Below are 82,747 nucleotides of genomic sequence, written 5' to 3'. Positions count from 1 at the left end.
GGATATAGGCGCCGACACGCGGGTGAACATCGACGGCGGCGATGGTCACGCCGCGCAGTCGGTTTTTGTGGTGGCCGCAAGCGATTTCAGCCATGTGGGCGTCGGTGCGGGCGGTGCCATCGGCGGGGCGGGGGGGGGGGGGGGCGGGGGGGGGGGGGGGGCGCCCCCCCCCCCCCCCCCCGCCGCACCACCCCCGCCCCCGCCGCCGGTCGAGCATGTCTGGCACATCGCCGAGAACGGACAGACCCACGGCCCCTATTCCAAGGCCGGTCTCGGGCGTATGGTGACAGAGGGCAAGCTCACCCGCGACAGCCATGTCTGGACCGCCGGTCAGGACGGCTGGAAGCGCGCCGAGGATGTGACGGAACTGGCACAGCTTTTCACCGTCCTGCCCCCGCCCCCTCCCCCCGCCGCCTGAGCGATCGTGCAAGACCTCATGAGCCTGACCACGGCCCCCGCCGAGCACCGCTTTCCCTGCGCAAGCTGCGGGGCGGATTACCGTTACGATCCGGGTAGCGGGCGGCTGGTCTGCGATCATTGCGGCGATGTGGCCGAGATCGGCAACGCTGGCCTCTGGCAGGGCGGCATCCGCGAGCTTGATTTTGCCGCCGCGCTGCGCGACCAGCTTCCCGCTCAGGAAATCGAGGAGACGCGGGTGGTGACCTGCACCAACTGCGGCGCGCAGGTCGAGCTTGGGTCCGACATCCATGCCACCGAATGCCCGTTCTGCGCCTCGCCGGTGATGACCGATACCGGGTTGCACCGGCATATCAAGCCGCGCGCGCTGCTGCCCTTTGCCCTTGACGAATTCGCCGCGCGTCGCGCGATGACCGACTGGCTGGGCCGGCTCTGGTTCGCGCCCTCGGGGTTGCAGGACTATGCCCGCAAGGGGCGCAGGATGCAGGGCATCTATGTGCCCTACTGGACGTTTGACGCGCAGACCGACAGCCAGTATCGCGGCGAGCGCGGCACGGTCCATTACCAGACGCAGACGGTGATCCAGAACGGCAAGCGCCGACAGGTGCAGGTGGCCAGGGTGCGCTGGCGCGCCGTCTCGGGGCGCGTGGCGCGGTTCTTCGACGATGTGCTGGTGCTGGCCTCGACCTCCTTGCCCAAACGCTTTACGGATGCGCTGGAGCCGTGGGATCTTTCGGCGCTGGAGCCGTATGCGCCCGAATATCTCGCAGGCTTTCGCGCCGAGGGCTACAATGTCGATCTCGAGACGGGCTTTGCCGAGGCACGCGCCCATATGGACGCGGTGATCGCGCGCGACGTGCGCTTTGACATCGGCGGCGACCGGCAACGCATTCATGCCATTGACACCGCCGTGCGCGCGGTCACATTCAAGCATGTGCTGCTGCCCGTCTGGCTTGCCGCCTACAGATACCGGGGCGAGACCTATCGTTTCGTGGTCAACGCGCGCACGGGCCGCGTGCAGGGCGAGCGTCCCTGGTCGGCGTGGAAGATCGCCTTTGTCGTGTTTATCGGCGCGATCGTGGCGGGGGCCATCGGTTATGTGGTGGCGATGGAGGGAGGCTTCTGATGACAAGCGAAATCGAAGGGTTGGAGCATCTTCTTTCCGCCCGCCATTCCTGCCGCGCCTTTCGCCCCGACCCGGTGCCCCAGGATACCATCGCGCGCATCGTCAGCGCGGCGGGGCGCGCACCCTCGTGGTGCAATGCGCAGCCCTGGAAGGTGGTGGTGACTCAGGGCACCGAGACGGCGCGCTTCCGCGAGGCGCTGCTCTCGGAGGTGGCTCATGGCACGCCCCGCCCCGATCTGCCCTGGCCCGAGGGCTATCCGGGCGCGCATGGCGCGCGGCGGCGTGAATGTGGTCTGCAACTCTACGAGGCAGTGGGCATCGCGCGCGAGGACCGCGCCGCCCGCGCCGAACAAAGCATGGAGAATTACCGCCTGTTCGGCGCGCCGCATGTGGCCCTTGTTCATGCCGAGGCCGCGCTTGGGCCTTACGGCGCGATGGATACGGGCGGCTTTGTCACCGCTTTCATGCTGGCGGCGGCCGCTTTGGGCGTGGGCAGCATCGCGCAAGCCTCGGTGGCGGCCTATGCGCCCATGATCCGGGCGCATTTCGGCCTGCCCGAGCGTCGGCTGATCCTTTGCGCCATCTCCTTTGGCTGGCCCGATCCGGCGCACCCCGTCAACGGCTTCCGCACCACGCGGGCGGCGCTTGCAGAGGTGCTCGACCTGCGCGGCTAGCGGTACACGTTGCGCCGCGCGGGGACACCCGCCCCCGCCGGGCTGGCCGCCGGTCCTACCCGCGCCGGATCTCGACCTTGCGTCCGCCCGCGACCTCGCCCTCGCGCTTGGGGATGGTGACAATCAGCACGCCATCCTTCAGATGCCCCTCGACCTTGTCGCCATCGGCATCGGCGGGCAGGCGGAAGGAGCGGCTGAAACTGCCATACTGGCGCTCGGAAAAGAACCAGGTCTCGCCCTTCTCTTCGCGGCTGGCGGATTTCTCGCCCTTGACCGTCACCACGCCATCATGAACGGACAGCTCAATATCCTTTTCCTCGACGCCTGGCAGCTCGATCGAGATGCGATAGGCGGACTCATTGCAAGAAGCGTCCGAAGCGGGCGCAAGCCAGTCGGCCACGCGCGCACCAAAATTGCGAAACGGTTCGGAAAGCTGCGGCCAGAAGCCCGCGACATGCGATTTTTCAACCATTGCGGCATCCTCCTTTACGTTGCTTGCGCAGTCACTCTATCGTCACCGGACGCGCGTCGCCTTGATGCGCATCAAGGATGGAGGGGACATGCGCGCGCTTTTGCAACGGGTAAGCGAGGCCGAGGTAACGGTTGACGGCGAGAGCATCGGGCGCTGTGGCGCGGGGCTCATGATCCTTGTCTGCGCCATGCAGGGCGATACCGAGGTTGCGGCAGAGCGGCTGGCGGGCAAGGTCGCGAGGCTGCGCATCTTCCGCGACGAGGAAGGACGGATGAACCGCTCGGTTCTCGATATCGGCGGGGGGGCGCTGGTGGTGAGCCAGTTCACGCTGGCCGCCGACACCTCGCGCGGCAATCGACCCGGCTTCTCGACCGCCGCCGCGCCAGAGGAGGGGCGCCGCCTTTACGAGCATTTTGCAGGCGCGCTCGCTGCGCTTGGCGTGCCGGTGGAGACGGGGCAATTTGCGGGCGACATGCGGGTGCGCCTTGTCAATGACGGCCCCGTCACGATCTGGATGGAAAGTTGAAGCCTCAGCCGAGCACGGCGAGCGCCGGGAAGGTCTCGAGCAGCCAGAAGGAGAAGGCCGAGAATCCGCCGGTCAGCATCAGAAGGCCGATGGTCCACAAAAGCAGCCCCATTACCCGCTCGATCCGTTCCATATGCCGCTTCATCCAGCCCATGAGACCGGTCAGACGCGGCAGGAAGGCCGCAACCAGCAGGAAGGGCACGCCGAGGCCAATGGCATAGACCGCCAGGAGCGTCGTGCCGCGCGCGATATTGGCCTCTGTCGCGGCAAGCGACAGGATCGCGCCAAGCTGCGGGCCGATGCAGGGCGTCCAGCCGAAGGCAAAGGCCAGCCCCAGCACATAGGCCCCGAGCGACGAACCGCCCCGATCACCTGCATCAAGCCGCGCCTCACGGTCGAGAAAGCCGATCCGGTAAACCCCGACGAAATGCGCGCCGAACGCCATAACCATGACGCCTGCAATGGTGTTGAACCAGTCCTGGTATTGCAGGAAGGCCCGCCCGAGCGCCGAGGCCGTAAAGCCAAGGAACAGAAACACCGTCGAAAGGCCAAGCACGAAGAAAAGCGCCGGGATGACGGCGCGGGCGCGCGCATGGCTGTTTTCGGACAGCTCATTGAGGCTGATCCCGCTTATATAGGCCAGATAGGGCGGCACGATGGGCAGCACACAGGGGCTGAGGAAGGAAATCACCCCCGCCAGAAGCGCCACGAACATAGCGGGCATAAGCGCCGCGTCGATGATCTCGATTCCGAACATGGGGCACACATAGCCGGTTGCGGGTGCAACGTCACGGGGCACGGTGTCACAACCCTGTGGACAGGCTGTAACAAGGCCGCTATCTCAGGGCGCATGACCCCGAAAGAGACCCTTGACGCGCGCGGGCTGTTGTGTCCGCTCCCTGTTCTGAAGCTGCGCAAGCGGCTGAAATCGCTTGGGTTAGGAGACGAGATCGCGATGCAGGCGGATGATCCGGCAGCGGTGATCGACGTGCCGCATTTCTGCGCCGAGAGCGGGCATGTGCTGGTATCCGCGGCAGAGGCGGACGGGGTCCAGACTTATGTGATCCGCAAAGGCGGCTGATACGAGGCGCCCCGGCCCGAAGGGGCCGGGGCGCTGTCGGATCAGCCTAAAGACCACCACCCGCGACGTTTGGGCTTGGAGTCATCATCTCCGGCCTGTCCTGCGGCGGTGGCAGGTGCGACAGGCACCTCTTCGGCCACCGGCTGCGGGGCGGGCTCTTCGGCCACAGCTTCGGGGGTGGGTTCGCTCAGCGCCACGACGGGCTCTTGCGTCACCGGTGCAGCGACAGGTTCCGGATCTGGCGCGGGTGCGGCCTCGACCGGTTGCGCCTCTTCCGTCTTCTTGCGGCGCGAGACTGTCCGGCGCTTGGGCTTCGTTTCCGTCCCGGCCACGGGATCCGCGTCCGTCACGGGCGTGCCCTCGGGCTGGGGTGCCGCCGCATCTTCGGTCGCCGTCACCGGCTTCTTGCGCGAGCGTGAGCGGGATTTGGGCTTGGCCGGCTCGGGCGCGGCCTGATTCTCTGCTTCCACAACCGCCTCTGCTTTCACAACGGCTGCGTCTGCCTCCACAACGGCTTCGCTCGCAGGCAAAGCCTCTGCCACGGGCGCCTCCTCGACCAGTGCCTCCTCGTCCTGCGCCTCGCCATTCGCGCGCGGCTTGCGCTTGCGGCTGCGCGAGCGGCGGCGCTTCTTCCTGGGCTTGTCCCCGTTTTCGCCGGTCTCGGGCGCGGCCTCTGCCACGTCCTCCTCGTCTTCCTCCTCGATTTCGCTGGCGCTGTCGATCTCGTCCATCAGCGCGACACCGCCCGAAACGAATTGCGTGACCGGTTCAGGCACGACGCGCGTTGCGGTCTTGAACTTTTCGAGCGTGAAATCGGGGCTGACCAGAGCCGGGTCACCCTCGATGCGCACCGACAGGCCATAGCGCATCTCGATCTGGGCGATATGCTCGCGCTTCTGGTTGATCAGGAAATTGGCAATGGAAACGGGCGCGCGCACCAGAACCTCGCGCGAGCGGCGGCGCGTGCCCTCTTCCTCGATCTGGCGCAGGATCGAGAGCGCCATGCTGTCATCGGAGCGGATGAGCCCGGTGCCGTGGCAATGCGGGCAGGGCTGTGTGCTGGCCTCCAGCATCCCCGGACGCAGACGCTGGCGGCTCATTTCCATGAGGCCGAAACCAGAGATGCGGCCCACCTGGATGCGCGCGCGGTCGGTCTTGAGCTTGTCCTTGAGGCGTTTTTCCACCGAGGCGTTGTTGCGCCGTTCGTCCATGTCGATGAAGTCGATCACGATGAGGCCCGCCAGATCGCGCAGGCGCAACTGACGCGCCACCTCTTCGGCGGCCTCAAGGTTGGTCTTGAGCGCGGTCTCCTCGATCGAGCCTTCCTTGGTGGCGCGGCCCGAGTTGACGTCGATGGCCACAAGCGCCTCGGTCACGCCGATCACGATATAGCCGCCCGAGGGCAGTTGCACCGTGGGGTTGAACATGCCGCTGAGATAGCTTTCGACCTGGTGGCGGGCAAAAAGCGGCATCGGGTCCACGTAATGTTTCACGTTCTTTGCGTGGGACGGCATGATCATCTTCATGAAGTCCTTGGCGATGCGATAGCCGCGCTCGCCCTCGACAAGAACCTCGTCGATATCGCGGTTGTAGAGGTCGCGGATCGAACGTTTGATGAGGTCGCCCTCTTCGTAGATCTTGGCCGGTGCGATGGATTTCAGCGTGAGTTCCCGGATCTGTTCCCAGAGCCGCTGGAGATACTCGTAATCGCGCTTGATCTCGGCCTTGGTGCGCTGCGCACCGGCGGTGCGCACGATGAGGCCCGCGCCGCGCGGCACGTCGATCTCGGCGGCGATTTCCTTGAGCTTCTTGCGGTCGGCGGCGTTGGTGATCTTGCGGGAAATGCCACCGCCACGCGCGGTATTGGGCATCAGTACGCAGTAACGGCCCGCAAGCGAGAGATAGGTGGTCAGCGCCGCGCCCTTGTTGCCACGTTCTTCCTTGACGACCTGCACCAGCATGATCTGGCGGACCTTGATGACCTCCTGGATCTTGTAGCGACGCGCGCGGGGCTTGCGGACGGGGCGGATATCGTCGCTGTCGTCCTCATCGGCGACAGATTCGATGCTGTCATCCTGGGCGGCGTGGTCGCGGGTATCCTCGTCGGCGGGGTCGGACTCGGCCGGGGCGTCCTCGTCCGCCTCGGGTGCGGCGGCCTCGGGTGCGGGGGTGTCGTCCACCGGCTCTTCCACCGGGGTCTCGACCACGCGTTCCATCGGCGACGTCGCCTCTGGGATCACATCCGTCGCCGGGTCGCCGGTCTCGCCATTATCGAGGTCGATGGTTTCCATCCCGGAGATTTCCGCGCTGGTCACCGCATCCTGCGTCTTGGTCTTTTCGGCGCTGGAACGCGAGCGCGAGCGCCCGCGCGTGACCGAACGCTTGCCCTTGGGCCGCTCGTCCTCTTCCTCCTGTGCGCGGGCAAGCGCCTCTTCCTCGGCCATCAGCGCCTCGCGGTCGGCCACGGGGATCTGATAGTAATCCGGGTGGATCTCCGAGAAGGCGAGAAAACCGTGGCGATTGCCGCCATATTCCACAAAGGCCGCCTGAAGCGACGGCTCGACGCGGGTAACCTTGGCAAGATAGATGTTGCCGGCTAGCTGGCGCTTGTTCTCCGATTCAAAGTCGAATTCCTCGACCTTGTTTCCATCCACCACCACGACGCGGGTTTCCTCCGCGTGGGTGGCATCAATAAGCATTTTCTTGGGCATGTGTTCCAATTGCACGGCGGCACATCCCTGCGCCCTGGGGGCGCGGAGCGGTGCGGCAAGTGTCTGTCAGGGGCGATGCTTGCGGCGCGCACGCAAGGGGCGCGTTGCGCCCCTGCTGTCACTCTCGATCCTGTCGCGCGCGTCATCGCGGTTCTACTACTCCGACCCCTTGGGGCCAATTCGGCACCCGGCGCGCGCAGTGGCGCGGAAACGGGCAAACGTGCGGTCCCCGTGACGGGGGCCAATCGGTCTGCTCAGTCCTGCGGATTGCCTTTGTCATGCAATCCCGCGGGGGCCTGAAACAGCGAATCTCTCGCGGCGGTTGCACGTTGTCACGCGCATCCCGCCGTTCTGTCACCCTAAAGCCTCGGACAGGCAAAACACAATGGAGAAATTTCGGCAGCCGTCAGCCAAGGTAGTCCGACCGCGTAAGCCCATATTTAGCCATCTTCTCGTTCAGCGTTCGGCGCGGCAGGCACAATTCGTCCATCACCGCTGCGATACTGCCCTTGTGGCGGCGCATGGTATTGTCGATCAGCATCCGCTCGAACGCCTCGACATATTCCTTGAGCGGCTTGCCCTCGGTGGTCATCACTGGCTGCATGTCGGCGTGATCAGACATCAGAAGCGAGGTGAGCGTGCCGGTTTCGCGTCGCGCCTGCAACACCGCGCGTTCGGCAATATTGAAAAGCTGGCGGACATTGCCGGGCCAGGGTGCCTGCAAAAGTTGCGTGGCCTCCTGTGCGCTGACCTGAGGCGCCTCACAGCCGTAATCCTCGGCGAACTGTTCGGTGAAGCGGGTGAAGAGCGTCAGGATATCCTCGCCGCGCGCGCGCAGGGGCGGCACGGTGATGCGCAGGCTGGCAAGGCGATAGAACAGGTCGGGTCGCAGCGCATCCTCGCAGGTATGGCCCTCGTCCTGCATGTTGGAAATGGCGACGATGCGGGTCTCGGGGGGCATTCCCTCCTCATCGACGAAGGTCAGGAGGCGGGCCTGCACGCCCTCGGAAAGCGACTCGATATCCTCAAGCACCAGCGTGCCGCCGCGCGCCTCCTCGACAGCGGGAAGGTGCGGGTCATCGGGCAGGACCGGGCCGAACAGGCGGCGGGTAAGCGCGCTTTCCTCGAGCGCGGCGCAGGAGATGGTGACAAACCGCTTGCCCGCGCGCGCGCCGACCGCGTGCAGCGCGTGCGCCACGAGGGTCTTGCCGGTGCCGGTCTCGCCTTCGATCAGCACATGGCCGTCCGCCTGTCCGAGATCGAGAATATCCTCGCGCAGCCTGTCCATAGCGGCACTTGTGCCAATGAGCTTTTTCATCAACGAGCCGCCATCCGAGAGGTCACGCCGCAGCGCACGCGCGTCAAGCACCATGCGGCGGCGCTGCGTGGCCTTCTTGGCCAGTTGCGTCATGCGGTCGGGGTTGAAGGGTTTCTCCAGGAAATCGAAGGCACCAAGGCGCATCGCCTCGACCGCCATGGGCACATCCCCGTGCCCGGTGATCATGATCACCGGCAGGGTTGAATCGCTGCCCATCAGCTTGCGCAGGAACTGCATCCCGTCCATGCCGGGCATCCGGATGTCGGTCACGACGATACCGGGGTAATCCGGGCCAAGGCGTTTGAGCGCCTCCTCGGCGCTGGCGAAGGTTTCGGTATCGTAGCCCGACAGCGCCAGCCACTGGCTGATCGACTGGCGCATGTCGCGCTCGTCATCGACGATGGCGATTTTCATGGCAGACGGCATGTCATGTCACTCCGCAGCTTTGGTTTCTTCGGGCAATATGGGAAGCTGGACCTCGAATACAGCCCCCCCGCCCTCGGCGTTGCGCGCCGTGAGGCGCCCGCCAAGGTCGTTGACGATCCCCGAGGAAATGGCAAGCCCCAGCCCGACCCCGTCGCCGGGCAGCTTGGTGGTGTAGAACGGCTCGAACAGCTTTTCCAGGTCGGTGATCCCGTGGCCGTTGTCACGCACCGTCAGAAGGGCCGTCTCGCCTGCCGCAAGCAAAAGCTCGATGGCGGCCTCGGGGGTCTGTTCGGTGGCGTCCATCGCGTTGCGCAGAAGGTTGACGATCACCTGTTCGATGCGCAGCCGATCGCCCATCACGATGACCGGTTCCGACGGCAGCGTGCGGGTGATCTGAACCTTTCGGTTGCGCAGTTGCGGCTCCATCAACGCCAGTGCCGACGACAGCGCATCGCCAAGATTTACAGGCGTAAAGCGCTCGCCGGACTGGCGGGCATAGGATTTCAGTTGCCGGGTGATCGCGCCCATCCGCTCGATCAGGTCGTCGATGCGCTGGAACGAGGTCAGCGCCTCGTCGGGGCGGTTGCGGTCGAGCAGCATTCGCGCCCCCGCGAGATAGGTTTTCATCGCCGCGAGCGGCTGGTTGAGCTCGTGGCTGACCGCGGCGGACATCTCTCCCAAAACCGCCAGCTTGGAACTTTGCTGAAGCGTCTGTTCGGCCTGCGCAAGGTTCTCCTGCACGCGCCTGCGCTCGGCGATTTCCCGCTGCAAACGCGCGTTCAATGCGCGAAGCTCCGCCGACTCGCGCTGAAACAGCACCATGCGCGAGGTCGCCCGCCGATTGAGGAAATAGAAGGCCAGCGCCATGAGAATCGCAAAGCCCATGATTTCGAGCGCGATATAGCCGTTCACCTTGTCGCGCACCGCGGCATAGGTGGTGAAACTGGCGATGCGCCAGCCGCGAAACGCCACCCGCCCCTCGACCCGCATCACCGCCTGGCCGCGCAGATAGGCGTCGGCGGGCAGCGCCGTCCAGTCCGACGTGGCGCGGATCGCGCGCTCTATCGCACTGCGGGCAGGCTCCCGGTGCAGCGCCTCGGCCTCGGTCAGCCCACGCCAGCGCGGCTCGGTCGAAAGAATGATCGTGCCCTCGCTGTCGGTGACCATGACGGCGTCGGAAATGCCCGACCAGGCGCGCTCGAACTTGCGCAGATCCACCTCGACCACGATCACGCCCAGCACGCCGGTCGGTGTCTCGATCCGGCGCGAATAGGTGAAGTGATACTGCCCCGCCTCCTGCCGCAACACCTTGAACACAGTATCGCGCGACCGGATCGCATCGACAAAATACGGGGCCTGCCGGTGGTTTTCGCCCAGCCGCGTGCGCTCGGTCACGGCCACGGCACGGCCGTTCTTGTCCAGCAGCGTCAGCGAGGCGGCACCGATCTCCTCGACAAAGGAAATCAGCCGCTGCGTGGACTGGGCGTAATCCTGCGTGTTGAGCGCGGAAATGAGCGCGGGATCGCGCGCCAGAAGCTGCGGCACGATGGCGTTCTGTCGCAGTTCCGACATCAGGTTGCCGCTGTAGAGCACAAGTCGAAGCTCGGCCCGGTTGCGGGTCGTTTCGGTAAAGCGTTCGGTCAGCAGCCGATGCGTCGCCACCACCACGATCACGGCGATGATGAAGAGCGCCGCCAGCACAAGCCGCGCACGCCAAGGGATCGTGCGCAGGCGCGAGGCCGGTTGGGAAAGCGTGGGCAGGCTCATCCCCTCAGTCTAGGCCGCGTGCGGCCCGCCCTCAAGCTCTCAGGCGTGCGCCAGCGCATCCACAAGCCCGGCGAACATGGCCGCCCCGTCGGTGCCGCCGTGTTCGGGCTCGGCCATACGCTCGGGATGGGGCATCATGCCCAGAACGCGGCGGTTTGCCGAAAGCACACCCGCGATGTCACGCGTCGAGCCGTTGGGGTTCTCGACATAGGTGAAGGCCACGCGATCCTCACCCTCGAGCCGGTCAAGCGTCGCGGCATCGGCAAAGTAATTGCCGTCATGATGCGCGATCGGCACGGTAATGGAACTGCCCGGCTTGTAGCCGCGGGTAAAGGCGCTGTCGGTCGTGCTCACGCGCAGATCGACCGGCTTGCACACATATTTCAGCCCTGCATTGCGCAACAGCGCCCCAGGCAGAAGCCCCGTCTCGGTCAGGATCTGGAACCCGTTGCAGACGCCCAGAACATACCCGCCCCGTTCGGCATGGCCCACCACGGCGCGACAGATCGGCGAATTGGCGGCAATGGCACCGCAGCGCAGGTAATCGCCATAGGAGAACCCCCCCGGCACGCCGACAAGATCCGTGCCATCGGGCAGCGCGGTGTCCTTGTGCCAGACCATGCTGACCTGCGCGCCGGCGCGCTCGAACGCCACCTTGAGGTCGCGGTCGCAATTGGAGCCGGGAAAGACGAGAACGGCGACTTTCATGGCAAGATTTCTCCCCTGATGCTGCCCGCGTGCTCTAGCGCGCCGCCGCCCGCTTGTCCATGGCGCGGCACACCCGAGGGCCACTGTGGTCAGGATCCTAGGTTCCGGCCAGCTCCGCCAGCAGCACCTTCTCGAGCTTGTCGCCGGGGTGGTTGGTCAGGTCCTTGCCGATCTCGGCCACGACGCGCTGTGCCACTTCCTTGTGCAGATGTTCGCGCAGCGCCCCGAGGGTGCGGGGCGGGGCCACCAGCACCAGCCTGTCAAACGCTCCGCGATGTGCCAACCGGTAGAGGATATCGGCCATTTCGGCAGCGAATCGTTCTTTTCCAAGCCGGTGCCAGTCGGCCTCTTCCATGCCCGATCGCTGCCCCGGTCCGACATCGGGCATGCGTCCGGGCCGGTCGCTTTGCTGATCGCGGTTTGCGGGGTTGTCCTGCTCCTCGACACGGCGCACCACCAGATTCGGCGCCTGCGCATCGGTGACATTTTCAAGAAACAGTGCCTTGTCCCCATCCGCCACCAGAACCCAGGTGCCATTCGAAAGTTTGCTCATCTGCGCATCTCCCTTCCTGTGCGGTCTTGCCCGCCCGTCACCATCGCGCATGTGCCGCCGCATGCGCGTTGATGCGGATCAAACATGGCAACGAAAACCCCCCGTGCCAAGGGCGCGGGGGGGGGCGAGGCCGTGCAGCTTGTGCCGGAAGGGATTACATCCGGCTGGCGACGTTTTCCCAGTTCACCAGGTTGTCGAGGAAGTTGGTGAGGTAGGCGGGACGCTTGTTGCGGAAGTCGATGTAGTAGGAATGTTCCCACACGTCGCACCCGAGCAAGGCGGTCTGGCCAAAGCAGAGCGGGTTGACGCCGTTCTCGGTCTTGGTGACCTTGAGGCTGCCATCGCTGTCCTTCACCAGCCAGGCCCAGCCAGAGCCGAACTGACCGGCCCCGGCGGCGGCGAAATCGTCCTTGAACTTGTCGAGCGTGCCAAAGCTCTCGGTGATGGCCTTTTCCAGCACGCCCGGCATTGCGGTGCCGCCCGGCGCCATCATTTCCCAGAACTGCGCGTGGTTCCAGTGCTGCGAGGCGTTGTTGAAAATACCCGACTGCGCCACCGCGCCCGCCTGATAGGTGCCGCGCACGATCTCTTCGAGCGGTTTGCCCTCCCATTCGGTCCCGGCAATCAGCTTGTTGCCATTGTCCACATAGGCCTTGTGGTGGATGTCGTGGTGATATTCGAGCGTCTCTTTCGACATGCCATGAGCAGCAAGCGCGTCATGGGCATAAGGAAGGTCGGGAAGTTCAAAGGACATGGGTTCCCCCTGTTCGTCTGCGTTGAAAGCTGTGCTCATACATGGAGCGGGGGGGCGCGGAACGTCAACCCTGCGGGGCAGAGTTTTTCTGTCGGGATTTCGTCAGCCGTAGACGCCCACCTCGCCCCCCGGCAACGCCGCGTCCTTGAGCGCACCGAAGGCATAATCGGCCACGGAGCGGAAGCAGATCAGGTAAAACACGCCGCTATCGTCAAGCCAGAACGCCGCAGGGATCTGCGCCATGCGCGTGCGGCGTACCATGCCGGGGGTGAAGGCCCCCGGCGAGAGGTCCACCGGGCAGAGCTTGGCCAGGGTTTCCCGCGCGCCCGTGCCCGAGATGCGCAGCACCGTGCGCGCATCCGATACGTTGACGGCCAGGAAATGCTGCCCTTCGAGCGCCTTTTCAAGCGCCGCAATCTTCTGCGCCACCTCGTCATAGGCGCACAACAACAAAAGCTCGTCCGGCGACATCCAGAGCACGGCAGTGCCCTGCCCGCTCAGCGCCTGACGCTGCAAGGGGATGCCAAGGCCCACGGCCTTTTTCACCGCCGCTTTCACCTCTTTCGACGCCAGATCGCCGCGCAGCGTGATCATGCCGGAAAGGCCCGCATCTTTAATCGTGGCGAGCCCTTCGAAGTCGGCCCCGTTCAGGGGGGTCACTGCCTCAGACATTCTGCTTCTCCCCGTCCTTGTCGTAGAAGATGGGATCGACGATCCTCGCCTTGAGGATTCCCCCGTCAAGCGTCGGAAACTCCAGCACCTCGCCCATCCGGTCCGGCCCGTGCCGCACCAGCCCCATGGCGATGCCCCGCCCGAGCGTGGGCGAATGGTAGCTCGAGGTCACGCGGCCTTGGGTGTTGCGCTGGCCATTGGCGTTGTGGCCCGGTGCCGTGGCATAGGCCCCATCGGGCAGCACCTCGCCGCCGAGCGTTTCCAGCCCCACCAGCTTCCAGCGGTTCGGATCGGCCATATGCGAGCGTTCTTGCGCGCGCTTGCCGATATAATCCTCTTTCTTCTTCGAGATTGCCCAGTCGAGCCCAAGATCCTGCGGGATCACCGTGCCGTCGGTCTCGTCCCCGATCATGATGAAACCCTTTTCGGCGCGCATCACATGCATCGCTTCGGTGCCATAGGGCATCACGCCGAATTCTTCCCCCGCCGCCATCAGCGCCTCCCAAAGCGCGCGGCCCCGGCTTGCCGGCACGGCCAACTCAAACGACAGCTCGCCGGTGAAGGAGATGCGATAGATCCGCGCCCGCACCCCCGCGACGACCACCTCTGTCCAGCCCATGAAGGGCAGCGCCTCGGCGCTCAGATCGTCATTGCTCAGCTTTTGCAAGAGCGCACGCGCCTTGGGACCGGCCACGGCGACCTGGGCATAGTGCTCGGTGACATTGGCGGTATAAACCTTCCAGTCCCACCATTCGCATTGCAGCCAGTCCTCCATCTGGCCATGGATCGCCTCGGCCCCGCCGGTCGTGGTGTGGCAAAGGAACGTCTCCTCGTCGAGGCGCACCACCACGCCGTCATCCATCAGGAACCCGTTCTCGTTGCACATGAGACCATAGCGGCATTTGCCCGGCTTCAGCGTGCTCATCATGCCCGTGTAGAGCATATCGAGGAAACGGCCCGCGTCGGGGCCCTTGACGATGATCTTGCCAAGGGTGGAGGCGTCGAGCAGGCCGACACTTTCGCGGGTCTGGCGGATCTCGCGGGTCACGGCCTCATGCCGCCCCTCCTCGCCGCGGGGAAAGCAATAGGGGCGACGCCATTGCCCCACAGGTTCGAAATCCGCGCCGTTGGCTTCGTGCCAGCCGTGCATGGGCGTCTTGCGCACTGGCTGAAAGATCGGGCCGCGCGCAGCACCTGCGATGGCCGAGAGGGAAATCGGCGTGTAGGGCGGGCGGAAAGTGGTGGTGCCGGTCTGCGGAATGGGCTGGCCGAGCGCGTCCGAGAGGATCGCCAAGCCGTTTATATTGCTGAGCTTTCCCTGATCGGTGGCCATGCCGAGTGTGGTGTAACGCTTGGCGTGTTCGACGGATTCATAGCCTTCGCGGGCGGCCAACTGAATATCGGAGACCTTCACATCGTTCTGGTAATCGAGCCAGGATTTCATCCGCAGCCCGTAACGCGCGCCCTGCGGCATGAGCCAGACCGGGGCGATCGGCGCCTCATCGTCGCCCGTCCCTTGCGGGGCGGCGCCGCTCGCGGGCGCATGGCCCGTGGCCCTGGCCGCCGCCTGTCCGGCGGCATGGGCATCCGCCAGCACATTCTTGAGGTTCGTCGCGCCATTGGCGCTGCCTGCGGCGATCACGAAGCCCTCGCCGTTTGCGCCACGCGGCGGGTTCGCCGGGTCGGGGCGGAAATGCGCAGCGCCCTCGTCCCAGATCAGCCTGCCGCCGCAATGGGACCACAGATGCACCACCGGCGACCAGCCACCCGACATGGCGACAGCGTCGCAGCTGATCTCTTCCAGCACCGCGCCCTCGCCCGCCTGCGCGCAGATGGCGACACCGCGGACACGCTTACCGCCCTTGACCGATGCGATGCCCTTGCCGGTCTCGACGCGGATGCCCAAGCCGCGCGCCTCATCGGCCAGGGCACCTCCGCCCGACTGGCGGGCGTCAAGAATGGCGGGGATTTCAAGCCCGAATTTCTTGAGCGTGATGGCGGTGCGGTAGGCGTCATCGTTGTTGGTGACAACCACGGTGCGGTCGCCGATGGAGACGCCGTAGTTGACCGCATAGTCGCGGATGGCAGAGGCCAGCATCACGCCGGGGATGTCATTGCCCGCGAAACTCAGCGGGCGTTCGATGGCCCCGGTCGCGGTGACGATCTGACCGGCGCGGATGCGCCAGAGGCGGTGGCGCGGGGCGTCGAAGCCGGGCGCGTGATCGCTCACGCGCTCATAGCCGAGCAGATAGCCGTGATCGTAGACCCCTGCGCCCATGCAACGGTTGCGCAGGGTGACATGGGGCATGTCTTGCAGTTTTGCAAGTGTAGCGCTGATCCAGTCGGCGACGGGCTGACCATCCACGTCGCCCCCATCCACCGGCGCGCGCCCGCCCCAATGGGCGGTCTGTTCCATCAGGAGCACCTTGGCACCCGCCTCTGCCGCCGCCAGCGCCGCCTGCAACCCGGCCACGCCGCCGCCGATCACCGCGACATCGCAGAAAAAATGGAAATGCTCGTATCGGTCCGGGTCGCCGGGGTTGGGCACCTTGCCCAGACCAGCCGACTGGCGGATGAACGGCTCATACACATGCTTCCAGAACGGGCGGGGATGCATGAACATCTTGTAGTAGAAACCCGCGGGCAGGAAGCGCGCGACCCAGCTGTTGAGCGCGCCGATATCGGCCTCGAGGCTCGGCCAGTGGTTCTGGCTGATCGCGTTCAGCCCGTCGAAAATCTCGGTCGTCGTGGCGCGCTGGTTGGGCTCGAAACGCGCGCCCTCGCCCAGACCGACAAGCGCGTTGGGCTCTTCGGCCCCGCTGGCCACGATGCCGCGCGGGCGGTGATACTTGAACGAGCGGCCCACCAGCATCTGGTCATTGGCCAGAAGCGCCGAGGCGAGCGTATCGCCGGGATGGCCGCGCATGCGCTTGCCGTTGAAGGTGAAATCCTGCGTGCGGCTGCGGTCGAGAAGGCGGCCGCCGGTGGCCAGTCTGGTGCTCATGTCTCAGCCCCTCTTGCCCGTGGCGGGCGTCGTCGATTGAGTATTTCTGGAACGGTGAAGGCTCATGCGAAATCGCGCCATGTCCAGCCGGGGCGTTTGGCGGTGATCGCGTCGCGGATATTTTTGGGCGGCTCATGGGTCTGGGCGGGATAGGTGCCGTAAACCTCGAGCGTCACGGTATCGCGGGCCATGATGAACCACTTGCCGCAGCCGTTGTTGTGCCGCCAGCGTTCAAAATGCGCGCCTTTGGGGTTTTCCTTGGCGAACATATAGGTGTGGAAATCATCGTCCGAGGAACCGGGGCCGAAACGCTTGAGATGCGCCTCGCCGCCCTGATGGAATTCGGTCTCTTCGCCTGTGACGCCGCAGCAGGGGCAGGTGAGGATCAGCATGGGTCAAGTCCTCCTTAGTGGGCGACGCCGGCGGCGACGGATTCGTCGATGAACCGGCCCTGATAGAAACGGTCGAGGCCAAATTCGTCGCAGAGCGGCGAGTGGCCCTTGGCCATGAGTTCGGCAAAGCCCCAGCCCGAGCCGGGGATGGCCTTGAACCCGCCCGTGCCCCAGCCGCAGTTGATGAAAATGCCATCGACGGGGGTTTTCGACAGGATCGGCGAGCGGTCGCCGGTGACATCCACGATGCCGCCCCATTGGCGCAGCATCTTGAGGCGGGCGACCATCGGGAAGGTCTCGATCAGGGCGCGCACGGTTTCCTCGATATGGTGGAACGAGCCGCGTTGCGTGTAGTTGTTGTAGCCGTCGGTGCCGCCGCCGATGACCATCTCGCCCTTGTCGGATTGCGACATGTAGCCGTGCACGGTGTTGGCCATGACGACGCAATCCATGCAGGGTTTGATCGGCTCGGACACCAGCGCCTGAAGCGCCACGCTCTCGATCGGCAGGCGGAAACCGGCCATGTCGGCCAGGTGGCCGGAGTGGCCCGCCACAACGATGCCGAGTTTGTCACAGCCGATGTCGCCGCGATTGGTGGTCACACCCGTCACGCGGCCCCCCTCGCGGGAGATGCCCGTGACCTCGCATTTCTGGAGGATGTGCATCCCCATGGCGGAACACGCCCGCGCATAGCCCCAGGCCACCGCATCGTGGCGCGCCGTGCCGCCGCGCGCCTGATAAAGGCCGCCCAGGACGGGATAGCGGGGGCCATCGAGATTGATGATCGGCACGATTTCCTTGACGCGGGCGGGCGAGATGAATTCGGTGGTCACGCCCTGGAGCGCATTCGCCTGCGCCGTGCGCTTGTAGCCGCGCACCTCGTGTTCGGTCTGCGCCAGCATGATGACGCCACGGGGGCTGAACATGATGTTGTAATTGAGGTCCTGGCTGAGCGTCTCATACAGGCTGCGCGATTTCTCATAGATCGCGGCGGAGGGGTCTTGCAGGTAGTTCGAGCGGATGATGGTGGTGTTGCGGCCCGTATTACCGCCCCCCAGCCAGCCCTTTTCCAGCACCGCGACATTGGTGATGCCGAAATTGCGCCCGAGGTAATAGGCGGTGGCGAGGCCATGACCGCCCGCGCCCACGATGATGACGTCGTATTTCTTCTTCGGCTCGGGCGAGGCCCAGGCGCGTTCCCATCCCATGTGGTCGCGCAGGGCCTCTCGGGCGACGGCAAAGACGGAATAGCGTTTCATGCGCAGGTCTTCCTCGTGGATTCGTGGGCCGGTATCGGTCGGGATCGTAATGCGACGGCAGCGCTTTGAACAGGTGACCGAGGGCGGCGCTTCGCCGGCAAATTGCGACATTGCGACATCGCGGCGCGGTGCCACGGTCGCTTGGCCCTTTTTTCCGCCGCCGCGCCCCTTTACATGGGGGGGCGAAAGGATGTGCTCATGACCTTCTGGATCATCGCGGGGGCGCTGGCCCTTGGTACGGGGATGCTGCTGGCGCTGGCGCTGTTGCGCGGGCAAAGCGGGGCCGAGCCGCCGGCCGCCTACGACCTGCGCGTCTATCGCGACCAGTTGGGCGAGATCGACCGCGACGCCAAGCGCGGGGTGATCGCCGCGGAAGAGGCCGAACGGCTGCGCACCGAGGTCTCGCGCCGGATTCTGGCGGCCGATGCGCAGTTGCGCGCGGGCGGCGAGACGGGCGGACAGCCGCGTGCCGCGGGCATCGCCGTGGCGGCGCTGAGTGTTGCCGTGCTCGCCGGGGGCGGCGTCTGGATCTATGGGCAGGTGGGGGCGCCGGGCTATCCCGATCTGCCGCTGGCACAGCGCATCGCCGCCTCCGAGGTCGCACGCGCCGAGCGGCTGCCGCAGGCGGCGGCCGAGGCGCGTTTCACCCCCGAATTCACCCCGCCCGAAGGGGTGGGAGAGGAGCACCTGGCACTGGTCGAGCGGTTGCGCGAGGTGGTGGCGGCGCGGCCCGAGGATGAGCAGGGTCTTCAGTTCCTTGTCCGCAGCGAAGCAGCCCTTGGCAACATGGTCGCCGCGCGCGCGGCGCAGCAACAGCTTGTGGCCCTGCGTGGCGAGAACGCCTCTGCCGCAGACCACGCCACGCTCGCGGAACTGATGATCGAGGCGGCGGGGGGCTATGTGTCACGCGATGCCGAGGCCGCGCTGCGCGCGACGCTCACGCGTGATCCGCGCGCGCCGACCGCACGTTTCTATCTCGGGCTCTACTTCCTTCAGGTGGACCGGCCCGACCGCGCCTTTAGCCTCTGGCGCGACCTGCTCGAGGACAGCACGGCAGACGCGCCCTGGGTGCCGTTGATCCGCGCCGATATCGAAGAGATCGCCATGCGCGCGGGGATGCGCTATGCGCTGCCCGCCTTGTCGGGTCCGGGCGCGGACGATATCGAGGCCGCCGCCGGCATGGATCCCGAAGCGCGGGCAGAGATGATCAGGGGCATGGTGGTGCGCCTCTCCGAGCGGCTGGCAACCGAGGGCGGACCGGCCGAGGACTGGGCGCGGTTGATCAACGCCTACGGCGTCCTGGGCGAGCGCGAAGCGGCACACCGCATCTGGACCGAGGCGCAAGGCGCGTTCGCGCAGGATGACGCGGCTCTCGCAACCCTGCGCGCCGCCGCCCGAAGCGCGGGCGTGGCCGAATGATCCATGACGACATAGCCGCCTTCGCCGCCGCGTTGCCGCACGGGCGCGGCGTGATGGGGCTTGACCTCGGGACCAAGACCATCGGCGTCGCGCTGTCTGATCGCCTTTTGTCCACGGCAAGCGCGGTCGAAACGGTGAAGCGGCAGAAATTCACCCTCGATGCCGCGCGCTTGCTGGAGATCGCCGCCGCGCGCGAGGCGGGCGGCATATTGCTCGGCCTGCCACGCAACATGGATGGCTCCGAGGGGCCGCGCGCGCAATCCACCCGCGCCTTCGCCCGCAATCTGGCCACGCTCACCGATCTTCCCATCGGCTTTTGGGACGAGCGGCTTTCGACCGTGGCCGCCGAACGCGCGCTGCTTGAGGCGGATACGTCACGGAAACGTCGCGCAGAGGTGATCGACGCGGTGGCCGCGGCCTATATCCTGCAAGGGGCGCTCGACCGGATGCGCCATATGAGGGCAGAACATGGCGGATGATGTCTGGCAACGCGACGAGGTCGAAAGCCCCTGCGTGCGTATCTGTGTTGTCCACCCCGAGGCGCGCATCTGCACCGGCTGCCTGCGCTCCATCGACGAGATTTCGCGCTGGTCGAAGATGAACAACGATGAGCGGCGCGCGGTGATGACCGCCCTGCCCGACCGCGCCGACCTCTTGAAAAAGCGCCGGGGCGGGCGCGCGGCGCGTCTCGCGCGGGGCTGACGCTCAGGGCAGATCAAGCCACAGGGCGCTGGCACCGTCGGGAAGTTCGGGCCGGAAATAGGCCACCATGCGCCCCTCGGGCGGGGCCGAGGCCCCGGCTTGCCACGGGGCCACCCCGTGCAAGCTCATGCGGTGGACAAGGTATCCCGCGCCGGGGCGCGCGTGGACGGCCACGCGCAGGCAGGTCTCGAACACCTCGCGTCGGGCGGCGTGATAGGTGTCGGTCAGGTCCACCTCGGCCCAGTCGCGCGGATGGCGCCCCGCCAGCGCCGCCGCAAAGGCGCGGCGCATGACGTGGTGACTGCCTTCCCAGACCACCAGCGGGCTTGCGCCCTCATCCGCCTCGCTGAGCGGCAGACCGAGGAGATAGGCGTGGCGCTCACGCAGCATCCGCCGCCGCCCCGACCCCACCGGCAAAAGCCCGTCCACATGCGCCGCGGCGCGCACGCGCCGGTAGCGGAACGCCGCTGCCCCCTCGCCCGCGCGCGGGCGCGGATAGCCCGGAAAGACCACCGAGACCTGGGCCCGATGCAGCGGCAGGCGCCCCCACAGCCCCTCGGCCACATCTCGCGCGTGGCAGGAAAGCGGCACGCCGCCCACCCCGCCCTCGGGATCGTTGGGCAGGACATCGACGCCCACCACCCATGTCCCCTCGCACTCGCGCGGGGCCTGAGAAATCACCGGCAAGGCCGCCGCCCGCGCCGCGCGCGCCCAGTCCCGCAGTCCCGGTTCGGGCGCGAAAAGCTGCCAACCCCTGGACAGAAGCGCCACTACCATCCAAGCGCCTTGCGCAGCATGTTGAGCACGACAATCGCCACGAAGATCGCGAACACGCGCCTCAGCGGTCCGGGGTTCATGGCATGGGCCAGCCGCACCCCCAGCGGTGCTGTGATCATGGTCATCGCCGACACAGTCGCAAAGGCCACCAGATTGACCGCGCCGATCGTCAGCGGCGGGCGGGTCTCGGGCGCGACCTCGACCATCAGGAAACCCAGCACCGAGGAGACCGCGATAGCCAGGCCAAAGCCCGCCGAAGTCGCCACCGCCCGGTGTATCGAGATGCCGTGCAACGTCATCAGCGCCACCCCGAAACTGCCGCCGCCGATCCCCACCAGCACCGACAGAAAGCCGATGGCCGGTGCCGTCAGCAGCCGCCAGATCCCGCTTGGCATCACGTCGCCCAGCCGCCACTGCGCGCGCCCGAATCCGAAATAGAGCGCGATCACAACGCCCAGCCCTCCGAAAATCGCCTGCAACGTGTCCGAGCGCAGTCCTGCCGCCACACCAACCCCCAAAAGCGCCCCGGCCGCGATCGCCGGTGTCCAGCCGCGCAGGATCGCCCAGTCAACCGCGCCCTTGCGGTGATGGCTCAGCATCGCACGCGCCGAACTCACGATAATCGTGGCCAGAGAGGTGGCAAGACAGATCTGCATGAGCTGCGGCCCGTCATAGCCGAGCGTCCGGAAGGCATAAAAGAACGCCGGCACGAGGATGAGACCGCCGCCGATACCGAGCAACCCGGCAAGAACGCCGGCAAGGGCGCCGATCGCAAGCAGCATCGCCAGCATCTGCGCCAGAAGGGTGATGTCGGGCAGGATCATGGGCAAGGGCGCGGCTCCGTCCGGGATGCCAGAGCCATACACCGCGCACAACACGGGGGAAAGGCGCGGATGGGGCTTGCCCCCGCAGGGCGATCCGCGCACAAGATCGGCCCCGAGAAAGGATGCCCGATGCCCCGCTATGCCCTGAAGGTCGAATATGACGGCACGCCCTTCGCGGGCTGGCAGCGGCAGGCCGAACAGCCCTCGGTGCAGGGCGCGATCGAGGCGGCGCTGGCGCGCCTTGAACCGGGGCCGCACACCATCGCCGCCGCCGGACGCACCGATGCGGGGGTGCATGCGCTTGGGCAGGTGGCGCATTGTGACCTCACCCGCGACTGGGATCCCTTCCGCCTCTCGGAGGCGCTCAATCACCACCTCAAGCCCCTGCCCGTCGCCATCGTCGCCTGCGCCCGCGTCGAGGACGACTGGCACGCGCGATTCTCTGCCACCGGGCGGCGCTATCTGTTCCGTATTCTCAGCCGCCGCGCGCCACCCGCGCTCGGGGCGGGGCGTGTCTGGCATCTGCGCCATGGGCTGGACATCGCGGCCATGCGCGCGGGCGCGGCACATCTTGTCGGGCATCACGATTTCACCACCTTCCGCTCGTCCATCTGTCAGGCGAAAAGCCCGATCAAAACCCTCGACGAGATCACCATCGACATGGTGGACACGCCGACCGGCCCCGAAATTCACCTGCGCTTTGCCGCACGTTCGTTCCTGCACAACCAGGTGCGCAGCCTTGTCGGCACGCTGGAACGCGTCGGCGCGGGCGCGTGGCGCCCGGGAGACCTGCGCCAGGCGCTCGAGGCGCGAGAACGCGCCGCCTGCGGCCCTGTCGCTCCACCCCACGGCCTATACCTGTCGGGTGTGCGCTACCCGGACGATCCGTTCGCCGATTAACCTTTGAAATCGACCCGTCCCCGCGCTAAGAGCCGCTCATGCGGTCCCGTAGCTCAACTGGATAGAGCAGCTGACTTCTAATCAGCAGGTTCGGGGTTCGAGTCCTCGCGGGATCGCCAGCTTGCCGCCTCGGCGCGGATGCAGTCGCTGGTCCGGCATGGCCCACCCCATCGCATTGCCCCCGCATTGCCGGGTTGCGGGTATGGACGGAATTGCCTAGATAGCGCCCAACGCTTGCGCAAGGATAGGCCCTTCCCCATGGAAAACGTCGTTCTGACCATTCACCTGCTTCTGGCGCTCGGCCTTATCGGCGTGGTGCTCATGCAACGCTCCGAGGGGGGCGGGCTTGGCATGGGCGGGGGTGGCGGCGCGATTACCGGACGTGCCGCGGCCACTGCGCTTGGCAAGGTGACCTGGATCCTTGCTGCGGCCTTCATCGTGACCTCTGTCACGCTTACGATCATCGCTGCCCAGAACGCCTCGGGGGTGTCGGTGCTTGACCGGCTGGGCGATACCAGCGTTCCGGCCCCGTCCGCGCCCGTTGCACCGGGCCTGCCGGATGTGGACTCGCTTCTGCCGCCGCCAGCGGGCGACACCGCCCCTATGGCGCCGCGCGCCGACTGAACACAACGATTTGCGGGCACCTTTCTGCCCGCACCACTATCTAGCGCCCGCCTTGCGCGGGCGTGCAGAATCCTTTATGGATCAAATCCCGTGATCGGGTGGCTTTTTCGGGGCCAGCCGGGGCTTTGACCAAGCGACAGAACCACAGCATCACGGGGGGCCAGCCGCATGGCGCGTTACATCTTCATCACCGGCGGCGTTGTGTCCTCGCTCGGCAAGGGGCTTGCGTCTGCCGCTCTGGGCGCATTGCTGCAGGCACGCGGATTTTCGGTGCGTCTGCGCAAGCTTGACCCCTATCTCAACGTCGATCCCGGCACCATGTCGCCCTTCGAGCATGGCGAGGTTTTCGTCACCGATGACGGGGCGGAAACCGATCTCGACCTTGGCCATTACGAACGCTTTACCGGCGTGCCCGCACGGATGACCGATTCCGTCTCGTCTGGGCGGATCTATTCCAATGTGCTGGAAAAGGAGCGGCGCGGCGACTATCTGGGCAAGACCATTCAGGTGATCCCGCATGTCACCAACGAGATCAAGGAGTTCCTCACCATCGGCGAGGATGAGGTCGATTTCATGCTGTGCGAGATCGGCGGCACGGTGGGCGATATCGAGGGGCTGCCCTTCTTCGAGGCGATCCGCCAGTTCAGCCATGACCGCCCGCGCGGGCAATGCCTGTTCATGCACCTCACCCTTCTGCCCTATCTGGCGGCAAGCGGAGAGTTGAAGACCAAGCCCACGCAGCACTCGGTCAAGGAACTGCAAAGCATCGGCATCGCGCCCGATATCCTTGTGTGCCGCTCCGAACAGCCGATCCCCGACAAGGAGCGCGAAAAGATCGCCCTGTTCTGCAACGTGCGCAAGGAGCACGTGGTCGCCGCCTATGACCTGAAATCCATCTACGAGGCGCCGCTGGCCTATCACCGCGAGGGGCTGGATCAGGCGGTGCTCGACGTGTTCCAGATCAGCCCCGCGCCGCGCCCCGATCTGAGCGTGTGGCAGGACGTGGTGGATCGCATCCACAGCACCGACGGCACGGTGAAAATCGCCATCGTCGGCAAGTATGTGCAGCTTGAGGACGCCTATAAATCCATCAAGGAGGCGCTCATTCATGGCGGCATGGCCAACCGAGTGAGCGTGCAGGTGGAATGGGTCGATGCCGAGATATTCGAGCGCGAAGACCCCGCCCCGCATCTTGATGCTTTCCACGCCATCCTCGTGCCCGGCGGCTTTGGAGAGCGCGGCACCGAGGGCAAGATCAAGGCCGCCGAGTTCGCCCGCACGCGGAAGATTCCGTATCTCGGAATCTGCCTTGGCATGCAGATGGCCGTGATCGAGGCCGCGCGCAACGTGGCCGGCCTCAAGGACGCGGGCTCGGAAGAATTCGACCACGAATCCGGCGCGCGCCGGTTCGAACCGGTGGTCTATCACCTCAAGGAATGGGTGCAGGGCAACCAGAAGGTGACGCGCAAGGTCAGCGACGACAAGGGCGGCACGATGCGCCTTGGTGCTTATGACGCGGTGCTCAAGGAAGGCAGCCGCGTGGCGCGGATCTATGGCACGACGGCCATCGACGAGCGCCACCGCCACCGCTACGAGGTCGATACGAAATACCGCGAGAAACTGGAGGCCTGCGGCCTGACATTCTCTGGCATGTCCCCCGATGGCCGCCTGCCCGAGATCGTGGAATGGTCCGATCACCCGTGGTTCATCGGTGTGCAGTATCACCCAGAGTTGAAATCCAAGCCCTTCGCGCCGCATCCTCTCTTTGCCGATTTCGTGCGCGCGGCGATCGAAACCTCACGGTTGGTTTGAGTCCCGGCCACGGTATTTCAGGATATCGCGATCAACCCCGAGACGGCGCAGGGGCGCAAGCAGCGCGCGCCATAATCCCGTGGCCGCCGGGCGGGGGCAGATGGTCTCAAGCGCAACGCACCGGGACGGATCGAGAATCGCCGCAAGCACGCGCTCGTCAAGAGTCCAGCGGCCCCGGCGCCCCTGGGCCGCGTCGGCGTGCTGGTTGTCCAGCCATGTCCCGAGGGTGGCGCGGCAGAACAGGGGGCGTTCGGGATGCGGCAGGTAAAACCCGCTGTTGACGCGCATGCAGATGTTGTCGAGCAGGCGCACGATCCCGTGGAACGCGGCGGGCACGTCCCGCTTGGGCAGGTAGTTGAACCGCTCCGGTTCGCCCTGAAAGAACACGCAGACGGCTGTGCTCAGGTCCGTTTCGCGGCGCGACATGACCCTGCCCAGACCATCAAGATCACCGTCTGACCACGCGCTCTCCGGCGGGCCGGCGGGCAGCCGGTCACCTCTGGTTTCGACTTGCGAGGCGGCACACGGGGTCTGGCGGTCATCGCGCATCTGGCTGGTTCCTCAACGGCTGGAACCATATCCATCGCTATTCATAACGCGCTTTCTGTGGAGCAATGATGGCGGCGTTGCGGCAAAGCCGCGCTCGCCTATCCGTGATGCGCAACGGCGAAAATCCGCTTGGGACAGGGCGCCCCACGCGCTAGGCTCGACCCATGTTGTCGCGCATCCTTCATGCCTTCTCGGCCCCCAAGCCCGCCCCCCTGCCAGAGCCTGATGAAAAGCTTGCGCTCGGGGCGCTGATGGTGCGCGTGGCGAAATCCGACCGCCATTACGACCTTGCCGAGATCAAGCGGATCGACCGTCTGCTGGCGCGGCTCTACGGGCTGAGGCCGATCGAGGCCGCGAAGATGCGCGCGCTGTGCGAACGGCTGGAACATGACGCCCCCAACACGGCGCGTTTCGGCCATCTGATCCGCGAAACGGTTCGGCTCGAGGCGCGTATCGCCGCGCTGGAGGCACTCTGGGAGGTGGTGCTGGCCGATGGCGAGAGCGCGCCCGAGGAACTCAGCGCGATCGATGCCGCGCGCGAGGCGATGGGGCTGAGCGCCGCCGACAGCGCCTCGGCGCGCGCGCTTGCCGAAGGCCAGGGCTAAGTCGCTTTCGGTCGCCGCCATGGGGGGCCGCCCTTCGGGTTCGAATCATCTGCCCTCCGGCACACAGAGACCCGGTTTCCGAAAGGGACAGGATGCGCCACGGTCCCGCAGATTGACCGCGTTTTGGAAACGGACACACTGAGGCTTTATTTTCGCCACATTCTGATGCGCGCGATGGCACCCAATACGCCTTTCTCGGAAACAATTTCCGACACAATCGGCACAGAAAACCTCACATTATCGCAATTTTCCCCTGAAATTCACAGGATGGCTGTGTGATCTTGCCGGATTATGGAAACAATTCGCCGGATACATCATGGCATAATCAGGGCAATAATGGCGAAAACAGCGCCTTTTCGGAAATATCGAGGCGAGAATATGGCACGATTCTTCTTGGGCGATGGCTGCGGGTTTATTAGAAACAGGATCAGCCCAACTGGGGGGTGACGTTCATAGGTCTCGGGGGCGACCGCATGTAGCCGACACACGCCATGACGCGTGGTCCGGGTGCGATCGCCAGGCTGCTGACCATCCGGTCTGCTGCACATGCGGCGGGGCTTTGACCCACGCTTATTCTGGTGTGACCCTCCCCGGTTTGCGGTTGCCGCGGTCGCCTCTGCACGAGCGTCTCACCTCGGGCAAGAAGGGTGCCATCAGGTGCGCGTGTCCACGCCACCTCGCAGGGGAAGAACGAGATGTCAGTGACCAGGGTCGAAGGTGACAACGGCGCCAATCTGATCGACGAGGATTCCCTCGACGATACCGAAGGTGACCGGATCGACACCTTCAATGCACCCGACGGCGCGAAGGATGATGTGGTCGAGGGCTTTGGCGGCAATGATTCTCTCGATGGCGGGCCAGGCAATGACAAGATCGAAGGCGGACCCGGCGATGACCTGATCTTCGCCGGGTCCGGCAATGACGTGATCTTCAGCGGTGCCGGCAATGACACCATCAATGTGGGCAGCGGCAACAATGTGGCCTTCGGCGGCGATGATCGCGACACGTTCACCGGCTTTGACCCGGATTTCAACAACGTGGCCTTCGGCGGTAATGGCGGCGACGATTTCGACACGCTCGATTTCGGGGATTCGGTCCCCACCGGCGGATCTTTCACCATACGGGAGATGCCGGTGCCGGGCGGCACCGGCACTAATGGCAAGGTCACCTTCTTCGACGACGATGGCAAGAAGACCGGGCAGATCGTCTTCAAGAACATCGAGAATGTCGTTCCCTGCTTCACCCCCGGCACGCTGATTGCAACGCCGCGCGGCGAGGTGCCGGTGGAACATCTGCGCGAGGGCGACAGGGTGATCACCCGCGACAACGGTATGCAGGAAATCCGCTGGATCGGGGCGCGCAGTCTTGACGCGGGCGATCTAATGGCAGCGCCCACGCTGCGGCCCGTGCTGATCCGCGCCGGCGCCCTAGGCAATGGTCTGCCCGAGCGCGACATGCTGGTCAGCCCGCAGCACCGCCTTTTGCTGACTTCCGAGCGCGCCGCGCTCTATTTCGGCGAGCGCGAGGTTCTGGCGGCGGCCCGGCACCTGACCGGCATGGCGGGCATCGACGAGGTGCAGGCCAGCGGCGTCACCTATGTCCACTTCCTGTGCGACCGGCACGAGGTAGTGCTGTCGGATGGCGCCTGGACCGAAAGCTTTCAGCCCGGCGAGCAGGTGATGGACGGCATGGGCGCGCCTGCGCGCGAGGAGATCTTTACCCTTTTCCCGGAGTTGCGCGACAAGGCGGGGATCGCGACCTACCGCGCCGCGCGACGCTCGCTCAAACGCCACGAGGCGCGCCTGCTGGTGGAATGACCGGATGCAGCTGACCGGCCTTGCCCAGCAAGACCGGTCGTGAAATCGGTCTTGGGGGCAAGCCCGGTTTCAACATGGAACAATCCCGGCCATAGTGCCGGGATTGTTTCCTTTCTGGCGCAAGGCAACCGTGTTGCCAGCATCGAGCTTCCCGAGGGCACAGGCTTGATCCGTCATGCCACCCGTGTCACAGTTTCGCCATGGCGCCTCCCTTACCTGACCAGGATGCGTGGGGATAGTTGATCCTGGACCCGGTTTCCGGGTCCGCGTCCGACACAAATTTCCGGGGGTCCGATGCGCGGCATCATCCTGCCTGTCTGCCTGATCCTCGGCGCCTGCGTGGCAGTCCCTCGCCCCGACGAGGCCCCAGCCTCGCGCGCCGCACTGCCCGGTCACGCCATCATGCCGCCGATGAAAGGCTTTTCCGACCCACGCCCGAGCCCACCGCAACGCTCCAACCAGGATATCCTGCGCGATTTCCTCGATCTGAGCTTTCAGATGGAATCGGGCCGGATCCTGCCGAGTTTCTCGCGCTTCGAGGGACCAATCACCGTGCGCGTGACCGGCACACCGCCGGCCACGCTCATGGCCGATCTCAACCGGTTGATCCACCGGCTGCGCAGCGAGGCGGGCATCGATATCCGCCGGGTCGGCGACGATTCGGCCAATATCGTCATCGAGGCCGTCAGCCGCGCCGAGATTCGTCGCGCCCTGCCCTCCGCCGCCTGTTTCGTGGTGCCCAATATCGAAAGCCTGTCGGAATATCGCGGCGCGCGCGGCGCGAGACGCACCGACTGGACCCAGATCACCCGACGCGAGAAGATCGCGATCTTCGTGCCCAACGACGCCAGCCCGCAAGAGACCCGTGATTGCCTGCATGAGGAACTGGCGCAGGCCATCGGGCCGCTCAACGACCTCTATCGTCTCAGCGACAGCGTATTCAACGACGACAACGTGCATGCGGTGCTGACCGGGTTCGACATGCTGATCCTGCGTGCCTATTACGCCCCCGGATTGCGCGCGGGCATGACGCGCCGCGAGGTCGAGGCGCGCCTTCCCGCGATCCTCAGCCGCCTCAATCCGGACGGAGATTCCATCGCGCCGCGCTTTGCCGGATCAACGCCGCGCGCCTGGATCGAGGCGATCCAGACCGCGCTTGGCCCCGGTGCCCGCGGCCCGGCCCGGCGGGCTGCGGCAGCCGACGCCGTGCGCATCGCTCAGGCCGCAGGATGGACCGACCACCGTCGCGCCTTCAGCCATTTCGCGCTTGGGCGTCTGACGCAGGCCGGTGATCCAGAATTCGCGCAGCACCAGTTCATGTTGGCCGACAGGTTCTACGAACAGACCCCCGGCACCGCCATTCACCGCGCCTTCATCGCCGCGCAACTGGCCGGCCATGCCCTTGCGCGTGGCCACAGCGCCGAGGCGCTGACGCTGATCGCACCCAACCTCGGTGTGGCCGAACGTCATGAGAACGCAGCCCTGCTGGCAACGCTCAAGATGCTTCAGTCCGAGGCATTGGCGCTTGAGGGGCGCAGCGCCGAGGCGCGGGCGGTAAGACTGGACAGTCTGGGCTGGGCGCGCTACGGCTATGGCGCGGACTGGGCGGTTCAAGCTCAGCTGCGCGAAGTCAGCGCGCTCAACCCGCTGACAAGATCGAACGGGGCAAGATGATCGTCATTCTAGGGGCAATCCTGGGGGCCGCGACGGGCGGCGTTCTGGCTTGGCGGCGCAAGGGCAAACCCGCCGATATCGCGCTTTATGTCTTTGTCTACATGCTGCTTTTCGCGCTTGGCGGGCTATTTCTCACGCTGATCCTGCACCGCGCCGCCTTGTGAGGCAGCCATGTTCCTGTCCTTCTTCGAGACGCTAAGGAAGACCGGCGTTCCGGTCTCTCTCCGCGAGTTCCTGACCTTTCTGGAGGCGATGCGCGCGGGGCTGGTGACCTATGACGTGGAGGGGTTCTATTACCTCGCCCGCGCCGCCATGGTGAAGGACGAACGCCATATCGACCGGTTCGACCGCGCCTTTGCCCAAAGCTTCGCGGGACTTGAAAGCATCAGCGCCGAACAGGTTCTCAACGCGCTCGACCTGCCCGCCGACTGGCTGGAAAAACAGGCCGAAAAACTCCTGACACCCGAGGAAATGGCCGAGATCGAGGCGCTTGGCGGGTTCGAGAAGTTGATGGAAACGCTGCGCGAGCGGCTGCGCGACCAGCAGGGCCGCCATCAGGGCGGCAACAAATGGATCGGCACCGCGGGCACCTCGCCCTTCGGGGCGCATGGCTACAACCCCGAAGGCGTGCGCATCGGGCAGGAGACAAGCCGCCACCGCCGCGCCGTCAAGGTCTGGGACAAGCGCGAGTTCCGCAATCTCGACGACAGCGTGGAGCTTGGCACGCGCAACATCAAGGTCGCGCTTAAGCGGCTGCGGCAATGGGCGCGCGACGGGGCGAATGAGGAGCTTGACCTCGACGGCACGATCCGCGCCACCGCCGAACATGGCTGGCTTGACGTGAAAACAAGGCCCGAGCGGCGCAACGCGGTCAAGGTGCTGCTGTTTCTCGACGTGGGCGGCTCGATGGATGATCATGTGAAAGTGGTGGAGGAGTTGTTCAGCGCCGCACGCACCGAGTTCAAGCACATGGAACATTTCTATTTCCACAACTGCCTATACGAGAGCGTGTGGCGCGACAACCGCCGCCGCTGGGATGCACAGACGCCCACATGGGAGGTGCTCAATACCTATGGGCCTGATTACAAATGCATCTTCGTGGGCGATGCCAGCATGTCACCCTATGAGATCGCCTATCCGGGGGGTGCCAATGAACATTGGAATGCCGAGGCGGGTCAGGTCTGGCTGGCGCGCGCGCGGGCGCAATGGCCCGCGCATCTGTGGATCAACCCGGTGCCGGAAAAATACTGGAGCCACACGCAATCCATCGGCATGATCCGCGAAATCTTCGAGGGGCGTATGGTGCCGATGACACTTGAGGGGATCGACCGGGGGATGCGCGCGCTGGTGCGGTGAGGGGCGGCGCGGAATGCGCGCGCGCCCACATCGCTCAGGCCCCGATCTTGCCCCCATCCTCGCGGGTGATCACGACAAGCGCCGAGCGTGGCACCGCGTCGCCACCATCGGGCCAATGCGAGACGGAACGCCCGCCCGCGTGGTCCTCGGGCGTGGTTGTGGCACCGGGATGCTGGATGCCCACGAACATCGTGCGCTGATCGGGCGTGGTGCAGACGCCGGTAATCTCCTGCCCCAACGGCCCGGTGAGAAAGCGCCTGATTTCCCCGGTGCGCGGATCGGCGGCAAGCATCTGGTTGTTGCCGAACTGTGCGAAATCGCCCGTGTTCTGCGCCGACTCTCCGATATCGGTCTGGATCCAGAGCCGCCCGTCAGGATCGAACCACAGCCCGTCCGGGCAGCAGAAGATATTGTCCTCATCGAGCGCCACGCCGTCGAAGGTGCGGCTGGTCGCAGGATCGCCCGCGATCACGAAGAGATCCCAGTCGAACGTGGTCGAGGCCGCATCGCCCCGCGCCTCGCGCCAGCGGATGATATGGCCGAACTGGTTCTTGCTGCGCGGGTTGGCGGGATCGACCTGCGCCTCGGTGCGGCGGGTGTTGTTGGTCAGCGTGAAATAGACCTCGCCCGTCGCGGGATCGACCGCGCCCCATTCGGGACGGTCCATCTTGGTCGCCCCTGCCACGTCCGCCGCCGCCCGCGTATTCACCAGAATATCGGCCAGATCGGCAAAGCCCGCATCGGGCGTCAGCCCGTTATGCCCCGGTGCCAGTGCCAGCCATTCGCCACGGCCATCGGGATCGAACCGCGCCGCGTAGAGCGTGCCGTGATCGAGGATGCTGCCATCGCTCTCTCCCGGTTGATAGACATCGCGAGACACGAACTTGTAGATATACTCAAACCGCGCATCGTCACCCGAATAGCAGACCACCGGCTTGCCCGGCTCTGCCTTCTGGAACACCACCCCCTCATGGGCGAAGCGGCCCAGATGGGTCCGCTTGACTGGGGGCTTGTCAGGATCGAACGGGTCGATCTCGACCATCCAGCCAAAGCAGTTGGGCTCGTTGCGGTAGTCTTGCGTGGCGTCGGCCCCCTTGGCGCGCGCATCAAAGCGGACAAATTCATCCGCGCCGCCCCGCGCCAGATGCCAGCCATAGCGCCCGCCCTCGGGCTTGCTGGACAGGCCGTAACGGGCGTGTTCGCGCGGCTGCGCATCGGGGTTCGAGAAATACCCGGCCCAGTTCTCCTCGGCGGCCAGATAGGTGTTCCACGGTGTCACCCCATGAGCGCAGTTGTTGAGCGTGCCGCGCGTGGCGGTGCCACGGGGGCTGTATTTCGTCACCACATGAGCGGTGCCGCGCACCGGCCCCGCAATCTCCATCGGCGTCAGCGCGGTGATCCGGCGGTTGCGCAGGTCGGACACGATGGCCCAGCCCTGCGCCTGCCTTTGCACCCGGAAGACCGAGACGCCATGGGCGTTCATTTCCTTGAGCACCTCGTCATCGTCGCGCGCGCCATCGTGCCAGAGCACATCGCGGCTCGACAGCGGCTTGCCCTTGTAGCCCTCGGCATGAAGGAAACGCGGCTCGATACATTCGTGGTTGAGCACGTAAAGCCCGTCCCCGGAGGAACCTTCGATGGCAAAGAAATGCTGTCCGTCATGGTTCTGGCCGATCTGATGGCCCTGCTCCGCGCCGGTATTGGCCCCGTGAAAGGCGGGCATATCGCCGCTGATCGCGTCCCCCCAGCGGGCGAAGACCTGCGCGTGATAGCCCTCGGGCACCACGACCGCATCCGCCTTGCTAACCGGCACCGGCGTGAAGCCAAGAAGCGGCGCACCCGTGCCCGCCAACGCGCCGCGCGAGGCAAGCCCCGCGCCAACCATGCCCGAGATAGCAGCGGCCAGCCCGCCCATGAGGAAGCCCCGTCGCGAGGCGCGCGCCTCGATCACGTCATAAAAGCTCGGGTTGCCCGAGGTGTTGGATGGACGCTCGTCGCCATGCTCCCAATCGGGGCTCTGGATCGGGGCGGGATAGTCGTTCTCATAGTCGCGCATGGTCGCTCTCCGGTCAGGTGGAATCACGGCTTGGCCGTGAACCATTTGGCTAGCAAGGCCACCTTACAAGACGGCAACAGAAATGTTGCGCCTGCGTGACGGCATAGCCCTTATTGCGCCGCGCGCGCGGCCCCACTATACGCGGCCCCATGCTGGACCAGACACCAAACCGCCCCGCCCTGCCGCCCGAAATCGCGCGGCGCCGCACCTTTGCGATCATCTCGCATCCGGATGCGGGCAAGACGACGCTGACAGAGAAATTCCTGCTCTATGGCGGCGCGATCCAGATGGCTGGTCAGGTCCGCGCCAAGGGCGAAGCGCGGCGCACGCGCAGCGATTTCATGCAGATGGAAAAGGACCGGGGGATTTCGGTCTCGGCCTCGGCCATGTCCTTCGACTACCGCGAGTATCGCTTCAACCTCGTGGACACGCCGGGTCACTCGGATTTTTCCGAGGATACCTATCGCACGCTCACGGCCGTCGATGCCGCCGTGATGGTGATCGACGGGGCGAAGGGGGTCGAGAGCCAGACGCAGAAGCTGTTCGAGGTCTGCCGGATGCGCGACCTGCCGATCCTGACCTTCTGCAACAAGATGGACCGAGAGGCGCGCGACACCTTCGAGATCATCGACGAAATTCAGGAAATGCTGGCGATCCATGTGACGCCCGCCAGCTGGCCCATCGGGATGGGGCGCGATTTCCTCGGCTGCTACGACATGATCCACGACCGGCTTGAACTGATGGACCGCGCCGACCGCAATCGCGTGGCCGAGTCCATCAGCATCGACGGGCTGGACGACCCGAAGATGGCCGAGCACGTTCCGCCCGACCTGCTCAACAAACTCCGCGATGAGGTGGGCATGGCACGCGAACTGCTGCCCGCCCTCGATATCGGGGCTGTGCGCGAGGGGCACATGACGCCGATCTGGTTCGGCTCGGCGATCAATTCCTTCGGCGTGCGCGAGTTGATGGAAGGCATCGGCGCCTATGGCCCCGAACCGCAACCGCAACGCGCCGAACCGCGCCAGATACTGCCGGAGGAAGACAAGGTTGCGGGCTTTGTCTTCAAGGTGCAGGCCAACATGGACCCCAAGCATCGCGACCGGGTGGCCTTTGTGCGCCTAGCCTCGGGGCATTTCCGGCGCGGCATGAAGCTGACCCATGTGCGGGCGAAAAAACCGATCACCGTTTCAGCCCCGGTGCTGTTTCTGGCCGCCGACCGGGAACTGGCGGAAGAGGCCTGGGCCGGCGACATCATCGGCATCCCCAACCACGGACAGTTGCGCATCGGCGACACCTTGACCGAGGGCGAGACCTTGCGCGTCACCGGCATCCCGTCATTCGCGCCGGAACTGTTGCAGAGCTGCCGCGCGGGCGACCCGATGAAGGCCAAGCATCTGGAAAAGGCGCTGATGCAATTTGCCGAAGAAGGGGCGGCCAAGGTGTTCAAGCCCGCATTCGGCTCGGGCTTTATCGTAGGCGTGGTGGGGCAGTTGCAATTCGAGGTGCTGGGCAGCCGGATCGAACTGGAATACGGGCTGCCGGTGCGGTTCGAGCCGTCGCAATTCACCTCCGCCCGCTGGGTCAGCGGGCCGAAGGATAAGGTGGACGCCTTCATCGCCGCCAACAAGGCGCATATCGCCCACGACAATGACGGCGACGTGGTCTATCTCACGCGGCTGCAATGGGATATCGACCGCGTGACGCGCGATTACCCCGATGTGACGCTGACCGCGACCAAGGAAATGATGGTCTGAGGGCCGGATCCGGTCTGTAGTTGACTTGGGCTTTTCACCCGCGCGGCGTGAAGGTGCGGTTGCACGCCACCGCGCGGGCCCCGAGTCCCCTCACCCCATGAGATCGGGCAGGATTGTCACGATATCCGGGAAGAACCACAGGATCGCCAGTCCCAAAACCTGGATCAGTACGAAGGGCAGCACGCCCTTGTAGATATGTCCGGTCGTCACCCCCCTCGGCGCCACCCCGCGCAGGTAGAACAGCGCAAAGCCGAAAGGCGGTGTCAGGAACGAGGTTTGCAGGTTCACCGCGATCATGATGGTGACCCATTTCGGATCAAAGCTGCCGCCATAGATCACCGGGCCGACGATCGGGATCACGATATAGATGATCTCGAGGAAATCCAGCACGAAGCCGAGGATGAAGAGCACCAGCATCACGATCAGGAAGACTTTGAACTCGTTGTCGAATGACTGGAGGAAATCCTGAATGTAGTGCTCGCCCCCGAAAGAGATCACCACGAGATTGAGAAGCTGCGACCCGATGAGGATGGTGAAGACCATGCTCGTGACCTTGGCCGTCTCGCGCACCACCGGCGACAGCACGCCGCCCGCATAAAGCACCCAGCAGGCAAAGAGCAGCCCGAAAAGCGCGTAAAGATAGGCGGCATAGGCGAACAGGAACGCCACCCAAGATTCGACGCTTACCTTGGGCTGGTTGATTCTGAGATCGAAGTTGATACCGATGAGGATGGCAAGGATGATGGCCAGGGTTGAAAACAGGATAATCTTGGGCGAGCGGTCCTGATCGCGCAACTTGCGATAGGCGGCAAGCATGATCGCACCGCCCGCGCCAAGCGCCGCGGCCGGCGTCGGGTTGGTGATCCCGCCAAGGATCGAGCCGAGCACCGCCACGATGAGCACGAGCGGCGGAAAGACCACGCGGATAAGCTCGTTCTTTGCCATGCGCAACGCGCCATGGGCCGCCCCGTAAAAGGCCAGCCCCATGGGAATGGCAAGGATCAGCCATGTCACGCCAGAGGAGGTCGAGGCCCGGATGAAAACGATATCCGCCAGCAGCCCCAGCACGATCCCCAGAGCGCCGATCAGCAGCGGACGCGGACTGGCGGACGGAGCAACGCCGCGCGCCACCGCAAGGATCAGGCCGACCATGACCATCAGAGTCGCGACGCCCGTGCCGATGGGGGCGGCATTGGCCTCCTTCTCGACGCGAAGCTGCGCGATTTCCTCGGGGCTGAGACGCACGCTTGCGGTCACGCCACCGGACTCGTCGATGGCCGCTTGCTGCACCACCGCCGCATCCCAGGCCTCCTGCCCGTGCAGTTCGATCATGGATGCCTTGCATTGCGGGCTGACATTGGTGCGCAGCGAGGCCGCCTGCCCCTGATCGGTAAAGCTGCTTATGGTCAGGTCCTGCGAGCCGACGAAGTTGACCTGCCCCAGAAGCATCGTGCCCGCAATCAGCGCCACCGGCACGCCAAGGAACCAGGTAAAGCTGTCGCGCCGGGTGATGACCTCACCACCCGCGACGCTGGCAAGCTGCACCGCCGGGGCCTTGGACGGATTGAAGAGCGCATAACCGAACGCATAGAGCGCATAAAGCAGCGCCAGCAGGATACCGGGCAGAAGGGCCGCCTGAAACAGCGTGCCCACCGACACGACCGCCGGTGTTCCCAGATAGGTCAGCGCATCGGTGCAGCCCGCCGCGATCGCGCGATTCTCCTGCGCAACCGAATAGAGATCCCCCGCCAGTGTACCCAGAAGCACGATCACGATGGAGGGCGGAATGATCTGCCCCAGCGTGCCAGAAGCGGCGATCACACCGGTGGCCAGTTGCGGCGAATAGCCGTTGCGCAGCATTGTGGGCAGGCTCAGCAGGCCCATGGTCACGACCGTCGCGCCGACAATGCCGGTGGAGGCGGCAAGAAACGTCCCCACCACCACGACCGACACGGCAAGCCCGCCCGGCAGCGGGCCAAAGACCCGCGCCATGGTCGTCAGCAGGTCGTTGGCGATCTTCGATCGCTCCAGCGTGATGCCCATCATCACGAACATCAGAACGGCCAGCAGCGTCTCGATGGCCGCCCCCGCCAGCACGCGCTCGTTGATGCGGTTGACGATGAAACTCACATTGCGGTCAAGCGCCGTCTCCCAGCCCTGAGGAAACACCGAAACACCGGTGCGCGGAAGGTCAGGATATCGGAAGATGGTGACGGAATCCGCCCTGACCCCGGTCGCCAGAACCGCGTTATAGGCCTCGGTGGAGCGGTCGATGGCCTGATGAATCAGAAGCCCCGCGCTATCGAGTCCGGCAATGATCCCGAAAGAGACCACCCCCGCCCCGCCAATGGCAAAAGCCACCGGAAAGCCAGAGAGAATGCCCCCGAAAAGGCACAGAAAGACGATGATCAGGCCGATCTCGACCCCGTCAAGTCCGAACAGCATGGAAACCCGCCCCCTTAATGCGTGCCTTCATAGGCTTCTTCGCCCTCGCCCAGCGTGTCGCGGTCGAGGTATTTGTTGGCACTTTCCGGCCCTTCCTTCCATTCCAGCCAGGAGCGCCAGAAAAACGCCATCGCATGCAGAAAGATCATCCCAGCAAAGAGCACCAGCAGGATCTTGAACAGGAAATAGGCGTTGAACCCGTTCGGACTGAAGCCGATGGTCTCGACATTCCAGCGCAGCGCCCGCGACTTCGTCAGAAGCTGGTCAAGCCGGTCCGAGGCCGAGGGTTTCGGCACGATGAGATGCCGCCACAGGAAATACCAGCCATACATCCAGGTGATGACCGCCATGGGCATCATGAACACGATGCTGCCGAACATGTCGATCATGCGTTTGGCGCGATGGCTGACCTGCGCATAAACGAGGTCCACGCGCACATGACCGCCCTGAACGAAGGTGTAGGTGCAGCACAGGGCCACGACCATGGCGTTGTAGAGCTTCAGCTCCTCCGCCCACCAACTGATGTCGAATTGCAGCGGAATGCCGAACCCGAAGACGATGTCGGGCCGGGCAAAGATGCGCTGGATAAAGACGATGACGATCTGTTGCAGCACCATGAGCAGCCCCGCCCAGGCGGCGAAGCGACCGACCGTGTTGGCGAACCCTTCCAGCACCCGCACGCAGCCCCACAGGAACGCGTTGCGCCACATGCCCACGGCGGTGAGCACCAGAAATGTCGTGAACACCACGAAGAAGAATTCGACCGACCCGCCGTAATAGACGACCCGCATGATCGCTTCCTTGTCCGACCAGTCGAGCCAGAGCGCGGGATTGGTGATCGCATAGGCGAGGTTGTAGAACGCCATTCCGATATTCTGGAACAGCCACAGGATGGCGTCGAGCATGGTTTCCCCTCACATGGCTGACAGGATCAGACCAAATCGCCAGGCCCCGGCAAGCGGGGCCTGGACAGAAGTTGCGCGACCGGGCGCGCTTAGCCCAGAACGCGGTCGCGCTGCGCGGTATAGGCGCCGTCGGACAGGGCAATCCAGGCCGAGGATGACTTCATGGAGGCCATGAAGCTGTCATAGACGCGCTTGTAGATGTCGTCGCTCATGTTCTCCTGATGCACCTCGTCAGAGGCACGGCCAAAGGCATCCCAGACGCTATCGGGGAATTCCAGCGTCTTGACGCCCGCCGACCGCAGACGCGACAGCGCTGCCGAGTTGTTGGCGAGGAACTGTGCAAGGTTCCACTGATGGGCCTCGGCACAGGCGATCTCGACCATCTTCTGCTGCTGCGGGGTGAGGCTGTCGAATACGTCGCGGTTCATGCCGACGGCCAGCGCCGCACCCGGCTCGTGGAAACCGGCGGTGTAGTAGATCTTGGTGATCTCCTGGAAACCGGCCTTTTCATCGGCCCAGGGGCCGATCCACTCGGTGCCATCGATAGCACCGGAGGCAAGCGCCTGATACACTTCCGAACCGGGCAGGTTCTGCACCGACGCGCCCAGCTTGCCGAGCGCGAGGCCCCCAAGACCGGGCATGCGGAACTTGAGACCGTTGAAATCCTCGGGCCCGTTGATCTCGCGGTTGAACCAGCCGCCCGCCTGCGCGCCGGTATTGCCCGCAAGGAAGGACTTGAGGCCGAAAATCTGGCCAAGCTCGTCGTGGAACGCGGCACCGCCGTCGTGATAATACCAGTTGACGATTTCCTGCGCGGTCATGCCGAAGGGCACCGAGGTGAAAAAGCCATAGGCCGGGTGCTGGCCGACGAAATAGTAATCGGCACCGTGATAGAGGTCGGCCTGACCGGCGGTCACGGCGTCGAACACCTCGAACGCGCCGACAAGTTCGCCCGCGCCCTTGACCTCGATCGTCAGACTGCCATCGCTCATGCCGTTGATGCTGTCGGCCACGCGCTGCGCGGCGTCGAACACACCGGCAAGGCCACGGCCCCATGTGGTGACCATGGTCAACGTGCGGTTGCCCTGGGCGTAGAGCGGCGCGGCCAGCGTGCTCGCGGCGGCGGCCCCGCCACCCAGCGCGGATTTCTTTAGAAACGAACGGCGATCCATTAAGGTTCCTCCCCATTTGTGCGGATGCGCCTCTCCCGGGCGGTCCGCGGATCGTTGAAGTGCGCAGACCTTAGCCCGCGATTCGAAAGCTGAGAATACCGATAACTGCGTAGTCAGGTAATTTTGTTGTGCAGTCGATGCGCCAGCCGTCCCCTCCCCCATAATGCCGCGGCAGAACCCTCTTGCATGTGACGCGGCGCGGGTGTTCAACGCGGCCATGAAGCCGAAGATACTCACCACCCTGCCCGGCTACTCTGCCGCGCTGTTTCGTGCCGACCTCATGGCCGGGATCACCGTCGCCATGGTGGCATTGCCGCTCAGCATCGCCATCGCCATCGCCTCGGGGGCGGACCCGGCCACCGGGCTGATCACCGCGATCGTTGGCGGCTTTCTGATCTCGGCGCTTGGCGGTAGCCGGGTGCAGATCGGCGGCCCGACCGGGGCCTTCATCGTCGTGGTCTATGGCGTCATCGCCGAACACGGCTATGACGGGCTTGTTATCGCCACGCTGATGTCCGGGGTGATCCTTGTGATCGCGGGGTATTTCAAGGCCGGAAGCCTTGTGAAGCACATCCCGGAAGCGGTGATCAACGGCTTTACCATCGGCATCGCCATCATCATCGCCACCAGCCAGTTGCGCGATCTTTTCGGGCTCGGCATCAGCGACCTGCCCGCCGATTTCCTGCCCAAGATCGCCGCCCTCTGGGAGGCGCGCGATACCCTCAACCCCCGCGCCATTGCCATCGGGGCGGGAACGCTCGTCATCATCGTGGTGCTGCGTCGTCTCGCGCCGCGTTTTCCGGGACTCATCGTGGCGATGGCGCTCTGTTCGGCCTCGGTGGCGATTCTGAACCTGCCGGTGGAGACACTGCAATCGCGCTTTGGTGCGTTGCCCAATACGCTGCCCATGCCGCAGCTTCCGACGCTCAGCTTTGCGCGTATGATCGATCTGCTGCCTTCCGCGCTCGTCATCGCCTTTCTCGCCGGGGTGGAGGCATTGCTCTCGGCCAAGGTGGCCGACCGGATGATCGGCGGCAACACCCGCCCCAATGCAGAGGTGATCGCCAATGGCGCGGCCAATATCGGCTCGGCGCTCTTTGGCGGACTGCCCGCGACCGGGGCCATCGCGCGCACCGCCACCAATGTTCACGCAGGCGGGCGCACGCCTGTGGCGGGGGTGGTTCATGCCTTGGTCATTCTCGTCGTGATGCTGCTTGCCGCCCCGCTCGCGGGTTATCTCGCCATGCCCGCACTTGCCGGGCTGCTGCTGATCACCGCCTGGAACATGTCCGAACCGCAACACTGGAAACGGCATCTGGCGGCACGTCGCTCGGATCGGGTGCTGCTTCTGATCACGCTGGTGCTGACGGTACTGACCGATCTGACGCTGGCCATCGGCGTAGGCGTGGCGCTTGGCCTTGCCATGCGGCTGCGGCGGCGCAAGGTGCCCGAGGCCGAATGGCACGATCCTGACCGCTGAGCCGCGCGAAACGCTGGATTTCGAGCGCGCGCCGGCGTATCCCGATGGCCATGTTCGCGCGTCTGAGGCTCAATTACGGCCAGAAGCTGTTTCTGGTGGCGACGCTGCCGCTGATCCTGACGGCGGCGGCCGTGTCGGTCGTCGTGACGCTGCAATCGCGGCACCTGGCCGAGCGCGAGATAGAGACGCTCGAGGCGCAGTTGATCGCCGCCAAGCGCGAGGAGTTGAAGAATTACCTCTCTCTCGCGCGCACGGCCTTCATCAACATCTATGGCCGCGCCGCCCCCGACGACCACCGGGCGATGGAGCAGGTAAGCCAGATCCTTGCCGCGATGCTCTATGGTCAGGATGGCTATTTCTTTGTCTTCGACTATGACGGGACCAATCTTGTCAGCCCGCGCCGCACCGAACTTATCGGGCGCAACTGGACCGGGATGGAGGATCCGTCAGGCGTGCCTGTCACCGACGAGTTGATCCGGCTGGCGCGGTTCGGCGGCGGCTATCACAGCTTTGTCTGGCCGCGGCCCTCGACCGGAGAGCGGACGCAGATGGTGGCCTATGTGATCGGGCTTCAGGACTGGAGATGGGCCATCGGCACAGGTGTCTTCATCGACGATGTGATCGCCGCCGTCACCGCCTCGCGCCAGCAGGTCGAGACGCGGGTGCAGCGCACATTCCTCCTGATCGGGGCGGCGATGCTGGCGGCGCTGCTTCTGGTCTTTGTGACCGGGCTTTTCATCACGATCCGCGAGCGGCGGCTGGCGGATGCCAAGCTCAAGCGGCTCACGCAGCGCGTGTTCGACGCGCAGGAAGAGGAGCGCGGGCGCGTGGCGCGCGAGTTGCATGACGGGATAAGCCAGATTCTCGTCGGCGTGCGCTATGCGCTCGACACGGCGCGGCGGCGGCTGGCGTCGGGCGACGCGCGCGCGCCCGAGATGCTGGAACGCGGCACGGCGCATCTGGCCACCGCCATCCAGGAGGTGCGCCGCATCAGCCGCGACCTGCGCCCCGGCGCGCTCGACGATCTGGGGCTTGGCCCCGCGCTCAAGGCGCTGGCGGAGGATTTCGGCAAGCGCACCGGAATCGAGACTACCTTTGCCACCGTGGTGTTCCGCAACCGGCTCGATGACGAGGCCAAGATCGCGCTCTACCGGTTGGCACAGGAGGCCCTCACCAATATCGAGCGCCATTCAGGCGCGACCCGTGTCGAGATAGACCTGCGCGGCCACGCGCATGGCGGCACGCTGCGCATCACCGACAATGGCTGCGGCATCGACGCCGCGCGCACCGGCACGGGTGGCGGGCTGGGCCTGCGCAACATGCAGGAGCGCATCGACCAGATCGACGGGCAGCTTGTCATCCGGTCGTCCGCCAGCGGCACCGAGATCGAGGCCAACGTACCGCTCACCCATCTCCTCAAACCTCAGGGCCAGTCCGAGACGGTGCCAGAAAGAAGAAGGGCACGCTCATGATTCCCATTCGCATCGTCATCGTCGATGATCACCCGATGGTGGTCGAAGGCATCCAGTCCATCCTCGAAAGCTATGACGATGTCGAGGTGATCGCCGCTTTCTGCAACGGTCAGGACGTGATCGACCGGGTCGCGGACCTTGCCCCCGATGTGATCCTGCTTGATCTGAACATGCCGGGTCTGGGCGGGCTTTCGACCACCGAAATCCTGCTCGAACGCCGCCCCGGCACGCGCATCCTGATCCTGTCGATGCATGACAGCCCCGAATACATATCGTCGGCGCTCAGCCACGGCGCCTCGGGCTATGTGCTCAAGGACGTGCCCACCGAAGAGATCAAGCACGCCATCGACGCGGTCATGCGCGGACAGCGGTATCTGTGCACCGGCGCGCAGGGCTCGCTTGCGCCCTTCACCCCGCCCGAGCGCGAGCAACTCACCAACCGCGAACAGACGATCCTTCTGCAACTGGCGCAGGGCAAATCCAACAAGGAAGTGGCGCTGGTACTCGATATTTCGGTCCGCACGGTCGAAACCCACCGCAAGAACATCAAGCGCAAACTCGGGATTTCCTCGACCGCGGGCCTTACCCGCTATGCGCTCGAACACGGCGTGTTGCAGGGCACGGGCGTGCGGCTTTGACACGATCACCGAAACCCGTTGACACAAAACGGGAACATGTATAGAACGATTCGGAACATGACGAGGGTGTGACCATGCTCACAAAAAAGCAGCTCGATCTTCTGGCGTTCATTCACAAGCGCGTGCAGCGCGACGGCGTGCCGCCCAGCTTCGACGAGATGCGCGAGGCGCTTGATCTGCGGTCGAAATCGGGAATTCACCGTCTCATAACCGCGCTGGAAGAGCGTGGATTCATCCGCCGTCTTGCGCATCGCGCGCGGGCGCTGGAAATCGTCAAGCTGCCAGAGGCGCTCGGCGGGGCGGCGACGGGCTTTACCCCGCGCGTCATCGAAGGTGACCGCCCCACGGCACAGCAACCCGCCAATGCGCAACCCGTCGAGACGGCGCAGGCCGTGGCGCTGCCGGTCATGGGCCGGATCGCTGCCGGTGTGCCGATCGAGGCGATCTCGCATGCCAGCCACTCGGTCGCCGTGCCCGGCACCATGCTGTCTGGGCGCGGCACCCATTACGCGCTTGAGGTGAAGGGCGATTCGATGATCGAAGCCGGGATCAACGATGGCGATGTGGTCATCATCCGTGAAACCTCGGCAGCCGATAACGGCGATATCGTCGTGGCGCTGATCGAGGAGCAGGAGGCGACGCTCAAACGCTTCTTCCGGCGCGGCAACGCGATCGCGCTCGAAGCCGCGAACCCGGCCTATGAAACCCGCATCCTGCCCGAGGATATGGTGCGCGTGCAGGGCCGCCTCGTGGGTCTCATCCGCAGCTATTGAGGCGACCAGAGGCGGCGGCCGGTCGCCTCCGCCGCACCTTTCAGATGCAGCACGCCCGCATTTTCCACCAGCGCAAGCGCGCCTGACTGTCGCAGGCTTGCCGGCGTGATCACCTCGCAAGGGCCGGTCGGCGGCATGTCGGGGTCTGCGGTAAAGATCACGATCCTGGCCCCCTCACAGCCGCGTGGCACGCGCGCCGCCTTGCCCGCGACCAGCAGCACCCCCAGAGGCGCCAGCAGATCGTCGCGCCAGCGGGCATGGGCCTCTGACTGGCCCGCCGCGTCACCATCGTTCTCAAGCCAGTTCCCGGCGACGAACCCACCCCCGCGCGCCTTGTTCAGGGCGCGGCCCTCGCTGGTCATGACCCCCACCAGCGCGCCCGTTTCCGAGACAAGGACCGGCGGACGCTCCACCCCGGACCAGAGCCAGAGCGCCACCATGACCGGGCCCAGGCCCGCAAACCGCGCCCGCCCCTGCCACAACACGACCACCAGCCCACCAATCGCCATCAGCGGCAGGACCCACCCCCCCGGTGCCACCACCGCGATGCGCGCGCCTTCCAGCCCCGCGACCCAAACGGACACGCCGAGAATCCAGAGAAGTCCCTGCCCCATGATCCAAAGCGGCAGCCAGTCGAGGCCCAATGGCATAAGCAGCGCTGCGACAACGGCGGCGGGCATGACCACAACCCCCATGAGCGGCACGCTCAGGAGATTCGCCAACAACCCGTATTGCGCCATCTGGTTGAAATGCGCCGCCGCCACCGGCGCTGTCGCCGCCCCCGCCACCGCCGAGGAGACCACCACCGTCAGCGCGGGCCGCAGCCAGCGCGGCCCAAGCGGCACCCGTGCATCCCTGAACCATCCGAACACCGCGACCAGGGCCACGGTGGCGGCAAAGGACATCTGAAAACCGGGACCCAGAAGCGCCTCTGGCCGCAGGCAGAGCACGATCACGGCGGCCACCGCAACCGCCCGCAGGCTGAGCGCGCGCCGGTCGAGCATTACCGCCACCAGCATGACCGAGACCATGACAAAGGCACGCTCGGTCGCGACATTGCCCCCCGAAAGCGCCAGATAGCCCGCACCTGCAAGGATTGCCACGGCAGCCGCGATCTTCTTGACCGGCCAGCGCAGCGCCACGCGCGGAATCGCCGCAAGCGCAAGGCGCGTGGCGGCAAAGACAAACCCCGCCAGAAGGCCCATATGCAGCCCCGAAATCGCCAGAAGATGCGCGAGGTTCGAAATGCGCATCGCCTCCAGCGTGTCTTGCGACAGGGCCGAACGGTCGCCCGTCATGATCGCGGCGGCAAAGGCCCCCTCCTGCCCCGCCAGACGCGCGCGAACATGATCGGCGAGCGCCATGCGCGCCGCGAACAGGCGCTGTCCGCCTTCCGGCCCCGTCACCGCCAGCATCGGCACGCGGGCATAGCCGACCGCGCCGACCCCCTGAAACCACGCATGGCGTCGGAAATCGAACCCGCCCGGCTCGACCGGGCCACCGGGAGGCGCAAGATGCGCCGTGGTCATCACCCGCAGGCCCGGCGCGGGCACGACCCCAGCCCCATCATGGAGCGACACACGCACGCGGCGCGGCACGCGGTCCGGGTCCACCCGCGCCAGCACCACCCGATCGAGCGTGAGCCGCAGCGCGTCCGAGGCCGAGCGGTCGATCCCGACGATGCGCCCCTCCACCGGCCCGTAGTAACGCCAGCCCAGCACCGGCCCCGCCACCTGATGTGCGCGCGCCCCGGCGATGGCAAAGCCGAGGAGCACGACCGCCATCGCCACGCCCAGAGGCCCCGACCATTCCCGCCCGCGCCAGAGCGCCAGGACCAGAACCACCACGCCAAGACCGCCGGAGACCACCAGAGCCGCGCCCGGCGGCTCGGCCGGCAGGGCGAAATAGCCTCCGATCCCACAGGCAAAGAGCACCGGCACCCACGGAAACAGCGCCCCCCGCTGCACGAGCCAGACCGCCACAATCCCCTCTGCGGTGCGCCGCACTTGTCACCCTCCCGGCAGACCGATAGACAGGCGCCAATCTCAACCGATGATCCTTACCAAAAGGTTAAAGCCCGCCCATGTCGCAACAGGTCGTGACCCGCTTTGCCCCCTCACCCACCGGATTTCTGCATATCGGCGGCGCGCGCACGGCGCTTTTCAACTGGCTCTATGCGCGCGGGCGAGGCGGGAAGTTCCTGCTCAGGATCGAGGACACCGACCGCGCCCGCTCTACGCCTGCGGCGACGCAGGCAATCCTCGACGGGCTCGCCTGGCTTGGGCTTGACCATGACGGCGAGGCGGTCAGCCAGTTCGCCCGCGCGCCGCGTCACGCCGAGGTGGCACATGCGCTTCTGGACGCAGGCAAGGCCTACAAGTGCTTTGCCACGCAAGACGAGATCGAGACCTTCCGCGAGGCGGCCCGCGCCGAGGGCCGCTCGACCCTCTACCGCAGCCCCTGGCGTGACGCCGACCCCGCCACCCATCCCGACGCGCCTTTCGTCATCCGCATCAAGGCCCCGCGCGAGGGCGCGACGGTGATCCGCGACGTGGTGCAGGGCGATGTCACCATCCGCAACGACCAGCTTGACGACATGGTGCTTTTGCGCAGCGACGGCACGCCGGTCTACATGCTCGCCGTGGCGGTGGACGATCATGACATGGGTGTGACCCATGTGATCCGCGGCGACGACCACCTCAACAATGCCGCGCGCCAGATGATGATCTACGAGGCCATGGGCTGGCCGTTGCCTGTTTACGCGCATATCCCGCTCATCCACGGGCCGGATGGCAAGAAACTGTCCAAGCGACACGGCGCGCTCGGCGTCGAGGAATACCAGAAGATGGGCTATCCGGCGGCCGCGATGCGCAATTATCTTGCGCGGCTTGGCTGGAGCCATGGCGATGACGAATTCTTCAGCGACATGCAAGCGCGGGAGTGGTTCGACATCACCGGAATCGGCAAATCGCCCGCGCGACTCGATTTCAAGAAGCTCGAGAATCTCTGCGGACGCCATATCGCCGCGATGGATGATGCTGCGCTGCTGCATGAATTGAAGGGATTCCTCGCCGCCACCGGCCAGCCGCCGCTGTCTGACGAAAAATTGCAGTTGCTTGAACAGGCAATGTATTGCCTTAAGGACCGTGCCCGGACATTCCCGGAACTGATTGAAAAAGCGACATTTATCCTTGCCGATCGCCCCATCATGGCCGACGCGGGCGCGGCGGCGCATCTCGATGATGTATCCCGTGGTATACTGAAAGAATTGACGCCGCATCTGCAAAATGCTACGTGGTCGCGCAATTCTGTTGAGGAATTGGTAACCCAATTCGCCGAAGACCATGGAATGAAGTTCGGCAAGCTGGCCGGCCCTTTGCGGGCCGCTCTCGCGGGCCGGACCGCGACACCAAGCGTGTTCGACATGATGCTGGTCCTTGGGCGGGACGAAACCACCGCCCGGCTGACCGATGTGGCCGGTCTGGGGGGATGATCCTCGGCCAAGGCTTACGTTTACCTAGTCCGGGACGTGCTGCGTCGCCGGGCGCTGCAAGGGAGGAGCCCTGATGTCTGACGAGAAACGAGTGGCCAAGCTGGAAATCGACGGCAAGAGCTACGATCTGCCGATCTTCTCGCCGACCGCAGGGCCGGACGTGATCGACATTCGCAAGCTGTATGGCACCGCCGGCGTGTTCACCTACGATCCGGGCTTCACCTCGACGGCAAGCTGCGACAGCACCATCACCTTCATCGACGGCGACAAGGGCGAGCTTCAGCATCGCGGCTATCCGATCGACCAACTGGCCGAGAAATCGCATTTCCTCGAGGTGTGCTTTCTGCTTCTTTACGGCGAGTTGCCCTCGCCCGCGCAGCTTGAGGATTTCGAGAGCCGGGTGACCAACCACACCATGCTCCATGAGCAGATGCAGTATTTCTTCCGCGGCTTCCGGCGTGACGCGCATCCCATGGCGATCATGGTGGGCGTGGTGGGCGCGATGTCCGCCTTCTATCATGACAGCACCGACGTGCGCGATGAATGGCAGCGCGAGGTGGCCTCGATCCGCATGATCGCCAAGATGCCGACGATCGCGGCCTGGGCCTTCAAGTATTCCATCGGCCAACCCTTCGTCTATCCGCGTAACGACATTGATTACGCCTCGAACTTCCTGCGCATGTGCTTTGGCGTTCCGACCGAGGATTATCAGGTCAACCCGATCCTGAGCCGCGCCATGGACCGCATCTTTACCCTTCACGCTGATCACGAACAGAACGCCTCAACCTCGACGGTGCGGCTTGCATCGTCATCGGGCGCGAACCCTTTTGCCTGCATCGCGGCGGGCATCGCCTGTCTCTGGGGGCCGGCCCATGGCGGCGCCAACCAGGCCTGCCTGGAGATGCTACGCGAGATCGGCACGCCCGACCGCATCCCCGAATTCATCGCCCGCGCCAAGGACAAGGACGATCCGTTCCGCCTGATGGGCTTTGGCCACCGCGTCTACAAGAACTTCGATCCGCGCGCGAAGGTGATGAAGCAATCCGCCGACGAGGTGCTCGAACTTCTCGGCGTGGAGAACAACCCGACGCTTCAGGTCGCCAAAGAGCTCGAGGCCCAGGCCTTGGCCGATCCCTATTTCTCCGAGAAGAAGCTGTTCCCGAACGTCGATTTCTATTCCGGCATCATCCTCGAGGCCATGGGTTTTCCCACCTCGATGTTCACGCCGATCTTTGCGGTCAGCCGCACGGTCGGGTGGATCTCTCAGTGGAAAGAGATGATCGCCGATCCGCAGATGAAGATCGGCCGCCCGCGCCAGCTTTATCAGGGCGCGACGCTGCGCGACTATGTGGATATCGAGAAGCGCTGACCCCCGAGACAATCGGGACAGAAGACAGGGACCCGGCTTCGCGCCGGGTCCTTCTTCTGAGAGAGGTCGGGACGGGTATTTCCTGTTCAATGCAGGACGCCCCGAAAACAGCCGCCCAGCACCCCATCTGCCTGAATTCAGGCAGCGTGCCCGGCATGGCAGCATCGGCGAAACCAGTCATGCGCACAAAGCATAGCGGCCATGCTGCATCTGCGGCATAATTATCCTTGATCGCCAGACGTGCCGGAATTATTTGCAGTTCATGACAGTGATGGCGCAAGCGCGGTCACTATCATACCTCCCTGTTGGACTTCGGCCGAGCTTAGTGCTCGGCCTTTTTTTGGTCTGCCGTGATTTCAGGCAGGCGGCCTACGCCCTGTCTCAATCCCACCAGGGACCATGGTGCAGACCGTCCTGCCCCAGCCTTTCGAACCCGTGGTGCCCAAAGCGGTCGCGTTGCGCCTGAATGAGCGCCGCCGTGCCGCGGCCGCGCCGCATCGTGTCATACCAGGCCAGCGCACCCGACAGAACAGGCACTGCGTGGCCCGCGTGAACCGCCTCGGCGACCACCTGCCGCAGCGCCGGCACGGTCTGCGCCAGACGTTGCGCGATGGCGGGCGCAAGGATCATCTCGCCTCGCGGCGCGCCACCGGCAAAGGCCGCGGCAATATCGTCGAGCAGGTCCGCACGGATGATGCAACCCGCGCGCCAGATGCGCGCAATCTGCGCGGGATCGAGCGCCCAGCCATATTCCTCCGAGGCCGCCGCCATGACCCGGAAGCCCTGCGCATAGGCGAGTATCCGCGCCGCGAGAAACGCCTCCGAGAGCGCCTCGGCGCTGGCCGTGATCGCCCCGACAGCCCCGCCCAGAACCCTCTCTGCCTCCTGCCGGGTGTCTTTCTCCGCCGACCATCCGCGCGCGCCCACAGCCGCTTCGATGGCGCTCGCCGATTGCCCCAGCCGCAGCGCCTCGATCACCGTCCAGCGCCCGGTGCCCTTCTGGCCGGCGGCGTCCTTGATGACATCGACCATCGGGTGCCCGGTCTCGGGGTCGGTCGCCGCGAGCACCTCGGCCGTGATCTCGACGAGATACGAGCGCAGCGGCCCCGCATTCCAGCCCGTGAAAATCGCCGCGATTTCGGGGGGCGAGAGCGCGGCGCCATCGTGCAACAGGCCATGGATTTCGGCGATGATCTGCATGTCGGCATATTCGATCCCGTTATGCACGGTCTTGACGAAATGCCCCGCCCCGTCCGGGCCAAGATGCGCGACACAGGGCGCACCCTCATGCGTCGCGGCGATGGCGGTCAGAATGGGGCGCACCTGCTGCCAGCTATGATCGCTGCCGCCCATCATCATCGAGGGGCCATGCCGCGCACCTTCTTCCCCCCCCGAAACGCCGAGGCCCACGAAATGCAGATCGTGCGCGGCAAGGGCGGCGGCGCGGCGGCGGGTATCGTGGAAATCGGCATTGCCACCGTCGATCACCATATCGCCGGGCGACAGCAGCGGCGTCACCACCCCGAGCATCGCATCCATCGGCGCGTCCGAGGGAATCATGAACAGGATCACGCGCGGGGTTTGCAGCCCGGCCACGAATGCCTCAAGCCTATCGTGTGGGTGAAGCCTCGCGGCCAGCGGCCCGGCCTCGGCGATGAAGGGCGCTATCCAGTCGGTTTCGCGGTTGGTGACCGCGACCTCCACGCCCTGTTCCGCCATGTTCAGCGCCAGCGCGCTGCCCATGGTGCCCAGCCCGTAGACGCCGATCCGTGCCTTTCCCATGCGCCCTCCGTGACCGCTAACGGAATGGGGTCACGCTAGGCGGCAGGGGCAGGAATTGCAAGCGGCCCGCCTCACACCCCAAGGCAGTGGCGCAGGATCGCCTTTTGCGCGTGCAACCGGTTCTCCGCCTCGTCGAAGATCACCGAATTCGGCCCGTCCATCACATCGGACGTCACCTCCTCGCCGCGATGCGCGGGCAGGCAGTGCATGAAGAGCGCATCGGGCTTCGCCGCCGCCATCAGGCGTGCATCCACCTGATAGGGGCGCAGCATGTTGTGGCGGCGCTCCTTGGTGGACTGGCTGTCATGCATCGACACCCAGGTATCGGTTACGACCAGATCGGCCCCCTCCACCGCCTTGATCGGGTCGCGCTCGATGGTGATGGTGCGGCCCGCCTTGCGCGCAAGGCCAATGAACTCGGCCTCGGGGTCAAGCTGCATCGGGCCGGTGAAGGTCAGGTCAAAGCCGAACTGCGCGGCGGCGTGCAGGAACGAGGCGCAGACATTGTTGCCATCGCCCGCCCAGACCACCTTCTTGTTCGCAATCGGGCCGCGATGCTCCTCATAGGTCATCACATCGGCCATGATCTGACAGGGGTGAGTGCGGTCGGTCAGCCCGTTGATCACCGGCACATCGGCGTGCTCGGCCATTTCCAGTAGCACGGATTCGTCAAAAGTGCGGATCATGATCAGATCGACATAGCGCGACAGCACCCGCGCCGTGTCGGCAATCGTCTCGCCATGACCAAGCTGCATGTCGGTCCCCGAAAGAACCATCGTCTGCCCGCCCATCTGCCGCACGCCCACGTCGAAGGAGACGCGCGTGCGCGTCGAGGGTTTCTCGAAGATGAGCGCCACCATGCGCCCGGCAAGCGGCTGTTCGTCATCGGGCGCGCCGCGCGGGTGGCCCTGACGTGCATCCTTCATGGCGCGGGCAGAGTCGATGATCGTGCGCAGATCGGCGGCGGAGGTTTTGTGGATGTCGAGGAAATGGGTCATGATATGGTTCGCTTGTGTCTTGGGGCGGAGGTGGGGGCCAGCCCCCACACCCCCGGGATATTTAAGGCCAGAAGAAACTCAGGCCGTTTCCAATGCGGTGGCGGCGGCGTCAAGGCGGGTAAGCGCCTCGGCAACCTCTTCGTCGGTGATGGTGAGCGAAGGCAGAAGGCGCAGCACGTTATCGGCGGCGGGCACCGTGGCGATAAGCGAGTCATAGCCCGCCTGCACCACGTCCGTGTTGGGCACGCGGCATTTGAGGCCGAGCATCAGCCCCGTGCCGCGGACCTCCTCGAAGATCGCGGGATGCGCCGCCACCAGCCCTTCGAGCCGCTGCCGCAGGAGCGCCGCCTTGCGGTTCACCTCCGCCAGAAAGGCCGGATCGGCCACATGGTCCATCACCGCGCAACCCACGGCACAGGCCAGCGGGTTGCCGCCATAGGTCGAGCCATGCGTGCCCGCGCCCATGGCGGCGGCGGCGCGTTCGGTGGCCAGCACCGCGCCCAGGGGAAAGCCGCCGCCGATGCCCTTGGCCACCATCATGATGTCAGGCGTGACGCCCGCCCATTCATGGGCAAAGAGCCGCCCCGTGCGCCCCATCCCGCATTGCACCTCGTCCAGGATCAAAAGCAGGCCGTTTTCGTCGCAAAGCGCGCGCAGCCCCTTCAGGCACTGGTCGGGCAGCGCGCGAATGCCCCCCTCGCCCTGCACCGGCTCGATCAGGATCGCGCCCACACTCTCGTCAATCGCAGCGTGGAGCGCGTCGTGATCGCCCCAGGGCAGATGGCGGAAGCCAGGCAGCAACGGCCCGAACCCCTTGGTCATCTTTTCCGACCCGGCGGCGGCGATGGCCGCCGAGGAGCGGCCGTGGAACGCGCCCTCGAAGGTGAGGATGGTGGTGCGCTCCGGCTGGCCCGCATCATGAAAATACTTGCGCGCCATCTTGATCGCCAACTCACAGGCCTCGGTGCCGGAATTGGTGAAGAACACCGTATCGGCGAAGGTTGCCGCGACCAGCCGGTCCGCGAGTTCCTGCTGCTTGGGGATGTGATAGAGGTTCGAGGTATGCCACAGCGCGCCCGCCTGCTCGGTCAGCGCTGCCACCAGATCGGGATGGGCGTGGCCGAGCGCATTGACCGCGATGCCCGCGCCCAGATCAAGAAAGCGTCGCCCGTCCGCCTCGATGAGCCAGCTTCCCTCGCCCTTGACGAAACTCAGCGGCGCGCGGTTGTAGGTCGGCAGGATCGACGGGATCATGGCATGGTCCTTTGCACAATTGGCCCCTTGAGTGCCGCATGGGCGGGGGCAAGTCAACGATCTGGGCTGGGGGGGGTGCGGGGTGCACCGGGATCACGGAGGAAACGTCAGGCGCGGATGCGTCGGCGTCGGGTTCCGGCATATGTGCGCAGCGTGATCATGGCGGCGCTTTAGCCGGTTTCCCGGCCCTGGGGAAGCGGAATTTCGCGGGCCCGCACGGTGCCGAGGCGCGGATGCAGCCGCCCGGCCAGATGCGCGCAGCCCAATAGCCCCGCACCGGCCACCGCGAACACCCCCGAGAGCGGCGCGGCGAGCAGCACGAGCCACGCCACCCCCGGTGTCACGATACCAGAGACATCGCGGAAACTGGCATAGATCGCCGACATCTCGGTGCGCTCCGAGGGCTTGACCGCCAGCAGAAAGGGCAGCCCCGCCGAGATGTCGAGCAGTACCAGAAAGACCGACGCGAGCGCCAGCGCCGCCACCGCCGCCCATGGCCAGCCCCCCGCAAGGGCCGCGACAAGGAAAAGCGCGCCCGCCACCGTGAACCCGGTGCGCACCGCCTGCCGGATCGAGCGGCGCTGCATCCAGGCCAGCATCAGCGGCGTGGCGAAGAGCATCCCGTTCGAGGCCGACAGCAGCATCCCGCCAAGCGATTCGCCCAAGCCCCGCTCGACCGCGAAAATGGGCAGATAGACCACATAGACCCACCACCCGCAGGAGCGGATCACGGCAAAGATCCAGCCCGCCACAAGGCGCGGTTGCGCCACAAAGCGCGGCAACCAGGCGAGCGGGTTGGGCGCGGGCCCGCGCGCACGGGTGATGAGCCGCCCGTTGCCCAGCCGCTGCCACGCGAACACGCCCATCATGGTGAGCGCGGCCAGCGCCGCGATGGCAAAGGGAAGGGGCCGCCACAGATCAAGCAGCACCACGCCAAGCCAAGGCCCCACCGTCCAGCCGAAGGCACCGAAGAACATGCGCGAGGTCTCGCAGCGCCCCAGATCCGCCTTGGCAATATGATCGAGCACATAGGCGTTGAAACACACGAAGATCGTCACCGTCGCCGCCGTCACCAGCGCCAGCGCCGCCACCATCGCCAGAGGCCCGCCTATCGCGCCAAGGCCCGCGCCGGCGGCGAACATCACGCAACCGCCTGCATAGACCCGGCGGCGTGGCACGAAGCGGGTGACATAGGGCACCATCAGCCCGGTCGCGAGCGACAAGAGGCCCACGAGGAAATATACCTCTGACACCCGCGCGGCCGCCCCGAGCGCACGGTAGATCTCGAGCGGCATGACCGAGATGAGGATGCCCCGCGCCATCGCCTCGAACCCCGCCAGAAGGCCGAAGCCGCGCACCGAAGGGGCGGGCGGATGACGCAGCCAGTCGGGTACGGAACGTGGATACATGGGGCCTCCCTGCCCCGGTTTGCCACGGGCTGCGCCCCCCGGCTTGGCAGGGCACGACGCCACATGATGTCGTTTTCAGGGCATGGCGCGGGGATAGGCCATGGTCACGCCGCGCGCGCACGCGCCCGCGCAACAAGTGGCGCACGTGGTCTGTCACGAATGAGTGGGGATTTGCCGCAACGCGTCACAATAGGGGATCACCTAGTGCGATCGGCTGGATTATTGCCTGAAACCACCGGGACAGCGCCATGACGGCAGCCGCCGCACCCCGGACCGGATCAAGGCCGCGCATTTGGCGGCCGATACCGACCTGACACAGCGGTAATTCGCCAATCACGCGCCGCGCACGGTGTTGTCATTTGACTGATCGGCCCATTTGTCGCCAACTTGTGTCGTATGTCACCAGTCACGACATCTGACGAAACTTGTCCCACCTCGTCAGCAAGATCGCAGCGTGCAAGCTGCCGCACACGTTCCACCGCCCTGCGCAAGGCCCGTTATTCAGACCTTGTGCAGGGTGCCGGACTTCTACCAGCGCCCCGATATCGCCCGAAAGACAAGCATCACCCCGCTGCGCGCGGGCGCAGGATCGAGTTGCCCTTCAGCCACCGCTTCGGGCGCGCGCAAGGCGCGGCTGAGCACCGCCCCCGTCTCCCAGAGCGGCAGGAGCGCCGGGCGCGCGGCGCGCGCCACCTCCGCCCGCCGTGCCCGTGCCGCACGCAAATGCTCCAGCCCCTCCTCCGCCAGCCGCCGCACCGCCTGCGCGCGCCCATCGGGCAAGGGCGCGCGCCCTGCCGCCTCAAGCGCGGGAATCGCCCGCAGCCAGTTCGCCAACCCCAGGGCCAGCCCCGCAGGCCCCAGCGCCCCCTCGCCCGCCTGCCCCAGTGCCCGCGCCGCCACCCGCATCAGGTTGCCCGACGTGGCATCGAGATAGGCCCAGAGCGCCGCCTCATCGGCAAAAGGCGCGCGCAGGATATCCGCGCGCCGCGCCTCGATCAGCGCATCGAGCAGGCGCGCGCCCTCTGCATCCACGACCGCCGAGAGCGGCGTCGCCACCTCGTGACGACGCACCGCACCGCCGCCTGCGATCTCGGCCAGCACATCGCGCCACCATTGCAGGCGCATCTCGGCGATCATCGGCTCTTGCGTGACCCAGGGCGCGCGCGCCACCTCGACATTGAAGGCATAAATCGGGAAAAGCCGCACCCGCGCCGCCACCGGCCCCGCCATGGTGGCGCGGAACCGTGCCGGATCGGCACGGCGCACCAGATCGGCACAGGCGCGCATCTCGGCGTCAAGCATGCAGCAACTTCCAGTTGATCGCATCGAGCAGCGCCTCGAAACTGGCATCGACGATATTGGGGCTGACCCCCACCGTGGACCAGCGCCGCCCCTGCCCGTCCTCGCTGTCGATGATCACCCGTGTCGCGGCCTCGGTGCCGCCTTGGGTGATGCGCACCTTGAAATCGACCAGCCGCATGTCGGCGATCTGATCCTGATAGCGGCCCAGATCCTTGGCCAGTGCCTTGGCCAGCGCGTTGACCGGCCCCCGGTCGCAGCCCTCGGCATCCATCGACTCGGAAACCGAAAGTTTCTTCTCGCCATCGACCTTGACCACGACCACCGCCTCCGACAGGCTCACCATGCGGTCATACTTGTTCTTGCGCCGCTCCACCGTGACCTTGTAGCGCTTGACCTCGAAAAAGCTGGGCATCTGCCCCAGTTCCTTGCGCGCGAGGATCTCGAAACTCGCCTGCGCGCTGTCATAGGTATAACCCTGATCCTCGCGCGCCTTGATCACCTCCAAGAGCCGCGCAAGCGCCGGATCACCGGGGTCCACCACGATCCCCGCCTCGCTCAGCCGCTGGCGCAGGTTCGACTGCCCGGCCTGATTGGACATCGGGATGATGCGCGCATTGCCGACCAATTCGGGGTCGATATGCTCATAGGTGCTCGGGTCCTTGAGGATCGCGCTGGCATGAAGCCCCGCCTTGTGGGCGAATGCCGAGGCCCCCACATAGGCCGCCTGCCGCAACGGCACGCGGTTGAGTATCTCGTCCAACTGTCGGCTGATGGCGGTCAGGCCGCGCAATCCCTCGAGCGTCACCCCGGTCTCATAACGGCTGGCATACGGCTCCTTGAGCAGAAGCGTCGGGATGAGCGTGGTCAGGTTGGCATTGCCGCAGCGCTCGCCCAGACCGTTGAGCGTGCCCTGCACCTGCCGCGCCCCCGCGTCCACCGCCGCCAGACTGCCCGCCACCGCCATGCCCATATCGTCATGGCAATGAATGCCCAGACGGTCGCCGGGGATACCCGCAGCGATCACCTCGGCCACGATCCGCCCGATCGCGGCAGGTGCGGTGCCGCCATTGGTGTCGCACAGCACGATCCAACGTGCGCCTGCGTCCAGCGCCGCGCGCAGACACGCCATCGCATAGCCGGGATTGGCCAGGTATCCGTCAAAGAAATGCTCGGCATCAAACAGCGCCTCGCGCCCCTGCCCCACCACATGGGCAATGGACCGGGCAATATTGTCGGTGTTTTCCTCAAGGCTGATTCCAAGGGCGGCGGTGACGTGGAAATCATGGGTCTTGCCCACCAGACAAACCGCTTTCGTACCGGCATTCAGAACCGCCGCCAGCACCTCGTCATTCTCCGCCGACCGGCCCGCGCGCTTGGTCATGCCAAAGGCGGTCATGGTCGCGCGCGTTGCGGGCGCGGTCTCGAAAAACGCGCTGTCGGTGGGGTTCGCACCGGGCCAGCCACCCTCGATGTAATCCACCCCCAACCGGTCCAGCGCCGCCGCGATCTGCGCCTTCTCGGCGGTCGAGAAACTGACGCCCTGGGTCTGCTGCCCGTCGCGCAGGGTGGTGTCATAAAGCCAGAGCCTGTCCTTGACCATAGCCGCGCCTCATCCTTCTTCTGGCTCAAATATCCCGGGGAGTGCGAGGGGCCGGTCCCTCACTCCGCGCCCTTCGGCCCGCGCTCCTGTCCTACATGCGAAACCCGGTGGAAAAAAGCCCCGCCGGATCACGGCCCGCGCCGAGGCCCCTTGACGCGCACGCACAGCCTTCCCACTCTGCCCCGGTTGCCAATGACCCGAGGAACCATGCACACGCATCTTGCCGATACCGTCTCTCTCCTGCGCGATCTCATCGCCTTTCCGACCATCTCGGAGGTTAGCAATCTCGACATGATCGCCTATCTCGCGCACCGGCTCGAAAGCCATGGCGCGCGGGTCGAGATCCTTCACGACGAGATCGGCCACAAGGCCAATCTCTTCGCCACGATCGGCCCCGAGGTGGATGGCGGCATCGTGCTCTCGGGCCATTCCGACGTGGTGCCCGTGGCCGAGCAGGATTGGGCCACCAACCCGTTTGAGTTGGCCGAAACCGACGGGCGGCTCTACGGGCGCGGCACCTGCGACATGAAGGGCTTCATCGCCGCCGCCGTCGCCATGGCCCCCCTGTTCGCCGAGAAGGTGCGCGCGCGCCCCATCCACTTCGCCTTTACCTATGACGAGGAAGTGGGCTGTTTGGGCGCTCAGGCCCTGGTCGAGAGCCTGCGCGCGCGCGGCATCCGCCCCGGCGTCGCCATCATCGGAGAGCCAACGATGATGCGCGTGATCGAGGGGCACAAGGGCTGTTACGAATACACCACCCGGTTTCACGGCGAGGCCGGGCATGGCTCTGCGCCCGACCGGGGCGTGAATGCGGTCGAATATGCCGTGCGCTATGTCAACCGCCTGCTCGAACTGGCCGAGGCGCTGCGCGCACGCGCGCCCGAAGGCAGCCGCTTCGATCCGCCCTGGACCACGATCAACACCGGCTCGCTCAAGGGCGGTGTCGCCCATAATGTCATCGCGTCGAACGCCACCATCGAATGGGAAATGCGCCCTGTGCAAGGCGCCGATGCCGCGTTCGTCAAGGATGACCTGCGCCGCTATTGTGAGGAAATGCTGCTGCCGCGGATGCGCGCCGTCTGCCCCGAGGCCAGCATCATCACAGAGGTGATCGGCGAGGTGGACGGGTTGGAGCCGACGACGCTTAACGAGGCCCGCGATATCTTGCTGGAACTCACCGGCGCGAACGGGGCCGATCTCGTCCCCTTCGGCACCGAGGCGGGGCTGTTCCAGAGCTACGGCATGTCGGCGGTCGTCTGCGGTCCCGGCTCCATCGAGCAGGCCCACAAGCCCGACGAATACGTAGCGCTCGATCAGTTGCAGCATTGCCTCGACATGCTGGGGCGTCTCGGTGAGCGGATTGCAGGCTGAGGCGCGGCTTTTGGCCTGGAGCGGACATCTGAAGCTTGCCACCAATGCGCGGAATAAAGGCGCGGCGGCTTCCAACATCCGCTCCAAGCCAAAATTACCCGCCCCATTCCGCCGAAACCCACCGGTCGGTCACACGCGCCGAAAGGTCAGGTAATGCGGCACGCGGCCTTCGCGCAGCGCCTTCTGCTCGTATCGTGTCGGGATCCAGTCCCCCCAAGGCTCGCGCCAGTCGGACGGCCCCGCGGCCAGCCACTCGAACCCGTGGCGCGGCACCTCTTCAAGACTTTGGCGCACATAATCGGGAATATCCGTTGCGATCCTGAAAATACCACCTTTTTTCATGGACTTGGCAAGCGGAGTTAAATGACCCTCGGTGACAAAGCGCCGCTTGTGATGGCGCCTTTTCGGCCAGGGATCGGGGTAGAGCAGAAACGCGCGCGAGATCGACCCATCAGGCAACACATCGAACATGTTGCGGACATCGCCGGGATAAACCGCAATATTCTGTGCACCTGAGGCCCGGATCTTGCCCAAAAGCATCGCGACACCGTTGATGTAAGGCTCACAGCCGATGATCCCAATCTCCGGGTTCGTCACCGCCTGATGCACCATATGCTCGCCACCGCCAAAACCGATCTCCAACCAGATTTCCCGATCTCCGAAATACTCTTTCAGATCAATTGGATTGCGGGCTGGATTCACGTCCCAGTCAACCGCTCCGGGCGAGAGCGGGCCAAGGTCCTCGTCCAGCCACGCCTCCTGGCTCGGCTTGAGGGTTTTCCCCTTGAACCGTCCGTGAAAATTGCGCCATGGCGCGCCAGTCGGGTGTTTCCGAGCACTCATATCAGGTTGATTGACGCACGAAGATCGCGCGCCATTCCTTTGATCAAACGGCTTTTTTCAAAGCATCAACAAGGTCTGTCCGTTCCCAGGAGAACCCGCCATCGGCCTCCGGTGCGCGCCCGAAATGGCCATAGGCCGCCGTGCGCGCATAGATCGGCTTGTTGAGGTCCAGATGCTCGCGGATGCCACGCGGCGTCAGGTCCATGCATTCGGCCACCGCTTTTTCGATAGCGGCTTCATCCACCTGCCCGGTGCCGTGGGTATCGACATAGATCGAAAGCGGCTTGGCCACGCCGATCGCATAGCTCACCTGCAAGGTGCACCGCTTTGCCAGCCCCGCCGCCACCACGTTCTTGGCAAGGTAGCGCGCCGCATAAGCCGCTGATCTGTCTACCTTCGTCGGGTCTTTTCCCGAGAATGCCCCGCCACCATGCGGGGCCGCGCCGCCATAGGTATCGACGATGATCTTGCGCCCCGTCAGCCCCGCATCGCCATCCGGCCCGCCGATCACGAAGGTGCCCGTGGGATTCACATGCCATTCAGTATGCTCTGTAAGCCACTCTTTCGGAAGAACTTCCCGAATATACGGCTCGACGATTGCACGGATATCGTCACTGGTCTGCGCCTCGTCGGTATGCTGCGTCGAAAGCACGATTTGCGTCGCCTCGACCGGCTTGCCGCCCTCGTAGCGCAGCGTCAGCTGCGATTTGGCATCGGGGCCCAAGGTCTTTTCCGTACCTGATTTTCTTGCCTCTGCCAGCCGCTTCAGGATGGCGTGCGCATAGAGGATCGGCGCGGGCATAAGCTCGGGCGTCTCATCGACCGCATAACCGAACATGATCCCCTGATCGCCCGCCCCGTCACGATCCACCCCTTGCGCGATATGCGCCGACTGTGGATGAAGCATGTTATGTAACTGCAAGGTATTCCAGTGAAATTTCTCTTGCTCATAACCGATATCGCGCACACAGTCGCGCACGATCCCGTCGATCCGGCCCATGAATTCCGACAGGCGCGACTCGTCTGATAGACCCACCTCTCCGCCCACCACAACACAATTGGTGGTCGCAAACGTCTCGCACGCTACACGCGCATGGGCCTCTTCCCGCAGGAACGCGTCGAGGATGGAATCCGAAATCCGGTCGCACACCTTGTCCGGATGCCCCTCCGATACGGATTCAGAGGTGAAGAGGTAGTTCTGTCGTGCCATGAAAATGCTCCATTGGATACATCCGCCACGCCAGGAAGCCGTTGTGACGGGATTCCAGACCGTTACGCCCGCCAACGGCCGACGTCAATCGCTATCTGTGGCCGCGCGCGCTGTTGCGCCAAAGCGACAAGGCCAGCAGCAGCGCGTAAAGCGCCAGCATCGGCGCGTCCCCGAAACGGGCATAAACCGTCTCCGGCAAGGCCCGCGGAAGAACCGCATCGCGCCAGCCCGCGTCGCCCAAAGGGATGGCCTCGGTTATGCGGCCGGTCGCGTCAATCATCGCCGAAACGCCGGTATTGGCCACCCGGATCATCGGCAGGCCCATCTCTGCGCTACGCAAACTGGCTTGTGCAAGGTGTTGATACGGACCGGAAATCTGGCCAAACCAGGCATCGTTGGTGATGAGCAGGATCATGTCCGCCCGCCCCGGCGCCGCCCGCAGATCGCGCGCAAAAACGCTTTCGTAACAGATCAGCGGCAGCGCCCGGCCAAGCGGCCCGAGGTCGATCAACTGCGCCCCGCTCCCGGCGGAATAACCCTGCCCCTCGTTCGAGGCGAGGCCGTAAATGCCTATTTTAGCGAGAAAATCCCCAAAAGGCATGAATTCACCAAAAGGCACCAGGTGGTGCTTGTCATAGACTTCGTTCACCACCCCCCCCCGCTCTACGACCGCAAGCGAGTTGTAGATTCGCCGCCCCTCGAACCTTTGGATGCCCAGCACAACCGGCGCGCCGCGCGCCGAAGCCGCCACAGCCTCGAGCGTTTCGCCCGCATGGTTAAGCCAGACAGGCACTGCGGTCTCCGGCCACACCACCAGATCGGGCACCTCATCCGCGGCCGTAAAGGCGCGCTGCCGATCAAGGAAGGCCCGGGCCCGCTCCGGCTTCCATTTCTCGTGCTGCGGCGCATTCGGCTGGACAAGGCGGATAACCGGGGCGCCTGCCTCCGGCCCCGCCTCGGGGGTCAGCGCCACGCCAAGCGGCCAGAGCGCGGCCATTCCGGCAAGCGCCAGCGCACCGCGCCCCTGCGCCCCCGCCACCATATGCCACAGCGCCACCGCCGCCGCGAGAATGAGCGTGAGCAGACCCGGCGCGCCAAGATAGGACGCCCAGTGCAGAAGCGGCGTGTCGATCAGCGCATGGCCCGCCTGTGCCCAGGGAAACCCGGTAAAGAGCCAGCCACGCGCAATCTCGGCCAGTCCCAGCCACGCCACGAACGCCATCGCGCCGCCGCCCATGACCCGCGCCAGCGCCAGCCCCGCCCCCCAGTAAAGCGCCATGCCCGCCGCCAGCCCCAGAAGCGCGAACGGCGCCATCCAGCCGTGACGCGCGGCATCGACCATGAACGGCTCGGTGATCCAGTGAAAGGCCAGCAGAAAGTGCCCAGTCCCCACCAACCAGCCAACGAACGCCGCCGCACGCCAACCCGTTACTTGAAGATAAAGCCCGTAAAACAGGGCCAGTCCGAGGATCGTGAGCGGCCACAGCCCCCAGGGCGCCTGCCCGAGCGCAGCCACGGCCCCGATCCCCAGAAGCATCACGGCCCGCCAGCCCCACCACAGATCCGCCAGCCGCGTCAGCGCCACCTCAGCCATTCTCAGGCGTCCTGAGCCGCACCCGCACCCGTTTGATGCGTCGGGGATCGGCCTCCAGAACCTCGATAACCGGCCCGGCAGGATGCTCGATCACCTCGCCGCGCACCGGCACCCGACCCAAAAGCATGAATACCAGCCCCCCAAGCGTGTCGATCTCTTCCTCGTCCACCTCTTCGGCCTCGGTCAGCGACAGGCCGATCTCGGCCTCGAACATGTCGAGCGGGGTCTTGGCGAGCGCGACATAGCAGCCCGGTGCCTCTTCGGTCCAGAGCGCGTCATCCTCGGTATCGTGCTCGTCCTCGATCTGGCCCACCACCTGTTCGATGAGATCCTCAATGGTCACAAGCCCGTCCACCCCGCCATATTCGTCGATGACAAGCGCCATATGCCGCCGCTCGGCCTGCATCTTCTGCAACAGCACGCCGATGGGCATCGATGGCGGCACATAAAGCACCTGGCGCAGCATCCGCCGAAGCGCGAACGGCGTGCCCTTGCCATTGAACCCGTGCCTGAGCGCGAAATCCTTGAGATGGACCATGCCAAGCGGCGTGTCGAGCGTGCCCTCATAGACCGGCAGGCGCGTCATGCCACTCTCGCGGAACACCTGCACCAGGTCGTCGATCCCTATATCGACCGGCACGGCGACGATCTCGGCCTTGGGAATCGCCACATCCTCGACCGCCATGTTGTGCAGGTTGCCCATGCCCGGCACGGCTCCCCCTGCCAGTGAAGCCGCGGCGACGGTTTCCTCGGTTTCGTCCTGCGGGTTGAATATGCCCAGAACACGGCGGAAAAACCCGCCTGTCTCCTCGCTTTCGGCCATCTCGTCAGGCTGCGCGCGACGCGCTGCGCTAGGAGATCCGTCTATACTTTCGCCCATCCGTCTCTTCTCTGGTGGCGGGGTCCTGCCCCATCCCGTCTAATATGGGTCAGGAACCCCCAGTTTGCCAAGTATCGCTACCTCGGTCGCCTCCATCAGCGTGGCATCCGGGTCACGGATGTGATCATAGCCCAGAAGATGCAACACCGCATGAACGGTCAGATGCGTGACATGATCGGCCAGCGGACGGCCCGCCTCCGCCGCCTCGCGGGCGCAGATGTCGTAAGCTATGGCAATGTCGCCCAGAAAGCCGTCCTCGTCCGGTTCCGGCGGCAGGGGCATATCGCCCGGCATATCGGGAGAGAGATCCTCGGCGGGCCAGCTGAGAACATTGGTCGGCGTGGGCTTGCCTCGGAAATCGGCGTTCAAGGTGGCGATGCGGGCGTCGTCGCAGGCCAGAAGGCTGATTTCCCACGCCGCTGACGCCAGCCCCAGATGCGCAAGCGTCACATCAGCCGCGCGGTCCGCCAGCGCCGCGATCCCCACTACCCCCCAGCGGTCGTCCTCGATCATCACCTCGACGGGCATGGCCTAGCCGTCCGCCTCGTAGGCCTCGATGATCGCTGCCACAAGCGGGTGGCGCACCACGTCCTTCGCCGTGAAATAGTTGAAGCTGATTTGCGGTATCGCGGTCAAAAGCCGCTCGGCATCCGCCAGCCCCGAGGGCACGCCGCGTGGCAGGTCGATCTGGGTGCGGTCGCCGGTGATGACCATGCGCGAGCCCTCGCCGAGACGGGTGAGGAACATCTTCATCTGCATCGAAGTCGCGTTCTGCGCCTCGTCAAGCACGACAAAGGCATTCGACAGCGTGCGCCCGCGCATGAAGGCCAAGGGTGCGATCTCGATGCGCTTTTCCTCGATGAGCTTCTGCACCTGCTTGCCGGGCAGGAAATCGCCAAGCGCGTCATAAAGCGGCTGCATGTAAGGATCGACCTTCTCCTTCATGTCGCCGGGCAGGTAGCCCAGCTTCTCACCCGCCTCCACGGCGGGGCGCGACAGGATGATCCGGTCCACATGGCCCTCGACGAACATGTTCACGCCGACCGCCACGGCAAGATAGGTCTTGCCGGTGCCCGCAGGCCCGATGCCAAAGGCAAGCTCATGCGCGAAGAGCGATTTGACATAGGATTTCTGCGCGTCGGTTCGCGGCTCTACCAGTTTCTTGCGGGTGCGGATTTCGACGGCGCCGCCCTTGAACATCTCGAGTTGATCGCCGTCGAGGCCGCCCGCGTCATCGTCGGACCCCATGCGCAATTCGCGGTCCACATCGGCAAATTCCACCGCCTTGCCTGATTCAAGCCGCGCATAGAGCGCGTGCAGAACCGCCGCTGCAGCCTGCACCGCATCTTCCTCGCCAAGAACGGCCAGTTGATTGCCCCGCCGCACGATCTGCACGGCGAGAACCCGCTCGATCTCGGCAAGGTGGCGGTCATACTCGCCGCAGAGGTCTATCAAAAGCTTGTTATCGGGGAATTCAACCGCGGCCTGATGCATCGCGGTCCTGTCGGGGGCGGGGGGCGGTGCGCTGGTTCCCAAACAAGTCTCCCAGTTTCAAAGGTCCGAGTCCACAGTGCCAAGATGCGCCGCCCCGTGCAAGTGCGGGAGGGGAAAAAGAAACGGGGCGCGCCTGCGCCCCGGTCCTGCATCCTGCCTTGTGCCGCAATCAGAGCAAATCGGGAATGCGGCTGCCCTTCTTGAACGGTCCGGTAGCCACGGTGGGCGGCGCGATCCCGGAGCAGACCGGCTTGCCATAGCGGTCAAGACGCGGCGAAAGATACCCTTCCAGACCATCGTCGATGATCCAGTGGTCACATCCATTGGGATCGACCCAGATTCCGGCCTGCAACTGGCTGAGATGCTTGGCGTCGGTTCCCCGGTCACGGGTCTTGTCGGGACCGACGCTGCCATGCCCACCTGTGCAGGCCGCAAGCAGCCCGACAACGGGAAGGGCGAGAACGATTTTGACAATGCTCATGACAAAGACCCTCAGCGCCAGCACATGATTTCGACACGGCGGTTCTGAGCCATGCCGTCTGCGGTGGCGTTCGATGCCTTGGGCATCCGCTCGCCATAGCCGCGCACGTCCGAGATGCGTGCGCCCGCGTTTCGCGCGACCTTGGCCACGGCATTCGCGCGACGCAACGAGAGGCGCATGTTGTATTCATCCGAGGCGCGGCTGTCCGTATGGCCGACGATGGTATAGGACACCGCGTTGGCATTCTGGAAGAATTCGCGCAGGCGCTGTTGTGCGGCGGGGCTGATACGGGCGCTGTCAGTGGCAAACAGCTGATCGGTCTGGACTGTGCCGCACAGGTTCAGGTCGCGGCAGACCGGACGGCCGTCCCTTGTCAGGTGAGGACTCATGTAACCCTCGGCACCGTCATCCATCACCCAATGCTCGCAGCCGTCCGGATCGATCCAGATCGTGGGAATGTAACGCTCTCCGACCACCGTGCGCTGTCCCGCTTGCGCCTTGGCCGCACCCGCCGCGACCGAAAGCGCAAGTGCCCCGATCACCGCTGCACCGGCGACCCTGTTCAGAATGTCCGACCTGATCGCAACCACTTCCCTCGTCCCCCACATCTGGCCGGTTTACCGGCGCCAGTATTGCGTTGTTCAGAATGTGGCGAAAGTCTAGCAGACTTGTGGTCCATGTTAAGCAAATTCTACCAGATATTGTGGCCCTGCCGGAAACAATCCCAACGGCGCCGCAATATCGCCCCTGTTTCGCCAGAGTTTCCGCAGTCAGGAAGCCAGAACGCGCCCGGCGAGCGAGTTCGGCCCGCTATCGACAATCTCAACCCTTGCGAGATCGCCCACGTTCAGGCCGCTGCCGGCCACATGAACCGCGTGCAGGTGGTCGGATTTGCCCACCATCTGCCCCGGCAGGCGGCCCGGTTTTTCGAACAGCACCCCGACGGTGCGCCCGACCATGGCATCCTGCACCGCCCGCTGCTGGCGGGTGATGAGGTCTTGCAGCCGCTGGAGCCGCTCGGATTTCACCGCGTCATCGACCTGCGGGCGTTCCGCCGCCGGGGTTCCTGGGCGGGTGGAATACTTGAAGGAAAACGCCTGCCCATAGCCAACCGCCTCGATGAGATCGAGCGTAGCCTGAAAATCGGCCTCGGTCTCTTCGGGAAAGCCCACGATGAAATCCCCCGAGATCAGGATATCGGGCCGCGCCGCGCGGATGCGCTCGATCAGCCGCAGATAGCCCTCGGCGGTGTGCTTGCGGTTCATCCGCTTGAGGATGCGATCGGAACCGGACTGCACCGGCAGGTGCAGATAGGGCATGAGCCTGGCACACTCGCCATGCGCCGCGATCAGATCATCGCTCATGTCGTTTGGATGCGAGGTCGTGAACCGGATACGCTCCAGCCCGTCGATGTCATTCAAGGCCCAGATGAGCCGCGCCAATGACCAATCGCCCCCCTCTCCGGTCCCGTGATAGGCGTTGACGTTCTGCCCCAGAAGCGTGATCTCGCGCACGCCGCGTTCCACCAGATCGCGCGCCTCCTCCAGCACCCGCGCCGCCGGACGGCTCACCTCGGCCCCGCGCGTATAGGGCACCACGCAGAAGGCGCAGAACTTGTCACACCCCTCCTGCACGGTCAGAAACGCGGTCGGCCCGCGCCGCGCCTTGGGGCGGTGGCGCAGCGTGTCGAACTTGTCCTCCAGCGGAAAATCGGTGTCGAGCGCCCTTCCGCCCTCGCGCACCCGCGCCTCCATCTGCGGCAGGCGGTGATAGCTCTGCGGGCCCACCACCAGATCGACAAGAGGCTGGCGACGCATGATCTCCTCGCCCTCGGCCTGCGCCACGCAACCCGCCACCCCGATCTTGAGGTCGGGCTTTGCCTCCTTCAGCCCACGAAACCGGCCCAGTTCGGAATAGACCTTTTCGGCGGCCTTCTCGCGGATATGGCAGGTGTTGAGCAGGATCATGTCAGCGTCCTCGGGCCGGTCAGTCTCGACATAGCCCGCGCCGCCCATGGCCTCGGCCATGCGCTCGCTGTCATAGACGTTCATCTGACAGCCATAGGTCTTGATAAAGAGCTTTTTCGGAGCGACCATGCACCCGCCTCCTGCCTGAGGATTCAAGCCGCGTTCCTACATCAGGGCCGCCCCCTCTTGCAATGCCCGGCGGTTTTGCCGATTCTGCGGAAAATCGGGCAGGACAGAAAAATGACGGCATCGACACTCAAGGCGTTTCTCGCACAACCGGGCAAGGCGCTGGCCAGCGGGCCGGTGGCGTTGATCTTTGCCGAGGACGAGACGGAACTCGACTCGACCCTGCGCCATCATCTCGACCTTGGGTTCAAGGCGGTCCTGTTTTTCGCGCCCGACACCTTTGGCGTGGCCGATGATGTAGCCGCCGACCCGCGTCTCGTTCGCATCCGCCACGATCTTGCCGCCAGCGACGATCTGACCGACGCTGTCAACGCGGTGATCGAGAAAGCGCCCGGTCTCTGGCTGTATTACTGCTACAACGCCGAATACCTGTTCTACCCGTTCTGCGAAACGCGCACCGTAGGCGAGTTGCTGGCCTTTCACACCGAAGAACGCCGCAACGCGATGCTCAGCTATGTGATCGACCTCTACGCACCCGATCTCGACCGCCACCGCGATGCGGTCTGTCTGGAAGAGGCGCATCTGGACCGTTCCGGCTATTACGCGCTTGGCCGCCCCGATCCCGACAACCCAAACCGCCCCAAGGAGCGGCAGCTAGACTTCTACGGCGGGCTGCGCTGGCGCTATGAGGAACATATCCCCGCGACCCGGCGCAAAATCGACCGCATCGCGCTCTTCCGCGCCAGATCGGGGTTACGCCTGCGCGAGGATCACACATTCTCGGACGAGGAATACAACACCTATGCCTGTCCCTGGCACAACAACCTGACGGCGGCGCTGGTCTCGTTCCGCACGGCCAAGGCGCTCAAGCGCAACCCAGGCTCGACCTTCGACATCCGCAGCTTCAAATGGCACAACTCCGTGCCGTTCGAATGGCACTCACGACAATTGCTGGATCTGGGGCTGATCGAACCCGGCCAGTGGTTCTGAGCGGCACGGCTCAGCGCGCGAGGACATCGGACAGCTTTTCGGCCAACCCGACCTTGCTGTCGGGGGTGCGCCCTCCGGTCAGCGTGGTAAAAAAGCCGCGCACCCGGTCATTGCCCTCGGTCATCCGGACAAGAACAACCGAGGCATCCTGCATCATCTCGTGCCCCTTGGGCCAAAGGCGCGGCTCCTGCCAGATCGCCGCGCCGATGCTGCCCACAAGCAGGATCCCCACCGGCCAGGCGCGGGCACGCGCCTTGCGCGCCCGTGCGGCATAGAGTTCCTCTCGCGGCGTCTTTGGGGCATGGACCATGGACATGGCTGCACGCTAACGCCCGCCCATGGCGGAAATGCGGCGCACTGAGGGCCTCTGCGCGGCGTCAGAGATTCTCGGCCTGTGGCATCCCCAGAACGTGGTAGCCCCCATCGACATGGATCACCTCACCGCTGGTGCAGGCGCCCGCGTCAGAGGCGAGCCACACGGCGGTGCCACCAATGGCCTCGAGCGTCGCATTTGCGCGCAACGGTGCGTTCAACTCGGTATGGCGGAACGTTTTGCGCGCCCCGCCGATGGCCGCGCCCGCCAATGTCTTCATCGGGCCGGGGCTGATCGCGTTGACGCGGATCCCGTCGGGGCCAAGGTCATTGGCCAGATAGCGCGTCACCGATTCAAGCGCGGCCTTGGCCACGCCCATCACGTTGTAATTCGGCACGACCTTGTTCGAGCCCTGATAGGTCAGCGTCAGAAGTGTGCCGCCCTGCGCCTTCATCATCGGATAGGCGCGGCGCGCCACCTCGATGAAGGAATAGGCCGAGATATCGAGCGAATGCTTGAAATTCGCACGCGACGTGTTGAGAAACCGGCCCGTCAGTTCGGACTTGTCCGAATAGGCGATGGCATGGACCACGAAATCAATCGCGGGCCAGCGTTCCGCCAGCGCGTCAAACGCCGCATCGAGCGAGGCATCATCGGTCACATCCGCGTCGATCAGGATATCCGAGCCAAGGCTTTCGGCCAGCGGGGCCACACGCTTGCCAAATGCCTCGCCCTGATAGGTGAATGCCAGATCGGCCCCCGCTTCGCGCATCGCCTTGGCGATCCCCCATGCGATCGAGCGGTCGTTCGCGACCCCCATGATCAGCCCGCGCTTGCCCTGCATCGAAATGGTCATGTGACTCTTATCCCTGATATTTGCCGAGCAGCATCGAACCGTTCGTGCCGCCAAAGCCGAAGCTGTTGGTCATTACCGTATCAAGTCCGGCATTGTCCACGCGCGCGGTGGCGATCTCGGCGGGGTCAAGCGCAGGGTCGAGCGTCTCGACATTGATCGAAGGCGCGATGAAATCGTCCTGAAGCATCAGGAGACAATAGATCGCCTCCTGCGCGCCGGTCGCGCCCTGGCTGTGGCCCGCCATCGACTTGGTGGAACTGATCGGCGGAGTGGCGCCGCGCCCGAAGATGCGCCTCACCGCCTCGACCTCGCCCACATCACCTACTGGCGTCGAGGTGCCGTGCGCGTTGATATAGCTGACCTTGCGCCCCTCTGGCAGGGTCGAGAGCGCCAGCCGCATCGCCCGCTCGCCGCCCTCGCCCGAGGGCGCGACCATGTCCGCCCCGTCCGACGTGGCGCCGTAGCCCGTCACCTCGGCATAGATCTTCGCGCCCCGCGCCTTCGCGCGCTCCAGCTCCTCCAGCACGACGATCCCGCCGCCCGCCGAGATCACGAACCCGTCGCGCCCCGCGTCAAAGGCGCGGCTCGCGGTCTCGGGGGTGTCATTGTATTTCGACGACATAGCACCCATGGCGTCAAACAGGCACGACAGCGACCAGTCCAGTTCCTCACCGCCGCCCGCGAACATCACGTCCTGCTTGCCGAACATGATCTGTTCGGTGGCGTGGCCGATGCAATGCAGCGAGGTGGTGCAGGCCGAGGTGATCGAATAATTGAGGCCCTTGATCTTGTAGGACGTGGCCAGATTGGCCGAGATCGTGGAACACATCGTCTTGGGCACCGCAAAAGGCCCGATCCGCTTGGTCGATCCGGTCTTGAGCGCGACCTGATGCGCCGCGAGCATCGCGCTTGTCGAGGGCCCGCCCGATCCGGCCACCACGCCCGTGCGCGGATTGACCACATCGCTTTCCTCAAGCCCCGCATCGGCGATGGCCTGGCCCATGGCGATATGGGCATAGGCCGCCCCGCCGCCCATGAAACGCAGCGCGCGCTTGTCCACATGCTCGGCAATATCAAGGTCGATCATCCCCGACACACGGCTGCGAAAGCCATGCTCGGCCATCTCCTCGTTGAACCGGATCCCCGAACGCCCCGCCTTGAGCGAGGCCAGAACCTCGGCGGCATTATTGCCGATGCTGGACACGATCCCCAGCCCGGTCACCACGACTCGACGCATCGCCGCCTCCTTTGCTCACTTCGTGGCTCAGCTTTCGCTCAGCGCCACCTTCATGTCCCTGACCTGATAGATGATTTCGCCATCGGCCTCCACGCGGCCATCGGCCACGCCCATGGTCAGGCGTCTTGTCTGCACCGCCTTTGTGAAATCCACGTGATAGGTCAGCATCGTGCGATCCGGCCGCACCATGCCGGTCAGCTTGACCTCACCCACGCCCAGCGCATAGCCCCGTCCCTGCCAGCCGCGCCAGCCAAGGTTGAAGCCGGTCAACTGCCACAGCCCGTCAAGACCCAGGCAGCCCGGCATGATCGGATTGCCCGGGAAATGGCACTGAAAGAACCACAGGTCGGGGCGGATGTCGAATTCCGCCACCACATGCCCCTTGCCATGCGCGCCGCCATCGCCCGAGATTTCGGTGATACGGTCCATCATCAGCATGGGCGGTTCGGGCAGTTGCGCGTTGCCCGGTCCGAAAAGCTCTCCGCGCGCGCATTTCAGCAGATCGTCTCGGTCGAAACTGCTCGGATAATCGGCCATTCGGGCGACCCTTTCTTGGTCAAGGTCAGAGGGCGAATATTTCAGTCCCTGTAACACCGGGGAAATCCCCGTTGCAAGCCTGCGCCGCATCTGCGTCCATCTTTCGCGGCCGAGGATTTTGTTTGAAATCCGGCGCCCTCACGCCTTAGTATGCACGGATGGATACGGGAAGGACCTGTGATGAACGTGCAGAGCGCTTCGCACCCCACCGAAATCGCCTCGGACTGGCTCGGCTCGGTCGGGCTGCGCCCGACCCGTCAGCGCGTGGCGCTTGCGCGGCTTCTGGTGGGAGACGGACAACACCGGCATGTGACCGCCGAGAGCCTTTTCGCCCGCGCCCGCAAGCAGGGCGAAAGCGTCTCGCTCGCCACGGTCTACAACACGCTGCGCGCCTTCTGTGAGGCGGGTCTGTTGCAGGAGATCACCGTTGACGGCTCCAAGAGCCATTTCGACACCAACACCCATGACCACCCACATTTCTACTGGGAAGACGAGAATCGCCTGACCGACGCCCCCGCCGAGGATCTCGAAATCGCCCGCCTGCCCCGCGCCCCCAAAGGCGCCGAGATCGCCAGCGTCGATGTGGTGATCCGCCTGCGCCGCAAGCGCTAACCCCTCTCGGTCCGCGTCTCTCACGCCCGCGTCTCTCAGTCCGGCAAGGTGTCGCAATCGCGTGAGTTGATCCCAGACAAACCGGGCCGCGTGATCCGGCGGCGCGCGGTGGCAAGACCTTCGGCAAACCCTTCGGCATCGCCGTAATCCACGAATTGCGCGTAATAGGCATGGTGTGCCCCGATCCGCGCGGCATGCTTGACCGGGCACCAGAATGCCTCGGTCCGGCCGGCGATTTCCTGCACATAGCCGATCAGGCCGTTGCAATAACCGCAATAGACGCAGTTCAGCTTTTGCAGCGCATTGAGATAGGCAAGATGGTGACGGTCCACGCGAATGAAATCAGCGCGCCGGACCTTGTCGATGCCGTAGACCGGAAAGCAGACAGCCTGATAGACCGTCACGAACAGATCAACCAGAACGAAGGGCACGATCAGGCTGTAAACCAGCGGTGCGGTCAGCACCGTCATAGGGCGCGTCCGGCGCAGGAAGGTCACAAGGCGCACGCGCATTTCTCGGTGGCGGCGGCGCACCTCGGCCTCGAACACCACGCGCCCGTTCTCGACCCCATAGTGGAACGCGTCGCGGCGGCGGGCGAATTCCTCTTCCAGTTCGTCCTGCAGATCACGGATACGGGCGAGCAGCTTCTCGGTCGCAGACATTCTCTTTCTCCGTCGGGCTCGGCATCGTGCCAGCCTATCGCACCCGATCCGAAATGCAATGCGCCGGACCACAACAGCCCGGCGCGCGCAGCGGCTCAAGCGCCATCGTTCAAGCGATCTCGACCAGTTCGATCGCAAAGGTCAGGTCGTGCCCCGCCAGCGGGTGATTGGCGTCAAGCACCACCTGATCTTCGGTCACCTCGACCACAGTCACCGGCATGACCTGCCCCTGCGGCGTCTGCACCTGCAACTGCGTGCCCAGATCGAGCGGAATTTCCGCCGGGATATCGACGCGCGGCACCGTCTGGCGCGCGGCAGGATCAGGCTGGCCATAGGCGTCGTCGGCGACGACCGCGACGGTCTTCTTTTCGCCCACGCTCATGCCGGGAATGGCGGCATCGAGGCCGGGAATGATCTGGCCTGATCCCACGGTGAATTCGAGCGGATCACGCCCTTCGGAGGAATCGAATGTCTGCCCGTCAGACAGCGTGCCGGTATAGTGAATACGGACGGTATCGCCCGGTTTGACCTGCGTCATGTGATGTCCAGTGCTTTGGGGGGGGTGGGTTTGCAAGGCCGCGCGTCGCTGCACGGGTGCTTGTGCGATACACACAGCTTAATCGAGCTGTGACGGATTCGCAAACACCTCCCCGCGGGCCGCTCGACCATCGCTTCGCGCGCCGATCCCAGCGGCACCACAATCGCCAGAATCCCATCGTTGCACCAGTCTGCAACGTCTGAAGCGCCCGCCGGGGGACAGGCGGGCGCTGACCGGTGTCGCCGGTCGGGACATAACGGTCAAGGACCGCGCCCCCACATTGCCCAGCCCCCTTCCCCCTCCCCCCCATCCGTGCCAGTCTCCGCGCGAAACGCGAGAGGGGAAACGCCATGCCGATCACCACCTGCATTTTCGACGCCTACGGCACGCTTTTCGACGTGTCCGCCGCCGCGCGCGCGGCCAGCACCGAACCGGGGCGCGAAACCTTCGCCCGCCACTGGCCGGCCATCGCCGAGAAATGGCGGCTGAAACAGCTTCAATACACCTGGCTGCGCGCGGTGATGGGGGCGCATATCGGTTTCTGGCAGGTGACGCAGGACGGGCTCGACTGGGCGCTCGAATCCGAAGGGCTTCAGGACGATACCGAGTTGCGCGCGCGCCTCTTGCAACTCTACTGGGAACTCGCCGCCTTCCCCGAGGTGCCCGCCATGCTGGCGGCACTCAAAAAGGCCGGCAAACAGACCGCGATCCTCTCGAACGGCGCGCCCGACATGCTTGACGGCGCGGTGCGCTCGGCGGGCATCGGCGATCTGCTCGACGATGTGCTCTCGGTCGAAAGCGTCGGCATCTACAAGCCCGCCCGCGTGGTCTATGACCTTGTCGGCCAGCGCTTCGGCTGCGCCCCCGAGGAGGTGCTCTTCGTGTCGTCAAACGGCTGGGACGCCTGCGCCGCCGCCGGTTACGGCTTTCAGACGGCTTGGGTCAACCGTGCGGCCGACCCGGTGGATCGCCTGCCCGCCACCCCCGACAGGCAACTCTCGGACCTGACCGGCATCCCGGCACTGGCAGGCGCGTGATGGCGCATTTTACCACCTCCGATGGCCTTTCGCTGCATTACGAGGACAAGGGCACAGGCGCGCCCGTCCTCTGCCTTGCGGGCCTCACCCGCAACAGCGCGGATTTCCAGTTCCTGCTGCCGCATCTGCCCGGTCATCGCGTGATCCGGCTCGATTATCGCGGGCGCGGGCAATCGGACCATGCCCCCGATTTCATGTCCTACAACATCCTGCGCGAAGCGCAGGACGCCGTAGAGCTGCTTGACCATCTCGGGCTTGACCGCGTGGCCCTCATCGGCACCTCGCGCGGCGGTCTGGTGGCGATGGCCATGGCGCACACCCATCCCGGCCGTCTCTCGGGCGTGGTGCTGAACGATATCGGCCCCGAGGTCGCCACCGAGGGGCTGGAGCGGATCATGGATTACGTGGGCCGCGAACCCGGCCTGCCCGATCTCGACACCGCCGCAAGCGCCCTCAAACATATCCACGAGACCGGCTTCCCCGGCATGCCCCTCTCCCGCTGGCGCGCGCAGGCCGAGGCGATGTTTGCCGAAAAACCCGACGGCGGGCTGGCGCTGCGCTATGACGCGCGGCTGCGGGATGCGCTGATCGGTCAGGCGGGCACCGGAGACGTGCCCGACCTGTGGCTGATGTTCGACGCGCTGCGCGATCTGCCGCTCGCCGCGATCCGGGGCGCGAACTCTGACCTCTTGAACACGGCCACCCTCACCGCCATGAAGGCCCGCCACCCCGACCTCATCGCCGCAACCGTGCCCGACAGGGGCCACGTCCCCTTCCTCGACGAACCGCAGGCCCTCGCCGCAATCCACACCCTTCTTGAACGGACAACATGACCGACATCACGATGATCCGCGCCGCGCAGGCCCGTCTTGACGGCCACGCGCGGCGCACGCCGCTCCTGTCCTCCCCTTTCCTCGACGAAATCGCCGGGCGGCACGTCTACGTCAAACCCGAATGCCTGCAACATACCGGCAGCTTCAAGTATCGCGGCGGCCGCTCTGCCGTCTCCGCGCTCGACCCCGAGACGCGCGCGCGCGGCGTCATCGCCTTCTCAAGCGGCAACCACGCGCAGGGCGTAGCGCTGGCCGCGCAGCAATTCGGCGTGCCTTGCGTCATCATCATGCCCGCCGACGCGCCCCGCCTCAAGATCGACAACACCCGCGCCCTCGGCGCCGAGGTGGCGCTCTACGACCGCGCGCATGAGGACCGCGACGCGCTCGGCGCGGCGCTGTCCGCCGCGCGCGGCCTCACCCTCATCAAGCCCTTCGACGAGCCGCAGGTCATCGCAGGCCAAGGCACCGTCGGGCTGGAGATCGCCGAGGACGCACGCGCGCTCGGGCTGGAGACCGCCGATGTGCTGGTCTGCTGCGGCGGCGGCGGGCTCACTTCGGGCATCGCGCTGGCGCTGGAGGCCGAGGCCAAGGGGCTGCGCGCGCGGCCCGTGGAACCCGAAGATTTCGACGATACCGCCCGCTCGCTCGCCTCCGGTGAAATCCAACGCAATACCCGGCTTTCCGGCAGCCTCTGCGACGCGATCATAACGCCGCAACCGGGCGACCTCACTTTTCCGATCATGTCCCGCCTCTGCGGCCCCGGCATCACCGTGAGCGAGGACGAGGCGCTACGCGCCATGGCCCACGCCTTCCAGCGGCTCAAACTCGTGGCAGAGCCGGGTGGTGCGGTGGCACTGGCCGCCGCCCTCTTCCACGGCGACGAGATCGAGGGCGACGCGGTCATCGTCACCATCTCTGGCGGCAACGTGGACGCGGCCACCTTCCGCACCGCCCTCGGCCTTCTGGAGTGAGCCATGCCCCATCTCGCGCTTGACGATGTGACACTGCATTACCTTGACGACGGCGACCCGGAAGGCGCGCCCCTCGTGCTCGCCCATGCGCTCGGCACCGGGACGCATCTCTGGGACAATATCCTGCCGCTCCTGCCCGCGGGGCTGCGCATCATCCGTTACGACGCGCGCGGGCACGGGGCCTCTTCCACCCCGCCTGCCCCCTACACGATGGGCGCGCTCATCCGCGACGCCGAACGGCTGATGGATCACCTCAAGGTCCGCGACGCCATGTTCGTGGGCCTCTCCATCGGGGGCATGGTGGCGCAGGGGCTGGCGGTGAAACGCCCCGATCTCATCCGCGCACTGGTGCTGTCGAACACCGGGGCCAAGATCGCCACCCCCGAAATCTGGGCCGACCGCATCGCCACCGCGCGCGCCCCCGGCGGCATGGAAACGCTCGCCCGCGCCTCCTGCACCCGCTGGTTCCCGCGCGCCTATGTGGCCGCAGGCCATCACCGGCCCTGGCTCGACCACCTGACCGGCCACTCCCCCGAAGGCTATGCCGGCTGCGCCGCCGCCATCGCAGGCACCGATTTCTACACCACCACCGCCAGCCTGCGCCTCTCCACCCTCGGCATCGCAGGCTCCGAAGACGGCTCTACCCCGCCCGATCTGGTGCGCGAAACGGTAGACCTCATCCCCGGCTCGCAGTTCCGCCTGCTGCGCGGCACCGGCCATGTGCCTCCGGTAGACGCGCCCGAAGCCTATGCCGACTGCCTATCGGAATTTATCTCCGCCACTGGCCATATTCGTCGGCGGTGACGCAAACGGACTTGCGGGCGGCGGCGAATCCCTCTCTCCTGTGAAAAAATGAGGGGAAAATTCATGCGAACCATCAAGGCCGCCGTCTGCCACGAATTCGGCGCTCCGCTCTCCATCGAAGACGTGTCCTTGCGCGCACCCGGGCCAGACGAAGTCGAAATCACGCTCGACGCGGTGGCGATCTGCCATTCGGACATCACCTATGCCGAGGGTGGATGGGGCGGCTCGCTCCCGGCGCTCTATGGCCACGAGGCCGCAGGCCGCGTGCGCGGCCTTGGCCCCGGCGTCACCGGTCTGGCCGTGGGCGATCCGGTCGTGGTCACGCTCATCCGCGCCTGCGGGCAATGCGCGCCCTGCGCGGGCGGGCGGCCCACGGGCTGCGAGACGCCCTATGACGGCGATCACGGGCCGCTCTCCATGCCGGATGGCGGCAAGCTGCATCAGGCCATGGCCTGCGGGGCCTTCGCCGAGGCCGTCACCGTGCATCACAGCCAGGTGGTGAAGATCCCCGAAGGCATCGACATGGCCGCCGCCTCATTGCTGGCCTGCGGGGTGATCACCGGCGTGGGTGCCGTGGTCAACGCGGCAGGGCTGCGCGCGGGACAGGACGTGGTGGTGATCGGCGCGGGCGGCGTCGGCCTCAACGCCATCCAGGGCGCGCGCATCGCCGGCGCGCGCCGCATCGTGGCGGTGGACATGAGCGAGGAAAAACTCGCCGTGGCACGCGAGTTCGGCGCAACCGACGGCGTGCTCGCCACCCAAGAGATGCCCTGGCGCGCGGCCAAGGCGGCAATGGGGCGCGGGGCCGATGCGGTCTTCGTCACCGTGGGTGCCGCGCGCGCCTATGACGAGGCGCCGCGCTACCTTGCGGGTGGCGGCAAGATGATCATGGTCGGAATGCCCCATTCGGGGGCCGAAAGCCGCTATGAGGCTGGCAATTTCGCCGCCGCCGGTCAGGCGATGATCGGCTCCAAGATGGGTGAGACGGTGATCCGCCGCGACATCCCGTGGATGATCGATCTCTATGGACAGGGGCGGCTCAAGCTTGACGAACTGATCTCGGGCCGCTGGTCGCTCGATCAGATCAACGAGGCCATCGCCGACACGAAATCCGGCGCCGCGCGGCGCAACGTGATCGTGTTCGGCTGAGGGGGCTTCTTCTGGCCCCAAATATCCCGGGGGTCCGGGGGCAGAGCCCCCGTCCCTCCTCGTCACAGGCGCAACGCGCGAAGGGGAGAGCCATGAAACTGACCGATCTCGACATCATCGTGACCGCCCCGCCCGCGCCGGGATGGGGCGGGCGCTACTGGATTCTGGTCAAGCTCACCACCGATGACGGGATCACCGGCTGGGGCGAATGCTATGCCTCCTCGGTCGGGCCAAAGGCGATGCGGGCCGTGATCGAGGATGTATTTTCGCGCCATATGGCGGGTGAAAACCCCGAGAATATCGAACTGATGTTCCGCCGCGCCTATTCCGCGGGCTTCACCGGACGACCGGACCTGACGGTCATGGGAGCCTTCTCCGGGCTGGAAATCGCCTGTTGGGACATCCTGGGCAAGGCGCGCGGGCGGCCGGTCTGGGCGCTGCTCGGGGGCCGGATGAACGACCGCATCCGCGCCTATACCTATCTCTACCCCCTGCCGCACCATGATCTGACCACTTTCTGGACCTCCCCCGAGATGGCCGCCGAAAGCGCGCTGGATTGCGTAAATCGCGGATACACCGCAATAAAATTCGATCCCGCCGGCCCCTACACGATCCGCGGCGGGCACATGCCGGCCATGGCCGATATCTCGGTCTCGGTCGCCTTCTGCCACGCCATCCAAGAGGTGGTGGGCGACCGTGCCGACCTTCTGTTCGGCACCCACGGGCAGTTCACCGCCGCCGGTGCCATCCGCCTTGGGCAGGCGTTGGAACCCTTCTCGCCGCTCTGGTATGAAGAGCCAATACCCCCTGATAACATTGAAGAAATGTCCCGCGTGGCGCGTGCTGTGCGTATCCCCGTGGCCACCGGAGAACGGCTCACCACCAAGGCCGAGTTTGCCGCCGTGCTGCGCGCGGGGGCCGCCGAAATCCTGCAACCGGCGCTTGGCCGGTCGGGTGGCATCTGGGAAGCCAAGAAAATCGCCGCCATCGCCGAAGCCCATGGCGCGCAACTCGCCCCCCACCTCTATGCCGGTCCTGTCGAATGGGCAGCGAATGTGCATCTGGCGGCCTCGATCCCCAATATCCTGATGACCGAGACCATCGAGACCCCCTTCCACGACGCGCTCATCCGGGGCGGTATCCGGGTCGAGGACGGCTTCATTACCCCGCCGGATGCCCCCGGCCTGGGCATCGAGGTGGACGAGACCCTGGCCCGCGCGCATCCCTATACCGGCGACGGCCTGCACCTTCAGATGCAGGAGGCGCCTTGCGATTACGTCAACGGCAACAGCTTCGCCGGGGGCGCGCCGGTGCGTGAACGTTAAAGGCGGCGGGGTTGCCCCCGCCGCCAGCCCTCAGCCCCGCGCCGCCCGGATCAGCGCAAGGATATCGCGCGCCGCCTCGGGGATGTTGGTGCCGGGGCCGAAGATCGCCTTCACCCCCGCCTTTTTCAGGAAATCGTAATCCTGCTGCGGGATCACCCCGCCGCAGATCACAAGGATATCGCCCGCGTCCCGCTCGGCCAGCGCGGCGATGAGCTTGGGCGCCAGCGTCTTGTGCCCCGCCGCCTGGGATGAGATGCCCACCACATGCACATCATTGTCGATGGCATCCTGCGCCGCCTCCTCGGGCGTCTGGAAGAGCGGCCCCACATCCACGTCAAAGCCGATATCGGCAAAGGCCGTGGCGATCACCTTGGCGCCCCGGTCGTGCCCGTCCTGCCCCATCTTGACGACGAGCATACGGGGGCGGCGGCCTTCTTCCTCGGCAAAGGCCTCCACATCCTTCTGGATCGCAGCAAACTCCGCGTCGCCCTCATAGGCCGCACCATAGACGCCCGCGAGGGTTTTCACCTCGGCCCGGTGCCGCCCAAACTCCTTTTCCAGTGCCATGCTGATTTCCCCTACCGTGGCGCGGGCGCGCGCGGCATCAACGGCCGCCTCCAGAAGATTGCCACCCTCGCGCGCGCGGCGTGTCAACTCGTCCAGCGCCGCCGCGCAGGCCGCCGCGTCGCGCGTGGCGCGGATGCGTTCCAGCCGGGCGATCTGCGCCTCGCGCACCTTGACGTTATCGACATCGAGAATGTCGATCGGGTCTTCCTTGTCCTTGCGATACTTGTTGACGCCCACGATCACTTCCTCGCCCCGGTCGATCAACGCCTGCCGCGTCGCCGCCGTCTCCTCGATCCGGAGCTTGGGCATCCCGCTCTCGACGGCCTTGGTCATGCCGCCCATTTCCTCGACCTCCTCGATGAGCGCCCAGGCCTTCTCGGCCAACTCATGGGTCAGGCTTTCGACGTAATAGGAGCCCGCCAAGGGATCGACCACGCGGGTCACGCCGGTTTCCTCCTGCAGGATCAACTGCGTGTTGCGCGCGATCCGGGCCGAGAAATCCGTGGGCAGCGCGATCGCCTCGTCGAGCGCGTTGGTATGGAGCGACTGCGTGCCCCCCAGAACCGCGCTCATCGCCTCATAGGCGGTTCGGATCACGTTGTTATAGGGATCCTGCTCCTGCAAACTCACGCCGCTGGTCTGGCAATGGGTGCGCAACATCTTGGATTTCTCGTCCTTCGCACCGAATTCTGTCATGATCCGGTGCCACAGCAGACGTGCGGCACGCAACTTGGCGGCCTCCATGAAGAAATTCATGCCGATGGCGAAGAAGAACGACAGGCGCGGCGCGAAACTGTCCACATCCATCCCCGCCGCGATGGCCGCGCGCACATATTCGCGCCCGTCGGCCAGCGTATAGGCCAGTTCCTGCACAAGGTTCGCGCCCGCCTCCTGCATGTGATAGCCCGAAATCGAGATCGAGTTGAATTTCGGCATGTGCTGGGCTGTGTAGGCGATAATGTCCGACACGATCCGCATCGAAGGCTTGGGCGGATAGATATAGGTGTTGCGGACCATGAACTCCTTGAGAATGTCGTTCTGGATGGTGCCCGACAGCAGCGCCTTGTCATGCCCCTGCTCCTCGCCCGCGACGATGAAGGAGGCCAGCACCGGGATCACCGCGCCGTTCATGGTCATGCTGACCGAAACCTTGTCGAGCGGAATGCCGTCAAAGAGGATTTTCATATCCTCGACGCTGTCAATCGCCACGCCCGCCTTGCCCACGTCCCCCTCGACGCGGGGATGATCGCTGTCGTAACCGCGATGCGTGGCAAGATCGAAGGCCACGGACACGCCCTGTTGCCCGGCGGCAAGGTTGCGGCGGTAAAAGGCGTTCGATTCCTCCGCCGTCGAGAACCCGGCATATTGCCGGATGGTCCACGGGCGGCCCGCATACATCGTGGCCTTGACGCCACGTGTAAAGGGCGCGGTACCCGGCAGCGTGCCCATATGCGGCAGGTCCGCCACGTCCTCTTCGGTATAGAGCGGGCGCACCGGAATGCCCTCGAGCGTGTGCCAGGTGAGATCGTCGGGCGAACGGCCCTTCATCTCCTTTGCGGCCAGCTCACGCCAGATGTCGTGTTTCGATGTCATGGTCTTGTCCTCTTGTCGTCTGGGCGGTCGGCGGATGTCTCCCCGCCTGATCCGGCCCGGTTTCCTCGGCCAGTCGCGCCAATCCGTCGGCCCCGGCGGCAAGCCAGAACAGATCATCGGCGTAGGATTCCCGGAGTGCCGCGCGCTGCGCGGCATCGAAGGGCTGCCAGCGCCCCTCGCCCGGCAGGTGGCTTGCTTCGCCGCCACGCTGCGCGACGGCGTGGCGCAGCGACGCCAGATCAGGCGCGCGGCCCAACCAGACCCGCGCCGCGCGGCGTGGCACATCAATTCCGGTCATTGCGGCCAGGCGCGTCTCGGGGCGGCTGGCATAATGTTCATGCGGCAGGATCACCAGATCGACGTCCGGCAGCGCACAGGCGACATCCGAGATCACCTCGCGCCAGCGCCGCCCGCCCGTCACGAGCCGGTCGAGATCGCCCGCTCCCGGCAAACGATGGCCCCGCGCGACCGCATAGGCCAGAACCGATTCCCACCACGCGTCCAACTCCCGGATGGAGAGCACCGCGCATGTGATCCGTCCGTCGAAGGCATGGAAAATACGCGCCAGACGCTCGCCGACACCGGGATAAAGCCGCGCCGCGCGCAGGCACCGTCGCGGCGCACCGATCATGTTCTCGTCACTGACGACAAGCCGCGTAAGACCCGCCACGCGCGCCCCCTCAAGGCGCAGGGCAAGGCGCCCGCGCGCGCGCGCCATCTGCGCAGAGGGGCCTTGCGCGCCCTTCACCGGGATCACCCCAGAGAGCACCCCGTCGCGCGTGACCTCGGGCCCCCAGACGCCAACGCCCTGTGACGCAAGCGCCGCCGCGTTCGCACGCGCGTAATGCTGAAAACTCGTGGTCGCGGTCCTGTGCGCCCCCAGATGCAGGATGATCTCCATGGCCTCACGTGCCCCTTGCCCAGCCGCGCCCCGATGGCGCATGGCCTCACGGCTCAGCCTGCCAGACAGGTCTGAGCGCGGGATTAACCGCAAGGAATTTTCACGCGTGCCCCATTCAGGCTTCGCAATTGCGCCAGACCCGCCTATATCTGTGCCAGCAGGAGAGCCCATGAAACACGTCTTTACCCTTGTTTTGCTTGCCTTTACCGCCTCTGCCATATCGGCGGGGGAGGATTCCGAAAAAATCGCCAAGCCGATTATTTTCCCGGCGGATGATATCAATTTGAGCGATTTTCTCTGGCTCAAGCGCCCGCTGGTCGTGTTTGCCGACACGCCAGCCGACCCGCGATTCATCGAGCAGATGGGGTATTTGACGGAGCGTTTCACCGTGCTTGACGAACGTGACGTGGTGGTGATCACCGACACCGATCCCGGCGCACGCTCCGATATCCGCCAGAGACTGCGCCCGCGCGGCTTCGGCCTTGTGCTCATCGGCAAGGACGGGGTGATCCATCTGCGCAAGCCCACGCCATGGCAGGTGCGCGAGATCACCCGCACCATCGACAAGCTGCCGGTGCGCCAGCAGGAATTGCGCGAGGGGCGACCGGGGCGCAGCTGATCCAGCATCGCTCAGCCCTCTCCCTGAACCAGCATGAGCCAGCCCTCGTCGGGCCGCATCAGCATGAGCGACCGCGTGCCCGCATCCCAGCCCACGATCGTGCCGGGGGTGTCGAGCGCGCCGCGAAACCGCCCCTCGGCCGCCTGGTCCATGCAGGCGCGCGCCTCAAGCGCGGCGCGCCGCATCGCCATGCCGGTGGCGCGGTCGTGATTGGTGATCGCCAGAAGCGCGGCATCGCCCCCCTGCCCCGCCAACGCCAGCGCCGCCACCCCCCGCGCCTCAAGCGCGCGGCGCATCGCGGGCGCGCTGTCGGTGAGCGGCAGCGCCGCCTTCACGGCCCCCGTCACCACGGCATAGACCCCCACGGCACAATCCCGCCGCGCCGAGAACGACAGGGTCTGTCCCAGCGACAC

General features: G+C 65.4%; 77 protein-coding genes, 1 tRNA gene and 1 riboswitch (1 of these 79 cut by a window edge). Of the genes, 34 read left to right on the top strand and 44 right to left on the bottom strand.

Translation table 11 applies throughout. The features are described from left to right. The 3 genes from KAK09_RS18775 to KAK09_RS11635 form a co-directional block, all read left to right on the top strand. On the top strand, positions 1–418 hold a 418-nt coding region (locus KAK09_RS18775), incomplete at its 5' end, for a DUF4339 domain-containing protein (protein WP_247651182.1). A gap of 18 nt (positions 419–436) precedes the next feature. After that, positions 437–1,543 carry a TFIIB-type zinc ribbon-containing protein gene (locus KAK09_RS11640; RefSeq protein ID WP_210879111.1) on the top strand — a complete coding sequence of 369 codons (1,107 nt, stop codon included), beginning with the start codon at positions 437–439 and terminating at the stop codon, positions 1,541–1,543. Further along, positions 1,543–2,217 carry a nitroreductase gene (locus tag KAK09_RS11635; RefSeq protein ID WP_210879110.1) on the top strand — a complete coding sequence of 225 codons (675 nt, stop codon included), beginning with the start codon at positions 1,543–1,545 and terminating at the stop codon, positions 2,215–2,217. Before KAK09_RS11640 ends, KAK09_RS11635 begins: the two co-directional genes overlap by 1 nt. 55 nt (positions 2,218–2,272) lie before the next feature. Here the strand turns inward: KAK09_RS11635 and KAK09_RS11630 are convergent, their stop codons facing one another. Beyond that, positions 2,273–2,689 (bottom strand): Hsp20/alpha crystallin family protein, encoded by a 417-nt coding sequence (locus tag KAK09_RS11630; RefSeq protein ID WP_210879109.1) that lies wholly within the window; start codon positions 2,687–2,689, stop codon positions 2,273–2,275. 88 nt (positions 2,690–2,777) lie between these two features. Here KAK09_RS11630 and dtd point away from each other — a divergent pair, with 88 nt between their 5' ends. Then, complete coding sequence (gene dtd / locus KAK09_RS11625; RefSeq protein ID WP_210879108.1) at positions 2,778–3,215, top strand: D-aminoacyl-tRNA deacylase; 438 nt, start codon at positions 2,778–2,780, stop codon at positions 3,213–3,215. Positions 3,216–3,219: 4 nt separating this feature from the next. On the opposite strand, the gene KAK09_RS11620 is transcribed toward dtd, so the two are convergent. Then, positions 3,220–3,972, bottom strand: a complete 753-nt coding sequence (locus KAK09_RS11620) for a cytochrome c biogenesis CcdA family protein (protein ID WP_210879115.1) — start codon at positions 3,970–3,972, stop codon at positions 3,220–3,222. A gap of 93 nt (positions 3,973–4,065) precedes the next feature. Here KAK09_RS11620 and KAK09_RS11615 point away from each other — a divergent pair, with 93 nt between their 5' ends. Beyond that, positions 4,066–4,296, top strand: coding sequence for a sulfurtransferase TusA family protein (locus KAK09_RS11615; protein WP_210879107.1), 231 nt, complete (start codon positions 4,066–4,068; stop codon positions 4,294–4,296). 41 nt (positions 4,297–4,337) lie between these two features. Here the strand turns inward: KAK09_RS11615 and KAK09_RS11610 are convergent, their stop codons facing one another. The 10 genes from KAK09_RS11610 to KAK09_RS11565 form a co-directional block, all read right to left on the bottom strand. Continuing rightward, entirely contained in the window at positions 4,338–7,007 is a 2,670-nt protein-coding gene (locus KAK09_RS11610; RefSeq protein WP_210879106.1) for an Rne/Rng family ribonuclease, read from the bottom strand. A gap of 406 nt (positions 7,008–7,413) precedes the next feature. Beyond that, positions 7,414–8,751 carry a sigma-54-dependent transcriptional regulator gene (locus tag KAK09_RS11605; protein WP_210879105.1) on the bottom strand — a complete coding sequence of 446 codons (1,338 nt, stop codon included), beginning with the start codon at positions 8,749–8,751 and terminating at the stop codon, positions 7,414–7,416. A 6-nt stretch (positions 8,752–8,757) separates the two neighbouring features. Further along, a complete protein-coding gene (locus tag KAK09_RS11600) occupies positions 8,758–10,518 on the bottom strand; it encodes a sensor histidine kinase (RefSeq protein ID WP_210879104.1) in 1,761 nt (586 codons plus the stop codon). Positions 10,519–10,557: 39 nt separating this feature from the next. Further along, positions 10,558–11,226: a phosphoribosylformylglycinamidine synthase subunit PurQ gene (gene purQ, locus KAK09_RS11595; RefSeq protein WP_210879103.1), complete on the bottom strand. Its 669-nt coding sequence runs from the start codon at positions 11,224–11,226 to the stop codon at positions 10,558–10,560. A gap of 97 nt (positions 11,227–11,323) precedes the next feature. After that, complete coding sequence (locus KAK09_RS11590; protein ID WP_210879102.1) at positions 11,324–11,779, bottom strand: host attachment family protein; 456 nt, start codon at positions 11,777–11,779, stop codon at positions 11,324–11,326. A 154-nt stretch (positions 11,780–11,933) separates the two neighbouring features. Further along, complete coding sequence (locus KAK09_RS11585; protein ID WP_210879101.1) at positions 11,934–12,533, bottom strand: superoxide dismutase; 600 nt, start codon at positions 12,531–12,533, stop codon at positions 11,934–11,936. A gap of 102 nt (positions 12,534–12,635) precedes the next feature. Beyond that, a complete protein-coding gene (locus KAK09_RS11580) occupies positions 12,636–13,205 on the bottom strand; it encodes a sarcosine oxidase subunit gamma (protein ID WP_210879100.1) in 570 nt (189 codons plus the stop codon). Then, complete coding sequence (locus KAK09_RS11575; RefSeq protein ID WP_210879099.1) at positions 13,198–16,209, bottom strand: sarcosine oxidase subunit alpha family protein; 3,012 nt, start codon at positions 16,207–16,209, stop codon at positions 13,198–13,200. The genes KAK09_RS11580 and KAK09_RS11575 overlap by 8 nt, the downstream gene beginning before the upstream one ends. Before the next feature lie 62 nt (positions 16,210–16,271). Beyond that, the gene (locus KAK09_RS11570) at positions 16,272–16,601 is read right to left on the bottom strand and encodes a sarcosine oxidase subunit delta (RefSeq protein ID WP_210879098.1); all 330 of its coding nucleotides are present in this window, start codon (positions 16,599–16,601) and stop codon (positions 16,272–16,274) included. Positions 16,602–16,615: 14 nt separating this feature from the next. Beyond that, on the bottom strand, positions 16,616–17,860 hold the full coding sequence (locus tag KAK09_RS11565) for a sarcosine oxidase subunit beta family protein (protein ID WP_210879097.1): 1,245 nt from the start codon (positions 17,858–17,860) through the stop codon (positions 16,616–16,618). A gap of 198 nt (positions 17,861–18,058) precedes the next feature. Between KAK09_RS11565 and ccmI the strand changes: the two genes are divergently transcribed. From ccmI to KAK09_RS11550, 3 genes are read left to right on the top strand one after another with little or no spacing between them, the layout of a single operon-like run. Then, a complete protein-coding gene (ccmI, locus tag KAK09_RS11560) occupies positions 18,059–19,279 on the top strand; it encodes a c-type cytochrome biogenesis protein CcmI (protein WP_210879096.1) in 1,221 nt (406 codons plus the stop codon). Then, positions 19,276–19,758 carry a Holliday junction resolvase RuvX gene (gene ruvX / locus KAK09_RS11555; RefSeq protein ID WP_210879095.1) on the top strand — a complete coding sequence of 161 codons (483 nt, stop codon included), beginning with the start codon at positions 19,276–19,278 and terminating at the stop codon, positions 19,756–19,758. The genes ccmI and ruvX overlap by 4 nt, the downstream gene beginning before the upstream one ends. Further along, positions 19,748–19,981, top strand: a complete 234-nt coding sequence (locus KAK09_RS11550; RefSeq protein ID WP_210879094.1) for a DUF1289 domain-containing protein — start codon at positions 19,748–19,750, stop codon at positions 19,979–19,981. The genes ruvX and KAK09_RS11550 overlap by 11 nt, the downstream gene beginning before the upstream one ends. Before the next feature lie 3 nt (positions 19,982–19,984). Here KAK09_RS11550 and KAK09_RS11545 read toward each other — a convergent pair whose 3' ends face one another. Further along, entirely contained in the window at positions 19,985–20,758 is a 774-nt protein-coding gene (locus KAK09_RS11545) for a hypothetical protein (protein WP_210879093.1), read from the bottom strand. Next, a complete protein-coding gene (locus KAK09_RS11540; RefSeq protein WP_210879114.1) occupies positions 20,752–21,576 on the bottom strand; it encodes a sulfite exporter TauE/SafE family protein in 825 nt (274 codons plus the stop codon). Before KAK09_RS11540 ends, KAK09_RS11545 begins: the two co-directional genes overlap by 7 nt. A 135-nt stretch (positions 21,577–21,711) precedes the next feature. On the opposite strand from KAK09_RS11540, the gene truA reads away from it, so the two are divergent. The 4 genes from truA (at position 21,712) to KAK09_RS11520 (ending at position 24,918) form a co-directional block, all read left to right on the top strand. Beyond that, positions 21,712–22,482, top strand: a complete 771-nt coding sequence (gene truA / locus KAK09_RS11535) for a tRNA pseudouridine(38-40) synthase TruA (RefSeq protein ID WP_210879092.1) — start codon at positions 21,712–21,714, stop codon at positions 22,480–22,482. A gap of 42 nt (positions 22,483–22,524) precedes the next feature. Beyond that, positions 22,525–22,601, top strand: a tRNA-Arg gene (locus KAK09_RS11530). Positions 22,602–22,740: 139 nt separating this feature from the next. Continuing rightward, entirely contained in the window at positions 22,741–23,106 is a 366-nt protein-coding gene (gene secG, locus KAK09_RS11525; protein WP_210879091.1) for a preprotein translocase subunit SecG, read from the top strand. A gap of 168 nt (positions 23,107–23,274) precedes the next feature. After that, positions 23,275–24,918 (top strand): CTP synthase, encoded by a 1,644-nt coding sequence (locus tag KAK09_RS11520; RefSeq protein WP_210879090.1) that lies wholly within the window; start codon positions 23,275–23,277, stop codon positions 24,916–24,918. Here the strand turns inward: KAK09_RS11520 and KAK09_RS11515 are convergent. Next, on the bottom strand, positions 24,904–25,467 hold the full coding sequence (locus KAK09_RS11515; protein WP_210879089.1) for a hypothetical protein: 564 nt from the start codon (positions 25,465–25,467) through the stop codon (positions 24,904–24,906). The genes KAK09_RS11520 and KAK09_RS11515 overlap by 15 nt on opposite strands. 164 nt (positions 25,468–25,631) lie before the next feature. Between KAK09_RS11515 and KAK09_RS11510 the strand changes: the two genes are divergently transcribed. From KAK09_RS11510 to KAK09_RS11490, 5 genes are all read left to right on the top strand, one after another. Continuing rightward, on the top strand, positions 25,632–26,072 hold the full coding sequence (locus KAK09_RS11510) for a tellurite resistance TerB family protein (protein ID WP_210879088.1): 441 nt from the start codon (positions 25,632–25,634) through the stop codon (positions 26,070–26,072). Positions 26,073–26,773: 701 nt separating this feature from the next. Further along, a complete protein-coding gene (locus tag KAK09_RS19015) occupies positions 26,774–27,889 on the top strand; it encodes a Hint domain-containing protein (protein WP_336244449.1) in 1,116 nt (371 codons plus the stop codon). Positions 27,890–28,183: 294 nt separating this feature from the next. Beyond that, positions 28,184–29,563 carry a DUF2927 domain-containing protein gene (locus tag KAK09_RS11500; protein WP_210879086.1) on the top strand — a complete coding sequence of 460 codons (1,380 nt, stop codon included), beginning with the start codon at positions 28,184–28,186 and terminating at the stop codon, positions 29,561–29,563. Next, complete coding sequence (locus KAK09_RS11495; protein WP_210879085.1) at positions 29,560–29,727, top strand: hypothetical protein; 168 nt, start codon at positions 29,560–29,562, stop codon at positions 29,725–29,727. The genes KAK09_RS11500 and KAK09_RS11495 overlap by 4 nt, the downstream gene beginning before the upstream one ends. A 7-nt stretch (positions 29,728–29,734) precedes the next feature. After that, a complete protein-coding gene (locus KAK09_RS11490; protein WP_210879084.1) occupies positions 29,735–30,919 on the top strand; it encodes a vWA domain-containing protein in 1,185 nt (394 codons plus the stop codon). A 34-nt stretch (positions 30,920–30,953) separates the two neighbouring features. Here the strand turns inward: KAK09_RS11490 and KAK09_RS11485 are convergent, their stop codons facing one another. After that, positions 30,954–32,975, bottom strand: coding sequence for a PhoX family protein (locus KAK09_RS11485; RefSeq protein ID WP_210879083.1), 2,022 nt, complete (start codon positions 32,973–32,975; stop codon positions 30,954–30,956). A 149-nt stretch (positions 32,976–33,124) separates the two neighbouring features. Here KAK09_RS11485 and KAK09_RS11480 point away from each other — a divergent pair, with 149 nt between their 5' ends. Continuing rightward, positions 33,125–34,732, top strand: coding sequence for a peptide chain release factor 3 (locus KAK09_RS11480; RefSeq protein WP_210879082.1), 1,608 nt, complete (start codon positions 33,125–33,127; stop codon positions 34,730–34,732). Positions 34,733–34,822: 90 nt separating this feature from the next. Here the strand turns inward: KAK09_RS11480 and KAK09_RS11475 are convergent, their stop codons facing one another. From KAK09_RS11475 to KAK09_RS11465, 3 genes are all read right to left on the bottom strand, one after another. Then, entirely contained in the window at positions 34,823–37,177 is a 2,355-nt protein-coding gene (locus KAK09_RS11475; protein WP_210879081.1) for a TRAP transporter large permease, read from the bottom strand. A 14-nt stretch (positions 37,178–37,191) separates the two neighbouring features. After that, on the bottom strand, positions 37,192–38,082 hold the full coding sequence (locus KAK09_RS11470) for a TRAP transporter small permease subunit (protein ID WP_210879080.1): 891 nt from the start codon (positions 38,080–38,082) through the stop codon (positions 37,192–37,194). 89 nt (positions 38,083–38,171) lie between these two features. Continuing rightward, positions 38,172–39,254 carry a TRAP transporter substrate-binding protein gene (locus KAK09_RS11465; RefSeq protein WP_210879079.1) on the bottom strand — a complete coding sequence of 361 codons (1,083 nt, stop codon included), beginning with the start codon at positions 39,252–39,254 and terminating at the stop codon, positions 38,172–38,174. Positions 39,255–39,471: 217 nt separating this feature from the next. Between KAK09_RS11465 and KAK09_RS11460 the strand changes: the two genes are divergently transcribed. The 4 genes from KAK09_RS11460 to lexA all read left to right on the top strand — a co-directional run bounded on the left by KAK09_RS11460 (position 39,472) and on the right by lexA (position 43,617). Continuing rightward, positions 39,472–40,734 carry a SulP family inorganic anion transporter gene (locus KAK09_RS11460; RefSeq protein ID WP_210879078.1) on the top strand — a complete coding sequence of 421 codons (1,263 nt, stop codon included), beginning with the start codon at positions 39,472–39,474 and terminating at the stop codon, positions 40,732–40,734. A gap of 44 nt (positions 40,735–40,778) precedes the next feature. Then, entirely contained in the window at positions 40,779–42,206 is a 1,428-nt protein-coding gene (locus tag KAK09_RS11455; protein WP_210879077.1) for a cache domain-containing protein, read from the top strand. After that, entirely contained in the window at positions 42,203–42,844 is a 642-nt protein-coding gene (locus KAK09_RS11450; protein WP_210879076.1) for a response regulator transcription factor, read from the top strand. Before KAK09_RS11455 ends, KAK09_RS11450 begins: the two co-directional genes overlap by 4 nt. Before the next feature lie 74 nt (positions 42,845–42,918). Next, positions 42,919–43,617, top strand: coding sequence for a transcriptional repressor LexA (gene lexA, locus KAK09_RS11445; RefSeq protein ID WP_210879075.1), 699 nt, complete (start codon positions 42,919–42,921; stop codon positions 43,615–43,617). On the opposite strand, the gene KAK09_RS11440 is transcribed toward lexA, so the two are convergent. Then, positions 43,611–45,623, bottom strand: a complete 2,013-nt coding sequence (locus KAK09_RS11440) for a ComEC/Rec2 family competence protein (protein WP_210879074.1) — start codon at positions 45,621–45,623, stop codon at positions 43,611–43,613. The genes lexA and KAK09_RS11440 overlap by 7 nt on opposite strands. Before the next feature lie 77 nt (positions 45,624–45,700). On the opposite strand from KAK09_RS11440, the gene gltX reads away from it, so the two are divergent. Both gltX and gltA read left to right on the top strand, forming a co-directional pair. Further along, entirely contained in the window at positions 45,701–47,110 is a 1,410-nt protein-coding gene (gene gltX, locus KAK09_RS11435; RefSeq protein WP_210879073.1) for a glutamate--tRNA ligase, read from the top strand. Positions 47,111–47,183: 73 nt separating this feature from the next. After that, the gene (gene gltA, locus KAK09_RS11430; RefSeq protein ID WP_210879072.1) at positions 47,184–48,479 is read left to right on the top strand and encodes a citrate synthase; all 1,296 of its coding nucleotides are present in this window, start codon (positions 47,184–47,186) and stop codon (positions 48,477–48,479) included. A gap of 381 nt (positions 48,480–48,860) precedes the next feature. On the opposite strand, the gene gndA is transcribed toward gltA, so the two are convergent. The 6 genes from gndA to cimA form a co-directional block, all read right to left on the bottom strand. Next, a complete protein-coding gene (gndA, locus tag KAK09_RS11425) occupies positions 48,861–50,261 on the bottom strand; it encodes an NADP-dependent phosphogluconate dehydrogenase (RefSeq protein WP_210879071.1) in 1,401 nt (466 codons plus the stop codon). Positions 50,262–50,332: 71 nt separating this feature from the next. Beyond that, complete coding sequence (gene argF, locus KAK09_RS11420) at positions 50,333–51,259, bottom strand: ornithine carbamoyltransferase (RefSeq protein ID WP_210879070.1); 927 nt, start codon at positions 51,257–51,259, stop codon at positions 50,333–50,335. 78 nt (positions 51,260–51,337) lie between these two features. Continuing rightward, a complete protein-coding gene (locus KAK09_RS11415) occupies positions 51,338–52,513 on the bottom strand; it encodes an aspartate aminotransferase family protein (protein ID WP_210879069.1) in 1,176 nt (391 codons plus the stop codon). Positions 52,514–52,683: 170 nt separating this feature from the next. After that, on the bottom strand, positions 52,684–53,922 hold the full coding sequence (locus KAK09_RS11410; RefSeq protein WP_210879068.1) for an MFS transporter: 1,239 nt from the start codon (positions 53,920–53,922) through the stop codon (positions 52,684–52,686). Between the two features lie 528 nt (positions 53,923–54,450). Then, positions 54,451–55,224, bottom strand: coding sequence for a squalene/phytoene synthase family protein (locus KAK09_RS11405; protein ID WP_210879067.1), 774 nt, complete (start codon positions 55,222–55,224; stop codon positions 54,451–54,453). Next, positions 55,217–56,824 carry a citramalate synthase gene (cimA, locus tag KAK09_RS11400; RefSeq protein WP_210879066.1) on the bottom strand — a complete coding sequence of 536 codons (1,608 nt, stop codon included), beginning with the start codon at positions 56,822–56,824 and terminating at the stop codon, positions 55,217–55,219. Before cimA ends, KAK09_RS11405 begins: the two co-directional genes overlap by 8 nt. 207 nt (positions 56,825–57,031) lie before the next feature. Here cimA and argE point away from each other — a divergent pair, with 207 nt between their 5' ends. Next, complete coding sequence (gene argE / locus KAK09_RS11395) at positions 57,032–58,195, top strand: acetylornithine deacetylase (RefSeq protein WP_210879065.1); 1,164 nt, start codon at positions 57,032–57,034, stop codon at positions 58,193–58,195. A 129-nt stretch (positions 58,196–58,324) separates the two neighbouring features. On the opposite strand, the gene trmB is transcribed toward argE, so the two are convergent. The 9 genes from trmB to miaB form a co-directional block, all read right to left on the bottom strand. Beyond that, positions 58,325–59,038 carry a tRNA (guanine(46)-N(7))-methyltransferase TrmB gene (gene trmB, locus KAK09_RS11390; RefSeq protein WP_210879064.1) on the bottom strand — a complete coding sequence of 238 codons (714 nt, stop codon included), beginning with the start codon at positions 59,036–59,038 and terminating at the stop codon, positions 58,325–58,327. Positions 59,039–59,081: 43 nt separating this feature from the next. Further along, positions 59,082–60,248 (bottom strand): methionine adenosyltransferase, encoded by a 1,167-nt coding sequence (metK, locus tag KAK09_RS11385; RefSeq protein ID WP_210879063.1) that lies wholly within the window; start codon positions 60,246–60,248, stop codon positions 59,082–59,084. 5 nt (positions 60,249–60,253) lie between these two features. Then, positions 60,254–60,301, bottom strand: a riboswitch (SAM-SAH riboswitch). Positions 60,302–60,339: 38 nt separating this feature from the next. Then, positions 60,340–61,842, bottom strand: a complete 1,503-nt coding sequence (gene lnt / locus KAK09_RS11380; RefSeq protein ID WP_210879062.1) for an apolipoprotein N-acyltransferase — start codon at positions 61,840–61,842, stop codon at positions 60,340–60,342. Beyond that, positions 61,835–62,722 carry a transporter associated domain-containing protein gene (locus KAK09_RS11375; RefSeq protein ID WP_210879061.1) on the bottom strand — a complete coding sequence of 296 codons (888 nt, stop codon included), beginning with the start codon at positions 62,720–62,722 and terminating at the stop codon, positions 61,835–61,837. Before KAK09_RS11375 ends, lnt begins: the two co-directional genes overlap by 8 nt. 39 nt (positions 62,723–62,761) lie before the next feature. Then, positions 62,762–63,250: an rRNA maturation RNase YbeY gene (ybeY, locus tag KAK09_RS11370; protein WP_210879060.1), complete on the bottom strand. Its 489-nt coding sequence runs from the start codon at positions 63,248–63,250 to the stop codon at positions 62,762–62,764. Positions 63,251–63,253: 3 nt separating this feature from the next. Then, positions 63,254–64,216 (bottom strand): PhoH family protein, encoded by a 963-nt coding sequence (locus KAK09_RS11365; RefSeq protein WP_210879059.1) that lies wholly within the window; start codon positions 64,214–64,216, stop codon positions 63,254–63,256. A 169-nt stretch (positions 64,217–64,385) separates the two neighbouring features. Continuing rightward, a complete protein-coding gene (locus KAK09_RS11360; RefSeq protein WP_210879058.1) occupies positions 64,386–64,697 on the bottom strand; it encodes a hypothetical protein in 312 nt (103 codons plus the stop codon). Positions 64,698–64,708: 11 nt separating this feature from the next. Next, positions 64,709–65,278: an OmpA family protein gene (locus tag KAK09_RS11355; protein ID WP_336244450.1), complete on the bottom strand. Its 570-nt coding sequence runs from the start codon at positions 65,276–65,278 to the stop codon at positions 64,709–64,711. Positions 65,279–65,467: 189 nt separating this feature from the next. Then, positions 65,468–66,793, bottom strand: a complete 1,326-nt coding sequence (gene miaB, locus KAK09_RS11350) for a tRNA (N6-isopentenyl adenosine(37)-C2)-methylthiotransferase MiaB (RefSeq protein WP_210879056.1) — start codon at positions 66,791–66,793, stop codon at positions 65,468–65,470. Between the two features lie 111 nt (positions 66,794–66,904). Here miaB and KAK09_RS11345 point away from each other — a divergent pair, with 111 nt between their 5' ends. Next, on the top strand, positions 66,905–67,780 hold the full coding sequence (locus tag KAK09_RS11345; protein WP_210879055.1) for a glycosyltransferase family 2 protein: 876 nt from the start codon (positions 66,905–66,907) through the stop codon (positions 67,778–67,780). 10 nt (positions 67,781–67,790) lie between these two features. Here KAK09_RS11345 and KAK09_RS11340 read toward each other — a convergent pair whose 3' ends face one another. The 4 genes from KAK09_RS11340 to fabA form a co-directional block, all read right to left on the bottom strand. Next, positions 67,791–68,090 carry a hypothetical protein gene (locus KAK09_RS11340; RefSeq protein WP_210879054.1) on the bottom strand — a complete coding sequence of 100 codons (300 nt, stop codon included), beginning with the start codon at positions 68,088–68,090 and terminating at the stop codon, positions 67,791–67,793. A 67-nt stretch (positions 68,091–68,157) separates the two neighbouring features. Beyond that, positions 68,158–68,949: an enoyl-ACP reductase FabI gene (locus tag KAK09_RS11335; RefSeq protein WP_210879053.1), complete on the bottom strand. Its 792-nt coding sequence runs from the start codon at positions 68,947–68,949 to the stop codon at positions 68,158–68,160. A gap of 7 nt (positions 68,950–68,956) precedes the next feature. Then, positions 68,957–70,186, bottom strand: a complete 1,230-nt coding sequence (gene fabB, locus KAK09_RS11330; protein ID WP_210879052.1) for a beta-ketoacyl-ACP synthase I — start codon at positions 70,184–70,186, stop codon at positions 68,957–68,959. Between the two features lie 27 nt (positions 70,187–70,213). Continuing rightward, positions 70,214–70,723: a bifunctional 3-hydroxydecanoyl-ACP dehydratase/trans-2-decenoyl-ACP isomerase gene (gene fabA / locus KAK09_RS11325; protein ID WP_210879051.1), complete on the bottom strand. Its 510-nt coding sequence runs from the start codon at positions 70,721–70,723 to the stop codon at positions 70,214–70,216. Between the two features lie 180 nt (positions 70,724–70,903). On the opposite strand from fabA, the gene irrA reads away from it, so the two are divergent. Next, complete coding sequence (irrA, locus tag KAK09_RS11320; RefSeq protein ID WP_210879050.1) at positions 70,904–71,335, top strand: iron response transcriptional regulator IrrA; 432 nt, start codon at positions 70,904–70,906, stop codon at positions 71,333–71,335. A 35-nt stretch (positions 71,336–71,370) separates the two neighbouring features. Here the strand turns inward: irrA and KAK09_RS11315 are convergent, their stop codons facing one another. Both KAK09_RS11315 and KAK09_RS11310 read right to left on the bottom strand, forming a co-directional pair. Beyond that, positions 71,371–71,997 carry a hypothetical protein gene (locus KAK09_RS11315; RefSeq protein ID WP_210879049.1) on the bottom strand — a complete coding sequence of 209 codons (627 nt, stop codon included), beginning with the start codon at positions 71,995–71,997 and terminating at the stop codon, positions 71,371–71,373. 109 nt (positions 71,998–72,106) lie between these two features. Beyond that, the gene (locus KAK09_RS11310) at positions 72,107–72,535 is read right to left on the bottom strand and encodes an FKBP-type peptidyl-prolyl cis-trans isomerase (protein WP_210879048.1); all 429 of its coding nucleotides are present in this window, start codon (positions 72,533–72,535) and stop codon (positions 72,107–72,109) included. A gap of 350 nt (positions 72,536–72,885) precedes the next feature. Between KAK09_RS11310 and KAK09_RS11305 the strand changes: the two genes are divergently transcribed. The 6 genes from KAK09_RS11305 (at position 72,886) to KAK09_RS11280 (ending at position 78,654) form a co-directional block, all read left to right on the top strand. Next, the gene (locus KAK09_RS11305) at positions 72,886–73,572 is read left to right on the top strand and encodes a haloacid dehalogenase type II (RefSeq protein WP_210879047.1); all 687 of its coding nucleotides are present in this window, start codon (positions 72,886–72,888) and stop codon (positions 73,570–73,572) included. After that, positions 73,572–74,405: an alpha/beta fold hydrolase gene (locus KAK09_RS11300; protein WP_210879046.1), complete on the top strand. Its 834-nt coding sequence runs from the start codon at positions 73,572–73,574 to the stop codon at positions 74,403–74,405. Before KAK09_RS11305 ends, KAK09_RS11300 begins: the two co-directional genes overlap by 1 nt. Beyond that, a complete protein-coding gene (locus tag KAK09_RS11295; protein ID WP_210879045.1) occupies positions 74,402–75,376 on the top strand; it encodes a threonine ammonia-lyase in 975 nt (324 codons plus the stop codon). Before KAK09_RS11300 ends, KAK09_RS11295 begins: the two co-directional genes overlap by 4 nt. A gap of 3 nt (positions 75,377–75,379) precedes the next feature. After that, positions 75,380–76,180: a 3-oxoadipate enol-lactonase gene (gene pcaD, locus KAK09_RS11290; protein ID WP_210879044.1), complete on the top strand. Its 801-nt coding sequence runs from the start codon at positions 75,380–75,382 to the stop codon at positions 76,178–76,180. Positions 76,181–76,243: 63 nt separating this feature from the next. Further along, complete coding sequence (locus KAK09_RS11285) at positions 76,244–77,329, top strand: zinc-binding dehydrogenase (protein ID WP_210879043.1); 1,086 nt, start codon at positions 76,244–76,246, stop codon at positions 77,327–77,329. 92 nt (positions 77,330–77,421) lie between these two features. Continuing rightward, complete coding sequence (locus KAK09_RS11280; protein ID WP_210879042.1) at positions 77,422–78,654, top strand: mandelate racemase/muconate lactonizing enzyme family protein; 1,233 nt, start codon at positions 77,422–77,424, stop codon at positions 78,652–78,654. 30 nt (positions 78,655–78,684) lie between these two features. On the opposite strand, the gene scpA is transcribed toward KAK09_RS11280, so the two are convergent. Together scpA and KAK09_RS11270 are read right to left on the bottom strand one after the other, a co-directional pair. Then, the gene (gene scpA, locus KAK09_RS11275; RefSeq protein WP_210879041.1) at positions 78,685–80,814 is read right to left on the bottom strand and encodes a methylmalonyl-CoA mutase; all 2,130 of its coding nucleotides are present in this window, start codon (positions 80,812–80,814) and stop codon (positions 78,685–78,687) included. Further along, entirely contained in the window at positions 80,786–81,715 is a 930-nt protein-coding gene (locus tag KAK09_RS11270; RefSeq protein ID WP_210879040.1) for a hypothetical protein, read from the bottom strand. The genes scpA and KAK09_RS11270 overlap by 29 nt, the downstream gene beginning before the upstream one ends. A 169-nt stretch (positions 81,716–81,884) precedes the next feature. On the opposite strand from KAK09_RS11270, the gene KAK09_RS11265 reads away from it, so the two are divergent. Beyond that, positions 81,885–82,334, top strand: a complete 450-nt coding sequence (locus tag KAK09_RS11265; RefSeq protein WP_210879039.1) for a DUF4174 domain-containing protein — start codon at positions 81,885–81,887, stop codon at positions 82,332–82,334. Between the two features lie 11 nt (positions 82,335–82,345). On the opposite strand, the gene KAK09_RS11260 is transcribed toward KAK09_RS11265, so the two are convergent. Beyond that, a protein-coding gene (locus tag KAK09_RS11260; protein ID WP_210879038.1) for a hypothetical protein crosses the window boundary here: on the bottom strand, positions 82,346–82,747 show its 3' portion. Its footprint extends 114 nt past the window's final position; only the last 402 of its 516 coding nucleotides appear in the window; the start codon falls outside the window, past its right edge; it ends in the stop codon at positions 82,346–82,348.

This window comes from Roseovarius autotrophicus (assembly GCF_018069895.1).
In the GTDB taxonomy this organism is placed as follows: domain Bacteria; phylum Pseudomonadota; class Alphaproteobacteria; order Rhodobacterales; family Rhodobacteraceae; genus Roseovarius; species Roseovarius autotrophicus.
This window is presented reverse-complemented; position numbering and strand designations above follow the sequence as displayed.

What these genes read in the sequence shown, in the direction of transcription:
- KAK09_RS11490 (WP_210879084.1), top strand. Translation starts at nt 29,735, where the DNA reads ATGTTCCTGTCCTTCTTCGAGACGCTAAGGAAGACCGGCGTTCCGGTC.
- KAK09_RS11545 (WP_210879093.1), bottom strand. Translation starts at nt 20,758, where the DNA reads ATGGTAGTGGCGCTTCTGTCCAGGGGTTGGCAGCTTTTCGCGCCCGAA.
- KAK09_RS11465 (WP_210879079.1), bottom strand. Translation starts at nt 39,254, where the DNA reads ATGGATCGCCGTTCGTTTCTAAAGAAATCCGCGCTGGGTGGCGGGGCC.
- fabA (WP_210879051.1), bottom strand. Translation starts at nt 70,723, where the DNA reads ATGGCCGATTATCCGAGCAGTTTCGACCGAGACGATCTGCTGAAATGC.
- truA (WP_210879092.1), top strand. Translation starts at nt 21,712, where the DNA reads ATGCCCCGCTATGCCCTGAAGGTCGAATATGACGGCACGCCCTTCGCG.
- KAK09_RS11605 (WP_210879105.1), bottom strand. Translation starts at nt 8,751, where the DNA reads ATGCCGTCTGCCATGAAAATCGCCATCGTCGATGACGAGCGCGACATG.
- KAK09_RS11470 (WP_210879080.1), bottom strand. Translation starts at nt 38,082, where the DNA reads ATGCTCGACGCCATCCTGTGGCTGTTCCAGAATATCGGAATGGCGTTC.
- KAK09_RS11285 (WP_210879043.1), top strand. Translation starts at nt 76,244, where the DNA reads ATGCGAACCATCAAGGCCGCCGTCTGCCACGAATTCGGCGCTCCGCTC.
- KAK09_RS11520 (WP_210879090.1), top strand. Translation starts at nt 23,275, where the DNA reads ATGGCGCGTTACATCTTCATCACCGGCGGCGTTGTGTCCTCGCTCGGC.
- purQ (WP_210879103.1), bottom strand. Translation starts at nt 11,226, where the DNA reads ATGAAAGTCGCCGTTCTCGTCTTTCCCGGCTCCAATTGCGACCGCGAC.
- KAK09_RS11460 (WP_210879078.1), top strand. Translation starts at nt 39,472, where the DNA reads ATGAAGCCGAAGATACTCACCACCCTGCCCGGCTACTCTGCCGCGCTG.
- KAK09_RS11485 (WP_210879083.1), bottom strand. Translation starts at nt 32,975, where the DNA reads ATGCGCGACTATGAGAACGACTATCCCGCCCCGATCCAGAGCCCCGAT.
- KAK09_RS11280 (WP_210879042.1), top strand. Translation starts at nt 77,422, where the DNA reads ATGAAACTGACCGATCTCGACATCATCGTGACCGCCCCGCCCGCGCCG.
- KAK09_RS11455 (WP_210879077.1), top strand. Translation starts at nt 40,779, where the DNA reads ATGGCCATGTTCGCGCGTCTGAGGCTCAATTACGGCCAGAAGCTGTTT.
- cimA (WP_210879066.1), bottom strand. Translation starts at nt 56,824, where the DNA reads ATGGTCAAGGACAGGCTCTGGCTTTATGACACCACCCTGCGCGACGGG.
- KAK09_RS11265 (WP_210879039.1), top strand. Translation starts at nt 81,885, where the DNA reads ATGAAACACGTCTTTACCCTTGTTTTGCTTGCCTTTACCGCCTCTGCC.
- ccmI (WP_210879096.1), top strand. Translation starts at nt 18,059, where the DNA reads ATGACCTTCTGGATCATCGCGGGGGCGCTGGCCCTTGGTACGGGGATG.
- gndA (WP_210879071.1), bottom strand. Translation starts at nt 50,261, where the DNA reads ATGGGAAAGGCACGGATCGGCGTCTACGGGCTGGGCACCATGGGCAGC.
- KAK09_RS11635 (WP_210879110.1), top strand. Translation starts at nt 1,543, where the DNA reads ATGACAAGCGAAATCGAAGGGTTGGAGCATCTTCTTTCCGCCCGCCAT.
- trmB (WP_210879064.1), bottom strand. Translation starts at nt 59,038, where the DNA reads ATGAGTGCTCGGAAACACCCGACTGGCGCGCCATGGCGCAATTTTCAC.
- KAK09_RS11495 (WP_210879085.1), top strand. Translation starts at nt 29,560, where the DNA reads ATGATCGTCATTCTAGGGGCAATCCTGGGGGCCGCGACGGGCGGCGTT.
- KAK09_RS11300 (WP_210879046.1), top strand. Translation starts at nt 73,572, where the DNA reads ATGGCGCATTTTACCACCTCCGATGGCCTTTCGCTGCATTACGAGGAC.
- KAK09_RS11590 (WP_210879102.1), bottom strand. Translation starts at nt 11,779, where the DNA reads ATGAGCAAACTTTCGAATGGCACCTGGGTTCTGGTGGCGGATGGGGAC.
- secG (WP_210879091.1), top strand. Translation starts at nt 22,741, where the DNA reads ATGGAAAACGTCGTTCTGACCATTCACCTGCTTCTGGCGCTCGGCCTT.
- argF (WP_210879070.1), bottom strand. Translation starts at nt 51,259, where the DNA reads ATGACCCATTTCCTCGACATCCACAAAACCTCCGCCGCCGATCTGCGC.
- KAK09_RS11360 (WP_210879058.1), bottom strand. Translation starts at nt 64,697, where the DNA reads ATGAGCATTGTCAAAATCGTTCTCGCCCTTCCCGTTGTCGGGCTGCTT.
- KAK09_RS11375 (WP_210879061.1), bottom strand. Translation starts at nt 62,722, where the DNA reads ATGGGCGAAAGTATAGACGGATCTCCTAGCGCAGCGCGTCGCGCGCAG.
- KAK09_RS11270 (WP_210879040.1), bottom strand. Translation starts at nt 81,715, where the DNA reads ATGGAGATCATCCTGCATCTGGGGGCGCACAGGACCGCGACCACGAGT.
- KAK09_RS11565 (WP_210879097.1), bottom strand. Translation starts at nt 17,860, where the DNA reads ATGAAACGCTATTCCGTCTTTGCCGTCGCCCGAGAGGCCCTGCGCGAC.
- fabB (WP_210879052.1), bottom strand. Translation starts at nt 70,186, where the DNA reads ATGCGTCGAGTCGTGGTGACCGGGCTGGGGATCGTGTCCAGCATCGGC.
- ybeY (WP_210879060.1), bottom strand. Translation starts at nt 63,250, where the DNA reads ATGCCCGTCGAGGTGATGATCGAGGACGACCGCTGGGGGGTAGTGGGG.
- KAK09_RS11335 (WP_210879053.1), bottom strand. Translation starts at nt 68,949, where the DNA reads ATGACCATTTCGATGCAGGGCAAGCGCGGGCTGATCATGGGGGTCGCG.
- KAK09_RS11405 (WP_210879067.1), bottom strand. Translation starts at nt 55,224, where the DNA reads ATGCTTGACGCCGAGATGCGCGCCTGTGCCGATCTGGTGCGCCGTGCC.
- argE (WP_210879065.1), top strand. Translation starts at nt 57,032, where the DNA reads ATGCACACGCATCTTGCCGATACCGTCTCTCTCCTGCGCGATCTCATC.
- pcaD (WP_210879044.1), top strand. Translation starts at nt 75,380, where the DNA reads ATGCCCCATCTCGCGCTTGACGATGTGACACTGCATTACCTTGACGAC.
- dtd (WP_210879108.1), top strand. Translation starts at nt 2,778, where the DNA reads ATGCGCGCGCTTTTGCAACGGGTAAGCGAGGCCGAGGTAACGGTTGAC.
- KAK09_RS11570 (WP_210879098.1), bottom strand. Translation starts at nt 16,601, where the DNA reads ATGCTGATCCTCACCTGCCCCTGCTGCGGCGTCACAGGCGAAGAGACC.
- KAK09_RS11480 (WP_210879082.1), top strand. Translation starts at nt 33,125, where the DNA reads ATGCTGGACCAGACACCAAACCGCCCCGCCCTGCCGCCCGAAATCGCG.
- miaB (WP_210879056.1), bottom strand. Translation starts at nt 66,793, where the DNA reads ATGGTCGCTCCGAAAAAGCTCTTTATCAAGACCTATGGCTGTCAGATG.
- lexA (WP_210879075.1), top strand. Translation starts at nt 42,919, where the DNA reads ATGCTCACAAAAAAGCAGCTCGATCTTCTGGCGTTCATTCACAAGCGC.
- gltX (WP_210879073.1), top strand. Translation starts at nt 45,701, where the DNA reads ATGTCGCAACAGGTCGTGACCCGCTTTGCCCCCTCACCCACCGGATTT.
- KAK09_RS11310 (WP_210879048.1), bottom strand. Translation starts at nt 72,535, where the DNA reads ATGACGCAGGTCAAACCGGGCGATACCGTCCGTATTCACTATACCGGC.
- scpA (WP_210879041.1), bottom strand. Translation starts at nt 80,814, where the DNA reads ATGACATCGAAACACGACATCTGGCGTGAGCTGGCCGCAAAGGAGATG.
- irrA (WP_210879050.1), top strand. Translation starts at nt 70,904, where the DNA reads ATGAACGTGCAGAGCGCTTCGCACCCCACCGAAATCGCCTCGGACTGG.
- metK (WP_210879063.1), bottom strand. Translation starts at nt 60,248, where the DNA reads ATGGCACGACAGAACTACCTCTTCACCTCTGAATCCGTATCGGAGGGG.
- KAK09_RS11500 (WP_210879086.1), top strand. Translation starts at nt 28,184, where the DNA reads ATGCGCGGCATCATCCTGCCTGTCTGCCTGATCCTCGGCGCCTGCGTG.
- KAK09_RS11580 (WP_210879100.1), bottom strand. Translation starts at nt 13,205, where the DNA reads ATGTCTGAGGCAGTGACCCCCCTGAACGGGGCCGACTTCGAAGGGCTC.
- KAK09_RS11575 (WP_210879099.1), bottom strand. Translation starts at nt 16,209, where the DNA reads ATGAGCACCAGACTGGCCACCGGCGGCCGCCTTCTCGACCGCAGCCGC.
- KAK09_RS11365 (WP_210879059.1), bottom strand. Translation starts at nt 64,216, where the DNA reads ATGCATCAGGCCGCGGTTGAATTCCCCGATAACAAGCTTTTGATAGAC.
- KAK09_RS11515 (WP_210879089.1), bottom strand. Translation starts at nt 25,467, where the DNA reads ATGCGCGATGACCGCCAGACCCCGTGTGCCGCCTCGCAAGTCGAAACC.
- KAK09_RS11295 (WP_210879045.1), top strand. Translation starts at nt 74,402, where the DNA reads ATGACCGACATCACGATGATCCGCGCCGCGCAGGCCCGTCTTGACGGC.
- gltA (WP_210879072.1), top strand. Translation starts at nt 47,184, where the DNA reads ATGTCTGACGAGAAACGAGTGGCCAAGCTGGAAATCGACGGCAAGAGC.
- KAK09_RS11315 (WP_210879049.1), bottom strand. Translation starts at nt 71,997, where the DNA reads ATGTCTGCGACCGAGAAGCTGCTCGCCCGTATCCGTGATCTGCAGGAC.
- KAK09_RS11610 (WP_210879106.1), bottom strand. Translation starts at nt 7,007, where the DNA reads ATGCCCAAGAAAATGCTTATTGATGCCACCCACGCGGAGGAAACCCGC.
- KAK09_RS11585 (WP_210879101.1), bottom strand. Translation starts at nt 12,533, where the DNA reads ATGTCCTTTGAACTTCCCGACCTTCCTTATGCCCATGACGCGCTTGCT.
- KAK09_RS11550 (WP_210879094.1), top strand. Translation starts at nt 19,748, where the DNA reads ATGGCGGATGATGTCTGGCAACGCGACGAGGTCGAAAGCCCCTGCGTG.
- KAK09_RS11345 (WP_210879055.1), top strand. Translation starts at nt 66,905, where the DNA reads ATGACGGCATCGACACTCAAGGCGTTTCTCGCACAACCGGGCAAGGCG.
- KAK09_RS11410 (WP_210879068.1), bottom strand. Translation starts at nt 53,922, where the DNA reads ATGTATCCACGTTCCGTACCCGACTGGCTGCGTCATCCGCCCGCCCCT.
- ruvX (WP_210879095.1), top strand. Translation starts at nt 19,276, where the DNA reads ATGATCCATGACGACATAGCCGCCTTCGCCGCCGCGTTGCCGCACGGG.
- KAK09_RS11630 (WP_210879109.1), bottom strand. Translation starts at nt 2,689, where the DNA reads ATGGTTGAAAAATCGCATGTCGCGGGCTTCTGGCCGCAGCTTTCCGAA.
- KAK09_RS11305 (WP_210879047.1), top strand. Translation starts at nt 72,886, where the DNA reads ATGCCGATCACCACCTGCATTTTCGACGCCTACGGCACGCTTTTCGAC.
- KAK09_RS11450 (WP_210879076.1), top strand. Translation starts at nt 42,203, where the DNA reads ATGATTCCCATTCGCATCGTCATCGTCGATGATCACCCGATGGTGGTC.
- KAK09_RS11415 (WP_210879069.1), bottom strand. Translation starts at nt 52,513, where the DNA reads ATGATCCCGTCGATCCTGCCGACCTACAACCGCGCGCCGCTGAGTTTC.
- KAK09_RS11475 (WP_210879081.1), bottom strand. Translation starts at nt 37,177, where the DNA reads ATGCTGTTCGGACTTGACGGGGTCGAGATCGGCCTGATCATCGTCTTT.
- KAK09_RS11640 (WP_210879111.1), top strand. Translation starts at nt 437, where the DNA reads ATGAGCCTGACCACGGCCCCCGCCGAGCACCGCTTTCCCTGCGCAAGC.
- KAK09_RS11340 (WP_210879054.1), bottom strand. Translation starts at nt 68,090, where the DNA reads ATGGTCCATGCCCCAAAGACGCCGCGAGAGGAACTCTATGCCGCACGG.
- KAK09_RS11510 (WP_210879088.1), top strand. Translation starts at nt 25,632, where the DNA reads ATGTTGTCGCGCATCCTTCATGCCTTCTCGGCCCCCAAGCCCGCCCCC.
- KAK09_RS11620 (WP_210879115.1), bottom strand. Translation starts at nt 3,972, where the DNA reads ATGTTCGGAATCGAGATCATCGACGCGGCGCTTATGCCCGCTATGTTC.
- KAK09_RS11600 (WP_210879104.1), bottom strand. Translation starts at nt 10,518, where the DNA reads ATGAGCCTGCCCACGCTTTCCCAACCGGCCTCGCGCCTGCGCACGATC.
- KAK09_RS11615 (WP_210879107.1), top strand. Translation starts at nt 4,066, where the DNA reads ATGACCCCGAAAGAGACCCTTGACGCGCGCGGGCTGTTGTGTCCGCTC.
- lnt (WP_210879062.1), bottom strand. Translation starts at nt 61,842, where the DNA reads ATGGCTGAGGTGGCGCTGACGCGGCTGGCGGATCTGTGGTGGGGCTGG.